General features: G+C 70.0%; 82 protein-coding genes (1 of these 82 cut by a window edge). 29 read left to right on the forward strand and 53 right to left on the reverse strand.

Annotation, left to right across the window (positions count from 1 at the left end):
- Window positions 1–552, reverse strand: the beginning of a protein-coding gene (gene alaS / locus AC5YDV_RS03700) for an alanine--tRNA ligase (RefSeq protein ID WP_496184507.1). It extends 2,124 nt beyond the left edge of the window; 552 of the gene's 2,676 nt are visible here — the first part of the coding sequence; it begins with the start codon at window positions 550–552; its stop codon lies off the left edge, out of view.
- 380 nt (window positions 553–932) lie between these two features.
- Between alaS and AC5YDV_RS03705 the strand changes: the two genes are divergently transcribed.
- Window positions 933–3,041, forward strand: coding sequence for an N-acetylmuramoyl-L-alanine amidase (locus AC5YDV_RS03705; protein WP_496192331.1), 2,109 nt, complete (start codon window positions 933–935; stop codon window positions 3,039–3,041).
- Between the two features lie 26 nt (window positions 3,042–3,067).
- Here the strand turns inward: AC5YDV_RS03705 and AC5YDV_RS03710 are convergent, their stop codons facing one another.
- Window positions 3,068–4,438, reverse strand: coding sequence for a replication-associated recombination protein A (locus AC5YDV_RS03710; protein ID WP_496184097.1), 1,371 nt, complete (start codon window positions 4,436–4,438; stop codon window positions 3,068–3,070).
- A 72-nt stretch (window positions 4,439–4,510) separates the two neighbouring features.
- Here AC5YDV_RS03710 and AC5YDV_RS03715 point away from each other — a divergent pair, with 72 nt between their 5' ends.
- From AC5YDV_RS03715 to AC5YDV_RS03735, 5 genes are all read left to right on the forward strand, one after another.
- On the forward strand, window positions 4,511–5,797 hold the full coding sequence (locus AC5YDV_RS03715) for an MFS transporter (RefSeq protein ID WP_496184023.1): 1,287 nt from the start codon (window positions 4,511–4,513) through the stop codon (window positions 5,795–5,797).
- Window positions 5,798–5,876: 79 nt separating this feature from the next.
- Window positions 5,877–6,254, forward strand: a complete 378-nt coding sequence (locus tag AC5YDV_RS03720) for a VOC family protein (protein ID WP_496184024.1) — start codon at window positions 5,877–5,879, stop codon at window positions 6,252–6,254.
- A 112-nt stretch (window positions 6,255–6,366) separates the two neighbouring features.
- The gene (locus AC5YDV_RS03725; protein WP_496184025.1) at window positions 6,367–7,425 is read left to right on the forward strand and encodes an iron ABC transporter substrate-binding protein; all 1,059 of its coding nucleotides are present in this window, start codon (window positions 6,367–6,369) and stop codon (window positions 7,423–7,425) included.
- Window positions 7,426–7,493: 68 nt separating this feature from the next.
- Entirely contained in the window at window positions 7,494–8,957 is a 1,464-nt protein-coding gene (locus AC5YDV_RS03730; RefSeq protein WP_496184026.1) for an ABC transporter permease, read from the forward strand.
- Entirely contained in the window at window positions 8,954–9,982 is a 1,029-nt protein-coding gene (locus AC5YDV_RS03735; RefSeq protein WP_496184027.1) for an ABC transporter ATP-binding protein, read from the forward strand. Before AC5YDV_RS03730 ends, AC5YDV_RS03735 begins: the two co-directional genes overlap by 4 nt.
- A 45-nt stretch (window positions 9,983–10,027) precedes the next feature.
- Here the strand turns inward: AC5YDV_RS03735 and aspS are convergent, their stop codons facing one another.
- From aspS to AC5YDV_RS03750, 3 genes are all read right to left on the reverse strand, one after another.
- Window positions 10,028–11,863 (reverse strand): aspartate--tRNA ligase, encoded by a 1,836-nt coding sequence (gene aspS, locus AC5YDV_RS03740; protein ID WP_496184028.1) that lies wholly within the window; start codon window positions 11,861–11,863, stop codon window positions 10,028–10,030.
- Between the two features lie 149 nt (window positions 11,864–12,012).
- Window positions 12,013–13,335 carry a histidine--tRNA ligase gene (gene hisS, locus AC5YDV_RS03745; protein ID WP_496184029.1) on the reverse strand — a complete coding sequence of 441 codons (1,323 nt, stop codon included), beginning with the start codon at window positions 13,333–13,335 and terminating at the stop codon, window positions 12,013–12,015.
- A gap of 2 nt (window positions 13,336–13,337) precedes the next feature.
- Entirely contained in the window at window positions 13,338–14,024 is a 687-nt protein-coding gene (locus AC5YDV_RS03750) for an MBL fold metallo-hydrolase (RefSeq protein ID WP_496184030.1), read from the reverse strand.
- A gap of 65 nt (window positions 14,025–14,089) precedes the next feature.
- Here AC5YDV_RS03750 and AC5YDV_RS03755 point away from each other — a divergent pair, with 65 nt between their 5' ends.
- Complete coding sequence (locus AC5YDV_RS03755; protein ID WP_496184031.1) at window positions 14,090–15,334, forward strand: DUF349 domain-containing protein; 1,245 nt, start codon at window positions 14,090–14,092, stop codon at window positions 15,332–15,334.
- Between the two features lies 1 nt (window position 15,335).
- Here AC5YDV_RS03755 and AC5YDV_RS03760 read toward each other — a convergent pair whose 3' ends face one another.
- The 17 genes from AC5YDV_RS03760 to hisD all read right to left on the reverse strand — a co-directional run bounded on the left by AC5YDV_RS03760 (window position 15,336) and on the right by hisD (window position 32,293).
- Window positions 15,336–15,671, reverse strand: coding sequence for a response regulator transcription factor (locus tag AC5YDV_RS03760; protein ID WP_496184032.1), 336 nt, complete (start codon window positions 15,669–15,671; stop codon window positions 15,336–15,338).
- An 84-nt stretch (window positions 15,672–15,755) separates the two neighbouring features.
- Window positions 15,756–17,411, reverse strand: a complete 1,656-nt coding sequence (locus AC5YDV_RS03765; RefSeq protein WP_496184033.1) for an ABC1 kinase family protein — start codon at window positions 17,409–17,411, stop codon at window positions 15,756–15,758.
- Window positions 17,412–17,450: 39 nt separating this feature from the next.
- The gene (locus AC5YDV_RS03770; protein WP_496184098.1) at window positions 17,451–19,640 is read right to left on the reverse strand and encodes a RelA/SpoT family protein; all 2,190 of its coding nucleotides are present in this window, start codon (window positions 19,638–19,640) and stop codon (window positions 17,451–17,453) included.
- 152 nt (window positions 19,641–19,792) lie between these two features.
- Entirely contained in the window at window positions 19,793–20,875 is a 1,083-nt protein-coding gene (locus tag AC5YDV_RS03775) for a potassium channel family protein (RefSeq protein WP_496184034.1), read from the reverse strand.
- A 3-nt stretch (window positions 20,876–20,878) separates the two neighbouring features.
- Entirely contained in the window at window positions 20,879–21,412 is a 534-nt protein-coding gene (locus AC5YDV_RS03780) for an adenine phosphoribosyltransferase (protein ID WP_496184035.1), read from the reverse strand.
- Window positions 21,409–22,593: a protein translocase subunit SecF gene (secF, locus tag AC5YDV_RS03785; RefSeq protein ID WP_496184036.1), complete on the reverse strand. Its 1,185-nt coding sequence runs from the start codon at window positions 22,591–22,593 to the stop codon at window positions 21,409–21,411. Before secF ends, AC5YDV_RS03780 begins: the two co-directional genes overlap by 4 nt.
- The gene (gene secD / locus AC5YDV_RS03790) at window positions 22,593–24,155 is read right to left on the reverse strand and encodes a protein translocase subunit SecD (RefSeq protein ID WP_496184037.1); all 1,563 of its coding nucleotides are present in this window, start codon (window positions 24,153–24,155) and stop codon (window positions 22,593–22,595) included. Before secD ends, secF begins: the two co-directional genes overlap by 1 nt.
- A 24-nt stretch (window positions 24,156–24,179) precedes the next feature.
- Entirely contained in the window at window positions 24,180–24,599 is a 420-nt protein-coding gene (gene yajC / locus AC5YDV_RS03795) for a preprotein translocase subunit YajC (protein ID WP_496184038.1), read from the reverse strand.
- Window positions 24,600–24,677: 78 nt separating this feature from the next.
- Window positions 24,678–25,712 carry a Holliday junction branch migration DNA helicase RuvB gene (ruvB, locus tag AC5YDV_RS03800; RefSeq protein ID WP_496184039.1) on the reverse strand — a complete coding sequence of 345 codons (1,035 nt, stop codon included), beginning with the start codon at window positions 25,710–25,712 and terminating at the stop codon, window positions 24,678–24,680.
- Window positions 25,712–26,320 carry a Holliday junction branch migration protein RuvA gene (gene ruvA / locus AC5YDV_RS03805; RefSeq protein WP_496184040.1) on the reverse strand — a complete coding sequence of 203 codons (609 nt, stop codon included), beginning with the start codon at window positions 26,318–26,320 and terminating at the stop codon, window positions 25,712–25,714. Before ruvA ends, ruvB begins: the two co-directional genes overlap by 1 nt.
- 13 nt (window positions 26,321–26,333) lie before the next feature.
- Window positions 26,334–26,900 (reverse strand): crossover junction endodeoxyribonuclease RuvC, encoded by a 567-nt coding sequence (gene ruvC / locus AC5YDV_RS03810; protein WP_496184041.1) that lies wholly within the window; start codon window positions 26,898–26,900, stop codon window positions 26,334–26,336.
- A 57-nt stretch (window positions 26,901–26,957) separates the two neighbouring features.
- Window positions 26,958–27,746 (reverse strand): YebC/PmpR family DNA-binding transcriptional regulator, encoded by a 789-nt coding sequence (locus tag AC5YDV_RS03815; RefSeq protein ID WP_496184042.1) that lies wholly within the window; start codon window positions 27,744–27,746, stop codon window positions 26,958–26,960.
- Between the two features lie 96 nt (window positions 27,747–27,842).
- Window positions 27,843–28,571 carry a bifunctional 1-(5-phosphoribosyl)-5-((5-phosphoribosylamino)methylideneamino)imidazole-4-carboxamide isomerase/phosphoribosylanthranilate isomerase PriA gene (priA, locus tag AC5YDV_RS03820; RefSeq protein ID WP_496184043.1) on the reverse strand — a complete coding sequence of 243 codons (729 nt, stop codon included), beginning with the start codon at window positions 28,569–28,571 and terminating at the stop codon, window positions 27,843–27,845.
- Window positions 28,572–28,649: 78 nt separating this feature from the next.
- On the reverse strand, window positions 28,650–29,264 hold the full coding sequence (hisH, locus tag AC5YDV_RS03825; RefSeq protein WP_496184044.1) for an imidazole glycerol phosphate synthase subunit HisH: 615 nt from the start codon (window positions 29,262–29,264) through the stop codon (window positions 28,650–28,652).
- Between the two features lie 13 nt (window positions 29,265–29,277).
- Window positions 29,278–29,889, reverse strand: a complete 612-nt coding sequence (hisB, locus tag AC5YDV_RS03830) for an imidazoleglycerol-phosphate dehydratase HisB (RefSeq protein WP_496184045.1) — start codon at window positions 29,887–29,889, stop codon at window positions 29,278–29,280.
- The gene (locus tag AC5YDV_RS03835) at window positions 29,889–30,986 is read right to left on the reverse strand and encodes a histidinol-phosphate transaminase (protein ID WP_496184099.1); all 1,098 of its coding nucleotides are present in this window, start codon (window positions 30,984–30,986) and stop codon (window positions 29,889–29,891) included. The genes hisB and AC5YDV_RS03835 overlap by 1 nt, the downstream gene beginning before the upstream one ends.
- The gene (gene hisD, locus AC5YDV_RS03840) at window positions 30,980–32,293 is read right to left on the reverse strand and encodes a histidinol dehydrogenase (protein WP_496184100.1); all 1,314 of its coding nucleotides are present in this window, start codon (window positions 32,291–32,293) and stop codon (window positions 30,980–30,982) included. Before hisD ends, AC5YDV_RS03835 begins: the two co-directional genes overlap by 7 nt.
- Before the next feature lie 18 nt (window positions 32,294–32,311).
- On the opposite strand from hisD, the gene AC5YDV_RS03845 reads away from it, so the two are divergent.
- A complete protein-coding gene (locus AC5YDV_RS03845) occupies window positions 32,312–33,058 on the forward strand; it encodes a DUF554 domain-containing protein (protein WP_496184046.1) in 747 nt (248 codons plus the stop codon).
- Entirely contained in the window at window positions 33,058–33,549 is a 492-nt protein-coding gene (gene ybaK, locus AC5YDV_RS03850) for a Cys-tRNA(Pro) deacylase (RefSeq protein ID WP_496184047.1), read from the forward strand. Before AC5YDV_RS03845 ends, ybaK begins: the two co-directional genes overlap by 1 nt.
- 1 nt (window position 33,550) lies before the next feature.
- On the opposite strand, the gene AC5YDV_RS03855 is transcribed toward ybaK, so the two are convergent.
- From AC5YDV_RS03855 to dnaE, 3 genes are read right to left on the reverse strand one after another with little or no spacing between them, the layout of a single operon-like run.
- Window positions 33,551–34,996, reverse strand: a complete 1,446-nt coding sequence (locus AC5YDV_RS03855; RefSeq protein WP_496184048.1) for a CYTH and CHAD domain-containing protein — start codon at window positions 34,994–34,996, stop codon at window positions 33,551–33,553.
- Window positions 34,989–35,537: a hypothetical protein gene (locus tag AC5YDV_RS03860; protein WP_496184049.1), complete on the reverse strand. Its 549-nt coding sequence runs from the start codon at window positions 35,535–35,537 to the stop codon at window positions 34,989–34,991. The genes AC5YDV_RS03855 and AC5YDV_RS03860 overlap by 8 nt, the downstream gene beginning before the upstream one ends.
- 10 nt (window positions 35,538–35,547) lie before the next feature.
- Window positions 35,548–39,078 (reverse strand): DNA polymerase III subunit alpha, encoded by a 3,531-nt coding sequence (dnaE, locus tag AC5YDV_RS03865; protein WP_496184050.1) that lies wholly within the window; start codon window positions 39,076–39,078, stop codon window positions 35,548–35,550.
- Window positions 39,079–39,245: 167 nt separating this feature from the next.
- Here dnaE and rocF point away from each other — a divergent pair, with 167 nt between their 5' ends.
- Entirely contained in the window at window positions 39,246–40,181 is a 936-nt protein-coding gene (gene rocF, locus AC5YDV_RS03870; RefSeq protein ID WP_496184051.1) for an arginase, read from the forward strand.
- Here the strand turns inward: rocF and AC5YDV_RS03875 are convergent.
- The 3 genes from AC5YDV_RS03875 to gltB form a co-directional block, all read right to left on the reverse strand.
- Window positions 40,150–41,547: a ferredoxin--NADP reductase domain-containing protein gene (locus tag AC5YDV_RS03875; protein ID WP_496184052.1), complete on the reverse strand. Its 1,398-nt coding sequence runs from the start codon at window positions 41,545–41,547 to the stop codon at window positions 40,150–40,152. The genes rocF and AC5YDV_RS03875 overlap by 32 nt on opposite strands.
- Window positions 41,548–41,693: 146 nt before the next feature.
- Window positions 41,694–43,160, reverse strand: a complete 1,467-nt coding sequence (locus tag AC5YDV_RS03880) for a glutamate synthase subunit beta (protein WP_496184053.1) — start codon at window positions 43,158–43,160, stop codon at window positions 41,694–41,696.
- On the reverse strand, window positions 43,153–47,670 hold the full coding sequence (gene gltB, locus AC5YDV_RS03885; RefSeq protein WP_496184054.1) for a glutamate synthase large subunit: 4,518 nt from the start codon (window positions 47,668–47,670) through the stop codon (window positions 43,153–43,155). The genes AC5YDV_RS03880 and gltB overlap by 8 nt, the downstream gene beginning before the upstream one ends.
- 226 nt (window positions 47,671–47,896) lie before the next feature.
- Here gltB and AC5YDV_RS03890 point away from each other — a divergent pair, with 226 nt between their 5' ends.
- On the forward strand, window positions 47,897–48,835 hold the full coding sequence (locus AC5YDV_RS03890) for a DUF2695 domain-containing protein (RefSeq protein WP_496184055.1): 939 nt from the start codon (window positions 47,897–47,899) through the stop codon (window positions 48,833–48,835).
- A gap of 16 nt (window positions 48,836–48,851) precedes the next feature.
- Here the strand turns inward: AC5YDV_RS03890 and AC5YDV_RS03895 are convergent, their stop codons facing one another.
- From AC5YDV_RS03895 to hisI, 10 genes are read right to left on the reverse strand one after another with little or no spacing between them, the layout of a single operon-like run.
- Window positions 48,852–49,253 (reverse strand): NUDIX domain-containing protein, encoded by a 402-nt coding sequence (locus AC5YDV_RS03895; protein ID WP_496184056.1) that lies wholly within the window; start codon window positions 49,251–49,253, stop codon window positions 48,852–48,854.
- On the reverse strand, window positions 49,250–50,152 hold the full coding sequence (gene lgt / locus AC5YDV_RS03900) for a prolipoprotein diacylglyceryl transferase (RefSeq protein WP_496192332.1): 903 nt from the start codon (window positions 50,150–50,152) through the stop codon (window positions 49,250–49,252). The genes AC5YDV_RS03895 and lgt overlap by 4 nt, the downstream gene beginning before the upstream one ends.
- Window positions 50,094–50,561, reverse strand: coding sequence for an MBL fold metallo-hydrolase (locus tag AC5YDV_RS03905; protein WP_496184058.1), 468 nt, complete (start codon window positions 50,559–50,561; stop codon window positions 50,094–50,096). The genes lgt and AC5YDV_RS03905 overlap by 59 nt, the downstream gene beginning before the upstream one ends.
- A gap of 12 nt (window positions 50,562–50,573) precedes the next feature.
- Complete coding sequence (trpA, locus tag AC5YDV_RS03910; RefSeq protein ID WP_496184059.1) at window positions 50,574–51,416, reverse strand: tryptophan synthase subunit alpha; 843 nt, start codon at window positions 51,414–51,416, stop codon at window positions 50,574–50,576.
- Window positions 51,416–52,660 (reverse strand): tryptophan synthase subunit beta, encoded by a 1,245-nt coding sequence (trpB, locus tag AC5YDV_RS03915; protein ID WP_496192333.1) that lies wholly within the window; start codon window positions 52,658–52,660, stop codon window positions 51,416–51,418. The genes trpA and trpB overlap by 1 nt, the downstream gene beginning before the upstream one ends.
- A gap of 46 nt (window positions 52,661–52,706) precedes the next feature.
- The gene (gene trpC, locus AC5YDV_RS03920) at window positions 52,707–53,504 is read right to left on the reverse strand and encodes an indole-3-glycerol phosphate synthase TrpC (protein ID WP_496184061.1); all 798 of its coding nucleotides are present in this window, start codon (window positions 53,502–53,504) and stop codon (window positions 52,707–52,709) included.
- 2 nt (window positions 53,505–53,506) lie between these two features.
- Window positions 53,507–53,734, reverse strand: a complete 228-nt coding sequence (locus tag AC5YDV_RS03925; protein WP_496184062.1) for an HGxxPAAW family protein — start codon at window positions 53,732–53,734, stop codon at window positions 53,507–53,509.
- Entirely contained in the window at window positions 53,731–54,279 is a 549-nt protein-coding gene (locus AC5YDV_RS03930; RefSeq protein WP_496192334.1) for a Trp biosynthesis-associated membrane protein, read from the reverse strand. Before AC5YDV_RS03930 ends, AC5YDV_RS03925 begins: the two co-directional genes overlap by 4 nt.
- Window positions 54,276–55,805 carry an anthranilate synthase component I gene (locus tag AC5YDV_RS03935; RefSeq protein ID WP_496184064.1) on the reverse strand — a complete coding sequence of 510 codons (1,530 nt, stop codon included), beginning with the start codon at window positions 55,803–55,805 and terminating at the stop codon, window positions 54,276–54,278. The genes AC5YDV_RS03930 and AC5YDV_RS03935 overlap by 4 nt, the downstream gene beginning before the upstream one ends.
- A complete protein-coding gene (gene hisI, locus AC5YDV_RS03940) occupies window positions 55,802–56,158 on the reverse strand; it encodes a phosphoribosyl-AMP cyclohydrolase (RefSeq protein ID WP_496184065.1) in 357 nt (118 codons plus the stop codon). The genes AC5YDV_RS03935 and hisI overlap by 4 nt, the downstream gene beginning before the upstream one ends.
- Window positions 56,159–56,221: 63 nt before the next feature.
- Here hisI and AC5YDV_RS03945 point away from each other — a divergent pair, with 63 nt between their 5' ends.
- Window positions 56,222–56,854 carry a TIGR03085 family metal-binding protein gene (locus tag AC5YDV_RS03945; protein WP_496184066.1) on the forward strand — a complete coding sequence of 211 codons (633 nt, stop codon included), beginning with the start codon at window positions 56,222–56,224 and terminating at the stop codon, window positions 56,852–56,854.
- 157 nt (window positions 56,855–57,011) lie between these two features.
- Window positions 57,012–57,344, forward strand: a complete 333-nt coding sequence (locus AC5YDV_RS03950) for a helix-turn-helix transcriptional regulator (protein WP_496184067.1) — start codon at window positions 57,012–57,014, stop codon at window positions 57,342–57,344.
- A 268-nt stretch (window positions 57,345–57,612) separates the two neighbouring features.
- Here AC5YDV_RS03950 and AC5YDV_RS03955 read toward each other — a convergent pair whose 3' ends face one another.
- From AC5YDV_RS03955 to AC5YDV_RS03980, 6 genes are all read right to left on the reverse strand, one after another.
- A complete protein-coding gene (locus AC5YDV_RS03955; protein ID WP_496184068.1) occupies window positions 57,613–58,686 on the reverse strand; it encodes a PfkB family carbohydrate kinase in 1,074 nt (357 codons plus the stop codon).
- Between the two features lie 36 nt (window positions 58,687–58,722).
- Window positions 58,723–59,124, reverse strand: coding sequence for a VanZ family protein (locus AC5YDV_RS03960; protein WP_496184069.1), 402 nt, complete (start codon window positions 59,122–59,124; stop codon window positions 58,723–58,725).
- Window positions 59,121–60,608 (reverse strand): Asp-tRNA(Asn)/Glu-tRNA(Gln) amidotransferase subunit GatB, encoded by a 1,488-nt coding sequence (gene gatB / locus AC5YDV_RS03965; protein WP_496184070.1) that lies wholly within the window; start codon window positions 60,606–60,608, stop codon window positions 59,121–59,123. Before gatB ends, AC5YDV_RS03960 begins: the two co-directional genes overlap by 4 nt.
- Window position 60,609: 1 nt before the next feature.
- Window positions 60,610–62,121 carry an Asp-tRNA(Asn)/Glu-tRNA(Gln) amidotransferase subunit GatA gene (gene gatA, locus AC5YDV_RS03970; RefSeq protein ID WP_496184071.1) on the reverse strand — a complete coding sequence of 504 codons (1,512 nt, stop codon included), beginning with the start codon at window positions 62,119–62,121 and terminating at the stop codon, window positions 60,610–60,612.
- Window positions 62,118–62,414, reverse strand: a complete 297-nt coding sequence (gene gatC / locus AC5YDV_RS03975; RefSeq protein ID WP_496184072.1) for an Asp-tRNA(Asn)/Glu-tRNA(Gln) amidotransferase subunit GatC — start codon at window positions 62,412–62,414, stop codon at window positions 62,118–62,120. Before gatC ends, gatA begins: the two co-directional genes overlap by 4 nt.
- A gap of 71 nt (window positions 62,415–62,485) precedes the next feature.
- The gene (locus AC5YDV_RS03980) at window positions 62,486–62,914 is read right to left on the reverse strand and encodes an OsmC family peroxiredoxin (RefSeq protein WP_496184073.1); all 429 of its coding nucleotides are present in this window, start codon (window positions 62,912–62,914) and stop codon (window positions 62,486–62,488) included.
- Between the two features lie 98 nt (window positions 62,915–63,012).
- Between AC5YDV_RS03980 and AC5YDV_RS03985 the strand changes: the two genes are divergently transcribed.
- Window positions 63,013–63,654 carry an ACT domain-containing protein gene (locus AC5YDV_RS03985; protein ID WP_496184074.1) on the forward strand — a complete coding sequence of 214 codons (642 nt, stop codon included), beginning with the start codon at window positions 63,013–63,015 and terminating at the stop codon, window positions 63,652–63,654.
- A 29-nt stretch (window positions 63,655–63,683) separates the two neighbouring features.
- Here the strand turns inward: AC5YDV_RS03985 and AC5YDV_RS03990 are convergent, their stop codons facing one another.
- The gene (locus AC5YDV_RS03990) at window positions 63,684–63,890 is read right to left on the reverse strand and encodes a hypothetical protein (protein ID WP_496184075.1); all 207 of its coding nucleotides are present in this window, start codon (window positions 63,888–63,890) and stop codon (window positions 63,684–63,686) included.
- Window positions 63,891–63,924: 34 nt separating this feature from the next.
- A complete protein-coding gene (locus AC5YDV_RS03995; RefSeq protein ID WP_496184076.1) occupies window positions 63,925–65,694 on the reverse strand; it encodes a glycoside hydrolase family 3 protein in 1,770 nt (589 codons plus the stop codon).
- A gap of 132 nt (window positions 65,695–65,826) precedes the next feature.
- Between AC5YDV_RS03995 and AC5YDV_RS04000 the strand changes: the two genes are divergently transcribed.
- Window positions 65,827–66,273 carry a universal stress protein gene (locus AC5YDV_RS04000; protein ID WP_496184077.1) on the forward strand — a complete coding sequence of 149 codons (447 nt, stop codon included), beginning with the start codon at window positions 65,827–65,829 and terminating at the stop codon, window positions 66,271–66,273.
- A 41-nt stretch (window positions 66,274–66,314) separates the two neighbouring features.
- Here the strand turns inward: AC5YDV_RS04000 and ligA are convergent, their stop codons facing one another.
- Window positions 66,315–68,378, reverse strand: a complete 2,064-nt coding sequence (gene ligA, locus AC5YDV_RS04005; RefSeq protein ID WP_496184078.1) for an NAD-dependent DNA ligase LigA — start codon at window positions 68,376–68,378, stop codon at window positions 66,315–66,317.
- Window positions 68,379–68,428: 50 nt separating this feature from the next.
- Entirely contained in the window at window positions 68,429–69,400 is a 972-nt protein-coding gene (locus tag AC5YDV_RS04010) for a uroporphyrinogen decarboxylase/cobalamine-independent methonine synthase family protein (protein WP_496192335.1), read from the reverse strand.
- 143 nt (window positions 69,401–69,543) lie between these two features.
- On the opposite strand from AC5YDV_RS04010, the gene AC5YDV_RS04015 reads away from it, so the two are divergent.
- From AC5YDV_RS04015 to AC5YDV_RS04025, 3 genes are read left to right on the forward strand one after another with little or no spacing between them, the layout of a single operon-like run.
- Window positions 69,544–69,936: a DUF302 domain-containing protein gene (locus tag AC5YDV_RS04015; RefSeq protein ID WP_496184080.1), complete on the forward strand. Its 393-nt coding sequence runs from the start codon at window positions 69,544–69,546 to the stop codon at window positions 69,934–69,936.
- Between the two features lie 24 nt (window positions 69,937–69,960).
- Window positions 69,961–70,635 carry a TRM11 family SAM-dependent methyltransferase gene (locus AC5YDV_RS04020; RefSeq protein WP_496184081.1) on the forward strand — a complete coding sequence of 225 codons (675 nt, stop codon included), beginning with the start codon at window positions 69,961–69,963 and terminating at the stop codon, window positions 70,633–70,635.
- A gap of 52 nt (window positions 70,636–70,687) precedes the next feature.
- A complete protein-coding gene (locus AC5YDV_RS04025) occupies window positions 70,688–71,245 on the forward strand; it encodes an NYN domain-containing protein (RefSeq protein ID WP_496184082.1) in 558 nt (185 codons plus the stop codon).
- Here the strand turns inward: AC5YDV_RS04025 and mnmA are convergent, their stop codons facing one another.
- Window positions 71,246–72,319, reverse strand: a complete 1,074-nt coding sequence (gene mnmA, locus AC5YDV_RS04030; protein WP_496184083.1) for a tRNA 2-thiouridine(34) synthase MnmA — start codon at window positions 72,317–72,319, stop codon at window positions 71,246–71,248. It lies immediately after the preceding gene.
- Window positions 72,320–72,330: 11 nt separating this feature from the next.
- Window positions 72,331–73,464 carry a cysteine desulfurase family protein gene (locus AC5YDV_RS04035; protein ID WP_496184084.1) on the reverse strand — a complete coding sequence of 378 codons (1,134 nt, stop codon included), beginning with the start codon at window positions 73,462–73,464 and terminating at the stop codon, window positions 72,331–72,333.
- A gap of 137 nt (window positions 73,465–73,601) precedes the next feature.
- Here AC5YDV_RS04035 and glgX point away from each other — a divergent pair, with 137 nt between their 5' ends.
- The 6 genes from glgX to ppc all read left to right on the forward strand — a co-directional run bounded on the left by glgX (window position 73,602) and on the right by ppc (window position 84,778).
- Window positions 73,602–75,722 (forward strand): glycogen debranching protein GlgX, encoded by a 2,121-nt coding sequence (gene glgX / locus AC5YDV_RS04040; protein ID WP_496184085.1) that lies wholly within the window; start codon window positions 73,602–73,604, stop codon window positions 75,720–75,722.
- Between the two features lie 108 nt (window positions 75,723–75,830).
- On the forward strand, window positions 75,831–77,819 hold the full coding sequence (locus AC5YDV_RS04045) for an alpha-1,4-glucan--maltose-1-phosphate maltosyltransferase (RefSeq protein ID WP_496184101.1): 1,989 nt from the start codon (window positions 75,831–75,833) through the stop codon (window positions 77,817–77,819).
- A 10-nt stretch (window positions 77,820–77,829) separates the two neighbouring features.
- Window positions 77,830–79,110, forward strand: a complete 1,281-nt coding sequence (locus AC5YDV_RS04050) for a phosphotransferase (protein WP_496184086.1) — start codon at window positions 77,830–77,832, stop codon at window positions 79,108–79,110.
- Between the two features lie 2 nt (window positions 79,111–79,112).
- Entirely contained in the window at window positions 79,113–81,125 is a 2,013-nt protein-coding gene (gene glgB / locus AC5YDV_RS04055) for a 1,4-alpha-glucan branching protein GlgB (protein ID WP_496184087.1), read from the forward strand.
- Entirely contained in the window at window positions 81,126–81,860 is a 735-nt protein-coding gene (locus AC5YDV_RS04060; RefSeq protein WP_496184088.1) for an NUDIX domain-containing protein, read from the forward strand.
- Between the two features lie 89 nt (window positions 81,861–81,949).
- The gene (gene ppc, locus AC5YDV_RS04065) at window positions 81,950–84,778 is read left to right on the forward strand and encodes a phosphoenolpyruvate carboxylase (protein WP_496192336.1); all 2,829 of its coding nucleotides are present in this window, start codon (window positions 81,950–81,952) and stop codon (window positions 84,776–84,778) included.
- Between the two features lie 25 nt (window positions 84,779–84,803).
- Here the strand turns inward: ppc and AC5YDV_RS04070 are convergent, their stop codons facing one another.
- Window positions 84,804–85,691 (reverse strand): tetratricopeptide repeat protein, encoded by an 888-nt coding sequence (locus AC5YDV_RS04070; protein ID WP_496184090.1) that lies wholly within the window; start codon window positions 85,689–85,691, stop codon window positions 84,804–84,806.
- 75 nt (window positions 85,692–85,766) lie between these two features.
- Between AC5YDV_RS04070 and pgm the strand changes: the two genes are divergently transcribed.
- Window positions 85,767–87,395 (forward strand): phosphoglucomutase (alpha-D-glucose-1,6-bisphosphate-dependent), encoded by a 1,629-nt coding sequence (gene pgm / locus AC5YDV_RS04075; RefSeq protein ID WP_496184091.1) that lies wholly within the window; start codon window positions 85,767–85,769, stop codon window positions 87,393–87,395.
- A gap of 73 nt (window positions 87,396–87,468) precedes the next feature.
- Here the strand turns inward: pgm and AC5YDV_RS04080 are convergent, their stop codons facing one another.
- Window positions 87,469–88,008 (reverse strand): PH domain-containing protein, encoded by a 540-nt coding sequence (locus tag AC5YDV_RS04080; protein WP_496184092.1) that lies wholly within the window; start codon window positions 88,006–88,008, stop codon window positions 87,469–87,471.
- A 1-nt stretch (window position 88,009) separates the two neighbouring features.
- Entirely contained in the window at window positions 88,010–88,168 is a 159-nt protein-coding gene (locus tag AC5YDV_RS04085) for a hypothetical protein (RefSeq protein WP_496184093.1), read from the reverse strand.
- Between the two features lie 140 nt (window positions 88,169–88,308).
- Here AC5YDV_RS04085 and mce point away from each other — a divergent pair, with 140 nt between their 5' ends.
- The 4 genes from mce to AC5YDV_RS04105 all read left to right on the forward strand — a co-directional run bounded on the left by mce (window position 88,309) and on the right by AC5YDV_RS04105 (window position 92,369).
- Window positions 88,309–88,761: a methylmalonyl-CoA epimerase gene (mce, locus tag AC5YDV_RS04090; RefSeq protein WP_496184094.1), complete on the forward strand. Its 453-nt coding sequence runs from the start codon at window positions 88,309–88,311 to the stop codon at window positions 88,759–88,761.
- A 138-nt stretch (window positions 88,762–88,899) separates the two neighbouring features.
- Entirely contained in the window at window positions 88,900–90,030 is a 1,131-nt protein-coding gene (locus tag AC5YDV_RS04095; RefSeq protein WP_496184095.1) for a DivIVA domain-containing protein, read from the forward strand.
- On the forward strand, window positions 90,027–91,292 hold the full coding sequence (locus AC5YDV_RS04100; RefSeq protein ID WP_496184096.1) for an AI-2E family transporter: 1,266 nt from the start codon (window positions 90,027–90,029) through the stop codon (window positions 91,290–91,292). The genes AC5YDV_RS04095 and AC5YDV_RS04100 overlap by 4 nt, the downstream gene beginning before the upstream one ends.
- Before the next feature lie 108 nt (window positions 91,293–91,400).
- The gene (locus tag AC5YDV_RS04105; protein WP_496181913.1) at window positions 91,401–92,369 is read left to right on the forward strand and encodes an IS481 family transposase; all 969 of its coding nucleotides are present in this window, start codon (window positions 91,401–91,403) and stop codon (window positions 92,367–92,369) included.
- Window positions 92,370–92,392 lie beyond the last annotated feature (23 nt).

A 92,392-nucleotide genomic window follows, 5' to 3' on the forward strand; every position in this document is an offset into this window, starting at 1 on the left:
GATGTAGATCTCGGAGCAGGGGCCACCCGGGCCCGGGACGCCCATGTTCCAGTAGTTGTCCTTCAGGTCGCGGCGCTGGATGCGCTCATCAGGCAGGCCCACCTTCTTCCACAGCGCGACCGCCTCGGCGTCGCCGTCCGGGAAGTCGGGGTGGTGGCCGGGGCCCAGCACCGTGACCCACACCTTGTCGGGGTCGAAACCGAGGCCGCCCTGCTCCACCGACCCGGTGACCAGCGACCAGGCGTGCTGGATCGCCCCCTCCTTGAAGTAGTCACCGAAGCTGAAGTTGCCGTTCATCTGGAAGAACGTGCCGTGCCTGGTCGTCTTGCCGACCTCGTCGATGTCGAGTGTGCGCACGCACTTCTGGCAGCTCGTGGCCGTGTGGTAGGGCGCCTCCTCGGCGCCGGTGAAGTACGACTTGAAGGGGACCATGCCGGCGTTGACGAACAGCAGGGTGGGATCGTTGTAGACCAGCGATGCCGACGGCACCAAGGTGTGCCCGGCCTGGACGAAGTGGTCCAGGAACCGACGTCGGATCTCCGCGGTCTTCATGCGCTCAGCCCCTCAGCGTGTGGTGTGCCCGCCCGGTGCGGACGCCGCCCCATGATACGGCCTGCGGGCGACCGCTCCGTCCCGGCCCCTTCCCCGAACCGCGGAACCACCGTGTGCGCGGCGGAGATTGTGCAAAGCTGGCACCGCGTGGTGTCTGCCGCACTCGATCCCACTCCCTCGGAGGACCCGTGAAACCCGCCACTCTGCGAACCCTGGCAACCCTGTGCCTGCTGGCCTTGGTCGGCGTGGCCGCCCCCCACTCGGCCATGGCGGCACCGCCCGCCCCCTCCCGTGGCAAGGGCCCCGCGGTTGCCGCGGAGCATCGTGGTTTCACCCGTGTCACCGAATTGCCAGGCACGCCGGCTTCAGATCAAGCACGCGTGCGCGGAAGGGCGATCGCGTTCTCCGAGTACACCGCCGGCACCGACGCCACGGTGGCCGGCGTCACCTGGCCCGACGGCAGCGCGCCGTCGGAGGCCCTGTACCGCTTGGTCACCAACGGCGTGGCCACCGACTGGGCCGAACTGGAGACGGAAGGCGCTCCCACGCAGGGGCAGGTGGGGACCGAGCCGGTGATCCTCTCCGCCGGCGAAACCCTCCAGCTGGCCGTGCTCTCAGACCAGCCGGTGGAACCCACTGTGTCCCTCTACTCCTCCACGGCGGAGGAACCGGCGACCCAACAGGTGGCTCAAGCCGTCACTGCTTCGTCAGCCTTCGATCAACTCCGTCCCGCGATCCGGAGCAGGGCGGACTGGGGGGCCAATGAGTCGATCGTCGGACTTCCCTACACGGAGGGCATCGTCTCCGGCGCGATGATCCACCACACGGTGGGGACGAACAGCTACACCGCCGGCGAGGTTCCCGGCCTGTTGAGGTCGATTCAGGCCTACCACGTCAACACCCGCGGCTGGAAGGACATCGGCTACAACATTCTGGTCGACAAGTTCGGGACGGCGTGGGAGGGCCGCGGGGGCGGCTTGGATCGCGCCATCGAGGGCGGACATGGATTCGGCGTGACGAACACACGCGTCTTCGGGGTGTCGCTGATGGGCAACTACCAGACTGCAAGGCCGACCTCGACGATGATCGAGACGACCCAACAGGTCATCGCGTGGAAGTTCGCGCTCCACGGCGTGGACCCCCACGGCAGCACGTTCGGCTCCGGCGGCCAGGACGGCGGCACGACGTTCCTCCCCGCGATCTCCGGACACCGCGACGAGAACGCCACCGATTGCCCCGGTCAGTACGTCTACCCTCTGCTCCCCCAGATCCGCGATGCCGTCAAGGCCAAGCTCGGCGCGGTTTCGTACACCATCACGCAGCCACAGCCGACCCCCATTCCGGTGCTTCCCAGCCCGGACCCGATCAACGGCAAGTACTACCTGGCCGAAACTGGGATCCTTGACAAGGGCACTGTCATCGAGATGCAGAAGTGGCTCGGGCTCTCCGCCGACGGCGTCTGGGGTGCCGAGACGACCCGTGCCCTGCAGACGAGGATCGGAGCATCGGTCACGGGAGTCCGAGACACGCAGACCCTCCTCCGGTTGCAGGCAGTGGTGGGGAGCACGGGCACCGGGGTCCTCGATGCGGCCACCATCGTGGGCCTCCAGCGAATGCTCAATGCGTTGCCCGCCCCTCAGGCGCCTGTGCGGGGCATGGTCGTGTATTCGGCCCACGTCGCGGGCACTGGATGGATGCAGGGCGTGGCCGACGGTGCCATGGCCGGCACGACAGGGCGCAGCACCCCCGTGGAGGCCCTGCGCGTCAGGCTGGATCCGGACGAGCCCGGTGACATCGCGTGGCGGGGTCACGTGTCGGGGATCGGCTGGATGTCCGTGACGGACTCGGCGAACTACATCGGGACGGTCGTACAGAGCCGGGCCCTCGAGGCCTTCGAACTCTCGTTGACCGGGGAGGCCGCCCAGGCGTACTCGATCGAGTACCGCGCCTACGTCCAAGGCGTCGGGTGGCAGGGATGGGTCCGCGATGGCGCGACCGCCGGCACCACCGGCCAGTCGCGTGCCGTCGAAGCCGTCGAGATCGAGCTGAAGCCCAAGTCCCAGCCGTCGAACCCCGTCACGCTGACCGCCTATTCCGCGCACTCCGCGGATGTGGGCTGGGGACCAACGGTCAGCAACGACATGACGGCCGGGACCGTCGGCAAGCGCATGGAAGCCCTCAAGGTCGACGTCTCGGTCCCCGGGGTGTCGGGCGGCATCAGCTACCGGGCCCACGTCTCGACGATCGGATGGATGGCACCCCAGACCTCCGGAACGCCCATCGGCACGACGGGCCAGTCCTTGGCCATGGAGGCCTTCCAGATCTCCCTCACCGGCGACCTCGCCTCTCAGTACACCGTCCGCTATCGCGCCTACGTCCGAGGGATCGGCTGGCAGGATTGGGTGTCCGACGGAGCCACCGCCGGCACCACCGGCCAGTCACGCCAGATCGAAGCGGTCGGGGTCACGCTCGTCCCCCGGACACCCTGACCAACTGCTCCGCGAGCCAGACAGGTTCAGTCCTCGCGACCCAGCAGCGACCGGATGGCGGCGAGCCGCTCGGAGATCTGCGCCTCGTGGCCGTGTGAGGTGGGCGAGTAGTACCGCGCGTCGGCGAGGTCGTCGGGCAGGTACTGCTGCGCGGCGACGCCGTGGGGGGCGTCGTGGGCGTACTGGTACCCCTTGCCATGCCCCAAGGCCTTGGCGCCGGCGTAGTGGGCGTCGCGCAGGTGGAACGGGACCGGGCCGCCCTTGCCCGCCGCAACGTCCTCCTGGGCGGCGTTGATGGCCAGGTAGCTGGCGTTCGACTTGGGTGCGGTGGCGCAGGCGATGACCGCTTGCGCGAGCGTGAGGCGCCCCTCGGGCATGCCGATGAGTTGGACGGCCTGCGCCGCCGCCACGCACGTCTGCAGCACGGACGGGGCTGCCATGCCGATGTCCTCGCTGGCGAGGATGATGAGGCGCCGCGCGATGAACCGCGGGTCCTCCCCGCCGGCGAGCATCCGGGCGAGGTAGTGCAGGCCGGCGTCCACGTCGGAACCCCGGATCGACTTGATGAAGGCGCTGATGATGTCATAGTGCTGGTCGCCGTCCCGGTCGTACCGCACGGCCGCCTTGTCGACGGCCATCTCGACGGCGTCCGGGGTGATGACGTCCGAGCCCAGGGCGGAGGCCGTCGCCGCTGCCTCCTCCACGTAGGTCAGGGAGCGTCGCGCGTCTCCCCCGGCCAGCCGGACGAGCGTGGCGCGGGCGTCCGGATCGAGCACGTAGGACCCGCCGTCGGGGGTCCGCAACCCGCGCTCGTCGGTGAGGGCGCGGTCGAGCAGGTCGCTGACGTCGGCGTCCGACAGGGGCTTGAGCGTGAGGAGCAGGGACCGCGAGAGCAGCGGGGAGATGACCGAGAAGGAAGGGTTCTCCGTCGTGGCGGCGATCAGGGTGACGAGTCGGTTCTCAACGGCGGGCAGGAGGACGTCCTGCTGGGCCTTGTTGAAGCGGTGGACCTCGTCCACGAACAGAACCGTTCCGCGGCCCCGGGCCAATTCACGCTTGGCCGTCTCCAACTCGGCACGGACCTCCTTGACGCCCGCGGTCACGCCCGACAGCTCCACGAAGCGCCGGTTCGTCGCCTGGGAGACCACCGAGGCGATGGTCGTCTTGCCCACCCCGGGTGGCCCCCACAGGAACACCGACATGGGCTGGCCGTCCGCCAGGCGCCGAAGGGGTGAGCCCGGCCCCAGCAGGTGTTGCTGGCCGACGATCTCCTCCAACGTGCGGGGGCGCAGGCGCACGGCGAGGGGCACGTCCGCGTGGTCGGCCCCCGACAACGACCCCCCGGGCCGGCCGGACGCCTGGTGCTCCGCGGGGTCGGGGTTGCCGAACAGGTCCATCACCCCCAAGACGCTACACCGCACTGACCCGCCTCTCTGGTCGCCCGGAGGTCGCTGGGGTTCAATGGTGCAGTGGATTCTGACCCGGGCACCGGGATGGACGATCGTGCGCGCCGCGTCCAGCGCCTATATCTGGTCCTGACGCTGCTGACGACCCTGGCGGCCTCACTCATCTGGGGTGTCAACACCCTGTTCCTGCTCGATGCGGGGTTGAGCAGCACCGAGGCCTTCCTCGCCAACGCGTTCTACACGCTCGGCATGGTGCTGTTCGAGATCCCCACGGGGGTGGTCGCCGACACGCGTGGCAGACGGTTCTCGTTCCTTCTCGGGACCGCGACCCTGCTGGTCGCCACGCTGCTCTACGTCGCCCTGTGGTGGCTGCGGGCACCCTTGGGAGCGTGGGCGCTCTCGTCCATCCTGATCGGGTTGGGCTTCACGTTCTTCTCCGGCGCGACCGAGGCGTGGGTCGTCGACGCGCTGCGCGCCCGGGGCCACGAGGGACCGCTGGAACCCACCTTTGCCCGCGCGCAGGTGGTGGCCGGCGCGGCCATGCTGGCGGGCGCGACCCTGGGCGGCTTCATCGCTCAGGCCTCCACCCTCGGCGTCCCGTACGTGGTGCGGGCCGCCTTGTTGGGAGTGACGCTGGTCGTGGCGTGGCTGGTCATGCGGGACGAGGGGTTCGCCCGCGTGCAGGAGGCGCCGATGGCGGCCATCCGCGGGGTGGTCGCCGGTGCCGTGGACGGTGGGCTCCGCAATCGCCCGGTGCGCTGGCTGATGCTGGCCGCCCCGCTCACGGCAGGGACAGGCGTCTACGTCTTCTACGCGATCCAGCCGTTCCTGCTCGACCTCGTCGGGGATTCGCGAGCCTACGGCCTCGCGGGTCTCGCGGCGGCCCTGGTCGCCGGGGCCCAGATCCTGGGTGGCCTGTTGGCGCCGCTCGCTCGGCGGGTCCTGCGGCGCCGCACCGACGTGCTGGTGGTCGGCGTGGTGGTGAGCGTCGGCGCCCTGGTGGCGATCAGCGCGACCCGGCACCTCGCGGTGGCCCTCGTGCTCGTCGCCGCCTGGTCCCTGGCCTCCGCGGTGTCGACCCCCCAGCGGCAGGCGCTGGTCAACGGGCTCATCCCGTCGCAGCAGCGGGCCACCGTGCTCAGCTTCGACTCACTCATCGGCTCGGCGGGCGGGGTCGCCCTGCAGCCGCCGCTGGGCCGGGTCGCGGACGTGGCCGGCTACCCGGCGTCCATGGCGGCGTCCGCGGTGGCCCAGTCGCTGGCCCTCCCGTTCCTGCTCCTGGCGCGGCGGGAGCGGGCGGCGTCCGATACATTCCCATCACGTCGCACGACGGTGGGACCGGCCGAGTAGGCCATTGCGGCGGTGGTGAGGCAGACCTAACATGAAATGCCGACCGGGCGGCGGTCACCCGGTCCGCACTGGAGGAGCCATGCTCGCCGATCATGATTCGGTCGCCGTCCTCGCGGTCAGTGACCTGCAACAAGCCCGGGACTTCTACGAGGGGGTGCTCGGGTTCACTCCGCAGGGCGACATGGAGGAAGGCGTGCGGTACGCCGCCGGCTCCGGTTCGTTCTTCGTCTACACGTCGGCGTACGCGGGCACCAACAAGGCCACCGCGATGTCCTTCGACGTATCACCGGACGACTTCGATGCCGAGGTGGCCGACCTGCGCAGCCGCGGCGTCACGTTCCTCACGTTCGAGATGGAGGGCATGACCTGGGACGACGGGGTCGCGACCTTCGGCCCCGGCAAGGGAGTCTGGTTCAGCGACCCCAGCGGGAACATCCTCAACATCGACACGATGTGACCATCAGCCCGCGCCGGGGTCGCCGCACAGCGGCGACCTCAAGTGCCCACATTCCGGGATTTGGTGAGGCCCGAGTTGCCTAATTGCCCTGAGTTAGGCAAGCCTTACCTGCATGAACTCCGGCTTCACCCGACGCGCCCTCCTCGGCGCCGCAGCTGCCCTCACCGCCGCCACGCTTGCCGCGTGCTCGTCCGCCCCGCAGGGGACGCCCGCATCCAGCGCTCCCGCGGCCTCGTCCGGGACGGCTTCCATCACCGTCTACAACGCCCAGCACGAGTCCCTCACGAAGGAGTGGATCGAGGGCTTCACCAAGCAGACCGGCATCCAGGTCACGTACCGGCAGGGCTCCGACACCGAGATGGCCAACCAGCTCGTGGCCGAAGGCGCCAACTCCCCCGCCGACGTCTTCCTCACCGAGAACTCACCCGCGATGACGCTGGTGGAGAACGCCGGGCTCTTCGCTCCGGTGGCGGAGAGCACGACCCAGCAGGTTCCCGAGCAGTACCGGCCCAGCACCAACGCCTGGACCGGCATCGCCGCCCGCTCCACCGTCTTCGTCTACAACACCGACAAGCTCACCGAGGCCCAGCTTCCCGCCTCCCTGATGGACCTGGCCAAGCCCGAGTGGAAGGGCCGCTGGGCCGCCTCGCCGTCCGGCGCCGATTTCCAGGCGATCGTCTCGGCCATGCTCCAGCTGAAGGGTGAGGAGGAGACCCTGGCCTGGCTGAGGGCCATGAAGGAGAACTCCACCGCCATCAAGGGCAACTCGGCCGTGATGAAGGCCGTCAACGCCGGCGAATTCGACGGCGGCGTCATCTACCACTACTACTATTTCGGTGACCAGGCCAAGGGCGGACAGAACAGCGGGAAGATCGGCAGCCACTACTTCGGCAACCAGGATCCGGGCGCGTTCGTCTCGATCTCGGGTGGTGGCGTCCTGAAGAGCTCCAAGAACCAGGAGGCGGCCCAGAAGTTCCTCGCCCACATCACCGGCAAGGATGGCCAGGCCGTCCTGCGTGACGGTACCTCCTTCGAGTACGCGATCGCCTCGGACGTGGAGGCCAACCCGAAGCTCAAGCCGCTGGACGAGCTGGACGCCCCCACGGTTGATCCGGCCACCCTCAACAGCCCCAAGGTCGTCGAGCTGATGCAGCAGGCAGGCCTGCTCTGACCACCTCGACCCTGACCCGTCGCGCCACCCGGTCGCGCGGCCACCTCCCGGTGACCGTCGCGGCCGCGGTGGCCGTCGTCGTTCTCACGTTGGTCCCCATCGGGTTCATCGTGGTGGCGACCGTGGACGCGGGTCCTGCCCTGGCGGCCCAACTCGTGTTCCGCCCCCGCGTCGGGGAGCTGATCGGCAACACGGTCGCGATCCAACTGGTGGTCGTGCCCGCCACCGTCCTGATCGGAACGGCAACGGCCCTGCTCGTCGAGCGGACGCGGGTGCCCCGCTGGCTGTCGCCGGCGTTCGTCGCACCCCTCGCGGTGCCCGCGTTCGTGATGAGCTACGCGTGGGCCACGGTGTGGCCGTCCATCGCGGGCCTGGCCGGGGCCTCGCTCATCGCGACCCTCAGCTACTTCCCGTTCGTCTACCTGCCGGTGCTGGCGACGCTGCGCCGCATGGATCCGGCGCTGGAGGAATCCGGGGCCGCGCTCGGACTCACTGCATCGGAGATCCTGCGCCGGGTGACACTGCCCCAGCTGCGGTTGCCCATCTTGGGTGGCGCGCTGCTGGTGTCGCTGCACCTGCTGGCCGAGTACGGCGCCTTCGCGTTCGTCCGGTTCGACACCTTCACCACGGCGATCTACGACCAGTTCCGTTCAACGTTCGCCGCGCCCGCGGCGTCCATGGTGGCCGGGGTGCTGGTGGTGCTCTGCCTCGTCGTCCTGGGGGGCGAGGCCGCCGTGCGCGGACGCCAACGCCACGCCCGGGTCGGCGCGGGCGTCGCCCGGCGCGGACGCCGCGTCCCCCTCGGCGTGTGGACCCTGCCGGTGGTCCTGGCCGTCACCGCCCTGATGGTCGCGTCCCTCGGTGTCCCGGCCTGGTCGCTCGTGCACTGGCTGTCCGTGGGCGTCGAACTCGACGCCGGCCTGGTCCCGGCGCTCGTGAGCACGCTCGGGCTGGCCACCATCGGCGCGCTGGCCACCTGCCTGGCGGCCGGCCCGATCGCGTGGCTGTCGGTTCGGCGTCCGGCCCGTTGGTCGCGCATCCTGGAGGGCCTCGCCTTCATGTCGTCGTCGCTGCCCGGCATCGTCATCGGCCTGGCCTTCGTCACGGTCGCCATCCGCTGGGTGCCGGCGGTCTACCAGACCAGTGCGCTCCTGCTCGCGGCCTACGTCGTGCTCTTCCTCCCGCGCGCGGTGGCGAGCCTGCGCTCGGGCATCGCCCAAGTGCCCACGTCCCTCGGTGAGGCCTCCTCGTCGCTGGGCCAGTCGCCCCTCACCACGCTCCTGCGCGTCACCGTCCCGGTGCTGGCGCCGGCGTTCGGCGCCGGGGCGTCGATGGCCTTCCTCGGGATCGCGGGCGAGCTCACGGCCACGCTCCTGCTGGCCCCGACCGGCACGACCACGCTGGCGACCCGGTTCTGGTCGCTGTCCAGCGAGCTGGACTACCCCGCCTCGGCGCCCTACGCGCTGCTGCTCATCGCCCTGTCGGTGCCGATGACGATCATCCTGTTCCGCCAATCCCGAGGAGACCGATGAACGACGCGCTCGTGGTGAGGGGTGTGCGCGCCACGTACGGCCACAACGAGGTGCTCCACGGGATCGACCTCAGCGTCCCGGCAGCCGCCGTCCTCGCCGTCGTGGGCCCCTCCGGGAGCGGCAAGACCACGCTGCTGCGGTGCATCGGGGGTTTCGAGCACCCGACCGCCGGCGAGGTCTCCATCGGCGGGGTGCCCGTCACGGGCTCCACCTGGGTTCCACCGCACAAGCGGTCCATCGGGTACGTGTCTCAGGATGGTGCCTTGTTCCCCCACCTGTCGGTGGGGGCGAACGTCGGCTTCGGACTTCCGCGCGCCGAGCGCACGAGCGACCGGATCGCAGAACTCCTCACCACCGTCAACCTCGACCCCTGTCTGGCGAAGCGCCGCCCCGACCAGCTCTCCGGTGGCCAACAGCAGCGTGTGTCGCTGGCGCGTGCCCTGGCGCGCCGCCCCGCGGTGATGCTGCTGGACGAGCCCTTCTCCGCCCTCGACACGCACCTGCGCGAGTCCACCCGCGACCTCGTCGGGGAGGTCCTGCGCGGTGCCGGCGTGACGACCCTGTTGGTCACCCACGACCAGGAGGAGGCCTTGGCTTTCGCCGACCTCGTCGCCGTTCTGGACGATGGTCGCCTGCGTCAGGTGGGGCCTCCCCAGGTGGTCTACGAGCGCCCGAACGACCTCGCGACCGCACGCCTGCTGGGCTCGACGCTCGAATTGGACGCCGTCGTCACCCAGGGGGTCGCCCAGACGATCATCGGCCCCATCTCGGCCCTGGGGACCCCCGAGGGCAGGGCCACCGTCATCGCTCGCCCCCACCAGGTCGCGGCGAAGCTGGACGTGGACGGGGACTGGGTCGTGCGGGCGCTGGCCTTCCACGGCGACCATCGTCGCCTGACGCTGGGCTCGGCGGGCGCCCCGGGTGGGCCGACCTTCCGGGTGTCCACCGACCAGCCCGTCCGTGCCGGCGACCGGATGAGCATTTCGCTCATCGGCCGGGCCCTGGTGGTCCCGGCCGACGAGTGACGCCGGGCGAACCCGCGAGCCCGGGCCTGGGGCGCCGAGCCTGCCTCAGGCCTTCTTCGCGGGCTGGCCCTCCGCCTTCGCCGAGGCCTCGGCGTCCGTCGCCTCGCCCTTGAGGGCGGGCTTGAAGTCCACGCCGGCCTCCTTGCGCTGCTGGGGCGTGATCGTCGTCGGCGCCTCGGTCAGCGGGTCGAAGCCACCGCCCGACTTCGGGAACGCGATCACGTCGCGGATGGTGTCGAAGCCGCCCAGCAGCATGACGAGGCGGTCGAGGCCGAACGCGATACCGCCGTGCGGCGGGGCACCGTAGGAGAAGGCGTCCAGCAGGAAGCCGAACTTCTCCTGCGCCTCCTCCTCGGAGATGCCCATGACCCGGAACACCCGCTCCTGGACGTCCCGGCGGTGGATACGGATCGAGCCGCCGCCGACCTCGTTGCCGTTCGCGACGAAGTCGTAGCCGTACGAGAGGGCCGAGCCGGGGTCGGTGTCGAAGGTGTCCATCGACTCGGGCTTCGGCGAGGTGAAGGCGTGGTGGACGGCCGTCCACTTGCCGCCGCCGACCGCCACGTCGCCGGACGCCACCGCGTCCGCCGCGCTCTTGAACATCGGGGCGTCCACGACCCACAGGAACGACCAGGCGGCCTCGTCGATCAGGTTGCAGCGGCGGCCGATCTCCAGGCGAGCCGCCCCCAGGAGCTCCTGGGTGGTCTCGCGGGCGCCAGCGCCGAAGAAGATCGCGTCGCCGGGCTGCGCGTCCATGGCCGCGGCCAGGCCGTCGCGCTCGGACTCGGTGATGTTCTTGGCGACCGGGCCACCGAGGGTGCCGTCCTCGGCGATGGTGACGTAGGCGAGGCCCTTCGCGCCGCGCTGCTTCGCCCACTCCTGCCACGCGTCGAACTGGCGACGCGGCTGGGAGGCACCCCCCGGCATGACCACGGCGCCGACGTACGGCGCCTGGAACACCCGGAACGGTGTGTTGGCGAAGTACTCGGTCAACTCGCGGATCTTGTTGTCGAAGCGCAGGTCGGGCTTGTCGGAGCCGTAGTTGTCCATCGCGTCGTGCCAGCTCATGCGCTGGAGCGGGAGCTGCATCTCGACGCCGATCAGCTTCCAGCACGCCGCCATGACCTCCTCGGCCAAGGCGATCACGTCGTCCTGGTCGACGAAGCTCATCTCGATGTCCAGCTGCGTGAACTCGGGCTGGCGGTCGGCGCGGAAGTCCTCGTCGCGGTAGCAACGCGCGATCTGGTAGTAGCGCTCCATACCCGCCACCATGAGCAATTGCTTGAACAGCTGGGGGCTCTGCGGGAGGGCGTACCACTTGCCCGGGTGCAGGCGCGCCGGGACGAGGAAGTCGCGGGCACCCTCGGGCGTGGAGCGGGTCAGGGTCGGCGTCTCGACGTCGTAGAAGTCGTGGCGGTCCATCACCTCACGGATCGTGTGGGTCACCTTCGACCGCAGCACGAGCGCGTCGTGCTGACGCGGACGCCGCAGGTCCAGGTAGCGGTGGCGCAGGCGGGCGTCCTCACCGACGGTGGTGCGCTCGTCGATCTGGAAGGGCAGCGGCGCGGCCGGGTTCAGGACCTCCAGCTCGCGGATCGCAACCTCGACCTCACCGGTCGCGATGTTGGGGTTGACGTTCTCGGGGGTGCGCGCGTCGACGACGCCGGTGACTTGGATGCAGAACTCGTTGCGGAGGTCGTGGATCCCCGCCTGCGCGAGGTACTCGTCGCGGACGACCACCTGGCAGATGCCGGAGGCGTCGCGGAGGTCGATGAACGCCACCCCGCCGTGGTCGCGTCGCTTGGCGACCCATCCGGCGAGGGTGACGGTCTGGCCGACCTCGCTCGCGCGGAGCTGACCGGCCTTGTGCGTGCGCAGCATGCTTTCCTTGTTCCCTTCTTGCCCCCGCATGGACGGTACGGGGCGCGTGGGGACGAGTCTAGGCCCACCCCTCGGGGGAGGCAGATTCCGTGCCCGCCATGCAGCCACCGTGGGCGAGGTCTGCCGCGATCCGGCGGTCGTCGCCGAGGTCAGTCGACCCCACGCACCGCAGGGCGCAGGTCGCCGGCCGGAGGAGCCCAGGTCGCGGCATCGGCCGGCACCTGCTCGCCGGAGCGGATGTCCTTCACCGAGCCATCGGAGAACCACACGTACGGGATGCCGCGCCGATCCGCGTAGCGGATCTGCTTGCCGAACTTGTCCGCCTTGGGGGCGACCTCGGTCGGGATGCCCCGGGCCCGGAGCTGCTGGGCGGTGGCCACGGCCGTGTCGCGGGCGTCCTCGTTGTCGACGGCCACCAGCACGCACGTCGGCACCGACCGGGATGCCGTGAGCGCCCCCTGACCGATGAGCACGCCGAGGATGCGCGTGACACCGACCGAGATGCCCACGCCGGGGAATGTGCGCTTCCCGTCGGTGGCCAGCGAGTCGTAGCGGCCACCGGAGCAGATCGAGCCGAGCTTCTCGTAGCCCTCCAGCACCGACTCGTAGACGGTGCCGGTGTAGTAGTCCAGACCGCGGGCGATCTTCATGTCGGCCACCACCGAGCCGGGTGCCGCGGCGTTCACCGCACGAACGACGGCCGCCAGCGCCTCCAACCCCTCGTCGAGGAGTTCGTGTTCCACGCCCAACGCCCGGACCTGCTCGACGAACGACTCGTCGCCGCTCTGGATCGTCGCCAGGGCGAGGCACTTGTCGGCGGCGTCCCCGCTCAAGCCGAGCTCGTCGACGAGCAGGGCACGCACGGCGTCCGGCCCGATCTTGTCGAGCTTGTCGACGCGCTGGAGGACGGACAGGTGGTCCTCGATCCCGAGGCCGCGGTAGAAGCCCTCGGCGAGCTTGCGGTTGTTGATGTGGAAGGTGACCTTCGGGACGCCGAGTTCCCCGAGGCGTCCGAGTGCCTCGACCATGACCAGCAGCACCTCGGCGTCGTGGTGCTTGGCGAGGACGCCGTCGCCGACGACGTCGATGTCGGCCTGCAGGAACTCGCGGTAGCGGCCCTCCTGGGGGCGCTCACCGCGCCACACCTTCTGGATCTGGTAGCGGCGGAACGGGAACGCGAGGTGTCCTGCGTTCTCCACGACGTAGCGGGCGAACGGGACGGTCAGGTCGAAGTGCAGGCCGAGGTCGTCGCCGGTGTCGCCGTCGGCGGCGTGCAGCCGGCGGACGACGTAGACCTCCTTGGTGATCTCGCCCTTGCGGGTCAGCGAGTCCATGGTCTCCACCGCGCGGGTCTCGATGGACGCGAAGCCGTGCAACTCGAAGGTCCCGCGCAGCGAGTCGAGGACGGCCTGTTCGACGATCCGGCCGCTCGGCAGGAACTCGGGGAAGCCGGAGAGGGGCTTGGGTCGCATGGTCACCTCAGGTAGGAGTCTTGCAGGTAGGGATTGGTGGCGCGCTCGCGGGCCATCGTGGTCTCGGGGCCGTGCCCGGGCAGCAGCGCCGCCGTGTCGGGCAGGGCCAGGACGACCTCGCGCAGCGTCTGACGCATGACGGCGTCGTCGCCGCCGGGCAGGTCCGTCCGGCCGATGGAACCCGCGAACACCACGTCGCCGGTGAAGATGAGCTCCGTCAGCTCCGGGGCCTGCGGCAGCGGCTCCAGCAGCGGCGTCCGCCACAACAGGCAGCCGGGGCGATGACCCGGCGCCACCTCGGTGGTGAAGGTGATGCCGGCGAGTTCGAGGGTCTCTCCCCCACTCAGGTCGCGCAGGTCGGCGGGCTCGACGTGGTTCACCTGGAAGCGCTCGATGATCTGGACGGCCATCTCCGACAGCAGGCTCGGGTCGAACAGCTCACGGTCGGCGGCATGGAGGTAGGCGGGGACGCCGTAGTGGTCGGCGACGTCCGCGGCTCCTCCGACGTGGTCCGGGTGCCCGTGGGTGAGGACGACCGCCTCGACCGTCAGGTTCTTCTCGTCGACGATCCTCCTCACGTTGTCGAAGGCGTTGACCCCGGGGTCGACGACAACGCAGCGGCTCCCATCGAGGGAGAAGATGTAGCAGTTCGCCTGGAACGGACCGGCGGGAAACGAAGTCAGGAACACCCCGACACCTTATCGAGAGCAGACATACGCGCACCCACGGGGGTTTTTCGGGCAAGATGGATCCCATGACTGACTCCGCAGGTCCGACCAGCTTCGGTCGTGTCGATCCCGATGGCACCGTCTACGTGACCACGGGTGACAGCGAACGGGCTGTCGGTCAGGTCCCTGACGTCTCCCCCGACGAAGCACTCGCCTTCTTCGTCCGCCGTTTCGAGGCGCTCGACCTCGAGGTGACGCTGCTCGAGCAGCGCCTGGGCTCGGGGGCCGTCTCACCGGACGATGCTCGTCACACCATCAAGAACCTCCGCAAGTCCGTGGCCGAGGCCAACGCCGTCGGTGATCTCGCCTCGCTCGAGGCCCGTCTCGAGGCGCTCCAGCCGCGCCTGGCCGAGGCGTCCGAGGCCCGGAAGGCCGAACGAGCCAAGCAGCACGAGGCGACCCGGGAGGCCAAGGAGGCCATGGTCGCCGAGGCGGAGTCGCTGGCCGCCGGCAACGATTGGCGCGGGGGCGTGAACCGCTTCCGCCAACTGCTGGAGGACTGGAAGGCCCTGCCGCGCATCGACCGCGCCACGGACGACGAGCTGTGGCACCGCTTCAGCTCGGCCCGCACCACCTACACGCGTCGCCGCAAGTCGCAGTTCGCCGAGCAGTCGGCGAAGTGGGGCGAGGCCAAGGCCCTGAAGCAGCAGATCATCGAAGAGGCCCGCGAGCTGGCCGACTCCACCGACTGGGGTCCCACGTCGGGTGCCTTCCGTGACCTCATGAGCCGGTGGAAGGCCGCGGGCACCGCCGCGCGCGAGGATGACAACAAGCTGTGGGCCGAGTTCCGGGGGCTGCAGGACAAGTTCTTCGACGCCCGCACCGCCGCCCAGTCGCAGCAGGACGAGGAGTTCTCCGGCAACCTGGTCGCCAAGGAGGAGTTGCTCACCAAGGCCGAGGCCGAGATCCTCCCCGTCACCGACCTCGACAAGGCGCGCACCCAGTTCCGCGAGTTCCTTGAGGAGTACCACGCGCTGGGCAAGGTTCCGCGCGACGCGATGCGTGGCCTCGACAACCGCGTCCGCGCCATCGAGCAGGCGGTCAAGAAGGCCGAGGACGACGAGTGGAAGCGCACCGATCCCGAGGCTCGCCAGCGTGCCGAGGAGACGGTGGCCATGCTCACCTCCGAGATCGAGAAGCTGCAGGGCAAGGTCGACAAGGCCGAGGCGCGCGGCGACAAGTCCGCCGCCAAGAAGGCCCAGGACTCGATCCAGACCTACTCGTCCTGGCTCGAGCAGGCCAAGGCGACGCTGGCCGACTTCACCCGCTGACCTACCGCACGATCCCCGACGACCGGGCCGCAGTCACCGCTGCGGTCCGGTTGTCGACGTTCAGCTTCTCGTACACGTGCACGAGGTGGGTCTTCACGGTCGCCTCGGACAGGAACAACCGCTTGGCGATCTGGCGGTTCGCCAGTCCCTCGGCCAGCAGGACCACCACCTCGCGCTCCCGCTCGGTGAGTTCGGTCGGTGGGGCGACGACGCGACGGGCCAGCGTCCCGCCACAGAGGGTGCGAACACGGCCTCTCCCCTCGCCGCAGCCGGCCACCTCCTCTGGGCCCTCGGCGTCCTGTCGAAGGGCTCGGACGCCGCCCGGCGTGTGTTCCACCGCGCCTCGGTCGCCGTGTGGGCGACCTGGCTGGTCCCCTACACCACGGGCACGGCCAGCGCCATGATGGCCTGACGATGCCTGTCAGCGGCTTCGCTTCGGACGCGGGCGCCCAGTCCAGGCGAGGTAGGCGCTGCCGCCGGTCAACGCGGCCCCGCCCAGCGCCACGAGGGGACCGGCGAGACGGCCCAACCGGTTCTTGTAGGCCACCAGCACGTTGGTCCCTCCGGTGATCATCGCGGCCACGATCATGGCGGCCACGACCCGGTCCCCCATCCGCTCGATCCGGCCGACCAGGGGCTCCAGCTCGCCGGCTCGGAGGTTGACGTCCATGCCCCCGCTGTCGACCCGCTCGAGCAGCCTGCGGAGGTAGGTCGGCAGGTCCACGCCGAGTTCGGCAGCCGAGATCGTCGCGTCCCGCAGGCGTTCAGCCACCCGGCGGGGACTCATCCGTTCGCCGATCAACGTGACGGCGTACGGGGAGATCACGGAGTTGAGGTCGAACCCGGGGTTCAGCGTGCGCCCGAGCCCGTCGGCGATCGCCAGCATGCGGAAGAGCCGGACGACCTCCGGCGGCAGGGCGAGCCGATGGCGGCGTACGATTTCGAAGAGCTGGGTGGACACCAGGGCGACGTCCACGTCGGCCAGGGCCCGCCCGTCCAGCCACCCGGTGAGTCGCGCGACCTCCCGGCGGAGCCGCGCCCGGTCGAGCGAGCCGCGCGGCGGGGCGATCTCGAGCAGGACGCTCACCAGCTCATCGGCGTCCTGCCGGGCCAGGGCGACGATCATCCGGGCGAACTGCCGACGCATGACTGGGCCGATCCTCCCGACCGACCCGAAGTCGATGAGCCCGATCGTGCCGTCGGGCTCGACGAAGAGGTTGCCGGCGTGCGGGTCGGCGTGGAAGACGCCGTCCTCGAAGACCATGCGCATCAACGCTGAGGCCGCGCGGTGGGCCAGGTCGGGCCGGTCGATCGCGGCGGCGTCCAACGCCTCGACGTCGTCGATGCGGATGCCGGGCAGTTCCTCCAGGGTGAGCACCCGCGATGTCGTGGTGTCCCAGTCGATCCACGGCACGTGGAGACGAGGCACCTCCCGGACGTTCCGGCTGATCTCCTCGCACGCGCGCGCCTCGGTGAGGTAGTCGAGCTCGGCCCGGAGCGACCGGCCGAACTCCTCGACCAGGCCGACGACGTCCATGTCGGCGAGCATGGGGACGTTGCGGGCCAGGTGACCCGCCAGGTTGCGAAGAAGCTCCAGATCGGTGTGGACCTCCTCCACGACACCCGGCTTGCGGATCTTGACCACGACCTCGCGCCCGTCGTGCAGGCGCGCGCGGTGGGCCTGCCCGATCGAAGCGGTGGCCAAGGGCTCGCGGTCGAACCACGCGTAGAGCTCGTCCACCCCTGCACCGAAGTCCTCGTGCACGACCGGGGCGAGCTCCTCGAAGGGGACGGGTGTGGTGGAGTCGACCAGCTTCGCGAAGGCCGTGCAGTACTGCTCGGGCACGAGGTCGGGCCTCATGGAGATCACCTGGCCCAGCTTCACGAAGGTGGCCCCGAGCTCCTCGAAGGCACTCACCAGCAGTTCCGGCCGGACGTCCTCGTCCCCGTCCCGGTCGAGTTCCCCGGCCCCCAGCTGCATCCACCTGCCCAGACCCGCCTGGATCGCCGTGGCGTGGAGCCCATGGCGGGTCAGGATGCGGGCGACCTCGCGGTAACGCTGCAGCGTGCGGCCCATGGCCACAGGCTAGTTGAGGGCAAGCCCCGCGGGGTCGGCCTAGCCCGGCTTGACCCGGTTGACCTCGTAGACACCCGGAAGGCGTCGCAGCGTGTTCAGCACGGTGTCGAGGTGGCGCGGATCGGGGGTCTGGAAGGTCAGGCGCATGGTGAAGACGTGGTCCTTGGACGCGTTCGCCGACACCGACACGATGCTCATGTGCAGCTCGGTCAGGGCCCTCGTGACGTCGCTCAGCATGCCGGCCCGGTCGATGCCCTCCAGCTGCACCGCGACCAGGAACGCGGAGCCCGCGGTCGGCGCCCAGGACACCGGGACGATTCGTTCGGGGTAGCGCTTCAGCGACTCCACGTTCGTGCAGTCCTCGCGGTGCACCGAGATGCCCTCGCTGCGAGTGACGAACCCGATGATCGGGTCACCCGGCACCGGCAGGCAGCACTTGGCGAGCTTGGTGTACATGTCCGGGTCGCCGTCCACCACGACTCCGGAGTGGTCACGCGGCAGCTTCCGCATCGGCCGGACGAGCAGCGCCTCGTCCACCAGGGACGCCTCGGCGGCCGCCTCGCCGCCGCCCACCGTCCGGACCAGCTGCGTCACCACGGACTGGGGGCTCACCGTGCCCTCGCCAATGGCGGCCCACAGGCTCGGGACGTCCGAGACGTGGAACGACTGCACCAGCCCGGCCAGCACCTCGGGGGTCAGGAGACGCGCGGCGAGGTGGGCTCGGCGCATCTGCTTGGACAGGAGTTCCTTGCCCTGCTCGATGGCCTCGTCGCGGCGCTCGCGCGTGAAGTGCTGCCGGATCTTGGACCGGGCGCGCGGCGTCTTGACGAAGCTCAGCCAGTCGCGGCTCGGGCCGGCGTTCTGGGCCTTGGACGTGATGATGTCCACGACCATGCCCATCTCGAGCGGCGAATCGAGCGGGACGAGCTTGCCGTTGACGCGGGCACCGATGCACCGGTGGCCGACCTCGGTGTGGATCGCGTACGCGAAGTCGACCGGGGTGGAGCCCGCCGGCAGCGAGATGACGTCGCCCTTCGGGGAGAAGACGAAGACCTCGTTCTTGGCGATCTCCTCAGTGAAGGTGTCGAGGAACTCGCCGGAATCCTCGGTCTCCTTCTGCCACTCCGAGATCGACTGCACCCAGTTGATCTGGTTGCCGGAGGTCTTGCCCTCCTTGTAGCGCCAGTGCGCGGCCACGCCGAACTCCGCCTGCCGGTGCATGTCGTGGGTGCGGATCTGGAGCTCGACCGGCTTGCCGCCCGGCCCCAGCACCGTCGTGTGCAACGACTGGTAGAGGTTGAACTTCGGCATGGCGATGTAGTCCTTGAAACGACCCGGCAGCGGACGCCAGCGCGCGTGCAGGACGCCGAGCACGTCGTAGCACTCACGCTTGGTGTCGACGAGGATGCGCAGGCCCACGAGGTCGTAGATGTCGTAGAAGTCGCGACCCCGGACCATCATCTTCTGGTAGATCGAGTAGTAGTGCTTGGGCCGGCCGTAGACGGTCGCCTTGATCTTCTCCTTGGCCAGGTCCTCACGCACCTGGCTGATGACGGTGCTCAGGTACTGGTCGCGCAGCGGCGCCCGCTCGGCGACCAGCTTCACGATCTCGGAGTAGATCTTCGGCTCCAGGACGGAGAACGACAGGTCCTCCAGCTCCCACTTGACGGCGTTCATGCCGAGCCGGTGCGCGAGCGGCGCGTAGATCTCGAGCGTGTCCCGGGCGATGCGCGCCTGCTTGTCCTGCCTCAGCGAGCTGATGGTGCGCATGTTGTGCAGCCGGTCGGCCAGCTTGATGACCAGCACCCGGATGTCTCGCGCCATCGCGACGACCATCTTGCGGATCGTCTCGGCCTTGGCCGACTCCCCGTACACCACCTTGTCCAGCTTGGTGACGCCGTCGACCATCGTGGCGACTTCCTCGCCGAAGTCGGCCGTCAGCTGGGCCAGCGTGTAGCCCGTGTCCTCCACCGTGTCGTGCAGCAACGCCGCGCAGATCGTGGGCTCGGTCAGCCCGAGGCCGGCGAGGATGGTCGCGACGGCCAGGGGGTGGGTGATGTAGGAGTCACCACTCTTGCGAGTCTGCCCTGCGTGGTAGTGCTCGGCCGTTCGGTACGCACGCTCGATGAGGGCGGTGTCGACCTTCCCGTGGTGGTGGCGCATGGCGGCGAAGAGGGGATCCAGGGCGGCCGTGCCGGTCGGCTTCTGGGACCCGAGCAGGGCGAGCATCCGGCGGACGCTGCGCCGCGGCTGGTCGGGGACGGCCGGCACGTCTCCGGGGGCATCCGGGACGGCGGGGACGCGCGGGTCGTACCCGGGCGAACCGGAGGTCCGGCTGGCAGCTTCACTCATGGCTCACCTCCCCACGTGGTGGACCGAGTCTAGCGCTGGCCGGACCCCGGGTGGTCGCCGGCCGGCCGCTGGGTGCGGCGGCTCGGTCGGACGACGACCAACTCGTCGCCCGTCTTCAGCGTCGAGACGCTGGGATCGAAGAAGCGGCGCAGGAGGCCGCCGCGAACGACGCCGATGACCCGCTCCCCCGCGACGTCCTGGGTGCCGTGGCCCACCTCGTCCGGCGTGACGAGGCGCTGCGCGATGTCGAGGCCCTCACCGTAGCTGAGGAGGTCCTCCATGGTGGCGCCCAGGTCCGGGCTCACCGCCGACAGGCCGACGAGGCGACCCACGGCGTCCGAGCTGGTGACGACGCCGTCGGCGCCCGACTGCCGCAGCAGGGACACGTTCTCTGCCGCCCGTACCGCGACCACGATGTGCGCGTGGGGGTTGAGCTGGCGTGCGGTGAGGGTGGCCAGGATGGCGGTGTCGTCCCGGTTGACGGTGATCACGATGTGCTTCGCCTTGGGCACCTCGGCCCTCCGGAGGAGCTCACGCGAGGTGGCGTCCCCCAGGAAAGCGGCGAGACCGTTGCGGTTCGCCTCGTCGACGGCGGCCTGGCTCCCGTCGACGACGACGATGCGGTCCTTCTCGGCTCCGTTGCGCAGGAGCGTGTTCAAGGCGCTGCGGCCCATGGTCCCGTAACCCAGGACGACGGTGTGGTTGCGCATCTTCTTCCTCCAACGGGCGTCGACCATGGCGCGACGTCCCTCGTTCGCGAGCACCTCGAGGGTGGTACCGACCAACAGGATCAGGAACGCGATGCGCATCGGCGTGACCAGCAGCGCGTTCAGCAGGCGGGCATGGTCGGAGACGGGGGTGATGTCGCCGTAGCCGGTGGTCGTCACCGTCACGGTCGCGTAGTAGAGAGCATCGATGAAGCTGACGCCGTCCCCGTTGACGTTGTCGGCGTAGCTCTCGTGGTCCAGCCAGACGACCATGGTGTTGAGCAGGATGATGCCCAACGCGAGCAACGAGCGCCGGACGAGCTCGCCGAACGGGTTCGCGGCGACGGACGGCAGCCGGACGAGGGCCTCGTACCCCCACAGTGACTGCGATGACCGGTCGGCCATGGCTCAGACCGTGACGACGGCGGAGAGCGTGTCGGCGCCCAGCTCCACCAGGCGTTCGCGACCGTTCAGGAAGCCGAGCTCCATGAGCACGGCGACGTGGACGAGCTCCGCGCCTTGGCGCTTGATGAGAGCCGCGGTCGCCCCGACCGTTCCGCCGGTGGCGAGGACGTCGTCGATGACCATGACGCGGGCGCCGGGCCACAGGGCGTCGGTGTGCATCGCGAGGGTCGCGTGGCCGTACTCGAGCGTGAAGCTCTGCTCGTCCACGGTGCCCGGGAGCTTGCCGGGCTTGCGGACCGGCACGAAGCCGGCCCCCAGCCTGAGCGCCACCGGTGCGGCGAAGATGAAGCCACGAGCCTCCATGCCCACCACGATGTCGATCGAACCGGGCGCCAGGGCGACGAGTTCGTCGACCGCGGCGGCGAAACCCCGAGGGTTCGCCAGCAGGGGCGTGATGTCCTTGAAGACCACGCCCGGCGTGGGCCAGTCCGGGACGTCGCGGACCAGCTCCTGGATCAACTCACGGTTGGCGTTCACCGCGCATCCTTCCTGCGCTCCGCGCGGCTGGTGTGCCGGCGCTGCTGCCGCTGCTGGAGTTCCTCGGCTCGAACGGCGCCGAGGGCCGCCGGGTCGATGGCCACCTGGCCGGTGCTGGACAGCAGCGGCTTGGAGGCGCCCACCGCGACGGGAGTGACCGCCACGGACCCCGTCTCCCCCGCCCGCCCGGCCTGGGCCGCCTTGAGCGCGTGCTTGGCCACACGCTTGTCATGGGCCCTCACCTCGGGCTCGCGCTCCTTCATCTGCACGAACATCGGAGCAGCCAGGAACAGCGACGAGTACGCGCCCGCGATCATGCCGACGAACATGGCCAGGCCGAGGTCCTTCAGCGGGCCGGTCCCCAGAACGAAAACACCGGTGAACAGGATGGCCGCCACGGGGAGCACGCCGATGACGGTGGTGTTGATCGACCGGATGAGCACCTGGTTGATCGCCAGGTTCGCCAGGTGTCCGAAGGAGTGGTTCTTCTTGTCGAGGCCGGAGGTGTTCTCGCGCACCTTGTCGAACACGACGACCGTGTCGTACAGCGAGTAGCCCAGGATGGTCAGGACGCCGATCAGCGTCGCCGGGGTGAAGGCGAACTGCAGGATGGCGTAGACGCCCACGGTCACGATCAGGTCGTGCCCCAGCGCGATCAGGGCGGCCGCCGACATCTTCCAGTTCCGGAAGTAGACGGCGATCATCAGGGCAACCAGGGCGAGGAACACCAGGAGCGCGATGATGCCCTGCTGGGTGATCTGCTGCCCCCAGTACGGGCCGATGAGGTTGTTGGTCACCTGCTCCGTCGACACCCCCGCCTTCTCGGCGAGGTGCGACGTCATCTGGTTGATCTCCTCCGCCGACAGTGCGCGTACCTGGATGCGGACCTGACCGTCGCCGATGGTGTTGACCTTGATCTCCCCGAGGTCGGGCAGCCCGCTCTCGGCAGCGGCGTCGCGGTACTCGTCCACGGTGGTGCTGGTGACCTTCGCCGGCACGGAGAACTCCGAGCCACCGGTGAAGTCGATCGACAGGCTCAGCCCACGGATCGCCACGACCAGCAGGCAGATCGCGATGATGATCGCGGAGACGATGTACCAGCGGTTGCGCTTCCCGACGAAGTCGTAGGAGACGTCGCCGGTGTAGAGGCGATGCGCGAGGCTCGGCTTGGTGGTGCTCATCAGGCCTCCTTGGGGGCGGTCGCCCGCAGGCGGCGGATGGGGGAACGGCGCTGGACGCCCAGGTGTTCGGGCTCGAAGCCGGAGAAGCGGCGTCCCTCACCGAAGAACTTGGTCCGGCCCAGCAGCGTCACCACGGGCTTGGTGAAGAAGAACACGATCGCGATGTCCAACAACGTGGTGAGGCCCAGGGTGAAGGCGAAGCCCTTCACCGACCCGATCGCGAGCACGAACAGCACCGCCGCGGACAGCAGCGACACGGCGTCCGCGATCAGGATGGTCTTGCGCGATCCGACCCAGCCGGTCTCGATGGCGGTCCGCAGGGACCGCCCTTCGCGCACCTCGTCGCGAATGCGTTCGAAGTAGATGATGAACGAGTCCGCCGTCATGCCGATCGCCACGATGGCGCCGGCGATGCCCGGGAGGTTCAGGGCGAAGCCCATGCCCTCGCCGAGCAGCACCATGATCTCGTAGGTCATCAGGGCCGCCAGTGCCAGCGAGGAGATCACGACGATGGACAGCGCCCGGTAGTAGACGACCGAGTAGATGACCACCAGGGCCAGACCGATCAGGCCCGCGATGATGCCGGCCCGCAGCTGCTCCCCACCCAGCGTCGGGGACACGTTCGAGACCTCGGACAGGTCGAACGCCAGCGGCAGCGAGCCGTACTTGAGCACGTTGGCCAGGTCGGACGCCGACTGCTGCGTGAAGCTGCCGGTGATCTGCGCCTCCCCGCCCGGGATGGGACCCGAGAGGCTCGGGTAGGTGATGACCTCACCGTCGAGAACGATCGCGAAGGTGTTCTGCGGGGACTCCTTCTGCGCCAGGTTGCCGGTGACCTTCTCGAAGATCTGGGCGCCCTCGGAGTTCAGCGAGAGGGTGACGATCCAGTTCACCCCGCCCTGCGGGATGCCCGAGCTGGCGTTCGTCAGCATGTCGCCGTCGATGACGGACGGGTACAGCAGGAACTTCGTGGTCTGCTCACGATCGCAGGTGATCAGCGGCTGGTCGTCCACGTCCGGGAACGGGTCGCCGCACTGGTATGCCTCGAAGTCGGCGAGGTCGCGGGCGCTGGGCTGCCACGCCAGCACCTCGTCCGTGGTGGGCGGGGTCTCGGCCGGGGTGGTCGGTCGCGGGTCCGGCGGGGGCAGCGGGAGGCCGGAGGCCTGCCCGGGCGCGGCCGGTTGGGCCGCGTAAGTCGGACGGAACTTCAGCTGGGCCGTCTGACCCACCATCTCCTGGAGCTGGGCGGGCGCCACGTTCGGCACGGAGACGGTGATCTGGTTGTTGCCGACGATGGCGACCTCGGACTCACCGACGCCGACCGCGTCCACGCGCTGCTGGATGATCGTGCGGGCCTGTTCGAGGCTGGCGGGATCCACCGTGCCCGTTCCCGTCGTGTTGCGGGCGGTCAGGGTGATCGTCGTGCCACCGCGCAGGTCGAGACCCAGCTTGGGGGCCCACGACTGGGACAGCGCCATGATGCCGAACAGGGCCAGCACGAAGGCGAAAAGGGTGATCAGGGTGCGCCCGGGGCGCTGCTTTGTCCTGCTCTCGGTAGCCACAGCTTCAGTTCTTCCGCAAGGGGGTCAGTTGGACTTCTGGTCGGGGGTCCCGGGCTGGAGGGGCCGTTCAGTGTCGGCGACGGCTGCCGACTCGTCGGTCTCGTACGCGGACGGCTCCACGGGCGAGCCGGTCTCACCAGCGGACTCCTCGTCGTCGTACTCGAACTCCTCCTCCGACGCCTCGACCGTGCGCATGATGGCCTGCTTGAGGATTGTCATCTCGATTCCCGGGGAGATCTCCACGACGGCGGTGCGCTCGCCCACCTCGCGGATGGTGGCCATCACGCCGGCGGTCGTCATGATGCGGGTTCCGGGGCCGAGGTTGCTCACGAGTTCCTGCTGCTTCTTCTGCTTGCGCTGCGCCGGACGAATGAGCAGCAGCCAGAAGGCAAGGCCCATGACGGCGAGCATGAGCAGCGTGGACAGCGTCTGGTTGTCGGGCATGTCTGGTACGAATCCTCTTGTCGTTGAGCGCGGACACCGTTCGGTGCGCCGCCAGGTGAAGAGACTACCGGTACATTCCTACGAGTCCGTGAACAGGTCCGCCCTGTTCGCGGGTACCGCCAGTCCGAGGTGTCGCCAGGCCCGGGCCGTGGCCACTCGACCGCGCGGCGTCCGCATGAGGAAGCCCTGCCGGATCAGGTAGGGCTCCGCGACCTCCTCCACCGTCTCGGTCTCCTCGCCCACGCTCATCGCGAGCGTGGACAGGCCCACCGGACCGCCGGCGAACCGCACGCAGACGGCCTCGAGCACCGCGCGGTCGAGGCGGTCCAGACCGATCTCGTCCACCTCGTACAACGCGAGGGCGGCCGCGGCCACGTCGGGGGTGATCCGGCCGGACGTCTTCACCAGTGCGTAGTCGCGGACGCGGCGCAGCAGGCGGTTGGCAATGCGGGGCGTGCCGCGGCTGCGGGTCGCGATCACCTCGGCGGACTGCTGGTCCAGGTCCACCCCCAGCAGCGACGCGCTGCGCCGGACGATGCCGACGAGGTCGCGCGCGTCGTAGTAGTCCAGCTGTCCGGTGAAGCCGAAGCGGTCGCGCAGCGGCCCGGGCAACAGGCCCGCGCGGGTCGTGGCCCCCACGAGCGTGAAGCGCGGGATCTCCAGGGGGATCTCCGTGGCACCCGGCCCCTTTCCGACGATCACGTCGACGCGGAAGTCCTCCATCGCGAGGTAGAGCATCTCCTCGGCCGGCCGGCTCATCCGGTGGATCTCGTCGAGGAAGAACACCTCCCCCTCGGTCAGGCCCGACAGGATCGCGGCCAGGTCGCCGGCGTGCTGGATCGCCGGCCCTGAACTGATCCGCAACGGCGCACCGACCTCGTTGGCGATGATCATGGCCAGCGTCGTCTTGCCCAACCCCGGTGGCCCGGAGAGCAGGACGTGGTCCGGCACCGCGCCGCGGTGCTGGGCGGCCGCCAGCACCAGACCGAGTTGTTCGGCCACCCGGGGCTGGCCCCGAAACTCGGCGAGCGTGGGGGGACGGAGGGCACCGTCGACCACCTGGTCGTCGGAGTGCTGGTGCGGATCCAGCGGGTCGTCGACGAGCTTCGCCATCAGCGGGCCAGGCTCTTCAGCGCGGCGCGCATGATCTCCCCGATGCCCATCGAGGGATCCTCCTCACGGAGGTGCGCGACCCGCTCAACCGCGGCGTGGGCGTCCTTGCTGTTCCAGCCGAGCGATTCGAGGCCGGACGCCACCTGCTCGCGCCAGTCCTCGACGGGCAGGGCGCGCGCCCCGCGCGACAGGTCCGGGACGGCGCCCAGCCCCTGCACCTTGTCCTTGAGCTCGATGATCATCTTCTGCGCACCCTTGGGGCCGATCCCGGGCACGCGCGTGATCGCGGCCACGTTCCCCTGGCTGATGGCGACCCGCAGTTCGTCCGGAGGCAGGACCGACACGATGGCCTGCGCGATCTTCGGGCCGATCCCGGAGGCGGTCTGCACCAGCTCGAACGCGTCCCGCTCGTCGGCCTCGGAGAAGCCGTACAGGGTCAGCGAGTCCTCGCGGACGACGAGGGACGTGTGCAACAGGGCCGGCTCCCCCACCCGGACGGACGAGACCGTGGCGGGCGTGCACAGGGCACGCACCCCGAAGCCGGCGAGGTCGAGCACCACCCAGGTGCCGCCCACCGACACCACGGTGCCGGTCAACTGCGCGATCATGCCTTCGTCCCCCTCATCCCAGTCGTCTCTGCGCGGCCCGGGCGCGCGCCAGCGCCTGCCCCATGGCCAGCTCCCGGCGCACCTGCGCCTGGTTGATGCGGGCGATGGCCGGAGCCCGCCACAGGTGGCAGATGGCCAGCGCCACGGCGTCCGCCGCGTCGGCTGGTCTGGGCGGGGCGTCCAGCTTGAGGATGCGCATGACCATCTGCCCGACCTGCGCCTTGTCCGCCCTGCCGTTGCCCGTGATGGACGCCTTGACCTCGCTCGGGGTGTGCTGCGCCACCTGGAGCCCGGCGCGGGTCCCGACCAGCAGCACCACGCCGGACGCCTGGGCCGTGCCGATGATCGTGCTCACGTCGCGGCGGGCGAAGACGCGCTCGACGGCGATGGCGTCGGGACGGTACTCGGCCAGGTACTGGACGAGGCTGCGCTCGAGGGAGGCGAGGCGCTGCCCCACCTCCAGGTCGGCCGCCGTGCGGACGACGTCGGCGAGCAACAACGCCGGCTGGCGGCCGGAATCGCCCTCGATGATGCCCACCCCGCAACGGGTCAGGCCGGGGTCGATCCCGAGCACGCGCATGGCATCACCGATTCCTTGGTCTGGTCGAAGGGCCGAACGTATGTTCGGATCCTAACGTCAGTCCTCCAAGGACTCGAGGATCTCGTCCGGCACGTCCTCATTGCTCCAGACGGCCTCGACGTCGTCGACCTCCTCGATCGCGTCGAGCAGCTTGAACAACTTCTCGGCGGCTTCCTTGGAGTCGATCGCCTGCTCGAACTGCGGGCGGAACTCCAAGTCGGCCGACTCGTAGTCGATGCCGGCGTCCTGGACGGCCTTGCGCACGTCCACCAGGCTGGCGGGGTCGGCGACGATCTTGAAGGTCTCGCCCTCGTCCACGATGTCCTCGGGGCCGGCCTCGAGGGTCGCCTCCATGAGGTCGTCCTCGGTCACGACCTTGTCGGCCGCCTTCTTGTCGGCGCCGGGCTGCACCTTCTTGACCTCGACCACGCCCTTGCGGTCGAACACGCGCGCGACCGAGCCCATGTCGGCGACCGTGCCGCCGTTGCGGGTGATCGCCACCTTGACGTCAGACGCCGACCGGTTGCGGTTGTCGGTCAGGCACTGGATGAGGATCGCCACGCCCGCGGGGCCGTAGGCCTCGTAGGTGATCTCGTCGTAGGAGACCGAGTCGTTGCCCTCACCGCCGCCGCGCTTGACGGCCCGGTCGATGTTGTCGTTGGGGACCGAGTTCTTCTTCGCCTTCTGGATGGCGTCGTACAGCGTGGGGTTGCCGGCCGGGTCGGGGCCCCCGAGGCGCGCAGCCACCTCGATCTTCTTGATCAGGTTGGCGAAGAGCTTGCCGCGCTTGGCGTCGATCGCGGCCTTCTTGTGCTTCGTGGTGGCCCACTTGGAATGCCCTGACACGGGTCTCCTTAGTGCTCGTCTCGTCTGGTCCAGCGGTCATTCTATCCCTGACCGCGCAGCACTCTGCCCCCTCGGGTCATGGCCGGGGGAAGCGGCTCAGCCCTCCGCCACCTGCAGGGCATCCTCCAGGGTGAAGTTCCCGACGTACAGGGCAGTGCCGATGATCGCCCCCGTCACGCCCTGGGGCACCAGCGTGCGGAGGGCGCGCAGGTCGTCCAGCGAGCTGATGCCGCCGGAGGCGATGACGTCGGCGTCCGTCATGGAGGCGACCTCCTCCAGCAGTTCCAGGTTGGGGCCGGTCAGCATCCCGTCGGAGTTCACGTCGGTCACCACGAAGGTCTGGCAGCCCGCGTCGCTCAGCCGCTCGACCGACTCACGCCACGACCCGCCCTCGCGGACCCACCCGCGCGCCGCCAGGTTGTCGCCCTTCACGTCGATGGCGACGCCGATCTGGTCGCCGTACCGGGCGATGATGCGCTCGACCCACTCCGGGTTCTCCAGTGCGGCGGTGCCGACGTTGATGCGGCGGCAGCCGGTGCCCAACGCGCGCTCGAGGTCGGCGTCCGTGCGCAGGCCGCCGGACAGTTCGACCTGCAGGTCGAGCTGGGCGATGATGTGCGCGAGGAGTTCGGCGTTGGAACCGCGACCGAACGCGGCGTCGAGATCCACCAGGTGCAGCCACGACGCACCGGCGTCCTGCCACCGCTTCGCGGCCGCCAGTGGATCGCCGAACACCTTCTCGGAACCGGCCACCCCCTGGGCCAGTTGGACGGCCTGACCGCCCTGGACGTCGACGGCGGGCAACAGGAACAGCTTGTCATTCACGAGGGCGAGGCTAGCGGACCCGACCCGCTCCCCCGCCCCGGACGTCGACGACTGGACGCCCCACGGCGAGGTCACACGTCAGAGCGTGGCGACCCAGTTGCGCAGCAGCCGGGCCCCGGCGCCGCCCGACTTCTCCGGGTGGAACTGCGTGGAGGTGAGGGGTCCGTACTCGATGGCGGCCACGAAGCGGTCCCCGTCGTGTTCGGTCCACGTCGCGCGGACGCCTTCGGGCCACGCCGCGTCGTGCGCGGCATAGCTGTGGACGAAGTAGAACCGCTGGTCGTCCACGCCCTCGAACAGCGTCGACCCCTCGGGCGGGTGGACCTGGTTCCAGCCCATGTGCGGCAGGCGGGTCGCCTCCACCTGCTCCACGACTCCGGGCAGGATGCCCACCCCGGCGGTCTCCACCCCGTGCTCCACCCCGGCTTCGAACATCACCTGGTGACCCACGCAGATGCCGAGCACGGGGCGTCCGGCGGCGAGGCGCTCGCGGATGATGCGCGGCCCGTCGACGGCCTCCAACCCGGCCATGCAGGCGGCGAAGGCGCCGACGCCGGGGACGACCAGCCCATCGGCGGCGAGCGCGGTCGCGGGGTCGGAGGTCAGCACGACCTCGGCGCCCGTCGCGGCCAGCGCGCGGGTCGCCGAGTGCAGGTTGCCGGACCCGTAGTCCAGGACGGCGACCGTCGTCATGAGCGGTCCCCCATCAGAGAGCGCCCTTCGTGGACGGCACGATGCCCTCGATCCGGACGTCCGGCTCGACGGCGGTGCGCAGCGCCCGCGCCAGGGCCTTGAACTGGGCCTCGACGATGTGGTGCGGATCTCGTCCACGGATCAGGTCCAGGTGCACGCAGAGGCCCGCGTTCAGGGCCAAGGACTCGACGACGTGGTAGGTCATCGAGCCCTGGTACGGCACCCCGGACCCGCCGATGCGCGCGTAGACCTGGACGTCCGGCTCGCCGGTGCACACGACGTAGGGGCGTCCCGCGACGTCGACGACACAGCGGGCCAGCGCCTCGTCCAGCGGGACGATGGCGTCCCCGAACCGGCGGATGCCCGACTTGTCCCCCAATGCCTGGCGCAGCGCCTGGCCGATGACGATCGCGGTGTCCTCGACGACGTGGTGGCCGTCGATGTGGACGTCACCGGTGGCGTCCACGCGCAGGTCGATCAGGGAGTGCTTGCTCATGGCGGTGAGCATGTGGTCGTAGAAGCCGACCCCGGTGCTGATCTGGGAGGTTCCGGTGCCGTCGAGGTCCAGCTCGACGGTGATCGTGCTCTCGCTGGTCGTGCGCTCGATGCGGGCGGTCCGTGCCATCACTGCTCCATCCTCGGGGCGTCGACGGCCGCCAGGGCCGTGTGGAACGCCTCCATCTCCTCGGGTGTCCCCGCGCTCACGCGGAGGTAGCCGCTCGGGCCAGTCTCCCGGACCAGCACTCCCTGCGCCAACAACTGTTCCCACGCCAGGTGCCGGTCGACCCACCGCCCGACCAGGGCGAAGTTGGCGTCGGACTCGACCACCTCGAAGCCCATCGCGCGGCACCGGGCCACCATGTCGTCGCGGGCGACGCGGAGGTCTGCCACGCGGGCGAGCATCTCGTCCGCGTGCCGCAGGGCCACGGACGCCACCGCCTGGGTCTGGGCGGACAGGTGGTACGGCAACCGGACGATCCGGCAGGCGTCCACGATCGCCGGGGCCGCCGCGAGGTAGCCCAGGCGCCCTCCGGCGAAGGCGAAGGCCTTGCTCATGGTGCGACTCACCACGAGGTTGCCGAACCGCGGCAGCAGCGTGAGTGCCGTGGCCTCGGGCGTCCGGCTGAACTCCTGGTAGGCCTCGTCCACCACCACGATGGCGTCCGTGCCGGCAAGCACCTCCTCGATGACCGACAGCGGCGTCGAGGTGCCCGTGGGGTTGTTCGGGGTCGTGATCAGCACCACGGTCGGCTGGTGCTCAGCGATGGCGTCCAGCACCAGGCGGGCGTCAATCGTGAAGTCGTGGCGCCGGGGCACGGTGACGTACGCGGTGTGGGTGTTGCGCGCGTACTCGGGGTACATCGAGTAGGTCGGTGTGAACGTCAGGACGCGGCGTCCGGGGCCGCCGAAGGCGCCCAACACGTGCGTCATCACCTCGTTGGAACCGTTGGCGGCCCAGATGTTCCCCACCTGGAGCCCGTGGCCGAGGTAGTCGGCCAACTGCCGACGCAGCGCGCAGAACTCGCGGTCGGGGTAGCGGTGGTAGGACGCGGCCCGGATGGCCTCGGCCATGTCGTCCAGGGTCGCCGCGGACGGCGGGTACGGGTTCTCGTTGACGTTGAGGCAGACGGGCACGTCGAGCTGGGGAGCGCCGTAGGGCTCCTCGCCGACGAGCTCCGGCCGCAGCGGGAGGTCCGCGAGCGTCGGGTTCGGCTTCACCAGCGATCGGCCCCCTCGACCGACGTGCGCACCGAGATGGCCGCCCGGTGACCGGGCAGGTGCTCCGCGGTGGCGAAGGCCTCGACGGTCGGACCGACCTCGCGCAGGGCCGCCTCGTCGTAGTGGATCAGGTGCACGGTCTTCGTGAACGACCGCACCGTCAATCCCGACTGGAAGCGGGCGGCGCCGGCCGTGGGCAGGACGTGCGTCGACCCGGCCGAGTAGTCACCCAGCGGCACCGGCGACCAGGGTCCGATGAAGATCGCGCCGGCGTTGTTGACCCGGTGCGCGACCTCGTACGCGTCGCGCGTGTGGATCTCCAGGTGCTCGGCGGCATACGCGTCGACGACGGCCAGACCCTGCTCCACGTCGTCCACCAGCACGATCGCCGACTGGGAACCACCCAGGGCGGTCTCGATGCGCTCGATGTTGTCGAGCTGGGCGACCTGCCCGGCGAGCAGGGCGTTCACGGACGCCGCCAACTCCTCGGAGTCGGTGACCAGCACCGAACCGGCCATGGGGTCGTGCTCGGCCTGGCTGATCAGGTCGGCGACGACGAACGCCGGGTCGGCGGTCTCGTCGGCGAGGATGGCGATCTCGGTCGGCCCCGCTTCCGAATCGATGCCCACGAGCCCGCGCAGGTACCGCTTGGCCGCGACGACGTAGATGTTGCCGGGACCGGTGACCAGGTCGACCGGCTCGCACAGGCCCTCGACGCCGTGCGCGAACATCGCGATCGCCTGGGCTCCCCCCACGGCGTACACCTCGTCGACACCGAGCAGGTGGCACAGCGCGAGGATGGTCGGGCTGGGCAGCCCGCCGTTGTCCTTGCTCGGGGGGGTCGCCACCGCCAAGCTGCGGACGCCCGCGACCTGCGCGGGGACCACGTTCATCAGGACGCTGGACGCCAGCGGCGCCAGCCCGCCCGGGACGTAGAGGCCCACGCGGGTGACCGGAACGGTCTTGGTCTCCACCACGGCACCCGGGGCGACCTCGGCGCGCACCAACCCGGGCGTCCCCTCGGTCTCGGCCACGGCGCGACGGCGCCGGATGCTCTCGACCAACGCCGCCCGGACCTCGGCGTCCAGCTCGTCGGCGCAGCGGGCCAGGACCTCGGCGGGAACGCGGAGGTGCTCGGGGACCACGCCGTCGAACTTCTCGGCGAACTCACGCAGGGCGTCCGCCCCACGCTCGGCCACCGCGTCGCAGATGGGCTTCACCACCGCGACGGCGTGCTCGACGTCGAAGGCCCCTCGCGGCACCACGGCGCGGTAGTCGGGGTTCGTTCCTCGGACATCGATCAGGCGCAGTTCCACAAGGGTGATTCTATGGCGTCCATGTTCATCGGCATCGGGACGGTCGCCAACGTGGTCACCGTCGCCAGCGGCGCGGTCATCGGGCGACTGCTGGGAGACCGCATCCCCGAGCGGACGAGCCACACCATCACCGACGTGCTGGGGCTCATCACGTTCGTGCTGGGCGTTTCCTCGGCACTGACGATGTCGTCGCCGGCCCTGACCGAGGCCGTGGGGCCCGGTGCGCCGATGCTCATCGTCCTCGGGTCGCTGCTGATCGGAGCCGTGGTCGGGTCGGCGCTCCGCATCGAGGAGCGGCTGGAGTGGGGCGCCGGCTGGCTGCGCCGCCGGTTCGCCGGCACCGGTGACGCTGGAACGTTCGTGGACGCCATCGTCACCCCCACGCTGCTGTTCTGCATCGGCCCCCTCACGATCCTGGGGTCGCTGTCGGACGGCCTGGGCCGGGGAGCCGACCAACTCCTGGTCAAGTCGGTGCTGGACGGCTTCGCCGCCGTCGCCTTCGCCAGCACCCTCGGCTGGGGCGTCCTCTTCTCCGCGGTCGCCGTCGGCATCCTGCAGGGGGGCCTCACGCTGGCCGCGTACCTGCTCGGGGACCTGTTCACGATGGCGCAGATCGACGCCCTGACAGCGACGGGCGGCGTGATGCTGATGGCCCTCGGCGTCCGTCTGCTCAAGCTGAAGAACATCCCGGTCGGCGACATCCTGCCCGCCCTGGTCTTCGCGCCCGTGCTGGTCGTGCTCGTGGAGACGTTCCGCTGATGGCGCGCCGCGGGCGCAGTGGCGGCACGCCTGCGACGGAGGCCCTCCTCGCCGCCGGCATTCCCTTCGAGACGGTCGAGTACACCCACCACGACGACGCCACCGACTTCGGCGCCGAGGCGGCCCGCGAGACGGGCCTCGATCCCACGCACCTCTTCAAGACGCTCGTGGTGACCACCGGGCCGCGCCAATGGGCCGTCGGCGTCGTCCCCGTGGCCGGACGGCTCGACCTGAAGGCTCTCGCGAGCGCGCTGGGCGCCAAGAAGGCGGAGATGGCCGATCCAAGGGCCGCGGAACGCTCGTCGGGCTACGTCGTCGGCGGGGTCTCCCCCATCGGGCAGCGGACCCCTCTGCCGACGGTGATCGACGCGTCCGCCGAGGGCCTGCCCACGATGTACGTCTCGGGCGGCAAGCGCGGCCTCCAGATTGCACTCGCGCCGGCCGACCTCGCGGCGGTGACCGGGGCCACCTTCGCGCCGATCGCCCGCTGACCTACTTCTCGTCGAACGCGACGGCCAGCGCCTGGCGTCCCTCGGCCAGCGCTGCCGTGCGGCGATCGAGCTGGGCGTCGCGCAGGACGCGCCACACGCCGGTGTCCGGATCCGCGGACGCCTCGCGCGCGACCGTGGCGATCAGGTCGGTGGCCACCGCCGTGTCCTGCAGTTCCCCGAAGGCCTCCGTGACGTCCTCCCAGACCTTGACCTCCGCGTCCAGCCCCGGAATGGCATCGGCCATCGCCTCGGTCGCGTACCGGACGGCCTTGGCCGCCTTGCGGATCTCGTGCCAGTGCTCGAGGTGGTGCGGGTCGGCCTCCGCGCGCTTGCGCAGCTTCTTGACCTCGCGGATCGCCTGGGCGCGTTCACCCGGGAGCACCGCACCCGCTGCCCGGCGGGCTCGCTTGCTCAAGGGCGGGTTGACCAGCATGTCCAGCAGGGTGCCGCGCAGCGCGTCCGCGCGGGTGCTGTCGAGCGCCTCGACGAGCGCGGCGTGGGCGCGGTCGTGCGCGGACGCGAGGTGGCCCAGGATGCCGTCACGCACCTCGGCGGGGACGTCGTCTGCCAGCTCCGCCAAGAGGTCGCCGAACTCCTCGCGCAGCACCTCGGCGTCCCGGGGTGCGCCCAGCGCCCCACCCAGCCACTTCAACTCGCTGAGCAGCGGCTCGGTGCGCTCCGCGTCGAACAGGCGGTGGAAGGTCTTCATCAGGCTGCGCAGGCGACGCGTGGCGACGCGCGCCTTGTGCACGTGGTCGGGGGCATCGACGCGGATCCCGGCCTCCAGTGCCTGGAGCACGCCGACCTGGCGCGACGCCCACGTCAGCAGGACGTCACGCGCTGGAGCCTCAGGGTCGGTCGGTGTCCGGAGTCGGGGAACCGCCGCGAGGCCGCGCGCGATCTTGGACGTGTGCGGCGCAGGCTCGGCACCGGCGGCCACCAGTCGGGCGACGAGGGCGTCCAGCAGGAACACGGGGGCGGCGGGTTCAAGTTCGACCTCAACCTCGGACCAGCTCTCCGTGCCCGCCGAGGTGGTGGATTGCACGGCATCACGGGCCAGCGTCGCGACGGGGACGCCGTCCAGTGCGAGCGACGTCTCGACGCGGTCGGTTCGGACGAGGGCGATCGGTACCACGGCCGCCAGGCCGGTGACCTCACGGACCTCTTGGCGCATCTCGTCGGGGATGTCCGGCTCGTCCGGGGCCCACACCTCGGTGCGCCCGGCGCCCGACGCCGGCCTCTTCAGGTGCCAGCCGTCGTCCTTGCCGCCGACGCGGCGGCGGAGCGACCAGCCGGCGTCCGCGAGGAGGCAGGCCAAGGTGTCGTGGTAGGTCGCCTCGAGGTCGAAGTGCCGGGTACCCATCACCTCGACGAGGCCGTCGAAGTCGGGGGCGAAGTCAGCGGGGGCGGTGAACTTACGCTCCACCTCGATGGTGCGATCAGGCATCCTCACTCACCCTTTCCGGTGCCGGTTGCGGCTGGTCCGCGGACTCGACCGACCTGTCCATCTCGGGGCCCAACGAGGCGGCGAACAGCGGCACCGCAACGGCGGCGAACACCCAGATCGCCAGAGCCGAAGGCGCCATCAGCCGGAGCGCGACGGGCACCCGGTCGCCCGGCTGGGCGGCGGCCAGGCGTTCGGCGAACGGCCCCGGGCCGAACGCCTCCCCCAGCCACCAGCACGTCAGCCCGCCGACGATCGCCAGCGCTGCGGTGATGACCGCGACGGGCCAGCCGATCCGACGCAGGCGCACCCAGGCCGCGACGCCGATGGCGAGACCCCCGACCAGAGCCAGGACCGAATACCAGAACGTCGCCGAGACGACCTCGGTGCGTTCCCAGTCGGTCATCTCGGCGTGCCCGTCGGGGAAGACGGTCCACCGCGGGAGGACCGAGAGGTTGGCCCACAGCAGCGCCGAGACGGCGCCCACCAAGAGCGCCAGCGCGGTGAGCACGAGCGCGCGGCTCACGGTGCTGCGGAACCCCATGACCGGAATGCTAGGCGCTGACACTGGACGGTCCCAACAGTGCCTTGAGGTCGGCGATGAGTGACCCGCTCTGCTGGACCCGCAGGCGGTCGTCCAACTTCCAGATGGTGGCCCGCTGGGGGCTCACGAGTCTCACCCGCACCTCTTGGGTGCCGGGGTGCTGGCGGAGCGTGAACTTGAGCTGCTCCACCACCTCGGGGGTGCAACGTGCGGTCGGCAGCGAGATCGTGACGGGGCCCGTCGGTCCGGCACTGACGTCCGGGAACGTCACGTCGGACGCCGTCAGCTCGACGGATTCGTCCCGCTCACGCAGGCGGCCCTTGATGCGGACGATGACGTCCGTGCCCAGGGACATCGCCACCGGCATGTAGGCCTTGTTGAAGACCATGACCTCGATGGAGGCGTCCAGGTCCTCCACCGTGAGGATGGCCCAGACCTTGCCGTCCTTGGTCTGCTTGCGCTGGATGCCGGTGATCATGCCGCAGATGGTCACCACACCTTCGCGCGGCCCGTCCTCCCCCGTCAGTTGTTGGATGCCGAGGTCGCGGTTCGCGGCGACCACGTGCTCGAGCCCGTACAGCGGGTGGTCGCTCACGTAGAGCCCGAGCATCTCGCGCTCGAACGCGAGCTTCGTCGCCTTCTCCCACTCCGGCAGGTCGGGCACGGGGCTGGAGGCCAACGCGCCGGCGTCCGACCCATCGGCGCCGAAGAGGTCGCCGAACAGGTCGTCCTGCCCCAGCGCCTGGTTGCGCTTGAGCGAGACGACCTCGTCCACCTTCTGCTCGAAGACCTCCATCACGCCGCGTCGGGTGTGGCCGAGCGAGTCGAACGCGCCGGCCTTGATGAGGGACTCGATGACGCGCTTGTTGCAGACAACGGCCGGCACCTTGTCGAGGAAGTCGTTGAAGTCGCGGGCTGCGCCACGCTCAGCGCGGGCCTGCATGATGCCGTCCACGACGTTGTTGCCGACGTTGCGGATGGCGCCCAGCCCGAAGCGGATGTCGGTGCCGACCGGGGTGAAGCGGCCCTGGGACTCGTTGACGTCGGGCGGCAGCACCTTGATGCCCATGTGGCGGCACTCGGCCAGGTAGATCGCGGACTTGTCCTTGTCGTCGCGCACCGACTCCAGGAGCGCGGCCATGTATTCCGCCGGGTAGTGCGCCTTGAGGTAGGCGGTCCAGTAGGACACCACCCCGTAGGCGGCCGCGTGCGACTTGTTGAAGCCGTACGCCGAGAACGGCACCATCGTCTCCCACAGGGCGTTGATGGCCGTCGAGGAGAAGCCGTTGGCCTTCATGCCGGACTCGAAGTTCACGAACTCCGCGTCGAGGACCGACTTCTTCTTCTTGCCCATCGCCCGACGGAGCAGGTCTGCGGCACCGAGGCTGTACCCGGCCAGCTCCTGCGCGATCAGCATGACCTGCTCCTGGTACACCAGCAGGCCGTAGGTCTCGCCCAGCAGCTTGTCGAGCGGTTCCTCCAGCTCGGGGTGGATGTGCGTGACGGGCTGCTGGCCGTTCTTGCGCATCGCGTAGTTGACGTGCGTGTTCGTGCCCATCGGGCCCGGACGGTAGAGCGCGCCGAGCGCCGTGATGTCCGCGAACTTGTCCGGCCGCATGAGCCGGCACAGGGCTCGGTAGCCCGAACCATCGAACTGGAACACGCCCAGCGTGTCACCGCGTGCCAGCAGCTCGTAGGTCGCGGTGTCGTTCGGTTCACGGGCCAGCGCGTCCAGGTCGAGGTCCACCCCGGCGTTGATCTTCACGTTCTTGACGGCGTCATCGAGGATGGTCAGGTTGCGCAGGCCCAGGAAGTCCATCTTGACCAGGCCGAGGCTCTCGCAGCTCGGGTAGTCGAACTGGGTGATGATCTGGCCGTCCTGCTCCCGCTTCATGATCGGGATGACGTCCATCAGCGGCTTGCTCGACATGATGACGCCGGCGGCGTGGACGCCCCACTGGCGCTTCAGGCCCTCGATGCCGCGCGCGGTGTCGACAACTTCCTTCACGTCGGGGTCGGCGTTGTAGAGCTCCCGGAACTCCGTGCCCTCGCCGTAGCGGTCGTGCTCGGGGTTGAACACGTCTGCGATGGAGACGTCGTGGCCCTGCTGCGCGGGCGTGTAGACCTTGGTGATCTGGTCACCCAGCGCGTATGGCTTGCCGAGGACGCGGCCCGCGTCCTTGATGGCCTGCTTGGCCTTGATGGTGCCGTAGGTGACGATCTGGCAGACCCGGTCGTCGCCGTACTTGTCGGTGACGTACTGGATCACCTCGCCCCGGCGACGCTCGTCGAAGTCGACGTCGAAGTCGGGCATCGAGGGGCGTTCCGGGTTGAGGAACCGCTCGAAGATCAGGCCGTGCGGGACGGGGTCGAGGTCGGTGATGCGCATCGCGAAGGCGCACATCGAGCCGGCGCCCGAGCCACGGCCCGGACCCACCCGGATGCCGTTCTCCTTGGCCCACTTGATGTAGTCGGCCACGACAAGGAAATACCCGCAATATCCCTTTTGTGCGATAACCGTCTCCTCGTACTCCGCCTGCTGGATGGCGTAGTCGGGGACCCCGTCGGGGAAGCGCGCCTCGAGTCCGCGTCGCACCTCCTTGTGGAACCAGGACTCCTCGGTCTCCCCCGCCGGCACCGGGAACTCGGGCATGTAGGTGCCCGTGCCCTCGTCGAACGTCACCTCGCACCGCTCGGCGATGGCCAGGGTGTTGTCGCAGGCCTCGGGCAGGTTGCTGAACAACTGCCGCATCTCGGTCGGGCTCTTCAGGTAGTAGCCCGAGCCGTCGAACTTGAACCGGCCGGGCGTGTCCTTGTTCGAGCCCGCGCTGACGCACAGCAGCGTGTCGTGGTCCTCGGCGTCCGAGGCGCGCACGTAGTGCAGGTCGTTGGTGGCCACCAGCGGCAGGGCCAACTCCTTGGCGAGGCGCAGCAGGTCCTGGCGGACCCGGTTCTCGATGTCGAGGCCGTGGTCCATCAACTCCACGAAGAAGTTGCCCTTGCCGAAGATGTCGCGGAACTCCGCCGCGGAGGCGACCGCCTGCTCGTACTGGCCGAGGCGCAAGTAGGTCTGCACCTCGCCCGAGGGGCACCCGGTGGTGGCGATGAGCCCCTTTCCGTACCGGTTGAGCAGCTCCCGGTCGGCGCGCGGCTTGTAGAAGAACCCCTCGAGCGAGCTCATCGAGCTGAGCCGGAACAGGTTGTGCATGCCCTCGTTGTCGGACGCCCACATCGTCATGTGCGTGTAGGCGCCCTTCGACGCCACGTCATCACCCGTGCCGTCGCCGAACTGGACGCGCTTGCGCTCGCTGCGGTGCGTCTTCGGCGTCAGGTACGCCTCGAGACCGATGATCGGCTTCACCGAGCTGCCCTTGGCCGTCCGATACCACTCGTAGGCGCCGAACACGTTGCCGTGGTCGGTCACGGCCAGCGCGGTCATGCCCATCTGTTCGGCGCCCTTGACGAGCTCCTTCAGGCGCGCGGCGCCGTCGAGCATCGAGAACTCTGAATGGCAGTGCAGGTGAACGAATTCGTCGCCCATGTGTGTGGTCAACCTCCCGGGTCCCCCACCCTAGCTTGGGCCGGTGACAGTTCCGGACACGCCTCACCCGGTTGGTGCGACACTCCATCCGTTGACCCGGCGCGTCCGGACCGCGAAACTCAGCGGGGGCCCACGAGGCCGACCCCTGGACCGAAGGAGCGCGACCCATGCCACTGTCCCTGATCGGAGCGCCCACGGATGTGGGCGCGAGCGTCGCCGGCTGCCGCCTGGGCCCGGGCGCCCTGCGCGTCGCCGGCATCGGTGCAGCACTGGAGGCGCTGGGCCAGGACGTCCGCCAGGTCGGCGACATCGAGGGTCCACCGAACCCCCAGACCCCGCCCGTGAACGGATACCGGCACCTGCCCGAGGTCATCGCCTGGACCACCGCCCTGCGGGACGTCGTCGCCGCCGAGCTCGCCGAGGGACGCACGCCGATCGTGCTGGGCGGGGACCACTCGCTCGCGATCGGCTCGATCAGCGCCGTGGCCGCGCACTGCCGCACGGTCGGCAAGAAGCTCCTCATCATCTGGGTGGACGCCCACGCCGACATCAACACCAACGAGATGACCCCGTCCGGCAACATCCACGGCATGCCCGTGGCGTGCCTGCTGGGTCGCGGCCCCGACGAGCTGACCAGCCTCTCGGACCAGGTGCCGGCCATCACCGCGGACCAGATCCACCAGGTGGGGCTGCGCAGCGTCGACCCGGGCGAGAAGCGGGTCCTGGCCGAGACCGGCCTGGCCGTCTACGACATGCGGTTCCTCGACGAGGTCGGGATGAGGCGGGCGATGACCCGCGTCCTGGCCTCCGTGGACGCCGACACGCACCTGCACGTGTCCCTCGACCTCGACTTCGTCGACCCCAGCGTCGCACCCGGCGTGGGGACGCCGGTCGTCGGCGGGCCGACCTACCGCGAGGCCCACCTGGTGATGGAGATGATCGCCGACACCGGACGCCTCGGATCCCTCGACATCGTGGAGGTGAACCCCGCCCTGGACGTCCGCAACGCCACCGCCGAACTGGCCGTCGACCTCGTCGGTTCGCTCTTCGGCAAGTCGACGCTGCTGCGCGTCACCGACCTGGCGAACCCTCCGCGGGGCTGACCTCCCCGTCGTCCGGCTCGTGCTCGAGCGGGCCGCCGGGACGCCCGTGCCGGACGAGGTCGGTGAGCGCGTGCCACGTCGCAACCTTGACGCGGGGACGCCCGTACCGCACGCCGGCGGCCTCCTCGGCCTCATCGATGCGCTCCCAGTCCTCGAAGGTGGACGCGGTCAGGCCGCGCGAGGCGAGTACCTCACCCGCGTCCGGCCCCGTCGGGGTGGGCAGCGCGCCGGCGGCCAGGTCCTCGAGTAGCCGGGCCACGGTGGCGGCGGCGTCCGACTTGTTGGTGCCGATCACGCCGAGAGGGCCGCGCTTGATCCAGCCGACCACGTACTCGCCGGGGCGGGGGCCAGCGGCGTCCAACACGCGACCGCCCTCGTTGGGGATCACGCCGCTCTCGGGGTCGAACGGGACGCCGGGCAGCGGCTTGCCGCGGTAGCCGATGGCGCGCAGGACCAGTTGGGCCGGCACCACCTCACGCTCCCCCGTGCCGACGACGCGGCCGTTCGGGTCGAGGCCGGTGCGCTCCAGCACGACGGCCCGGACGCCGGTCGCACCGACCAGCTCCACCGGTCGCCGCCAGAAGGCCAGGTGGAGCCGGGCATGGGAGTCCTCGACGACCCGCTCGCGCGCGGCCCGCAGCGCCTCCAGGTTGGCCCGGACACGGCGGTCCGCGTCCTCGGGCGTGTCCGGCACCGGGTCGTGCAGGACCGGCTGCACCCCGTCCAGGGTCAGGAGTTCGCGGAGTTCGGTGGTGGTGAAGGTCGCGTGCTCGGGCCCCCGGCGTCCGACCACCCACACGTCGGTCACGTGCCGGGCGTTCAACTCGGCGAGGACCTCCTCCGGCATGTCGGTGGCACCCAGGCGGGCCCGGTCGGCGAGCAGGATGCGCGCGACGTCCACCGCGACGTTGCCCACTCCGAAGGTCACCGCCGTCTCGACCCCGGTCAGGGTCTGGGGTTCGGCGTCCGGGTGGCCGCAGTACCACGCCACGAACTCGCGGGCCGAACGGCTGCCGGGCAGGTCCTCGCCGCGTACGTCGAGGCGACGGTCCTCGGCTGCGCCGGCGGCGTAGACCACGACGTCGTAACCGGCGCGCAGGTCGTCGGCGGTGATGTCGGCGCCCAACTCGACCAGGCCGAAGAAGCGGACCCGCTCGGAGGCGAACGGCTCGGCGAGCACCCGCTGGATGCCCTGCAGGCTGGTGTGGTCCGGGGCCACGCCGTAGCGGAGCAGGCCGTAGGGCGTGGGGAGCCGGTCGAGGATGTCGACCAGGACCTCGTCCGACCCCTTCAACAGGGCCGCGGCTGCGTACAGCCCCGAGGGTCCGGCTCCGACGATGACGACACGCGGCTGGCTGGACGGCATGGCCCATCGTGGCACGGGCCCGGGCCGAAGGCTAGGACTCCTCCGGCCCGGGCCCGGCCTCGTGCACCGGGGCCAGTGATCGACGGACCAGCGCGATGGTGATGACCGCGGTGGACGCCGGGGGCTTGGGCCCCCGGCGTCCGCCCTCAGACCGTCAGCGGACGATCGGCCGGGTTGATCGGCCGGGGCAGGTTGGAGCTGCCCTGGAGGAACGCGTCGACCCCGTGGGCGGCCGAGCGTCCCTCGGCGATCGCCCAGACGATGAGCGACTGCCCGCGGCCCGCGTCACCGGCCACGAACACGCCGGGCACGGACGTCTGGAAGGAGGCGTCGCGGACGATGTTCCCCCGGGCGTCCAGCTCGAGGCCGAGTTCGCGGACCACGCCGTTCTGCTCCGGCCCGACGAAGCCCATGGCCAGCAACACCAGGTCCGCGGGGATCTCGCGCTCGGTGCCCTCGACAGGCTGGAAGCGGCCGTCACGGAACGCCACCTCCGAGAGGCGGAGCGAGGTCACACCGCCATCCACACCGACGAACTCGCTCGTCGAGACGGAGTACTCCCGGCCGACCTCGCCCTCCTCGTGCGAGGTGCTGACCCGGAAGACCATCGGGTAGGTCGGCCACGGCTGCCCGCCCGGACGCCCCTCGGGCGGGGTCGGCAGGATCTCGAGTTGGGTCACGGACGCCGCCCCCTGGCGCAGGGAGGTACCGATGCAGTCGCTGCCGGTGTCGCCGCCGCCGATGACCACGACGTGCTTGCCGGTCGCCGTGATCTGGTCGGCGACGGTCTTGCCCAGCGCGACCCTGTTGGCCTGGGGCAGGAATTCCATGGCCTGATGGATGCCCGCGAGCTCACGCCCCGGGATCGGCAGGTCGCGCGGAACCGTCGACCCGATGGCCAGCACGACCGCGTCGAACCGCTCGGTCAGCTGCTCGCCGGTGATGTCCACCCCGATGGTCGTGTTCGGCTTGAACACCGTCCCCTCCTGGCGCATCTGCTTGAGGCGCCGGTTGAGGACCTTCTTCTCCATCTTGAACTCGGGGATGCCGTAGCGCAGCAGGCCCCCGATGTCGTCGGCCCGCTCGTACACCACGACCGTGTGACCCGATCGGGTCAGCTGCTGGGCGGCGGCCAGACCGGCCGGGCCCGAGCCGACGACGGCGACGGTCTTGTTGGTGTGCCACTCGGGCACGACCGGGATCACGCGGCGGTCGTCCCACGCCTTGTCGGCGATGGCGACCTCGATGTTCTTGATCGTCACCGGCTCACGGTTGATGCCGACCACGCAGGCCGTCTCGCAGGGGGCCGGGCACAGGCGCCCGGTGAACTCCGGGAAGTTGTTCGTGGCGTGCAGCCGGTCCGTGGCCTCCCGCCACTGGTCGTGGTAGATGAGGTCGTTCCACTCCGGGATGAGGTTGCCCAGCGGGCAACCCGAGTGGCAGAACGGGATGCCGCAGTCCATGCAACGGGAGGCCTGCTTGCGGATGATGGGCAGGACGGCCCGGCCGGGCGAGCCCGGGTACACCTCGTTCCAGTCCTGGACGCGCTCGGCGGGGTCCCGGCGCTCGGCGACCTGGCGCGCGACCTTCATGAAGCCCTTCGGATCAGCCATGAGCAGCCTCCATCATCTTGTTGACCGTCTCGTCGTCGGAGAGGCCGGCGGCCTCAGCGTCCTCCCGGGCGGCGAGCACCCGGGCGTAGTCGCGCGGCAGCAGCTTCGTGAAGCGGCCCCGCCAGGCCGATGCCCCGGCGTCCAGCAGCTTCTGTGCGACGGTGGAGCCGGTCATGTCCACGTGGCGCGCGAGGAGGGTCTCGATGCGGTCCACGTCGGAGTCGGTGATGTCAACGGCGTCGACGAGTTCGGTGTTGACGCGGTCCCGGACGAGGTCGAGCACCCAGGCCAGTCCACCGGACATGCCGGCGCCGATGTTGCGGCCCGTCGGGCCGATGATCAGCGCCTCACCCCCGGTCATGTACTCGCACGCGTGGTCGCCCACTCCCTCGACCACCGCGGTGGCGCCGGAGTTGCGGACACAGAACCGCTCCCCCACCTGGCCGCGGATGAACAGCTCGCCGGAGGTGGCACCGTAGGCGATCACGTTGCCCGCCACGATCTGCTCCTCGGGGGCGAACGGCACGTCCTCGGCGGGGCGGACGGACAGGCGTCCCCCGGACAGTCCCTTGCCGAAGTAGTCGTTGCTGTCGCCGACCAGGCGCAGGGTCACGCCCGCCGGCAGGAACGCGCCGAAGCTCTGGCCGCCGGTGCCGGTCAGCGTGATGTCGATGGTGTCGGCCGGCAGGCCCTTGCCGCCGGTCGCCTTCGTGACCGCGTTGCCGAGCATCGTGCCGACCGTCCGGTCGACGTTGGAGACGTCGACGGCGAACCGGACGCGCTCACCGGCCTCGAGTGCGGGACGGGCGCGCTCGATCAGGTCGTTGTCGAGCTTGGACGCCAACCCGTGCTCCTGCTTGCTGACGCAGTGCAGGGGCCCGTCGGTCTCGACGCGGTGCAGGATCGGCGACAGGTCGAGCCCCGACGCCTTCCAGTGGTCGACGGCCTCCTTGGTCTTGAGGGACTCGACGTGGCCGACGGCCTCCTCGATCGAGCGGAAGCCCAGGGACGCCAAGTGTTCGCGCACCTCCTGGGCGATGAACTCGAAGAAATTCACGATGTGGTCGGCCTGTCCGGAGAACTTCGCCCGCAGCTCGGGGTTCTGCGTCGCGACGCCCACCGGGCAGGTGTCGAGGTGGCAGGCGCGCATCATGATGCACCCGCTCACGACGAGCGGGGCCGTGGCGAAGCCGAACTCCTCCGCGCCCAGCAGGGCGCCGATGACGACGTCGCGGCCGGTCTTGAGCTGGCCATCCACCTGGACGACGATCCGGTCGCGCAGACCGTTCAGCAACAGGGTCTGCTGGGTCTCGGCGAGGCCGAGCTCCCAGGGGCCACCCGCGTGCTTGAGCGAGGTGAGTGGCGCGGCGCCGGTACCCCCGTCGTGCCCGGAGATGAGCACGACGTCGGCCTTGGCCTTGGCCACGCCGGCGGCCACCGTGCCCACCCCGACCTCGGCCACCAGCTTCACGTGGATGCGGGCGACCGGGTTGGCGCACCTGAGGTCGTGGATGAGCTGCTTGAGGTCCTCGATCGAGTAGATGTCGTGGTGCGGTGGCGGCGAGATGAGCCCGACGCCGGGGGTTGAGTGCCGGGTCCTCGCCACCCACGGGTAGACCTTCTGGCCGGGCAGCTGGCCACCCTCACCGGGCTTGGCGCCCTGAGCCATCTTGATCTGGATGTCGTCGGCGTTCGTCAGGTAGTCGCTGGTGACGCCGAAACGTCCGGACGCCACCTGCTTGATCGCCGAGCGACGGACCGGGTCGTGCAGCCGATCGGCGTCCTCGCCCCCCTCGCCCGTGTTGGACTTGCCGCCCAGACGGTTCATCGCGATCGCGAGGGTCTCGTGGGCCTCCTGGCTGATCGACCCGTAGCTCATGGCCCCCGTGGAGAACCGCTTGACGATCTCGCTGACGGGCTCGACCTCGTCGATCGGGACCGGTTCACGCCGGGTGGTGTCGAGCTCGAGCAGGCCCCGCATCGTCATCAGGCGCTTGGCCTGGTCGTCGACGCGGGCCGTGTACTGCTTGAAGATGTCGTACCGCTTCTCGCGCGTGGCGTGCTGCAGGCGGAACACCGTCTCGGGATCGAAGAGGTGCGCCGGCCCCTCGCGACGCCACTTGTACTCACCTCCGACCTCGAGCGTGCGGTGCGCGAGCGTTCGCCGGTCGACCGGGTACCCCAGGTCGTGCCGCGCCTGGATCTCACGCGCGATCTCCTCCAGCCCGATTCCCTCGACGCGGCTGGTCGTGCCGGTGAAGTAGCGCTCGACGAAGTCGGACGCCAGCCCGACCGCCTCATAGATCTGGGCGCCCGTGTAGGACGCGATGGTCGAGACGCCCATCTTGCTCATGACCTTGAGGACGCCCTTGCCAAGCGCCTTGCGGACGTTCTTCAGCGCCTTCTCGGGATCGACGGTGACGTTCATGTCCCGGCGGGCGAGGTCCTCGGCGGACTCGAACACGAGATACGGGTTGACGGCCGCGGCACCGTAACCGATGAGCAGGGCCACGTGGTGCACCTCGCGGACGTCGCCGGCCTCGACCACCAGCCCGACCTGGGTGCGGGTCTTCTCCCGGACGAGGTGGTGGTGGACGGCCGAGGTCAGCAGCAGCGACGGGATCGGGGCGAAGTCGATGTTGCTGTGGCGGTCGCTGACGATGATGATGCGCGCGCCGTTGGCGATGGCCTCGGAGACCTCCGCGCAGATTTCGTCGATGCGGCGCGCGAGGCCCTCGGCCCCGTCGAGCAGCCGGTAGAGGCCGCGGACGACGTGGGACTCGAACTCCGGCATCGTGCCGTCCCGGTTGATGCGGACGAGCTTGGCGAGCTCGTCGCTGTCCAGGACCGGGTAGGGGATGACGATCTGGCGGCAGGAGTCCGGACCGCCCGAGAGCAGGTTCGCCTCCGGGCCCACCGATCCGTAGAGCGACGTGACGAGTTCCTCGCGGATGGCGTCCAGCGGCGGGTTGGTCACCTGGGCGAACAGTTGGCTGAAGTAGTCGAAGATCATCCTCGGGCGGTCGCTGAGGACGGCGACCGGCGTGTCCGTGCCCATGGAGCCGATCGGCTCGGCGCCGGTCTGGGCCATCGGCCCGATGATCATCTTCAGGTCCTCGTGGGTGTAGCCGAACACCTGCTGGCGCCGCACGACCGAGGCGTGGCTGTGGATGACGTGCTGGCGCTCGGGGAGGTCGGCGAGGTTGAGTCGCTCACCGACCCACTCCCCGTAGGGCTGCTCCGCCGCGAGCCCGGCCTTGACCTCGTCATCCCCGATGAGCCGGTGCTGGTCGAGGTCGACCAGCAGCATCCGGCCCGGCTGGAGGCGGCCCTTCTGGACCACCCTGGACTGCTCGATCGGCAGCACCCCGGCCTCGGACGCGAACACCACCAGTCCGTCGTCCGTCACCCAGTACCGGCCCGGGCGCAGGCCGTTGCGGTCCAGCGTGGCGCCGATCAGGGTGCCATCGGTGAAGCAGACGGCGGCGGGTCCGTCCCAAGGCTCCATGACCGAGCTGTGGAACGAGTAGAAGTCGCGGCGTGCCGCATCCATCTCGGCGTGGTTCTCCCACGCCTCGGGGATCATCATCAGCACCGCGTGCGGCAGGGAACGTCCGCCGAGGTGCAGCAGCTCGAGCACCTCGTCGAAGGAGGCCGAGTCGGAACCGCCGGGCGAGCAGATGGGGAACAGGCGATTCAGGTCGCCGGGGATCAGGTCCGTCTCGAGCAGGGCCTCGCGGGCGCGCATCCAGTTGCGGTTGCCCTTGACGGTGTTGATCTCGCCGTTGTGGGCGATGTAGCGGAACGGGTGGGCCAGCTCCCAGCTTGGGAACGTGTTGGTGGAGAACCGGCTGTGCACCAGCGCCAGGGCGCTCTCGGTGCGCTCATCCAGCAGGTCGGGGAACGTCTCGGCGAGCTGCTGGGTGGTCAGCATGCCCTTGTACACCGTGGTGCGGGCGCTGAGGGAGGCGAAGTAGACCCCGACCTCGGTGCGGACGCGCTTGTTGAGGGGGTACACGTGCCGGTCGAGCTCGATGCCGGACGCCTTTCCCGACGTCAGGAACACCTGCTCCATGTGGGGCATGACAGCCAGCGTGACGGGGCTGAGGGTGTCGCCGCACAGGGGCACCTCACGCCAGCCGAGGACGCGCAGGCCCTCCTCGATGGCGAGGTGCTCGATGCGCAGCTTGGCCGTGAGCCGTTCGGACGCCTCGGCCGGCAGGAACGCCATGCCGACGGCGTAGTGGCCCTGCGGGGGCAAGACGAAGTCAACGGTCTCGCGGAAGAGTCGGTCGGGAACCTGGAGCAGCATGCCGGCTCCGTCGCCGGCCGCCTCGTCGGCACCGGTGGCGCCACGATGGTCCAGATTCTCCAAGGCCAAGAGGCCCTTGGCGACGATGTCGTGGCTGGCCTGGCCGCTCAGGTGGGCGACGAAGCTGACACCACACGCGTCGTGTTCGAAATCGGGTCGGTACAGGCCCTGGGCAGGCCGGTGCGTCGATGTGTTCACTTGTGTCTCCTGCGCCAACGGGCTCTGTGACAGCCACCCCTGGTGGAGCAACTTCCTGGCCACTTCCGCATGCCGCGGGAAGAAGATAGCGCACGACGTGTTTCGCGCGCGTTACGTGGACCGAAGTTGTTCTTGGGGTTTCTGACCCTCCACAGGTGCGCAGGAGTTGTCCACAGATGGGGTTCCCGACCACGGAATGGTCTGCGGGACGATCCATGCTGACGTCATGACGACTCTGCCACCCACCCTGCACGAGCGCAGCGATCGCGCGTCCATCCTCTCCAGCATCCTCGAGGTCGGCCATCCCCGACCGGGGGTGACCCTCATCGCAGCACTCGACCTCCGCTCGGGTTCCGTCCTGCACGTGCGGCACCTCGAGACGCCCGAACCCTTGCCCGAGGATGCGTGTGATGTGCCCTCCGAGCTGTCGGCGTTGATGAGTCCGACCTTACGATCCTTGGCCCACGAGCTGGTTCCCGAGCGCGACTGGATCGAGGGAGCGGGTTGGGGCGTCCCGGACCAAGAGTTGGTCACGGTGGTGTGCCGCCGGGGCGAGCGCGCCGTCGGTGCGGCCGAAGAGCAGTTCTTCTGGGGCTGGAGGTACAGCAACCACCTGACCGCGGCGTTCCATGGCGACGTGTACGTCGTCACACCGACGGGTTGGGCGGGGCTGGACGCCGAAGGAACCTGGCCGGCGCTCCACCCACTCTCCCAGGAACCTGCCAACGACCTGATCCGCTTCCCCGAGCTGGCCGAGCGCCGCAGCCTGCTCGTCGACCCAGCAGTTCAAGAGGCCGCCTCGGTGTTGGCGGCCGCAGCCTTGGACCAAATGGTGCCCCACCGCGGCGAATGCCTCCTCTGCTATGAGTCCCGGCTGCTCGCCGTCCTGGGTTGCGACCGCAGCTTCCGCATTGCGCAACGCTTTCGGGACGTGAGTGCGCCGCGCGCCACCGCGATGGAGACCCGGTTGCGGCGCTGGGGCGGGTCCTGCGACTGCCAGGTGCTGGAGCTCCACGGCATTCGTACCTCGGTGGTTGACTTCGAGCAGGCCCTGGACCAGGTCGTCCCGGAGGCTCCTCGACGGGGGCGGGCGCTGCCCTTCGGCTGCTTCGGCGTCCGCCCCGGATCGACCCAGCCCTGCCTCGCCTGGATGCGCCTCGCCTAAGCGTCGAGCGCGAGCCCTAGGCTCCCGATACCAGGGCGCGAAGCCAGTCACGGAAGCGGTCGTCGGCCATGCGCAAGTCGGTCATTTCGTCCGGGTTGAACCACCGGAGGTCGTCGTGCTCATGGACGGCGGCGTTCGTGGGTTCTCCGGCCCAGCCGGTGACCCGGAAGACATGGGTCTCGGCGGCCGGGAAGAAGACCGGGAAGGGCACTGGCTCGAACCTCGCGACCTCGACTCCCAGTTCCTCGCGCACCTCCCGTCGCAACGCCTCCTCGGGGGCCTCCCCCGGTTCGAGGTGGCCGCCGGGGAGGTCCCAGGTGTCCGGGTGGTCGACGCGATCGTGTCGCCGGTGCACCAGGAGCAGGCGCCCATCCCGCAGGAACAGCCCGAACGCCAGCCTCGGGCGCGAACGCGTCACGCCGTCGCTTCAGCCTCGGCCACCTCGTGGTCGGGGCCACCCACCCCGCGACGCTCAACCCAGGGCTCACGCCCCTTCTTGAGGTAGGAGGCGACGACGAAGTAGACGAGGCCGGCCACCGCGATCAGCAGGGCCGTCACCTGGTTGGTGCGCAGCGGCCCGACGTAGTAGCTGAAGTCGGTGCGGATGCCCTCGATCCAGAAGCGTCCGGTGCCGTAGACGACGCCGTACAGGGCGAAGAGTTTGCCCCAGCCCAGCTTGAACTTGCGGTCGATCGCGAGCAGGACCAAGCCCCCGACGAGGTTCCAGCTGAGCTCGTAGAGGAACGTGGGCTGGAAGGTGGGCACATCGGCGTACTCGGCCGGGCGGTGCTCCGGGTCGATCTCCAGGCCGAGGGGGCCGAGATCCGGACCGCCGAACAACTCCTGGTTGAACCAGTTGCCCAGGCGGCCGATCGCCTGGGCGATGATCAGGCCGGGGGCGAGGACGTCGGCGAAGGCCGTCATGCGCGCACCGAGGATGCGCGCCGTCACCGCGGCGCCGATGGCACCACCGAGGAGCGACCCGAAGATCGCGATGCCGCCCTCCCAGATGAAGAACGCGCTCCACGGGTTGCGCCCGGGGGCGAAGTAGTCCTCCCAGTGCGTGGCCACGTGGTAGATGCGTGCGCCGACGATGCCCGCGGGGATGGCGACGAGCACCATCGTCTCGAAGGTCTCGGCGAGGCCGCCGCGCTCCTTCCAACGACGGGAGCCGAGCCACCAGGCGAACACCATGCCCGCCATGAGGCACAGCGCGTAGATGTGGATCGTCAGCGGACCGATGGAGAACTTGCTGATGTCAGGGCTGGGGATCGAGAGGATCGTGGAGAGCACGGCGCCCATCTTGCCCCATGTCACCCCACGGCTCGTGCGCGGCGATGATCTGGACGCCCTCCGCTTGCTGGGCCCGCAGCCAGTTCCGGATGGCACGCCAGGCCGTCCGATCGGTACGCATGACCCGTTCGAAGACCGCCAGCCCGAGTGGGGCGGCGCGCCCCTGGAGCGTGAGGCGCGTGAACACCGCGTCGCCGGCATGCAGCAGGGCTGGCTGCCCCGGCCGGTCCACGAGGACCCCGCAGTGGCCGGCCAGGTGTCCGGGTAGGTCGACCAGTCGCACGACGTCGTTGATGCGTCCCGCGGGACGTCCATCGTAGGAGTCCAGGAGGGGCGTCGGGGCCCAGCGCGTACACGCGGACGCGCTGGCCGCGCGGATGCAGCAACTCGCGGCGTCCCAAGGGGCCGTCGCCGAGGCGCTCGACTCCCCCACCCCGGGCTGCCCCTACGGGGTCTGAGCCCGGACGCCCGCAGCCAGGTCGGCGACCACGGCCCGCAGCCCCGTCAGGTCGTCGGGAGTCCCGGCGTCCTCCGCGGCCAGCAGCGGCTTGATCAGGGCCGAACCCACGATCACGGCGTCCGCGAAGGAACCCACCTCGGCCGCCTGCGCGCCGTTGCTCACGCCCAGGCCGACACCGACGAGGGTGTCCGACGCGAGCGTGCGCAGGCGCGCCACGAGTTCGGGCGCCTGTGAGGACGTCTGCTGACGTGCGCCCGTCACGCCCATCACCGCCGTGGCGTACACCCAGCCCCGGCAGGCTCGCGTCGTGGAGATGAGGCGTTCGTCGGTCGTGCTCGGCGAGACGAGGAAGATGCGGTCCAGGTCGTGCGCCTCGGAGGCGACCATCCAGTCCTCGGCCTCGTCCGGGGTGAGGTCGGGAGTGATGAGGCCGACGCCGCCGGCGTTGGCGAAGTCGCGGGCGAAGGAGTCCACTCCGTAGTGGTCGACCAGGCTCCAGTAGGTCATGCACAGTGGAGTCCGGCCCGCGGCCGCCACCGCCTCGACGGCCTTGAACACGTCGCGGGTCCGGACGCCACGCCGCATCGCCAGCGTGCCCGCACGCTGGATGACGGGACCATCCAGGATCGGATCGGAGTACGGGAGCCCGATCTCGACCATGTCGACGCCGGGGGTGGCGTCATCGCCGCAGAGTGCGCGCATGGCGTCCAAGGATCGGGGCACGTCGGGGTACCCGACCGGCAGGTAGCCCACCAGGGCGGCCCGCCCCTCGGCCTTCGCCTTCAGGATCGCCTGGCCCGACCGTCCGGCGTTCGTGAACTGGTCCATCAGAAGCCCCCCACCGTCTGGTCGGGCGTACCGTCCAGGCCGAACCAGGCCAGGGCGGTGGCCACGTCCTTGTCACCACGCCCGGACAGGCAGATGCAGATCAGTGGCGACAGGTCCGGCTGCTCCTCGGCGAGCCGACGTCCGAGCCGGAGCGCGCCGGCGACGCCGTGCGCGGATTCGATGGCGGGCATGATCCCCTCGGTCTGCGTGAGCAGCTTGAAGGCGTCCATGGCCTCGACGTCCGTGACCGGCTCGTATGTACCGCGTCCGGTCGCGGCCAGCCACGCGTGCTCGGGCCCGACACCCGGGTAGTCCAGGCCGGCCGAGATGGAGTGGGACTCGATGGTCTGGCCGTCCTCGTCCTGCAGCACGTACGTGCGCATGCCGTGCAGGACGCCAACCGAGCCGCCGGTGATGGACGCCGCGTGGCGCCCGGTGGAGATGCCCTCTCCCTCGGCCTCGAAGCCGTAGAGCTTCACCTCGGGATCGTCGATGAAGTCAGCGAACATGCCCATGGCGTTCGACCCACCTCCGAGGCAGGCAGCCACGGCGTACGGCAGTTCGCCGTAGCGCTCGAGCAGCTGGGCGCGCGCCTCGGTGGAGATCACGCGCTGGAACTCCTTCACCATCCGGGGGAACGGGTGCGGGCCGGCGACGGTTCCGATCAGGTAGTGGGTGTGGTCGACGGTGGCCACCCAGTCGCGCATGGCCTCGTTCATGGAATCCTTCAGGGTCGCCGACCCCGACTCCACCGCGACGACCTCGGCGCCCAGCAGTTGCATGCGGGCTACGTTGAGGGCCTGGCGGTCGGTGTCCACCTTGCCCATGTAGACCCGGCACTGGAGACCGAGCAGCGCGGCGGCCGTGGCGGTCGCGACGCCGTGCTGGCCCGCACCGGTCTCGGCGATCACGCGCGTCTTGCCCATGCGCTTGGCCAACAGGGCCTGGCCGAGCACGTTGTTGATCTTGTGCGACCCGGTGTGGTTGAGGTCCTCACGCTTGACCACCAGCCGTGCGTTGCCGGCGTACTGGCTCAGGCGCGGAAGCTCGGTGATCGGTGTGGGGCGCCCGGAGTACTCCACCTGCAGCCGCCTGAGCTCCTGGGTGAAGGACGGGTCCGCCATCGCGAGCTCGAACTCGCGGTCGAGCTGGGTGAGCGCGGCGTTCAGGGCCTCCGGGACGTACTGGCCCCCGAAGATGCCGTAATGGCCGCCCTTGTCGGGCAGGGAGATGGGTTCGGTCACCCTCGCAACTCTAGTGGCGAGGCAAGGCGACCCGGAGGTCGCTGTCTCACTTCCGCTGCGCGGCCGTCCCGGCTTCGATGAACGCCGCCACGGACGAGCGGGGATCCCCGTGCCGGACCAGCGCCTCCCCCACGAGGATGACGTCCGCGCCGGCAGCGGCGACCCGCTCGACGTCGGCCACCGACAGGATGCCGGACTCGGCGATGCGCACACGGTCGGTCGGGATCAGGTCGACGAGCGACTCGAACTGGGCGATGTCCACCTCGAGTGTCTGCAGGTTTCGGTTGTTGATGCCGACCACCCGGGCTCCGAGGTCGACCGCGCGGCGCGCCTCCTCCTCGGTGTGCACCTCCACGAGCGGGGTGAGTCCGAGGTCGAGCGCAAGCGCGTGCAGGCGTTGCAGGTCGGTGTCATCCAGGGCCGAACACATCAACAGGGCCAGGTCGGCGCCGGCGGCGCGGGCCTCCCACAGCTGGTAGTCGGTGACGATGAAGTCCTTGCGGAGGATCGGCGTTTCGACGGCCCGGCGCACGGCCACCAGGTCCTCCAGCGACCCGCCGAAGCGGCGTTTCTCGGTCAGGACCGAGATCGCGGCGGCTCCCCCGGCGGCGTACTCGGACGCCAGCGCGGCCGGGTCCTCGATGTCGGCCAGAGCACCCTTCGAGGGTGAACTGCGCTTGACCTCGGCGATGACGGACAGGCCCGGTGCGGCGAAGGCCTCCACGACGGGGCGCGTCGGCGGCATCGCCGCGACGGCGTCCATCAGGTCGGCGAGGCTGCGGTGGGACTGGCGCTCGGCGAGATCCTCCCGGACGCCGGCGACGATGTCGTCGAGGACACCCACGACTAGTGCTGCTCCTCGACGAGGTCCTGGCCGAAGCCCATCTTCACCATGACACCGCCGACGATGGCGGCCAGGACCATCACGGCCAGGCCGATCCAGACGACGGTCCAGTTGATGTTCAGGAAGAAGCCGACCGTGGCGATGAGGGCGCCGATGGTGGCCAAGACCGAACCGGTCCAGGCGGCGGGCGTCTTGCCGTGGTGGTACTTCTCCTTGAGCGTGCTGCTCATCGTGGCTCCTCTTCGTCCGTCGGATCGAGTCCTTCGTCCATAGCTTTCCAAGAAGCGACCGGATCTGTCACGTTCCCGGTCCCTGCATCGGCGCTCCGGACCCGCTTCCCCGGCGGCCGGGCGATCCACCAGGCGGACGCCGCGACGACGAGAACTCCCAGGACACCGTACGTCACCGGTGCGGCCGTCGAGGACAGCGTCCATCCCTCACCGAGTGCGGCCAGCGCCGCGTGCTGCTCCACGACGGCGTCGGTGGGGACCGGACCGGCGAAGCCCAGCACCGCCATCCCGACGCCCACCGCGAGGGCGACCCCTCCGACAACGCGGCGTCCCGTGCGGGCCAGCGTGAGGGTGGTCAGCACCGTGACCAGCACGACCGCGGGGAGGAGCGCCGCCAGGCCCCCCGTTCCCCCGGTGCCGTTGATGCCGGCCCGCCCGGGACCGGCCACACCCTGCTCCCAGGTCACCACCCACCACTCCGCGAGCGAGAGGCCGAGGGCCGCCAGGGCCGGCAGCGTCGCGAGGAGGCGTCCGTCACCCCTCACACGAGCCGCCGCATGCCGGACGCCGTGGCCACGGCCCGCAGCGCTGCCGCGGCCTTGTTGCGGGACTCGAGGTCCTCCGACGCGGGGACCGAATCCGCGACGATGCCGCCGCCCGCTTGGACGAAGGCCCGGCCGTCCTTGAGCACCGCAGTGCGGATCGCGATCGCCACGTCCGAGTTGCCGGCGAAGTCGAAGTAGCCGACGACGCCTCCGTACAAGCCGCGACGGGACACCTCGAGGCGGTCGATGATCTCCATGGCCCGCACCTTGGGTGCACCGGAGAGCGTCCCGGCCGGGAAGCACGAAAGCGTGGCATCCAGCGCCGTGCGTCCGGGCAAGAGCTCGCCGACGACAGTGGACTCCAGGTGCATGATGTGGCTGTAGCGGCGGACCTGCATGAACTCCACGACGCCCACCGTCCCGGGGACGCAGACGCGGCCCAGGTCGTTGCGGCCCAGGTCGACCAGCATGAGGTGCTCGGCGCGCTCCTTCGGATCGGCCAACAAGCGGGCCTCGTTCGCCGCGTCCTGTTCCGGAGTTGCTCCGCGCGGTTGGGAGCCCGCGATCGGGTGGGTGAGGACGTGGCGGTCGTTGACCGTGACCAAAGCCTCGGGGCTGGAGCCCACGACGTCGAGCCCGTCGAGGCGCAGCAGGTACAGGTAGGGGCTGGGGTTGCTGCGCCGCAGGACGCGGTAGACGTCGAGGGCATCGGCCGCGCAGGGCACCTCGAAGCGCTGGCTCACCACGATCTGGAACGCCTCGCCGGCCTTGATGTCCTCCACGGCCTCGAGCACGGCGGACTCGAACTCGGGCTGCGTGCGCTGCCGGGTGACATCCACCTCGGTGGGTTCCACCGGGGGGAGGCCGAGCAGCGGCTGGGCCGGCTCCCGGAGGCGGGCGACCATGGCTTCGACGCGGGCCACGGCGTCGGCGTACGCCTCATCGACCCGCTCGGGGGTGTCGTCGTAGTTGATGGCGTTGGCCACGAGCCACACCTCGCCGGTGTGGTGGTCGAGGACCGCGACATCGGCCGCCAACATCATCACGACCTCGGGGATGCGCAGGTCGTCCGGGTTGGAGTCGGGCAGGCGTTCGAGGCGGCGGACGATGTCATAGCCCAGGTAGCCCACCATGCCGGAGGTCATCGGCGGGAGGTCGGTGTCGCGCGGGGTGTGCAGGCGCTCGAGCGTCTCGGCGAGCACCGCCAGCGGGTCGCCGCCCGTGGGCAGGTTGGCCAGCTCACGTCCCGACCACGAGGCCTCGCCGTCACGCTCGGTGAGCACCGCCGCCGCGTTGACCCCGACGATCGAGTAGCGCGCCCACACCCCCTGCTCCGCGGACTCGAACAGGAACGTGTTCGTCCGCGTCCCGCACAGGTGGTGGTAGAGGCCGACGGGCGTGAGGTCATCCGCGAACAGGCGGGTGTGGACCGACACCACCCGGCGCCCCTGTTCGGACGCCTGGTCGCGGAAGCTCGTCAGGTCGGGGGTGATGGGGACCTCGGTGACGGTTCGCTCATGGCTCATGACGCCTCGTCCCCCAACAACTCGCGGGAGTCGAAGCACGTGGTGGTCCCGGTGTGGCAGGCGGCGCCGACCTGGTCGACCGTCAGCAGCACCGTGTCGCCGTCGCAGTCGAGGTGGACGGTCCGGACGTGCTGGGTGTGCCCACTGGTCAACCCCTTGATCCACAGCTCGCTGCGAGACCGCGACCAATAGGTGGCCTCACGGGTGGCCAGCGTGCGCGCCAGCGCCTCGTCGTTCATCCAGGCCTGCATGAGGACGGCACCGCTCGTCGCATCCTGCACGACAGCCGCAACGAGGCCTTCGGGCGTGCGCTTCAGTGACCCAGCGATCCCGGGGTCGAGGGTGTAGGACATGGGCGCCATTGTTCCACGCGCATCCCCGACGACCCCCCGGTGCCCGCCGCTAGGGTGGCCTGCATGGGATTCGCTGCGCAGGAACGAACCGCTCTGTGTGACGCCCTCCTGGAGGTGGGTCCGGACTCCCCCACGCTCTGCGAGGGCTGGACCTCGCATGACCTGGCCGCCCACGTGTGGGTGCGGGAGAACGACCCGTCGGCGCTGCCCGGGCTCGTGGTGGGCGCGCTCGCGGAGGTGACCACCTCCCGCATGGAGGCCACCATGCGCCGGTGGCTCTATCCCGAACTCGTCGAGCAGATCCGGCGCGGGCCGCGTCCGATCTCGCTCTTCGCCGTTCCGCTGCTGGACGAGCTGGCCAACACCACGGAGTTCTTCGTCCACACCGAGGACGTCCGGCGTCCCGCCGGCCTCCCCCGGCGCGCGATGACCCAGGAGTTCGAGGACCACGCGGCCAAGGGGCTGAACACCTCCGCCAAGCAGTTGTTCCGGAAGGCCCCCACCGGGATCGTCCTGGAGCGGACGGACCGTCCGCAGCGCCTGCGCGTCAAGGGGGGCGACACCACGGTGGCCATCATCGGCAAGCCCTCCGAACTGCTCCTGTTCGCCTACGGACGGATGGACGACGCCGACGTCCGCCTCATCGGTCCCGATGACGTCATCGCCGAGTTGCTGGCGGAGCACCAGGGTTTCTGAGCAGTTTCTTGGCCCCGCACGTCTCGCCGACACGGTGGTGTGCTGGGACCTGTATGAGTGATGCAGGTCTGCATCACTCATACAGTCCTGAGCACCTAGTCAAGGCACCGGCGCTGGAGGTCGCCAAACTGTCGGGCCCGCGCGGGACAGTGTCGGCATGCCCCCAATGAACGTGCCGCAACTCATCCGCCGCATTCGTCGGCGCGCCGACCTGAGCCAGGCCGAGCTCGCCGAGCGGCTCCGCGTGAACCAGGCCACCGTGTCCCGCTGGGAGCGTGGCGGGGCGGAGCCCACCGTGCGCCAATTCGAGCGCCTCCTCAGCCTCGCCGACTGCCAGTTGCGAGCCCTCGACCGCGAGGGCGCCGACCTCGTCCCGATGCGGGAGGATGCGCCCCTGGATCGCTGGGGCCGCCATCTGCCCGCGCACCTGGACGCCCTCGAGGGCGGCCACGTCGTGACGGGCGAGCTCCGAATCCGGGTGCCGACCTGATACTGGCGTGACGTCCGGCGAAGCGAACACGGCGTCCCAGACGACCACCCGACGTGGGCGGAACTCGTGGACGGCCGCAGGCGGAGGGCTTCCGAGCGGACGGAGCGTGCGCGCGCCCGCATCGGGCGAGGCGGTCGGGCCGAACCGTTCGCCTGCGCCTGCCCGGACGCCTGCGAGCCGGACGGGTTGTGCACACAGGAGTGCCCCTGCGCCTGCGACGCCTGAGCGTCCGGCGCAGGGGCACCCTGCGTCCTGTGCGACTGTCGACTCAGCGCTGGACGCGGGCGTTGCCCTTCCAGAGGTCCCAGACCTGCTTCTCGTCCGCCGCCATGCCGTAGTCGTAGAGCGACGTGGCCGCGAGGGCGCCGGTGGCCCACCCGAACTGGGCGCACTTCTCGACGTTCCAACCCTTGAGGATGCCGTAGAGGACGCCGCCGACCGAACCGTCACCGCCGCCGATGCGGTCCATGACGTCGATCGGGCGGAGCGGGGCGAGGTAGAACTCGCCGTCGTTCCACAGCAGGATGCCCCACTGGTGACGGTTGGCCGACTCGACCTCACGCAGCGAGGTGCCGATCCAGTGGGCGTCGGGGTAGGTGTCCTTGATGCGCCCGATCATCTTCTTGAACTCCTCGATCTTCTCGTCGATCGAGTCGCCGCCGGCCTCCGGGCCCTCGATGCCGAGGCAGAGCTGGAAGTCCTCCTCGTTGCCGTAGAGGATGTCGCAGTTCTTCGCGATCTCGTCGAACGCGGCGCTGAGCTCTTCCTCGCGGCCCTTCCAGAAGGTGGCGCGGTAGTTGAGGTCCATCGCGACGAGCGTGCCGTTGGCGCGCGCCTTCTTGGCGAGTTCCACGCAGAACTTCGAGGTTGAGGGGCTCAGAGCCGCGATCAGGCCGGACAGGTGGAGGATCTTCACACCCTCCTCGACGAAGAGCTTGTCGAGGTCGAACTGGTCCACGGAGAGCTCGCGGCCGACCTCGCCGGCGCGGTCGTTCCAGACGCGCGGGGCGCGGCCGCCGAAGCCGGAGTCGGCGATGTTGAACTGGTGGCGCAGGCCCCAGGCATCACCCTGCGGCAGGTCGGGACCCTCGTAGCTCATGTTGCGCTTGCGCAGGTCGGCCTTGATGATGGCCGACATCGGGGATCCCTCGACGAAGGCGGTCAGGACCTTGGTGGGCTCACCCAAGTAGGACACAACCGTCGCGACGTTCGTCTCGGCGCTGGTGGCCTGGAGGAAGAACCGGTCGGCGACGTGCACGGGGGCGCGGTTCTCGGGCGTGATGCGGACGCCCATCGACGTCGGGACGACCAGGGACCACTTCGCGTTCTCGCGGAGTTGCATTACTACCTCCAAGTTTGTCGACAAGTGCTCTCGATCCTAGGGAGCATCCGTCTCTTGTGCCGGAAGTTGCCGCAGCGGGTCAACGCGCACAGCCGTCCACCACCCCACCGCGATCCCGACGAGGTCGGCGAGAGCGTCCAGCCACTCGCCGCCACGCGAGCCCACGAGCAGCGTGGCCTGCACGACCTCGCTGATCGGCACGTGGACCACCATCGGGACGACGGCCATCCACGCCTTCGGCAGCGCCTTGACCAGGGCCCAGGTCGGGACGGCGAACAGGATGACGTGGGCAAGCTTGTCCATCCCGGGGAACGACAGGGCTCCCGCATCCGGCGGGTCGGGGGTGTAGAGGCCCCAGAAGTGCAACCCGAGTGCGAGGACGACCAGGATCCAGGGCACGTGGGCCCTGGCCCTGGGATCCTCCGGTTCGCCGATCACGCCAGCTTCTCCAGCAGGATCTCCCGGACGCGTGCGGCGTCCGCCTTGCCCTTCATCGCCTTCATGACCTGGCCGATCAGCGCGCCCGCCGCCTGGACCTTGCCGTCGCGGATCTTCTGCGCGACGTCGGGGTTGGCTGCGATGACGTCGTCCACGGCGGCACCGAGGGCGCCGCCGTCCGAGACGACGGCGAGGCCGCGTGAGGCGACGACTTGGGCTGGATCGCCCTCGCCGGCGAGGACGCCGTCGAAGACCTGGCGGGCCAGCTTGTCATTCACGGTTCCGGCATCCACGAGCGCCTGGACGGCCGCCACCTGCGGGGGCGTGACGCGAAGGTCGGCGAGATCGACGCCGGCCTCGTTGGCCCGGCGAGCGAGCTCACCCAGCCACCACTTGCGGGCGGAGCCCGGCGAGGCCCCCGCCGCGACGGTCGCGTCGATCAGGTCGAGCGAGCCCTCGTTGCCGATCACGTCACGCATCTCGAGGTCGGTGAAGCCCCACGCCTCCTGCAGGCGTGTACGGCGCTGGGCCGGATCCTCGGGCAGGGTGGCGCGGAGTTCCTCGACCCAGGCCCGGCTCGGCGCCACGGGGACGAGGTCGGGCTCGGGGAAGTAGCGGTAGTCCTCGGCCTCCTCCTTGGAGCGGCCGGGCGAGGTCCAGCCCTCCTCGTGCCAGTGCCGGGTTTCCTGGTGGACCCGGCCGCCGGCCGCCAGGATCGCGCCCTGGCGCTGGATCTCGAAGCGCAGCGCGCCCTCGACGGAGCGCAGCGAGTTGAGGTTCTTGGTCTCGGTGCGGGTACCGAGCACGTCCGACCCCCGAGGCATGAGCGAGACGTTCGCGTCGCAGCGCATGTTGCCGGCCTCCATGCGTGCGTCGGACACACCCAGTGCGCGCATGAGCTCGCGCAGGTGCGCCATGTAGGCCCGCCCGACGGCCGGGGCGTGCTCCCCCAGCCCGCGGATGGGCTTGGTGACGATCTCCATCAGGGGCGTGCCTGCGCGGTTGTAGTCGACGAGGCTGTACTCGGCGCCGTGGATGCGCCCGGACGACCCGGCGTGCATGAGCTTGCCGGCGTCCTCCTCCATGTGGACGCGCTCGATCTCGATCCGGTACGTGCGGCCGTCGACCTCGAGGTCGAGGTGGCCCTCGAAGCAGATCGGCTCGTCGTACTGCGACGTCTGGAAGTTCTTGGTCATGTCCGGGTAGAAGTAGTTCTTCCGGGCGAACCGGCACCACTCGGCGACCTCGCAGTTCAGGGCCAGCCCGATGCGGATGGCCGACTCGACCGCCTTGCCGTTGACCACGGGCAGGGAGCCGGGCAGGCCCAGGCAGACCGGGCACGTGGTCGTGTTGGGCTCCCCGCCGGGGGTGTTGTCGCACCCGCAGAACATCTTCGACTTCGTGTTCAGCTCGACGTGGACCTCCATGCCCAGCGCCGGGTCGTACGCGGCCATGACCTCGTCGTAGTCCATCAGGTCGTCCATGTCAGGCCTCCTTCGTCCAGCGGTCGGCGATGCGATCAGTCAGGACGCCGCCGTCACGCTCGGCGTACAGCCGCTCGAGCGCCGCGCCGACCCGGTACACCCGGTCCTCGGCCAGCGGGGGCGCCATGACCTGCAACCCGACGGGCATGCCGTCGTCGGAGGACAGACCGCACGGGAACGACCCGGCCGTGTTGCCGGCCATGTTGGTCGGGATCGTGCACAGGTCCGACTTGTACATCGCCAACGGGTCGGAGAGCTTCTCACCGATGCGGAACGCGGTGAACGGCGTCGACGGGGAGACCAGGACGTCCACCTGCCCGAAGGCCGCGTCGAAGTCGCGGCTGATCAGGGTCCGGACCTTCTGGGCCGAGCCGTAGTAGGCGTCGTAGTAGCCGGAGCTCAGGGCGTACGTGCCGAGGATGATGCGGCGCTTGACCTCGTCGCCGAAGCCGGCGGCGCGTGTGACGGCCATGACCTCCTCGGTGCCGCGCGTGCCGTCGTCACCGACGCGCAGGCCGTAGCGCATGGCGTCGTAGCGGGCCAGGTTGGAGGACACCTCGGACGGCATGATCAGGTAGTACGCACCCAGTCCGTAGGAGAAGTGGGGGCAGGAGACCTCGACGATCTCGGCGCCGGCGCCGCGCAGCAGGTCCAGCGCCTCGCGGAAGGCCTGCTCGACGCCGGGCTCGTAGCCCTCCCCGCCGAGTTCGGTCACCACGCCGATGCGCAGGCCCTTGATGTCGCCCGATCGCGCGGCCTCCACGACGGCGGGCACGGGCGCGTCGATGGAGGTCGAGTCCATCGGGTCGTGGCCGCAGATGACCTCGTGCAGGAGCGCGGTGTCGAGGACGTTGCGGGCGCAGGGGCCCGGCTGGTCGAGGCTGGACGCCATCGCGATCACGCCGTACCGGGACGCGGAGCCGTAGGTGGGCTTGACGCCGACGGTGCCGGTGACGGAGGCGGGCTGCCGGATCGACCCGCCGGTGTCGGTGCCCAGGGCCAGCGGGGCCTGGAAGGACGCCAGCGCCGCGGCGGAGCCGCCACCCGATCCGCCGGGGATGCGGTCGAGGTCCCACGGGTTGCGGGTCGGACCGTACGCCGAGGTCTCGGTCGAGGAGCCCATGGCGAACTCGTCGAGGTTGGTCTTGCCCAACAGGACGAGGCCCGCGTCCAGCAGGCGCTGCACGATGGTGGCGCTGTACGGCGGGAGCCAGCCCTCGAGGATCTTCGAGGACGCCGTGGTCGGGACCCCCGCCTGGCAGAAGAGGTCCTTCACGGCCACGGGAACCCCCGCGAGCGGGCCGAGCTGCTCGCCGGCGTCCAGGCGGGCGTCGACGGCGGCGGCCTGGGCCAGCGCGCCCTTGGTGTCGACGTGGAGGAACGAGTTCACCTCGGCGTTCGTGCGCTCGATCTGGTCGAGGAACGCCTGCGTGACCTCGACGGCGGTCAGCTCGCGAGCGGCGATGCGGCGACCGAGGTCGGACGCCGTGGCGGTCAGGATGTCGCGGGTCACTGCTCCTCCCCCAGGATCCGGGGGACGCGGAAGCGCTCGTCCTCGACGGACGGGGCGCCGGCCAGGACCGCCTCGGGGGGCAGGCTGGGACGCACCTCGTCGGCACGGAACACGTTGGTCAGCGGCAGCGCGTGCGAGGTCGGCGGCACGTCGGCGCCCGCCACCTGCGAGACCGACGAGACGGCCTGCAGGATCACGTCGAGCTGGGGCGCGAGGCGCTCCAGCTCGTCAGGGGACAACTCGATGCGTGCCAGCTCAGCGAGCCGGGCGACGTCGTCGGTGGTCAGGGCCACGGTGCGACTCCTCGGGACGGGTCAGGGACCTGCCCATCCTAGGGGCCGCACCGTGGCGTCCGTCGGCCGGGTCAGCCGGCGAACTCGACCTCGAGGGTCTTCTCGACACCCGCCAGCGCCTTGCTGACCGGGCAGTTCTCCTTGGCGTCCTCGGCGAACGCCTGGAACTCCTCGGCGCTCAGGCCGGGGACGTCCGCCTTCACCTTGATGGTGGCACCGGTGACGCCGGTGCCGGGCACGAAGTCGACGCCGACCTCGGTGTCGAGGCTGGCCGGCGCGGTGCCGTTCTTGGCCAGGGTGTTGGACAGCGCCATCGAGTAGCAGGTCGCCAGGGCCGCGGCGATGAGCTCCTCGGGGTTGGTGGTGCCCGCCCCGGCCTCGGCGCGCTTGGCCCAGGCGACGTCGAAGGTGGCGACGCCGGAGGTGACGAGCTCAGTGGTGCCGGAACCCTCGAAGAGGGAGCCCTCCCAGTGGGTGCGGGCAGTGCTGGTGGTGGCCATGTCAGTTCCTTTCCTCGTTGTTTCAATCACGCTACAAGGTGCCCGACGCGGATCCCAGATCCTTGGGCGACGCGGACTCATCGGGTATCAAGTGGGGCATGTACCTGCTCCGCGTCGCCCTGCCCGACCGTCCGGGCTCCCTCGGAGCCGTGGCATCCGCCCTCGGGTCCGTCCACGCCGACATCAGCGCGGTGGAGATCGTCGAGAAGGGGGCCGGACGCGTCATCGACGACTTCATGCTGAACATTCCGGACGACGTGCGGCCCGACGCCCTGGTCACCGCGTGCACGCGTGTCCCCGACGTCGAGGTGCTGTGGGTGTCGTCCTACCCCGAGAACTGGGGCCTCCACTCGGACCTCGACCTGCTCGAAGCCATGGCGGAGGATCCCCATCACGCGGAGCACGTCCTGGCCGACTCAGCCCCCGCGACCTTCCATTGCGCCTGGGGCCTCGTGGTCGAGCGCGACGGCGGCGTGGTGCACCACCGCAGCGCGCTCGCCCCCCACGTGGCGACGATCCCCGACGGCGTGTTCGGTGACCTCAGCTCGGCCCATGTGGCCGAGCTCGACTCGGGCTGGCTGGACGGGTGGAGTGCCCACTCCGTCGCGGTCACCCCCTGCTGCCTCGACCACACGGTCGTGGTCGGACGCCCCGGTCCCGAGTTCCGGGCCTCCGAGCTGGCTCGGCTGCGCCATCTGGCCCTCATCGCCGGCGAGCACCTCGCGTCCGGCGTCGTCTGAGCTGCCTCGCCGGAGCACGGCGGGCTCGCTCAGTAACCGCGCAGGGCGAGGTAGGCGACGTAGCCGAAGGCGACGACGGCGATGAGAGCGACGGACGCCGCGGTGATGGTCCACCACCGCTGGTGGCGCTTCTGGCGCGTCGAGGGGACGCCGTCCAGGGGCCACTCCCCCACGCGCGGACGGACGCGCGGAGACGTGCCGCCGTTCAGGTCCAGGTCGGTGTTGAGTCCCTCCACGCCCGCCAGCCTACGCGAGGGGGTGGAACGACCCTCAGATGCGTGTGTCCACCTTGCCGCAGAACGCGTCCACCGGGCTGGTGGCGGTGAAGGCGTCCGCTCCGGCGGAGAGCTTGGCGACCAGCGCGTCCAGCGTGGCCGGTCTGTCGTCGTAGGTGTTGATGTAGACGGGCACCTGCGGGGCATCCACCAGGACGAACGGCGAGTTGACCGAGACGAACGCGCTCGGGATCTCGTGCACGTACCACGGGACGTCCGGCGTGCCCTTGGCCGGCGGCCACGACACCCGCTCGACGACCTGCATGGCTCCCGACACGTCCGCCACGGCGAGGATGAGGTCGTGGGCGGCCGTGATTTCGGCGATCGGACGCTTGGCGGAGTACATCCTCATCACGGCGCCCATGCGTTCGGCCTGCGGTAGCTCCATGATCTGGTCGATCATGGACTCGTAGATCGTGACCTCGTGGCCGGCCGCCCGCAGGCGGTCGGCGATGGCGTCCCACGCCTTCGCCGCGCCCATGCCCGAGAACGCGCCGGCGAGCGCGCTGGGGAACCCCTTGGTCGGGATGATCAGCACGCGCGGGTAGCGCTCGGGCGTGATGGGCAGGATGTCGGGCTGGGTGTTCTTCACCAGGGTGATGCCCGCCTCGGACGCCTGGCGCAGCAGGTCGGTGTTCTCGGGGAGCCCGACGACCTCGAGCGCCTCGGGGCCGGGGACGATCTCCTCGCCAGCCTTGGTGTGGAGACCCAGCGACGCCTTGAGGCCGAGGATGCGCGTCAGCGCCTCGGTCAGCCGCTCCTCGGTGATGACGCCGTTGCGGTAGCCCTCCATCATCCAGCGCAGGTCCTCCTCGGGGTCGTTGAAGAAGAGGAACATGTCGCAGCCCGCCGCGATCGCGCGGGGCACGTAGTCACGCCGGGCCATGCGCCCGGTCAGGCCCACCATGTGGGAGGCGTCCGTCAGGGTCACGCCGTTGAAGCCCAGCTCGTCCCGCAACAGCTGCGTGGTGATCTCGTACGACAGCGACGCCGGCATGAGGTCGGCGACCTGGGTGTCGGGCGAGAAGTGCTTCTGGTACTCCGGCAGCATGATGTGGCCGACCATGATCGACTGCAGGCCGGCATCGATGAGCTCGCGGTAGACATGGCCGAAGGTCGCGTCCCACTGCTCCACCGTCATGTCGTTGACGGCCGAGGACAGGTGGTGGTCGCGCTCGTCCACGCCGTCGCCGGGAAAGTGCTTGGCCGCGCACGCCACACCGTGTTCCCGCGCCCCGGCCACATACGCCTTGCCGTACTCGGCGACCAGCTCGGGGTCGTTGCCGAAGCAGCGCTTGCTGACGATCGGGTTGCGCCAGTTGTGGAGGATGTCGACCACCGGGGCGAAACTCCAGTTGCAGCCGGCCGCCGCCGACTCGAGCCCCGAGACGCGGCCCAGTTCGTGACCCCAGCGTGGATCGTGCACGGCGCCGAGCTTGACCGCGTCGGAGACGAACGTGCCGTCGGCGAACGCACCGTTCGCCCCGGACTCCGCGTTGACGGCGATCAGCAGGGGGATCTTCGCGTTCGTCTGCAGGATCCGGTTCTGCTCCTGCACCTCCGCGGCCCGGCCACCGTTGTACCGGAAGCCCCCGAACCGGTACCGGGTGACGATGTCGGCGAGGTAGTCGGGGTCGCGGTTGTCGCCCATCATGATGTACAACTGGGCGATCTTCTCCTCGTCGCTCATCGCGGCGATCGTGTGGTTCACCCACGCGATCGCCGACTCGTCGAGGTGGTAGGGGGCCGCTGACAGATCCACCATGACGCACTCCTCAGGGCTGCGGTGATCGACAGCCTCGGGACGCCCCGCTCCGACCGCTGGACATTGCTGAACATCCCGCGCGAGATCGGGCGAGAGTCCCTCCGTGCAGCCCGAAGGGAGGGATACTGAGGGATGGACGCGATGGACATGGTGAACGAATCGTCGGTCAATCCCCCGATCGTCGTCGGCGTCGACGGATCGGCGACGGGGGACGCGGCCCTCCGCTGGGCGGCACGCCTCGCGAAGAGCTTGGACTGCTCGCTGTGTGCGGTGTTGGTCTGGCAGGACGTCTCGGCGGGAACCTCAGAGGTGGTGATCCCGCCCGTGGACTGGCAGGCGCTGGGTGAACGCACCATGGAGGAGAGCCTCACGAGGGTGTTCGGCGACGATCGGCCGGCAGGGCTGACGACCAGCGTGGTCGAGGGACACCCGAGCCACGCCCTCGTCGAGGCCTCACGCGACGCGACGATGCTCGTCGTCGGAAGCCGCGGCCACGGGGGCTTCGTGGGTCTGCTGCTCGGCTCGGTGAGCGGCGCAGCCATCGCGCACGCCCACTGCCCCGTGCTCGTGGCCCGCTGAGTCGCCGACCCGCGCGCCCGCTCCCTTCCCCGGCCGCCCGCCTAGCCGAGTTCGGCCACCAGCGCGGCGCCGCGGTCCATCAACTCGTCAAAACGTCCGGCATCCAGGATCGGGACCCCGAGGGACTCCGCCTTGGCGTACTTCGACCCGGAGGACTCGCCGGCCACGAGCACCGACGTCTTTCTGGACACCGACCCCGACGCCTTGCCGCCGCGCGCCTCGATGGCCTCCTGCGCGGTCTCGCGGGTGTGGCCGGGAACCGCGCCGGTGACGACGACGGTCATCCCGGCCAACGTCTGCTCGACCGCCTCGCCAGCCCCCGCCCCGCCCGGCCCGTCGGTGCCCATCACCGCGCCGGCGGCCAGCCACTTCGCGACGATGGCGCGGTGCCAGTCGACCGCGAACCAGTCGGTGATGGACGCCGCGAGCGTGGGTCCGATGCCGTCGACGGCCGACAACTCCTCGACCGTGGCGTCCGCCAAAGCCCGCACGCTGGGGAAGGCCCTCGCCACGTCCGGGGCCACCCCCTTGCTCACGTGGCGGATGGACAGCGCGACCAGGAACTTCGCCCACGGGCGGGTCTTGGCCTCCTCCAGGTTGGCCAGCAGCTTGTGTGCGTTCGCGGTGAGGACGCGTTCCTTCGTCTTCGGGTCGGTGCGCGTGAAGAACGGCACCGTCAGGAGCTTGTCGGCGTCCAGGTCGAACAGGTCGCCCTCGTCGGTCAGCAGTCCGGCTGAGAGGAGGGCGTCCGCCGCCTTGGCGCCCAGCACCTCGATGTCGAGGGCGGCGCGGGAGGCGAGGAAGAACAGGCGCTCGCGCAGCTGCGCCGGGCAGGAGCGGGTGTTGGGGCAGCGCAGGTCCCTGTCGCCCTCGCGCATCTCGACCAGGGCGGTTCCGCAGCTGGGGCACGTGGTGGGCATGACCCACTCGGGCAGGCCCTCGGGGCGCAGCGGGAGCACCGGCCCGAGGATCTCGGGGATCACGTCACCGGCCTTGCGGAGGATGATCGTGTCGCCGGGACGGACGTCCTTGCGCTTCACCTCGTGGGCGTTGTGCAGCGTTGCCATCTCGACGGTCGAGCCGGCCACCAGCACGGGCTCCATGACGCCGTAGGGGGTCACGCGGCCGGTCCGTCCCGTGTTGACCTCGATGCGCAGGAGCTTGGTGTTGACCTCCTCGGGCGGGTACTTGAAGGCGATCGCCCACCGCGGCGCCCGCGAGGTGTACCCCAGCGCGGACTGACGGGCCCGCTCGTCGACCTTGAGGACGACCCCGTCCATCTCGTGCTCCAGGTCGTGGCGTCGCGCCGCCATCTCCTCGATGTACGCCAACGCCGACGCCAGGTCGGGCACGACGCGGGTGTGGGGGCTGGTGGGGAGCCCCCACGAGCGGAGGTGGACGTACGCGTCCGACAACCGCTCGATGTCGGGTCCGCTCGTGACGCCGAGGCCGTGGCTGAGGAAGCGTAGGTGACGGGACGCCGTGACGCGCGGATCCTTCTGACGCAGCGAGCCGGCGGCGGAGTTGCGCGGGTTGGCGAAGCGTGGGCGTCCGGCCTCGTCGAGGGAGTCGTTGAGCGCCGCGAAGTCCTCCGGCCGCATGAAGACCTCGCCCCGCACCTCGACCAGGTCGGGCGCGCCGGCGGCCAGGGTGAGCTGGATGTCACTGATCGTGCGGACGTTGGCCGTCACGTCCTCCCCGACCCGCCCGTCCCCACGGGTGGCGGCGCTCACCAGTCGCCGGTCGCGGTAGACGAGGTCGAGCGCGAGCCCATCGATCTTGACCTCGCACACGAGCGGTGTCTCGCCGCCCAACCGGGCGTACCACCGTTCGACCTCCTCGGTCGTGAAGGCGTTGTCGAGGCTCATCATCGGCTGGAGGTGCTCCACCGGCGCGAAGGTGGTCGACACCGCCCCGCCGACCTGCTGGGTCGGTGAGTCGGGCGTGACCAGTTCGGGGTGGGCCTCCTCCAGCGCGGTCAGTTCGACCATCAGGGCGTCGAAGGTCGCGTCGGTCAGGTCGGGAGCATCCAGGACGTAGTACTGGAATCGCGCGTCGTTGATCTGCTGCGCGAGCTCGGCGTGGCGGGTGCGAGGATCGGTCACGGTGAGAAAACTACTCGGTGGGACCGACGGTCACACCGGTGTGCGTCGCGTCACCGCTGGAGGTCGCCACTCACCCGCTCGGCGGTGGTCACCAACGAGCGGAGCACCTTCGACACCTCGGATGCGCTCCAGCTCGCGAGGCCGCACGCCGGCGTCAGGACGACGCGATCGACGATCAGCGGACCGAGGTCGAGGGGGCGGAGGGCGCCGAGCACCTTGCGGGTCAGCGCGTCCGCCCCGATCGCCACCCCGGACGCCGTGGGCGCGGCACCCAGCCACAGGTCCCGGCCGTCCTCCAGCAGCGGACCCAGCGCGTCCCAGTCGGCGCGTGTCATCAGGTCCTGATCGAGGGACACTCCCGCGAAGCCGGCACCGTGGCGTCCGATCGCCAGGTCGACGTCGAGGCCGGGCGCGCAGCAGTGCAGGACGTGTCCGCCCACCTCGCGCAACACCTCGACGGCTTCGGGGCGGTCCACCGAGCGGTGCCGGAAGTAGCCGCCCTCGGTGGGCACCGAGCCGGCCAGGACGGACGGCAGGCCCGGCTCGTCCACCTGCAGCAGGACCTCGACGCCGGGCAGGCGACGCTCGATGTCGGCCACCAGGTCGTGGACGCCGGACGCCAACGACTGCGCGAGGTCGCGGCGCGCACCGCGGTCGCCCAGCACGCGGCCGCCGAGCGGACGGAACGTGGCGGCGGCGAGCGTCCAGGGCCCGGCGACCGAGACCTTCAGCGGCCCGGTGAGTCCCTGGGCGTTCTCCTCCAGCACGTCGAGGTCGTCGCGCAGGGCGGCCCGGGCGCGACGCTGGTCGATCCCCGGGACGGGCGCGAGCCTCCACTCCCCCGCGCTGAGCTCGGCGCCGATTCCCTCCAGCAGTCCGAGGGCCCGCCCGATCATCGCGGCCCACGGGCCGCGCGCCGGGAACTCGGGCAGCCACGGCATCGACGTCGCCTCCAGGGCCAACCGGACGCCCGCCCCCAGGTCGGTGCCGGGCAGGGAGCCGAGCGCTGAAGTCCTCATCACGGCGTCGAACCTACCCTGCGCCCGGATCGGAGGGTCGGGTCGCCCGCGGCAGCGATCCCGCGGCGGGGATCACCGACGCAGCATCCTCACGCACGACACCAGCGCCTAGGGTGGGGACAAGACCACGGCACAGGAGGAAGATCATGGGTTACGCACTCAGCACTGTCGTTCACGGCGACTTCGCCGATGTCCTGGATCGCACCAAGAAGGCGCTCGCGGAGCAGGGCTTCGGGGTCCTGACCGAGATCGACATGGCCGCCACCCTGAAGAAGAAGTTGGACGTCGACGTCCCCGCCCAGGTCATCCTCGGTGCCTGCAACCCACCCAGCGCCTACGAGGCCCTGCAGGCGGAGCCGTCGATCGGGCTGCTGTTGCCCTGCAACGTCGTCGTCCGCGCGACCGGCGAGGGCATGACCACCGTGGAGGCGATCGACCCCGACACCATGCACGAGCTGACCGGCAACGACGGGATGAAGCCGGTCGCCGAGCGGATCAGGGGCATGCTGCAGGGCACCCTGGACAGCCTGAGCGCCTGACCACGGCTCGTCCGGCGTCCGGCTGTGCGCCTCCGTCCCCACCTCGTCGTCGAGCATGACCGTGTCCTCGCCGAGCGGAACCCGCTCGCGGACGAGGACGTGCACTTCTCGCGGGACATGGTCACTGCCGTCCTCGAGGACCTCACCCGCCCCGGCGACCGTGTCCTGGATCCCTTCGCCGGCTTCGGGACGACGCTGCAGGTCGCCGAGGCCCTGGGGAGGCACGCCGTGGGGGTCGAACTCCTGCCGGAGCGCTGCAGGATCGCTGCCGCGGCCGCGCCGGCGTCCGTCGTGGTGCAGGGCGAGGCAAGAAGGCTGACCTCCCTGGTCGAGGGGCCGTTCGACCTCGTCCTGACCTCGCCGCCCTACATGGCGACGGACGACGGCCCCGAGGACCCCCTGTCCGGCTACACCGGCACGACGTCCTACGAGCGCTACCTGCGCGAGCTCCGGGGGATTCTGTCCCAGTGCCTGGACCTCCTCAGCCCGCAGGGACACCTGGTGGTCAACGTGGCCAACATCGACAGCGGGTCGACCTTCACCCCGCTGGCCCGGGACGTTGCAGTGCTGCTCGGTGAGGTGGGTCACCTGACCCAGGACGTCGTCGTGTCCTGGGACCGCCTGTGGCACGACCTGGCCGACGACCACCTGCTGGTCGCCCGCCCGCACGAGGGCTCGCCGCACGCGTCGTCCCGGTAACGTGAGGCAGCAACGGGACGCGGTGTTCCCGCCACACCGAGAGCGGGGGGACATGAACGAGCGCAGCACGTACTTGCTGGTGGACGGGGAGAACATCGACGCCACCCTGGGCAACTCCATCCTGCAGCGGCGTCCGGCCCCCAATGAGCGGCCACGCTGGGAACGGCCCCTCCAGCACCTCCGCAACGAGTGGGGCCAGCCCGTCACCGGCCTGTTCTTCCTGGCCGCCAGCGACGGCGACCTCCCCCTGCCGTTCATCCAGGCGCTCACCGCGATCGGGTACCGCATCATCCCGCTGTCGGGGACTCCCGACCAGAAGGTCGTCGACATCGCCATCCAGAGGACGTTGGTCGCGTTGCGCAACCGGGAGGCCGACGTCGTCCTCGCCTCGCACGATCGCGACTTCCTCGTCGACTTGGAGGCCCTGATCGACGGGCGTCGCGTCGGCCTGATCGGCTTCGAGGAGTTCATGAGCGGCGGCCTGCGAGACCTGCGGGCACGTGGCGTCCAGTTCTTCGACCTCGAGGCCCACATCGGCGCGTTCAACGAGCGGCTGCCCCGCCTGCGGATCATCCCGATCGACGAGTTCGACCCGGCCGACTACCTCTGATCAGGAGGCGGCGGAGATCGTCGCCGACCCGACCACGAGGTCGCCGTCGTACAGAACGGCAGCCTGGCCGGGCGCGATGCCGAAGGCGGCCTCGTCCAACGCGATCCGGACGCCGTGGGCGTCCGCCCCGATCGTGGCCGGCAGGGGCGCCCCATGGGCACGCACCTGGACCACACCTCGCCACTCGCCGAAGCGCGGTGACGCGACCGCCCAGGTCGGCCGGATGCCCTCGATCCGCGAGACGGCCAGCGCCTCGTGGGGTCCGACGGTCAGCGTGTTCGTGACCGGTGAGATGTCGAGCACGTAGCGCGGCTGCCCGTCCGCCGAGGGCACGCCCAACCGGAGTCCCTTGCGCTGCCCCACCGTGAACTGGTGGTGACCCGAGTGCGTGCCGACGACCGTGCCGGTGGTGTCCACGATCGTGCCCTCCCGCTCTCCGAGCGCGCGGTTGAGGAAGCCTGCAGTGTCGCCGTCGGCGATGAAGCAGATGTCGTGGGAGTCCGGCTTGGCGGCCACGCGCAGCCCGAGAGTCGCGGCCTCGGCGCGGACGTCCGCCTTGACGGACCCGTACAGGGGGAAGAGCGAACGCCGCAGTTGCGCCTGCGTCAAGACCCCCAGCACGTAGCTCTGGTCCTTGGCCTCGTCGGCGGCCCGGTACAGCGAGGCCTCGTCGCCGTCGAACTCCAGGCGTGCGTAGTGGCCCGTCGCGACCGCGTCGAAGCCCAACGCCACGCCGCGTTCGAGGACCGCGGCGAACTTGATCTTCTCGTTGCACCGCAGGCACGGGTTGGGCGTCCGGCCGGCCGCGTACTCGGCCACGAAGTCCTCCACGACGTCGGCATGGAAGCGATCGGAGAAGTCCCACACGTAGAACGGGATGCCCAGAACGTCCGCGACGCGGCGCGCGTCGTGGGAGTCCTCCAATGAGCAGCAGCCGCGCGAACCCGACCGGTACAGCTCGGGGTTCCGGTTGAGGGCCAGGTGGACCCCCGTCACGTCGTGGCCCTCCGCAACCAGGCGCGCGGCGGCGACGGAGGAGTCCACTCCCCCCGACATCGCCACGAGCACCTTCACGTCGGGCGAGTCTACGCGGGCAACACCCCGCGGGCCCGCGCGACCGCATCCGGCCACGCGGCCAGCAGGGCGCCGACGTCGGCGTCCGTGGTGGTGTGGCCGAGCGAGAACCGGACGGACGACACCGCGGCCGCCTCCCCCAGCCCCATGGCGAGCACGACCTCGCTGGGTTGGTGGACGCCCGCCGTGCAGGCCGACCCGGTGGAACAGTCGATGCCGACGGCGTCCAGCAGCAGCAGGACGTCGTCGGCACGGGCTCCGTCCACCGTGACGTGGCAGATCGCGGGGCTCGTGTGGTCCCCGCCGTTGACGCGGACGTCCGACACCGCGGTCAGGCCGGCGGCCAGGCGCCGGCGCAGTGCGTCCAGCCGGCGCGACTCGGACGCCAACGCACCCACGGACGCCGCAGCGGCCGCGGCGAACCCGGTCGCGAGGGCCACCGGCACGGTGCCCGAGCGGAGGCGTCGTTCCTGCCCGCCGCCGTGGCTGACGACGGCCAGCGGGGCGTCGCGTCGCACGACGAGGGCGCCCACGCCGACAGGCCCGCCGAGCTTGTGGGCGGACAGGCTCAGCGCGTCCAGACCGGACTGGGCGAAGGAGCAGCGCACGTGTCCGAGCGCCTGCACGGCGTCGCTGTGGGCTCGGACGCCCGCCCGCCGGCACTGCTCCACGAGGTCGGCGATGCGCTGGATCGTGCCGGTCTCGTTGTTCACCCACATCACCGAGGCCCACCCCACCTGGTGCGAGATCTCGGCCAGCGCCTCGGGCTGCAGCAGCCCGTCGGCATCCACGGGCAGCCGGATCCCGCGCTCACCCAGGGCTCGGACGGCGTGCGAGACCGCGGGGTGCTCGACGGCGGACGCCGCCACCAAGGGTCGCCCGTGCTCGGCGCCCCACAGGGCCGCCCCGGCGATGACGATGTGGTCGGCCTCGGTGCCGCCGCTGGTGAACACCACTTCGGTGGGGTGGGCATCCACGGCGTCGGCCAGTTGTTCACGGGCGTCCTCGAGCAGGGCGCGCGCATGGCGTCCACTGCCGTGCAGCGAGCTGGGATTGCCGATCGCTTCCCAAGCAGCGAGCATCGCTGTTCTGGCCTCGGCACGGAGAGGGCTCGAGGCCGCGTGGTCGAGGTAGTGGCGTGGCACGGGTCACCTCCTGATCCACGGAAGTCTAGTGGGGGGCGAATGGACCGCCCTGTTGGGATGCGGCAGAATGGATTGTCCGGCCTTCGCAGGGGCCGACTTCCCGGCCCACCCGGATTCGCCTCGTCGAAAGGGATTTCGTGCGTCTGACGCTGCCCAGTCCGGTGTACTCCTCGGTGCTCGGAGCCCGTGTCGTCGCCGGCGGCACGCGCTTCGCACTGTGGGCCCCGCGCGCGACGCGGGTCGAGTTGGCGTTGGTCGACACCGACCGTCGACAGACCAACCACGACCTCACCCTCACCGACGGAGGCGTCTGGGAGGTCTTCGTCGCCGGGGTCGGCGCGGGCCAGCGGTACGGCTACCGCGTCCACGGCCCGTGGAGCCCGAAGACCGGTGAGCGGTTCAACGCCTCCAAGCTGCTCGTGGATCCGTACGCACGCGCGATCACCGGGGGCGTCGACTATGCCGGTCCGATCAGCGACCACACCCCCGAGTCGAACTACCTCCCGGATCCGCGGGACTCGTTCGCCTCGGTCCCCCTGAGCGTCGTGGTGGCCGACACCCCGCCCCCGCGCCCGCTCGCCGAGCCGCTCGGCGCCGAGGACCTCGTGGTCTACGAGACGCACATCAAGGGCTACACGCAGCTCCACCCGGCGGTCCCGGAGCACCTGCGCGGCACCTACGCGGGCATGGCCTACCCGGCGGTCATCCAACACCTCAAGCACCTGGGTGTGAACGCGGTGGAGTTCCTGCCGCTCCACCACTTCGTGTCGGAGCCGTTCGCCATCGGCAAGGGCCTGGTCAACTACTGGGGCTACAACACGTTGGGCTTCTTCGCCCCGCACGCCCCCTACTCGAGCTCAGGCACGCTCGGCGAACAGGTCGACGAGTTCAAGGAGATGGTCTCGGCGCTGCACGACGCGGGCATCGCGGTCATCCTCGACGTGGTCTACAACCACACGGCCGAGGGCGGCCACGAGGGCCCGACGCTGAGCTTCCGCGGCATCGACCACGCCGGTTACTACCGCCTCACCTCCGACATGCGCAACGACTACGACGTGTCCGGCACGGGCAACGCCGTGGACACGTCGGTCGAGGGCGTCCTCGACCTCGTCCTCGACTCGCTGCGGTACTGGGTCACCGAGATGGGCGTGGACGGCTTCCGCTTCGACCTGTGCACCACGCTGATCCGTGACGAGGAGCACCACGTCCGCCAGGACCACCCCTTCAAGCGGGCCATCGCCGAGGACCCGGTCCTCTCGAAGGCGATCCTGATCGCCGAGCCGTGGGACCTCGGCCCGTACGGCTACCAGGTCGGCCGCTGGGGCCAGGGTTGGAGCGAGTGGAACGACCGTTTCCGCGGCTTCACCCGCGACTTCTGGCGCGGCGCCGTCCAGGGTGTCGAGGAGCTCGCCACCCGGCTAGCCGGCTCGGCCGACATCTTCGACCACGACGGGCGCCCGGTCACCAGCTCGGTGAACTTCGTCACCGCCCACGACGGCTTCACCCTGAGGGACGTGGTCACCTACGACCTCAAGCACAACGAGGCCAATGGTGAACGCAACCGCGACGGTGCCGACGACAACCGATCCTGGAACCACGGCTATGAGGGCGAGACCGACGACGAGGCCATCAACGCCGCCCGCCGCCGCACGATGCGCAACATGATGGCGACGCTGCTGCTCTCGACCGGAACCCCCATGGTGGTCGCCGGCGACGAGATGGGGCGCACCCAGCAGGGCAACAACAACGCGTACTGCCAGGACATGCCGCTGTCCTGGGTGCACTGGACCGAGCGCGACGAGTGGCAGGACCAGTTGGACCTGACCCGGACCCTGCTGGCCCTCCGCGCCCAGCACCCCGTGCTGCGCCCGCGCGCCTTCCGGTCACGTCAGGAGTGCATCGGTGACCACGGTGAGGGCCTCGGCCGAACCGAGTCCGCCTGGTTCAACGAGAACGGCACCGAGATGACGATCGCCAACTGGCACGATGTCGGACGCCGCAGCCTCGGCTTCTACGTCTCCGACCAGACCGAGGCGTTCTACATCTTCTTCCACGCGGGCGGCCACCCCCTCTCGATCACCCTGCCGGGCGAGCCGTGGTCGAGCGGATACCGCATCGCGGCCCACACCGGGACGCCCGGCGAGTTCCCCCAGCGCGCCTTCGTGCCGGGCCGTCAGCTCGAGATCCCCGGGCGAACGGTCGTGGTCATGAAGGCCACGGTGGTCCGGCGACGACGGGCGGCGGAACTCCGGCGCTGACGTCCCCCGTGCAGTAGCGTGGGCCGTGTGACGCAGCGCCATGTGACCCAGTCCCCGTCCACCGCCACGGCACGCCGGAAGGCCGGCTCCACCACGAAGCCGGCGCCCGTGCCGGTCGACCTGTCGCCGGCCAGGACCGTTGTCCGGGGCATCGGCCGCATCCCCGTGGTGAAGGTCTCCCCCGTCATTGAAGGGGGCGCCTACCCCGCCAAGGCGACCGTCGGCGAACTGGTCCCGATCCGGGCGAAGGTCTTCCGCGAGGGGCACGACGCCGTCAACGCGTCCGTGATCCTCACCGACCCGTCCGGTCGCAAGAGCCGCCACGACATGACCCCCGTGGAGCCCCGCGGCCTCGACCCGTGGGAGGTCTGGGTGCGCTTCGACACCGAGGGGGCGTGGACGTTCCGCGTCGAGGGGTGGTCCGACCCGTGGGGCACGTGGCTCCACAACGCCGAGGCGAAGCTGCCCGCCGGCGTCGACATCGAACTGCTGTGCCTCGAGGGTCGCGACCTCTTCGAGCGCACCGCGAAGGTCGCGGACGCCGCCGGCGACCCGATCGAGGCGTCCATCCTGCGTGCGACCGCCCAATTGCTCATCCCGCAGCGCCCGGCCGAGGACCTCCTCGACGTCGCCACCGGCTCCGGACTGGGCAAGGCCATGCGCAAGTACGGCCCCCGCGAGATGGTGTCCCCCACCGCCGACTTCCCGATCTTCGTCGACCGCAAGCAGGCGCTGTTCGCCAGCTGGTACGAGTTCTTCCCCCGGTCGGAGGGCGCGACGTACGACGAGAAAACGGACACGTGGACGTCCGGAACCTTCGACTCCAGCCACGCGCGCCTCGAGGCCGCGGCGGCCATGGGCTTCGACGTCATCTACTTCCCGCCGATCCACCCGATCGGCAGCGCCTTCAAGAAGGGCAAGAACAACAGCCTCGACGCCACCGACAAGGACCCCGGTTCCCCGTGGGCCGTCGGCTCGTCCGAAGGCGGCCACGACGCGATCCACCCCGAGCTGGGTGACTGGGCGTCCTTCGACCGCCTCGTCGCTCGCGCCAAGGAGCTCGGCGTCGAGATCGCGCTCGACTTCGCACTGCAGGCCAGCCCCGACCACCCGTGGGTCAAGGAGCACCCGGAGTGGTTCACCACGCGGCTGGACGGCACCATCGCCTACGCCGAGAACCCGCCGAAGAAGTACCAGGACATCTACCCGATCAACTTCGACAACGACCCCGAGGGCATCTACAACGAGGTCCTGCGCATCCTGCGCCTGTGGATGAGCCACGGCGTCCGAATCTTCCGGGTCGACAACCCGCACACCAAGCCGGTGCAGTTCTGGGGCTGGATCTTCGACCAGATCCGCGCGACCGATCCCGACGTCCTCTTCTTCGCCGAGGCGTTCACCAAGCCCGAGATGATGCACGCCCTGGGCAAGGTCGGCTTCCACACGAGCTACACGTACTTCACCTGGCGCGTCACGAAGTCCGAGATCATCGAGTACATGCAGGAGCTCTCGCGGGAGATGGATTCGTTCTACCGCCCGAACTTCTTCGTCAACACGCCCGACATCAATCCGTTCCACCTCCAGACGGGCAACCCGGCGATCTTCTCCATCCGCGCCGTCCTCGCGTCGATGCTGTCGCCGGCCTGGGGCGTCTACTCCGGCTTCGAACTGTTCGAGCACGAGCCCAACGCCCCCGGGCGCGAGGAGTACCTCGACTCGGAGAAGTACGAGTTCCGCCCGCGCGACTACGACGCGCAGCCGAACCTGAACATGCTCCTCGGCACCCTGAACTCGGTCCGCCGCCAGCACCCCGCCCTGCAGCAGCTGCGCCGGATCGACTTCCACACCACGCCGCACGACAAGATGCTCGCGTTCTCCAAGCGTGACGGAGACGACCGCGTCCTCGTCATCGTGTCGCTCGACCCGGACAACACGATCGAGTCCGAGGTGCACCTGGACATGACGAAGCTCGGGCTCAGCCAGGACGCGCCGCTGCACGTGCGGGACGAGCTCACCGGAGCGGAGTTCACCTGGGGCGCGCGCAACTTCGTCCGCCTGACACCGGCGCAGCCGGCCCACATCCTGGCCGTGCTCTGATCGATCCATCGTGACGAACTCCCTGGACGGCGCGTGGATGCGCCACTTGGAAACCGTTCGTTGGTTCGGGGGGAAGGGGGCCGGCGCACACCTGGTGCGCAGGGAGCCCCTGCCCGCGTACACGAGCGACGACGCCGCGCCGGCCGTCCGCAGCGAGGTGGCCGAACTCGCCTACCCGGACGGGCACACCGAGCACTACCACCTCCTGGTGGCCCACTACCCCATCGACGCCACCCCACCGGCAGGGGTGCTGGGCACCGACGAGGTTGACGGGCGAACCGTGCAGGTGCTCGACGCGACGACGGACCCGGACGCCTTGGCGGCCTTCGTGGCGGCCACCCAGCCCGCGTTCACCGGCCTCCCGGTGAAGGTCTGGCCCGGCGAGCAGTCCAACACCACGCTGACCTTGGGCACCACGGACCTGTACAAGTTGTTCCGCCGCATCGAACCGGGGCCGAACCTGGACGCCGAGGTCCTCCTCGCGCTCGGGGGCGGCACCGTCCCCGAGGTGCGCGGACGGCTGGTGGCGCCCTGGCCCGAGGGCATCACGACCGACCTCGGCATGGTGATCGAACGCGTCGCGAACGTCACCGACGGCTGGGAACTGGCCACGGCGGCCTGCGTCGCGGGCGAGGACTTCACCGGGCGTGCCCGCGACCTGGGGGTCGCGCTCCGCGACGTCCACGCACGGCTGGCCGACGCGTTCGGCACCGGGACGACGGCGGGCGATGCCGTGGCGGACGCCATGGGCGCCCGACTGGACGCGGCCGTGGCGTCCGCACCCGAGTTGGCCCCCCACGCGGACGCCCTGCGTGCCGCCTTCGGCGTCCTGCGCGGTCGCGAGCTGACGGTCCAGCGAGTCCACGGTGACTTCCACCTCGGGCAGACCCTGTGGAGCCGCTCACCCGGCTCCGGAATCGGCGGCTGGACCATCATCGACTTCGAGGGCGAGCCCGCGAAGACCGTCGCGGAGCGACGCGCCTTCGACTCGCCGTGGCGGGACGTCGCGGGCATGGTGCGCTCGTTCGACTACGTCCGCAGCGCGCACCCCGAGCCCGGTTCCGAAGGGGCCACGAAGTGGGCGGATGCGGCCCGAGAGGCCTTCCTGATTGGCTACTGTGGAACGGCCACGACGGACGACGTCCTGAGTGGGTACGTCATCGACAAGGCCGTGTACGAAGTGTTGTACGAACTGCGCAACCGTCCCGACTGGGTGGAGATCCCCCTGCGGGCCATCCGGGCGGTGACGCAGGGGAATCCTCCCCACGAGACCCTCACCGAGAAGGAGTAACGATGGCACACGATTCATTCGGCGGCTTGACCGGTTGGGATCTGGAGGGATTCCACAACGGTGGCGACACCGAGCTCTGGAAGCGCCTCGGTGCCCACGTCGTGACGATCCAGGACGACGAGCGCGGCCCGGTCACCGGCACCCGCTTCGCCGTGTGGGCACCCAATGCCCGTGAGGTCCGGATCAACGCCGACTTCAACTGGTGGACCGGGGACCAGATGCACCTCGTGCCCGGCTCGGGCGTGTGGGCCCTCTTCGTCGAGGGCGTCGGGGACGGGACCCTGTACAAGTACAACATCCTCGGCGGCGACGGCCAGTGGCGCGAGAAGGTCGACCCGATGGCGTTCTTCGCCGAGCAGGCGCCGGCCAACAGCTCGATCGTCTACACGTCCAAGATGGGCTGGGGCGACGACGAGTGGATGGCGGAGCGCGCGGACAAGAACATGCAGGTCGAACCGATGTCCATCTACGAGGTGCACCTCGGCAGCTGGCGCAAGGGCAAGACCTACCTCGAGCTCGCCGACGAGTTGGTGGAGTACGTGACCTGGCAGGGCTACACGCACGTGGAGTTCATGCCCGTCACCGAGCACCCCTTCCAGCCGAGCTGGGGATACCAGGTGACCAACTACTTCGCACCGCAGAGTCGCCTGGGCAAGCCCGACGAGTTCCGCTACCTCGTGGACCGCCTCCACCAGGCGGGAATCGGCGTCATCCTCGACTGGGTGCCCGGCCACTTCCCGAAGGACGAGTGGGCGCTCGGCCGCTTCGACGGCACCGCGCTCTACGAGCACTCCGACCCCCGCCAGGGCGAGCACACCGAGTGGGGCACGTACATCTTCAACTACGGCCGCAACGAGGTGAAGAGCTTCCTGGTCTCCAACGCCCTGTACTGGGTGCAGGAGTTCCACATCGACGCCCTGCGCGTCGACGCCGTGGCGTCCATGCTCTACCTGGACTACAGCCGCGAGCCCGGTCAGTGGGTGCCCAACGAGTTCGGTGGCAACCACAACCTGGAGGCCATCGACTTCCTGCGCTACGTGAACCGTCACCTGTACGAGCGCGTCCCCGGCGTCACGCTGATCGCCGAGGAGTCGACGAGCTTCGGAGGCGTCACCCAGCCCACGAACCTGGGCGGCCTCGGCTTCGGGTTCAAGTGGAACATGGGCTGGATGAACGACACCCTGCGCTACCTCGCGCTGGAGCCGATCTACCGCCAGTGGCACCACCACGAGATGACGTTCGCGATGGTCTACCAGTACAGCGAGAACTTCATCCTGCCGATCTCCCATGACGAGGTGGTGCACGGCAAGGGCTCCATGATCAACAAGATCCCGCAGGACGCCTGGCGCCAGTTCGCCACCCTGCGCGCGTTCTACTCGTTCATGTGGGCCTTCCCGGGCAAGCAGTTGCTCTTCATGGGCCAGGAGTTCGGCCAGCGCAGCGAGTTCAACGAGGCCGTCAGCCTGGAGTGGTGGGTCTCGGACCTGTGGGGCCACCACGGCCTGCAGCGCATGATCAAGGACCTCAACGAGCTGTACAAGGAGCACCCGGCGTTCTGGAAGCTGGACAACGACCCGCACGGGTTCCAGTGGATCAACGCCGACGACGCGGGCCGGAACACCTACAGCTGGATCCGCCGGGACGCCGACGGCCAGCAGATCGCCGTGGTGGTGAACTTCAGCTCCGAACCCTGGTACGACTACGAGATCGGCCTGCCGAAGGCCGGCCGTTGGGGCGAGGTCTTCAACTCGGACGCGACCTTCTACGACGGCTCCGGCATCGGCAACTTCGGTGGTGTCGACGCCATCGAGGGCCAGTGGGGCGGTTACCCGGCCAGGGCGACGGTCCAGGTCCCGCCGCTCGGCGCGGTGTACTTCCGCTTCGACGGCGACGACGTGGACGAGCCCGCGGACACCGTGGAAGCAGCGGACGCCGTGGAAGCAGCGCCCGTGGCCGCCGCGTCCGCCGTGGCCGAACCGCGCCGGGCGGTCGAGGACGCGGAGGCGTCCGAGTAGGTGCGGCTGCACGTCGACCCCGAGTCCGGGATCCTCTCCTACGAGGGGGTCCCGGACCCGTCCGCGCTCCTGTCCGCGGCGTCCGAGGCGTTCGCCGGCGGATTGGCACGCGTCGAGGCACACGTGCCGATGTCGCCCGAGACGATTCAGGTCCGCCGTGCGTTCCACCGGGCCGGCTTCCACCGCGAGGGCATCCGGCGCGGCGAGGACGTGGGAGTCTTCTCCCTGCTCGTCACCGACACCGGGGACGACCAGTACACCTTCACCTCCGTGATGAACTCGGTCACGCCCCGCAAGCGGCTCATCGCCCACGCCGTCCTGACGGACGCCGCGGGTCGCGTCGCGCTGTGCCGGACGTCCTTCAAGGAGGACTGGGAGCTTCCCGGCGGCATCGTCGAACCGGGCGAGTCGCCGCGCGCCGGGTGCGAGCGGGAGATCGTCGAGGAGATGAACATCGCCATCACGCTCAATCGCGTGCTCGCCATCGACTGGCTGCGCCCCCACCTCGGCTGGGAGGACGCCACGGAAATGGTCTTCGGCGCTCCCGCGTTGACGGACGCCGAGGTGGCGGCCGTCCGCGCAGACGGGGAGGAGATCCTCGCCGTCCATTGGCTCCCCCCGGCCGAGGCCGAACGGCACCTGGCCCCGTTCGCCGTCGGCCGCCTGCGCGGAGCCCTGGCGGCCCTGGCCGACGGAAGGACGCGGTACCTGGAGGGCGGCTCCCCCGTCGCGTGATGGTGGGCGACCACTCGATCGGGGTTCGGTGACTCCGGCGAGCGTCCCGGGCCGCTGTCCCGTCGATCGAGTGGTCGCCCAGCATCACCGTGCGAGACGCCGCGGCCGCGGACGCCCTGTCTGCCAAGGTGGGCACCGTGAACGACCGCGATGCCCACGAGAGCTCCATCGATCCCGCGCTCCGCTCCGACGTGCGACGCGTCTCCACCCTGCTGGGCGAGAGCCTCGTCCGGCAGGGTGGCCAGCGGCTGCTCGACCTCGTCGAGCAGGTGCGCGTCCAGATCAAGGAGGCGCGCACCCAGTCGTCCCCTTACGCCGCGGCGTCCGCTCGCGAGACCCTCACCGGACTGGACCTCGACGAGGCCACGGCCCTGGTTCGGGCGTTCGCCACCTACTTCCAGCTCGCCAACACCGCCGAGCAGGTGCACCGGGTGCGCTCCATCGACGCCACCGAGGCCGACAGCGGTTGGCTCGAACGGGCCGTCGCCGCCATCGTCGCCGAGGGTGGATCCGCCCTCCTGGCGCGCACGATCGGTGCCACGGACCTGCGGCCCGTCTTCACCGCCCACCCGACCGAGGCGTCCCGTCGGTCGGTGCTGCTCAAGCTCAAGGACGTGGCCGACGTGCTCGCGGTCTCGACCCAGGAGGGGTCGCCGGGCCGCCGCCGGCAGGACACCGCTCTGGCGGAGACCATCGACCTGCTGTGGCAGACCGACGAACTGCGGCTCACCTCCCCCACCCCGGTCGACGAGGCCCGCAACGCGCTCTACTACCTGGACGCCCTGACCGCCGATGCGCTGCCCGCCGTCCTCCAGGACCTGACGGCCCTGTGCGTCGACCACGGCGTCGAGTTGGACGTCGCCGCCACCCTGGTCCGGTTCGGCTCGTGGATCGGGGGCGATCGGGACGGCAACCCCTTCGTCACACCCGAGGTGACCCGCGAGGTGCTGCAGTTGCAGCACGAGCACGCGATCACCCACGCGCTCGCGGCCGTGGACAGCCTCGCCATCGACCTGTCCGTCTCCACGCGGCACGCCGCCATCAGTGAGGCGCTCGCCGAGTCCCTGGGCACCGACCTCGACAACCTCCCGGGGCTGGACCGCCGCATCCTGGAGATCAACGCCGAGGAGCCCTACCGGCTGAAGCTGACCTGCGTCCGCGCCAAGCTGCTCAACACGCGCGCCCGCACCCGCTCCGGCTCGGCCCACGAGCCCGGACGGGACTACGCCGACGGCCCGGAGCTCCTCTCCGATCTCACCCTCGTCGCGGATTCGTTGGAGGCGCACCACGCCGAACTGGCCGCGCACGGGCGCGTCCGCCGCGCCATGCAGGCCGTGGCGGCGACCGGTCTCCACCTGGCCACCCTCGACGTGCGCGAGCACGCCGAGGCCCACCACGAGGCGCTCGGCGCGATCATCGACCACGTCGGCGAGCTCGCGGTCCCCTACGCGGACCTGTCCCGCCCCCAGCGCCGCAAGGTGTTGTCGGCCGAGCTGGCCGCCCGGCGTCCGCTCACGGGGCCGAACCCCCCGCTGACCGGGCGTGCCGCGAAGACCTTCGGCGTGTTCGGGACGATCCGGGAGGCGCAGGCGCGCTACGGCGCGGCGGTCATCGAGACGTACATCGTGTCGATGACCCAAGGCGTCGACGACATCCTCGCCGCCGCGATCCTCGCGCGCGAGGCCGGGCTGGTCGACCTGCACGGGGGGGCCGACGGAGCCGGCGCGCACGCGGACATCGGCTTCGTGGCCCTGCTGGAGACGGTCGCCGAGCTACGGGCGTCCGCCGAGATCATCGACGACCTGCTGGCGGATCGCTCGTTCCGGCGCCTGGTCGAACTCCGGGGCAACCGCCTCGAGGTGATGCTCGGGTACTCGGATTCCAACAAGCAGGCCGGCGTCCTGACCTCCCAGTGGGAGATCCACCAGGCCCAGCGCAAGCTCCGCGACGTCACCCGCCGCCACGGTGTCCAGTTGCGGTTGTTCCACGGACGCGGTGGGTCGGTCGGGCGCGGCGGCGGCCCCACCTACGACGCGATCCTCGCCCAGCCCTACGGCGTGCTGGACGGCACCATCAAGTTCACCGAGCAGGGTGAGGTGATTTCCGACAAGTACGCTCTACCGGCTCTGGCGCGCGACAACCTGGCCCTCGCGCTGGCCGCCGTGCTCGAGAGCACGGCCCTGCACACCTCGCCGCGCCAGTCGGAGGATGCGCTCGCACGCTGGGACGGCGTCCTGCAGTTCGCGTCCGATGCCGCCTTCGAGGCCTACCGTCGACTCGTCGACGACCCCGACCTGCCCGCGTACTTCCTCGCCAGCACACCGGTGGACCAGCTGGGTGCGCTCAAGATCGGGTCCCGCCCCTCGAAGCGGCCGGACTCCGGCGGCGGCATCGAGGGTCTGCGTGCGATCCCGTGGGTGTTCGGCTGGACGCAATCGCGGCAGATCGTCCCGGGCTGGTTCGGCGTGGGATCCGGGCTCAGGGCCGCCCGCGAAGCGGGGCACGAGGACGACCTCTCGGAGATGCTGCGCAGCTGGCACTTCTTCGCCGCCGTGGTGTCGAACGTGTCGATGACGCTGGCCAAGACCGACCTGGACGTCGCCGCCCACTACGTCGAGTCACTCGTGCCGTCGGAAGTGCGGCACGTCTTCGACACGATCCGGGCCGAGTTCGAACTCACGGTGGCGGAGCTCACCCGGCTCACCGGCGAGACGATGCTGCTCGAGAAGCAGCCCCGCCTGCAGCGGACGCTCGCCGTGCGGGACCAGTACCTCGACCCGATCAGCTACCTCCAGGTGGAGTTGCTCCGGCGCGTGCGGGAACTGGACGCGGCCGGCTCCGAAGTGCCCGACGTGCTCCAGCGCGCGCTGCTGGTCACCGTGAACGGCGTGGCAGCGGGTCTGCGCAACACGGGTTAGGACGCGGCTCCGGGGGCGGAAACCCTCAGAAGAGAGCGCTCATCAGGTCGCGACGTGCCTTGAGCACCGCGGGCTCCGTGTTGCCCGCGATCTCGAAGAGCTCGAGCAACCGGGTGCGGGCCCTCTCGCGCTCCGCGCCGTTGGTCAGGCGGACGACCTCGACCACACGTCCGAAGGCCGGCTCGAGGCGTCCGGAGGCGACCTCGAGGTCGGCCATCGCGAGTTGGGCGTCCACGTCAGCGGGGTCGGACGCCGCGGCAGCCTGCACCGCGGCGGCGTCCGTGCCCTGCAGGCGCACCATGAGGCTGGCCTGAGCCTTTCCGGCGGACGCCTCGGCGTCGGCCGGGTTGGCCTTGAGCAGCTTGTCGAACTCCTCCACGGCGGCGGCGAAGTCGCCCCGCTCGAGTGCGGCGTCCGCGGCCTCGAACCGGGGATCGGGGCCGGCCGCCCCGTCCGCGCCCTCGGGCACCACCGGCTGGGCCCTGCCCGACAGCCCGTTCTGGCGGGCCAGCGTCACCAACTGGTCGATGACGGCCTTCGCCCGTGCCTTCTCGGTCGTGCCCTGGAACATCGGCGCCAACTGGCCGGCGACCACGCCCACGACCATCGGAACAGCAGTCACCTGGAGCGCCTGGGCCACGGTCGGGGCCTCGTCGACGTTCACGCGCAGCAGCAGGTAGGAGCCGGCAGCCTCGTTCGCCAACGACTTCAGGTCGGCCGACAGCTGGGCCCCGCTCGGCGCCCGCGGCGACCAGAACTCCACGACCAGCGGGTGCTGCATGGACAGCGCGAGGTAGGACTCGAAGGACTGGTCCTCGACGTCCACCCACCACACCGCGCCGGCGGGCGCGGGCGGAGCGGGCTTGAGTGCGGACAGGTCGATGGCTCCACCACGGAACGGCACAGAAGTCATGGCCCCATTCTTCCACCGCGGCCCAATAGGTCAGAACGCGGCCCACTGGCGCCGCACCGCGGGCAAGATGGAGCCATGGCTCATCCTCGCGCTGGGCAGCTCGCGCTGCCGGAAGATCTCATCAATGTCGACGACGTCATCGCGGCGTACTACGACCTCGTTCCCGATCCGGCCAACCCGGACCAGATGGTCGTGTTCGGCACGTCCGGACACCGCGGCTCCTCGTTGAAGACGGCGTTCAACGAGGCCCACATCGCGGCGACCACCCAGGCGATCGTCGAGTACCGCGCGTCCCAGGGGATCACCGGGCCGCTGTTCATCGCCAAGGACACCCACGGGCTCTCCCTGCCGGCGTGGAAGACCGCGCTGGAGGTGCTCCACGCCAACGGCGTGGACGTCCGCGCCGAGCGTGAGGACGAGTACACCCCGACCCCGGCGCTGTCGCGCGCGATCATCGTGTACAACCGCGACAACGACGGCCCCCGCGCCGACGGCATCGTGGTCACCCCGTCCCACAATCCGCCCGCCGATGGAGGCTTCAAGTACAACCCGCCGCACGGCGGCCCGGCCGACTCGGACGCGACCAAGGTGATCGCCGCCCGCGCCAACGAGCTGATGGCCGACTGGAAGTCGATCAAGCGGACGCCCTACGAGCGGGCCGCCGCCGACATCAAGCGCCACGACTACCGGACGCCGTACTGCGAGGACCTGGTCAACATCATCAACTTGGAGGCCATCCGCGGCGCCGGCCTGAACATCGGGGCCGACCCGATGGGCGGTGCCTCCGTCCAGTACTGGGAGTACATCGCCGATTCGATGAACCTCGGGCTGTCGGTCATCAACCGCGTCGTCGATCCGGCGTGGCCCTTCATGACGCTCGACTGGGACGGCAAGATCCGCATGGACTGCTCCAGCCCGTACGCCATGGCGTCCCTGATCAACAACCGCGACAAGTTCGACCTGTCGACGGGCAACGACGCGGACGCCGACCGCCACGGCATCGTGACGCCGGACGCCGGCCTGATGAACCCGAACCACTACCTCGCGGTCGCGATCCAGTACCTGTTCAGCCATCGTGACGGCTGGAACCCCGAGGCCGGCATCGGCAAGACCCTCGTGTCCAGCTCGATGATCGACAACGTGGCGCGCAAGCTCGGCAAGAACCTCGTCGAGGTCCCGGTCGGCTTCAAGTGGTTCGTGCCCGGCCTGTCCGACGGCTCGATCGGCTTCGGCGGCGAGGAGTCGGCGGGGGCCTCGTTCCTCACGCTGGACGGCAAGACGTGGACGACCGACAAGGACGGCATCATCCTCGACCTGCTGGCCTCCGAGATCCTAGGAGTGACGGGCAAGACCCCGTCGCAGCACTACGCGGAGCTCGAGGCCGAGTTCGGCAAGACCGCCTACGCCCGCATCGACGCGCCGGCCAACCGGGAGCAGAAGGCCAAGCTGGGCAAGCTCTCCCCCGCCGACGTGGCGGCGACCGAGCTGGCCGGCGAGGCGATCGTGGCGAAGATGACGGAGGCGCCCGGCAACGGGGCCGCCGTCGGAGGCCTGAAGGTCGTCACCGAGAGTGCCTGGTTCGCTGCTCGCCCGTCCGGCACCGAGGACGTCTACAAGATCTACGCCGAGTCCTTCAAGGGTGCCGACCACCTGGCCCTGGTCCAGAAGGAGGCGAAGGAGGTCGTCGACTCCGTCCTCGGGTAGCCGTTGCGTCGAGGGCTCGGGTTCGGTGCGCCGAACCCGAGCCCTCGGCACACCCGACCCGAGCCCTCGGCGTTCAGACGCCGCCGTACTCGTCGATGGGTTCCATCCGGACGCGCAGGCCGGCACGCTGGATGACCCGTTGGATCGTCAGGTCGCGTCGCTCGATGTCGGGCACGAAGTTGATCTGCTTCAGCCCCTGGTCCTGCGCGGCGGATTCGAAGACGAAGTGCCCGTAGCCGAGCAGTTGCCCGAGGAACGTCTGCCGCACCGAGATGTCCAGGATGCGTGCGATCGGCATGGTCGCCATGTGCTGGTCGACGATCCCGTTCACCCGGAAGACACGCATGTTGGTGATCACGAAGCGGTCCATGAACTCCAGGTGGATGCGGTAGAACCCGTACGCGCCGAGGCCGAGACCCAGCACCAGACCGACCCACCACCCCACGCCGAGCCAGGGCATCGCCACGAAGCACAGCATTCCGCCCATCACGATCAGGACGGGAACCACGCGCGTCACCCAGTGACGCGTCACCTCGTCGACGATGAACTCGCCCTCGTCCACCAGCATCCGGCGCGACGCCTCGGGGGCGAGGAATCGCGACAGGCCGGGCACGTCAGCCTCGGGCCAGTGAGTCGAAGAATCGCCCGATCGAGTCGAAGGTGCCGATGATGACCTTCACGAATTCGGCGGCCGCCTCAGGCCGCGTGTAGAGGTAGAAGATCGCGAACATGACAATGAGGGCGAGCAGGATCGTGCGGATCCATTTTCCCATGGCGTCCTCCAGGGGGAAGTCTGGTCGAGCGTTACCCCAAGAGTGTGCCGTACCGAACCGGGTTGGGCTTGCACGCCGCGCCGCGACGACCCGTGACGACCGCTCCCCCGGGGTCCCGTTCTGGTGGGAGGATGGTCCCCATGGACAACTCCGACCTGTTTGTGTGCATCGACCACGTAGGCCTCGCCGTTCCGAACCTGGACGAGGCCATCAAGCTCCACACCGAGGTGTTCGGGTGGCGCGTGCTCCATCGCGAGACCAACGAGGAGCAGGGTGTCGAGGAGGCGATGCTCGGCACGGGTGACCAGCACGCCGAGAACGCCCAGATCCAACTGCTCGGCCCCTTGTCGGAGGACTCGACCATCGGCAAGTGGCTGGCGAAGAACGGTGGACGCGGCGGCATCCAGCAGTTGGCGTACCGCGTCAAGGACATCGACGCCGTCAGCGCGACCCTCCGCGAGCGCGGCGTGACGCTGCTCTACGACGAGCCGAAAATTGGCACGGGCGGCTCGCGCATCCAGTTCGCGCACCCCAAGAGCACCGGCGGTGTCCTGCTCGAGATCGTCGAGCCGGCTGCCGGGACGACCCACTGACCGAGCCCACGTCGGCACCCTCGAACCGACCCGCCGGCGGCGTACCGGCGGGTCGCTCGAACACCACGAAGACCTGCGGGGGCGAGGTAGCATCAGAGCGACTCCACACCCCGTCGGAGCCTGAGAGGATCAACAGCGGTGACCAACGAGCAAGAGCATGGGCTCGACCTGTTCGACCAGAACGCGAGCGCAGTGCGTGGGTTCCCCAACGCGATGCTCGGCTATGACAAGAAGGCCGTGGATGACTACATCCAGGACCTCGAACGTCAACTGTCCGTCGCGAAGCACCAGATGCGTGAGGTCCAGCGCGAGCTGACCGCGGCCAATCTGCGCGTGGACGACACCGACTTCAGCAAGCTCGGTGCCCACACCGCCAACCTGCTCAAGGTCGCCGAGGCCCAGGGCAGCGAGATCGTGCAGCGGGCCCAGTCGCGGGCACGTGCGATGCTCGCCGACGCCCAGGCCGAGGCCGATCGCACCCGGGCCGAGGCGGCCCAGACCGCCGAGGCCGCGCGTCAGGAAGGCCTCTCCTCTCTCAAGCTCCTGCGGGCCGACCTCGAGCGTCAGACCGCCGACGAGCTCGAGGCCGCTCGCGCCGAAGCCCAAGGACTCCGCGACGCCGCGGACAGCCACCACGCGAACGTGCTCGCCGACGCCGAGCAGCAGGCCAAGGCCCTGCTCGACCAGGCTCGTCGCGAGGCCGAGTCCCTGCGCGAGGCAGCGGCACGTGAGGTCGCGGACGCCCGTGCTGCCCAGGCCGCGGAGCGCGAGCAGCAACTCGCCGCGTTCCACGCGGAGCAGGCTGAGCTGACCGAGAGGATGACCAGCGCCACTGCGGAGGCCCGGGCGCGGTCGGAGGAAGTGATCGTGGCCCTCACCCAGGCCAGCGAGGATCTCCGCGGGCGTCAGCAGGCAGCCTACGCCGAGGCGGAGGAGATCAAGTCCCGGGCGATCGACGAGGCCGCCGGCATCGTCGCGCAGGCGAAGACGGAGGCCCACGCCAAGCTCACCCAGGCCGACACGCAGCTCGCGGCGCGCAACGACCAACTCAAGCGCGAGAACCGTCACCTGCGCCAGCGGAAGCAGTCTCTGCTCACCCAGTTGGCCCAGCTCTCCAGCTTCGCCAACGAGACGGCCAGCGAGTTTCCCGAGGACGAGTTGAGCGGCCCGATCCCCGACGCGTTCGAGGCCGAATCGATGGTCGACGAGCCGCAGGACTCCGCTGACAACACCCGCACCGAGCCCGCCGAGGGTCAGGACGGTCAGTGACGGAGGCCTCCCTCCCGGAGCGGCCCGAGGTGGCCCGGGACGCCGCGTCGGACACGGCGGCGTCCGACGCTCCGGTCGGGGGCGCCGCGAGCGGTCCCCCGACTGAGGCGGCCGGCCCCGCCGCGGCAGCACCCCGTTCGTGGTGGCGCCGCCTCCGCCAGCCGCTCCGACTGACGCCCGGGGATCCTGAGCGTGAGCTTGCGGTGGCGTCCCCGGAGTCCGCCCAGACCAGCCTGCTCTACCGCAGCCCCTTCCAGATCGGCTTCCTGCTGACCCTGGGGGGGCTCGTGGCGTTCGGCCTGCTCGGCGCGGTGGTGGCCCTGCAATCGGTGCTGATCCTCGTCGTCCTCTCACTGTTCCTGGCGCTGGGCCTCAACCCGCTGGTGGAGTCGCTGCACCGCGCGGGGGTCCCGCGCGGGTTGTCCGTCGCCATTGTGGCCCTGTCGCTGGTCGTCGTGATGGCCCTCGGCGCCTGGGCGGTGCTGCCGCTGCTGACCGACCAGGTGAACATCCTGATCCAGGACGCCCCCGGTTACCTGCAAGGCCTCCGCGAGAACGCGCAGGTGGCCGAGTTCGACCGTCAGTACGACGTCATCAACCGGGTCAGCCAGGTGCTGACGTCCGGCGCGTGGGTCGAGGGCCTGTTCGGTGGCCTCCTCGGCGCCGGTGCGGCGATCGCCAACGTCGTGTTCAGTGTCGTCGTCACCCTCGTCCTCACGCTGTGGTTCCTGGCCTCGCTGCCGTCCATCAAGGAAACCATCTACCAACTCGCCCCCGCCTCGCGCCGCCCGCGCGTGAAGTACCTCGCCGGCGAGATGTTCCGCCGCATCGGTGGCTACATGTCCGGCCTGTTCACCGTCGTCCTGCTGGCGTCGGGTTCGGCATTCGTGTTCCTCAACGTGGTGGGCCTGGGGTCGCTCTCACTGGCCCTCGCGGTGGTCGTGGCCATCTTCGCCTTCATCCCGCTCGTCGGCCCCACGATCTCGATGCTGATCGTGTCCCTGGTCGCCTTCTCCAACAACATCACCACCGGGATCGCCACCCTGGTGTTCTTCATCCTGTACCAGCAGGTCGACGCGTACTTCCTCCAACCCCGGATCTTCTCCAAGTCGGTCAACGTCCCGGGTCCGCTGATTGTGTTGGCCGCCCTGTCCGGCGGCATCCTTTTCGGCATTGCGGGCGCCCTGCTGGCGATCCCCACCGTCGCGTCGCTCCTGTTGCTGTACCGCGAGGTCGTCGTTCCGGCGCTGGATCGCGCCTAGGTGTACCGAGCCAAGAGGTTGGTGACAGCGCGTCGGTATTGACGTGAGGGAGGACCCCCGGGTGGGGTGTGGCTTGTCGAAGGTCACATCTCACACCCGGAGGTCCTCGTGTCCCACCGTAACGCCCGCCTCAACTTTCATGGCCGCAAGCTGCTGGTCGATCGGGTCCGATACCAGCACTGGCCGGTCGCCCATGCAGCGAAGGCGATGGGGATTTCACGTCAGTGTGCTCACCGCTGGCTGGCACGCTGGGACGCCGAGGGCGAGGCCGGTCTGCATGACCGGTCCAGCCGTCCTCACGCGTGCCCGACCGCGACACCAGCCACGGTGGAGGACCTGGTGGTGGCCGCCCGTCAGGAGCACCGACGCGGCCCTGACTGGATCGCGGCCGAACTCGGGCTCGCGCCGCGGACCGTGACCCGGATCCTGCACCGACGGGGCATGCCGCCCCTGACCTGCCTGGACCCGATGACCGGCCAGGTGATCCGCACCTCGAAGCAGACCGCGGTCCGCTACGAACGCGAACGTCCCGGCGAACTGGTGCACGTGGATGTCAAGAAGCTGGGCAAGATCCCCGACGGTGGCGGCTGGCGGGCCCACGGACGCTCCGACACCATCGTCGCCAAGAACAAGCGGCCCAAGATCGGCTACGACTACGTCCACTCGATGGTCGATGACCACTCCCGCCTGGCCTACAGCGAGATCCACGACGATGAACGCGTCGACACCTGCGCCGGCTTCCTGCTGCGAGCCGCGGCCTACTTCGCCACCCACGGCATCACCAGCATCGAGCGAGTGATGACCGACAACGCGTTCGCCTACCGACATGGTCGAGCGTTCATCGACGCGGTCGAGACCATTGGCGCGAAGCAGAAGTTCATCAAACCCCACTGCCCCTGGCAGAACGGCAAGGTCGAACGCTTCAACCGCACCCTGACCACCGAGTGGGCCTACCGCCACGTGTTCACCAGCAACCAGGCCCGCCGCGACGCCCTTGACCCCTGGCTGGAGACCTACAACACTCAAAGACGCCACAGCGCACTCGGAGGACTACCCCCGACCAGCCGCCTGTCATGAACGTCGTGGCCCAGTACACCTAG

The sequence above is a fragment of the Propioniciclava sp. LT432 genome (assembly GCF_059515965.1).

Bases quoted from the DNA above. Each gene is read 5' to 3' on its own strand.
- AC5YDV_RS03770 (WP_496184098.1), bottom strand. From the start codon at position 19,640: ATGCTCGCCCTGCTCGGGTCCCAGAAGCCGACCGGCACGGCCGCCCTG.
- AC5YDV_RS03775 (WP_496184034.1), bottom strand. From the start codon at position 20,875: ATGGCCGACCGGTCATCGCAGTCACTGTGGGGGTACGAGGCCCTCGTC.
- AC5YDV_RS03880 (WP_496184053.1), bottom strand. From the start codon at position 43,160: ATGGCTGATCCGAAGGGCTTCATGAAGGTCGCGCGCCAGGTCGCCGAG.
- AC5YDV_RS03980 (WP_496184073.1), bottom strand. From the start codon at position 62,914: ATGGCCACCACCAGCACTGCCCGCACCCACTGGGAGGGCTCCCTCTTC.
- AC5YDV_RS03985 (WP_496184074.1), top strand. From the start codon at position 63,013: ATGTACCTGCTCCGCGTCGCCCTGCCCGACCGTCCGGGCTCCCTCGGA.
- AC5YDV_RS04085 (WP_496184093.1), bottom strand. From the start codon at position 88,168: ATGGGAAAATGGATCCGCACGATCCTGCTCGCCCTCATTGTCATGTTC.
- AC5YDV_RS04070 (WP_496184090.1), bottom strand. From the start codon at position 85,691: ATGACTTCTGTGCCGTTCCGTGGTGGAGCCATCGACCTGTCCGCACTC.
- AC5YDV_RS03995 (WP_496184076.1), bottom strand. From the start codon at position 65,694: ATGGTGGATCTGTCAGCGGCCCCCTACCACCTCGACGAGTCGGCGATC.
- hisS (WP_496184029.1), bottom strand. From the start codon at position 13,335: ATGCGACCCAAGCCCCTCTCCGGCTTCCCCGAGTTCCTGCCGAGCGGC.
- AC5YDV_RS03875 (WP_496184052.1), bottom strand. From the start codon at position 41,547: ATGCCGTCCAGCCAGCCGCGTGTCGTCATCGTCGGAGCCGGACCCTCG.
- rocF (WP_496184051.1), top strand. From the start codon at position 39,246: ATGCCACTGTCCCTGATCGGAGCGCCCACGGATGTGGGCGCGAGCGTC.
- AC5YDV_RS03710 (WP_496184097.1), bottom strand. From the start codon at position 4,438: ATGGACCTGTTCGGCAACCCCGACCCCGCGGAGCACCAGGCGTCCGGC.
- hisI (WP_496184065.1), bottom strand. From the start codon at position 56,158: ATGTCCTACACCCTCGACCCCGGGATCGCTGGGTCACTGAAGCGCACG.
- AC5YDV_RS03725 (WP_496184025.1), top strand. From the start codon at position 6,367: ATGAACTCCGGCTTCACCCGACGCGCCCTCCTCGGCGCCGCAGCTGCC.
- AC5YDV_RS03925 (WP_496184062.1), bottom strand. From the start codon at position 53,734: ATGAGCAGCACGCTCAAGGAGAAGTACCACCACGGCAAGACGCCCGCC.
- trpA (WP_496184059.1), bottom strand. From the start codon at position 51,416: ATGGACCAGTTCACGAACGCCGGACGGTCGGGCCAGGCGATCCTGAAG.
- AC5YDV_RS03955 (WP_496184068.1), bottom strand. From the start codon at position 58,686: ATGCAACTCCGCGAGAACGCGAAGTGGTCCCTGGTCGTCCCGACGTCG.
- AC5YDV_RS03950 (WP_496184067.1), top strand. From the start codon at position 57,012: ATGCCCCCAATGAACGTGCCGCAACTCATCCGCCGCATTCGTCGGCGC.
- ruvA (WP_496184040.1), bottom strand. From the start codon at position 26,320: ATGATCGCGCAGTTGACCGGCACCGTGGTGTCGGTGGGCGGCACCTGG.
- ruvB (WP_496184039.1), bottom strand. From the start codon at position 25,712: ATGGCGAAGCTCGTCGACGACCCGCTGGATCCGCACCAGCACTCCGAC.
- AC5YDV_RS04025 (WP_496184082.1), top strand. From the start codon at position 70,688: ATGAACGAGCGCAGCACGTACTTGCTGGTGGACGGGGAGAACATCGAC.
- hisB (WP_496184045.1), bottom strand. From the start codon at position 29,889: ATGGCACGGACCGCCCGCATCGAGCGCACGACCAGCGAGAGCACGATC.
- AC5YDV_RS03845 (WP_496184046.1), top strand. From the start codon at position 32,312: ATGGCGTCCATGTTCATCGGCATCGGGACGGTCGCCAACGTGGTCACC.
- ruvC (WP_496184041.1), bottom strand. From the start codon at position 26,900: ATGCGCGTGCTCGGGATCGACCCCGGCCTGACCCGTTGCGGGGTGGGC.
- AC5YDV_RS03935 (WP_496184064.1), bottom strand. From the start codon at position 55,805: ATGAGCCATGAGCGAACCGTCACCGAGGTCCCCATCACCCCCGACCTG.
- AC5YDV_RS03890 (WP_496184055.1), top strand. From the start codon at position 47,897: ATGACGACTCTGCCACCCACCCTGCACGAGCGCAGCGATCGCGCGTCC.
- aspS (WP_496184028.1), bottom strand. From the start codon at position 11,863: ATGCTGCGCACGCACAAGGCCGGTCAGCTCCGCGCGAGCGAGGTCGGC.
- AC5YDV_RS03735 (WP_496184027.1), top strand. From the start codon at position 8,954: ATGAACGACGCGCTCGTGGTGAGGGGTGTGCGCGCCACGTACGGCCAC.
- gatB (WP_496184070.1), bottom strand. From the start codon at position 60,608: ATGGACGACCTGATGGACTACGACGAGGTCATGGCCGCGTACGACCCG.
- pgm (WP_496184091.1), top strand. From the start codon at position 85,767: ATGGCTCATCCTCGCGCTGGGCAGCTCGCGCTGCCGGAAGATCTCATC.
- ybaK (WP_496184047.1), top strand. From the start codon at position 33,058: ATGGCGCGCCGCGGGCGCAGTGGCGGCACGCCTGCGACGGAGGCCCTC.
- glgB (WP_496184087.1), top strand. From the start codon at position 79,113: ATGGCACACGATTCATTCGGCGGCTTGACCGGTTGGGATCTGGAGGGA.
- AC5YDV_RS03860 (WP_496184049.1), bottom strand. From the start codon at position 35,537: ATGGGGTTCCGCAGCACCGTGAGCCGCGCGCTCGTGCTCACCGCGCTG.
- AC5YDV_RS03945 (WP_496184066.1), top strand. From the start codon at position 56,222: ATGGGATTCGCTGCGCAGGAACGAACCGCTCTGTGTGACGCCCTCCTG.
- mce (WP_496184094.1), top strand. From the start codon at position 88,309: ATGGACAACTCCGACCTGTTTGTGTGCATCGACCACGTAGGCCTCGCC.
- secF (WP_496184036.1), bottom strand. From the start codon at position 22,593: ATGAGCACCACCAAGCCGAGCCTCGCGCATCGCCTCTACACCGGCGAC.
- AC5YDV_RS03755 (WP_496184031.1), top strand. From the start codon at position 14,090: ATGACTGACTCCGCAGGTCCGACCAGCTTCGGTCGTGTCGATCCCGAT.
- yajC (WP_496184038.1), bottom strand. From the start codon at position 24,599: ATGCCCGACAACCAGACGCTGTCCACGCTGCTCATGCTCGCCGTCATG.
- hisH (WP_496184044.1), bottom strand. From the start codon at position 29,264: ATGACGACGGTCGCCGTCCTGGACTACGGGTCCGGCAACCTGCACTCG.
- AC5YDV_RS03765 (WP_496184033.1), bottom strand. From the start codon at position 17,411: ATGGGCCGCACGCTGCAGCGTTACCGCGAGGTCGCCCGCATCCTGACC.
- dnaE (WP_496184050.1), bottom strand. From the start codon at position 39,078: ATGGGCGACGAATTCGTTCACCTGCACTGCCATTCAGAGTTCTCGATG.
- AC5YDV_RS04000 (WP_496184077.1), top strand. From the start codon at position 65,827: ATGGACGCGATGGACATGGTGAACGAATCGTCGGTCAATCCCCCGATC.
- AC5YDV_RS03720 (WP_496184024.1), top strand. From the start codon at position 5,877: ATGCTCGCCGATCATGATTCGGTCGCCGTCCTCGCGGTCAGTGACCTG.
- AC5YDV_RS04015 (WP_496184080.1), top strand. From the start codon at position 69,544: ATGGGTTACGCACTCAGCACTGTCGTTCACGGCGACTTCGCCGATGTC.
- AC5YDV_RS03855 (WP_496184048.1), bottom strand. From the start codon at position 34,996: ATGCCTGATCGCACCATCGAGGTGGAGCGTAAGTTCACCGCCCCCGCT.